This window comes from Streptomyces sp. NPDC031479, from assembly GCF_055581065.1.
Map to the genome: position 1 here is coordinate 167,344 of NZ_JBVIKC010000001.1, position 111,829 is coordinate 279,172.

Here is a 111,829-nt window from a genome sequence, read left to right on the forward strand (position 1 = left end):
CATCGCCCGAAGGAGCAGGGTGCAGAGACGGACGGACTACTCCCCGGAAAGGCCCTGCTCCAGTACCCGGCCCTCGCCCGGTGCCAGCGTGCCCAGGATCCGCTCCAGATCCTCCATCGAAGCGAACTCGACGGTGATCTTGCCCTTCTTCTGCCCCAGGTCCACCTTCACCCGGGTTTCGAACCGGTCCGAGAGGCGGGTCGCCAGCTCACTGAGGGCCGGGGCGACCCGGCCTCCTGCGCGCGGGCCCTTCGGCTTCACCGTGCTCGCCGGCTCGGAGCCCATCAGCGTCACGATCTCCTCGACCGCACGCACCGACAGGCCCTCGGCGACGATCCGGTGCGCCAGGCGGTCCTGCTGCTCGGAGTCCTCCACCGACAGCAGCGCCCGTGCGTGCCCCGCCGACAGCACCCCGGCAGCCACCCGGCGCTGAACCGGTGCGGAAAGCCTCAGCAGACGCAGGGTGTTCGAGACCTGAGGGCGCGAACGTCCGATCCGGTCCGCCAGCTGGTCGTGCGTGCACTTGAAGTCCTGGAGCAGCTGGTCGTACGCGGCCGCCTCCTCCAGGGGGTTCAGCTGTGCCCGGTGGAGGTTCTCCAGGAGCGCGTCCAGCAGCAGCTTGTCATCGTCCGTGGCCCGGATGATCGCGGGGATCCGCTCCAGTCCCGCCTCACGACAGGCACGCCAGCGCCGTTCACCCATGATCAGTTCGTACCGGCCCTGGGCCGTCTGCCGTACGACCACCGGCTGGAGCAGACCCACCTCCTGGATGGAGGTCACCAGCTCCGCCAGAGCGTCCTCGTCGAAGACCTCACGCGGCTGACGCGGGTTCGGCTTGATGGTGTCCAGCGGAAGCTCCGCGAACGTCGCACCTGCCGCCGGGGCGACCTCCGCCTTCGCCTGCTCCGGCACCCCGGCCGCCGATGTTTCACGTGAAACATCGGCGGCGACCGCTGAGGGTGCCGCCTCCTGCGCCAGCACGGCGAGCTTCGCCGCGGCGATGCCCCGCTCGGACGCCAGCGTCGGTACCGCCGACGGGGACGTCGAGCCGGCCCCGGCCATGGGCGTCGCTTCCTGGGGAGCCGCCGGAATCAGCGCGCCGAGCCCCCGTCCCAGACCCCTACGTCGCTCACTCACTGGATCCCCTCCGCCATGCTCTGCGTGCTGTTCATGCCCGCGCCCAGATGGGCGTCCTGGGCGTCGTAATGGATTCCGGCTCCCCGTAGGGCCATCTCCCGCGCCGCCTCCAGATAGGAGAGGGCACCGCTGGAGCCCGGGTCGTACGTGAGGACCGTCTGCCCGTAGCTCGGCGCCTCCGAGATGCGCACCGACCTCGGGATGCTGGTGCGCAGCACCTCCTTGCCGAAGTGGGTGCGCACCTCCTCAGCCACCTGGGAAGCGAGCCGCGTCCGGCCGTCGTACATCGTCAGCAGGATCGTCGAGACGTGCAGGTTCGGGTTGAGATGGGCCCGCACCAGGTCGACGTTGCGCAGCAGCTGTCCCAGCCCCTCCAGTGCGTAGTACTCGCACTGGATCGGGATCAGTACCTCCGCGCCCGCGACCATGGCGTTCACGGTCAGCAGGCCCAGGGAGGGCGGGCAGTCGATCAGGATGTAGTCGAGCGGCTGCTCGTAGGCCTGGATGGCCCGCTGGAGGCGGCTTTCGCGGGCCACCAGGGACACCAGCTCGATCTCCGCTCCGGCCAGGTCGATCGTGGCCGGGGCGCAGAACAGCCCTTCCACGTCCACCACGGGCTGGACGACCTCCAGGAGGGGCCGACTGTCCACGAGCACGTCGTAGATGGAGGGCACTTCCGCGTGATGGTCGATACCCAGGGCCGTCGAGGCGTTGCCCTGCGGGTCGAGGTCGATCACCAGGACCCTGGCACCGTGCAGGGCCAGCGAGGCCGCCAGGTTCACGGTCGTCGTGGTCTTGCCCACGCCGCCCTTCTGGTTGGCCACCACCATGATCCGGGTCTGCGCGGGCCGCGGCAGAGCGGCGCCGGTCCGGCCGATCGTGTCGACCGCGAGCTGGGCGGCCCGTTCGACGGGGGTGTCCTCGTGGTCGTCGTTGTCGACGAGGGGCGGAGGCAGGTGGCCCACCCCGGCAGTAGCCGGGGATGTTTCACGTGAAACATCCTCGCCCGGCGATTCAGAGCGGGGACCGGGGACCGGATCGGCCATCGGCCCCGCAAGGTTGGCGTCGGACCGCACGGTGTCACTCTCCTCGGCAGTGGGCTCGCGATGAACAGAGCCTGCCATGTCACCGGGGTCGCGAACCAGCGGGGCCCGTACTCCTGTGGATGAATCCACCGTTGTGGACAACTCCGTACCCCCCGCGCCCTTGCGGGGGCGGGGGGCCGCAGCAGCACGGCCGCGGCTGATGATTCCGTGCAGCAGAGAGCGATGTTTCACGTGAAACACGATGCCCGGACGGAGTCTTCAGGCCGCTACGACACTCCGAAATCCAGACCTATAGGGCCCAACAGCCCGAAAGGGACAAGATCAACGGCGTCGGCGTACCCGCCCCACGCGGGCGGCCTTAGCCCGCTTGGCCGCGAACCTCACCCCACCGGGGCTTTCTCCGACCTCCACCCGGACCACCGTGGACAGGGGGTCGACGACGCCCTCTCCCACCTGCAGCACCGAGGTCTTCACCACACCGAGCTTGCTGAGCGCGACCCTCGCCGCCACCAGCTCCTCCTCCGCAGTGTCGCCCTTGAGCGCCAGCATCTCCCCGTACGGACGCAGCAGGGGAACGCCCCAGCCGGCCAGCCGGTCGAGCGGGGCCACGGCACGGGCCGTGACCACGTGCACCGGCTGAACCTTGCCGAGTACCTCTTCGGCCCGGCCGCGCACCACGGTGACGTGGTCCAGACCCAGCAGCTCCACGGCTTCCTGGAGGAAGTTCGTGCGGCGCAGCAGGGGCTCCAGCAGGGTGATCTTCAGGTCCCGCCGGACCAGTGCGAGCGGGATGCCGGGCAGACCCGCCCCGGAACCCACGTCGCAAACGGTGACGCCCTGGGGCACCACCTCGGAGAGCACCGCACAGTTCAGCAGGTGCCGCTCCCACAGGCGGGGAACCTCACGCGGCCCGATCAGACCGCGCTGGACCCCCGCATCCGCCAGCAGCTCCGCATACCGCACAGCTTCCGGGAAAAACTCACCGAACACCGCGCGCGCCTCTTCGGGCGCCTGGGGAAGCTCAGCTGCCTCCGTCACGGGGACCGTCCTTCCGTACAGAACCGCTCACGCCAATACCGTGCCGTTCACATGTCAGGCTTACAAACATCGGCCCCGCCTGCGACACAGACGGGGCCGACACACAACGTTCCGGTCAGGCCGGGAGCACAACGACGAAGCGCTGCGGCTCCTCGCCCTCGGACTCGCTCTTGAGACCGGCGGCCGCCACGGCATCGTGGACGACCTTGCGCTCGAAGGGGGTCATCGGAGCCAGCTTCAGCGGCTCGCCCGAGGACTTCACGTCTTCGGCGGCCTTGGCACCCAGCGCCGCGAGCTCCTCGCGCTTCTTGGCCCGGAAACCAGCGATGTCCAGCATCAGCCGGCTACGGTCCCCGGTCTCGCGGTGCACGGCGAGGCGGGTCAGCTCCTGGAGAGCCTCCAGGACCTCACCGTCGCGGCCCACGAGCTTCTGCAGGTCGCGGCTGGCGGAGTCGCTCACGATCGACACCGCGGCACGGTCGGCCTCGACGTCCATGTCGATGTCGCCGTCCAGGTCCGCGATGTCCAGCAGACCCTCAAGGTAGTCGGCCGCGATCTCACCCTCCTGCTCCAGGCGGGTCAGGGTGTCGCCACTCTCAGCGGCGGCGGTGGTGGTGCCTTCCGTCACGGGAGGGACTCCTTCTTACTTCTTGGAGGGCTTGCTGGGGGGCGTCTGTCGCTTCGACTTCGTCTGCCGCTTGGGCTGCTGCCGCTTGGTCGCGACACCGCCGCTCGCAGCGTCCGCATCGGCGGTGGCTTCAGAACTCTTCATCACGGAGCCGTCCGCCTGCGCGGCCATGCCCTGCTTCGTCAGCGCGGTGATGAACTTGCGCTCGTTGTCGTTGCGGTCCGGACCCTTGGCCACGATCGCCGCGACGATCTTCTTCTTGCCCCGGCCCTTGACGTCCCCGTGGGCGGAGACGTGCTTCAGGAGACGGGTCAGGTACTCGTCCTGCGCCTTGCTGCCCGGCGTCGGGTTCTGGTTGATCACGTACATCTGCTGACCCATGGTCCACACGTTCGTGGTCAGCCAGTAGACGAGGACACCGACGGGGAAGTTGATGCCCATCACCGCGAAGATCAGCGGGAAGATGTACATCAGCATCTTCTGCTGCTGCATGAACGGCGTCTTGACCGAGAGGTCGACGTTCTTCGCCATCAGCTGGCGCTGGGTGTAGAACTGCGACAGCGACATCAGAACGATCATGACGGCGGTCACGATGCGCACGTCGGTGATCGAGGCGCCCAGCGAGGCGGCCTTCTCAGCGCTGTCCGTGAACTTCGCGGCCAGCGGGGCGCCGAAGATGTGCGCCTGGCGGGCGCTCTCCAGCAGCGACTGGTTGATCACGCCGATGGTCTGGCCGTTGGCGATGGCCGAAAGCACGTGGTACAGCGCGAAGAAGAACGGGGACTGCGCCAGGATGGGAAGGCACGAGGAGAGCGGGTTGGTACCCGTCTCCTTGTACAGCTTCATCATCTCTTCGGACTGACGCTGCTTGTCGTTCTTGTAGCGCTCCTGGATCGCCTTCATCTTCGGCTGGAGCGCCTGCATGCCCCGCGTCGCCTTGATCTGCTTCACGAAGAGCGGGATCAGGCAGATACGGATCAGTACCACCAGGGACACGATGGACAGGCCCCAGGCCCATCCGGTGTCCGGGCCGAAGATCGCCCCGTACAGCGAATGGAACTGGACGATGACCCATGACACGGGGGTGGTGATAAAGCTGAACAGACTGGCAATCGTGTCCACTAATCAGGCTCCTTGAGCATTGCGAGATCTACGCAACGCACTGCGCAGCTGCTCGTGCCAACGCGGGCGTTTCCGGGGTGGGACATGATCCACACCACCCGGGGACCACGGATTGCACCGCAGGATCCGCCAGGCGGTCAGAACCGTCCCCTTCACCGCACCATGCCGGTCGATGGCCGTGAACCCGTAGTGCGAGCACGACGGGTAATAGCGGCACACCGGCCCGAGCAGCGGACTGATCGTCCACTGGTACAGCTTGATCAAGGCGAGCAGCGGGTACTTCATCGAGCGACGCCTCCCAGTAGCCGCGCCAAGGCGGCATCCAGGTCACGAGCCAGCTCGTCGACGCCGGCATCACCCGCTCCGGGCAGGGCCCGCACCACCACCAGGCTACCTGCGGGCAACTGGGCCAGCCGGTCGCGGACGAGGTGACGCAGGCGACGCTTGACCCGGTTGCGGACGACAGCTATGCCGACGGCCTTGCTGACGACGAAACCCGCACGCGGCGAGGGATCGATCTCCCCCGGCTCGTGCGGGTCCGTTGCACCGCTGGTACGTAGGTGGACGACGAGGAGCGGGCGTCCTGCCCGCCGACCCCGTCGTACCGCGCTCGCGAAGTCTTCACGCCGCCTCAGCCGATTTTCGGGAGACAGCACAACGTCACGACCTGCGTGTTGTTACGCGGAGAGGGCGGCGCGGCCCTTGCTGCGACGGTTCGCGAGGATCGCGCGACCGGCACGGGTACGCATCCGGAGACGGAAGCCGTGGGTCTTGGCACGACGGCGGTTGTTCGGCTGGAAGGTGCGCTTGCTCACTCGGGGGCTCCAGAGAATGAATCGTGTGTGGCGTTACATCGCCTGGCTGTCACCGTGCGCCCACGAGGAACTCGCGTGTTCGCCCGAGTGGACACCGCTAAACGATCACAACCAGTGATCTTCGCCCATCGGTAGGCAGGCGGCAGCAGCCATCGACAACTCGACCTCGTTACGGTACGCGCGGCTACGCCATCCGGTCAAACCGAGCCCGCCCTGCCTCACACTGTGCACAGGCTGTGGACAACGACTTGAACCCTACCCACCGGCCTGACTACCGTTGCCTGATCCCGGATTTTTGTCCCGACCGTCCCAAAGAACCACACATTCGTGGGACCGGGACCTGTGAGAGAGCGTGCTCTGTGGCTGACGTACCTGCCGATCTTGCCGCAGTGTGGCCACGCGTGCTCGAGAAACTGCTCGGGGAGGGTCAGCAGGGCATCGAGCCCAAGGACAAGCAGTGGGTGGAACGATGCCAGCCACTGGCCCTCGTGGCCGACACCGCCCTGCTCGCCGTCCCCAACGAATGGGGCAAGCGGGTTCTCGAAGGCCGCCTGGCCCCGCTCATCAGCGATGCCCTCAGCCGTGAGTGCGGCCGGCCCATCCGGATCGCGATCACGGTGGACGACTCCGCCGGTGAGCCCGCGCCCCCTGCGCCGTCGGCCCCGGGGCAGCGCGAGGGCTACGAGCCGTACGGCGGCCAGCGCCCCGGCGGCCACACCGGCCCCGGCGGCGAGGACCAGCTCCCCACCGCCCGCCCGGCCTACCCGGAGTACCAGCAGCAGCGCCCCGAGCCCGGCGCCTGGCCGCGCGGCGGCCAGCAGGACGACTACGGCTGGCAGCAGCCGCGCCTGGGCGGCTTCCCCGAGCGCGATCCCTACGCCTCCCCGCAGCCCGGCTACCTCCAGCAGCAGGAGCCCGGGGGCTACGAGCAGAACTCCTACGACCAGGGTTCCTACGAACCGCAGCAGTACGAGCAGTCCCCGTACGAATCCCAGAAGTACGAACAGCAGAAGTACGAACAACAGAAGTACGAGCAGCAGCAGTACGAGCAGCCCGCCCCGCGCCCGGCCCCCGGCCGGCCCGCGCCCCCGCCGGCCCCGTCCGGCGGTTCCACCTCGGGCCCGCTGGAGCCGACCGCCCGGCTGAACCCCAAGTACCTCTTCGACACCTTCGTCATCGGCGCCTCCAACCGCTTCGCGCACGCGGCCGCGGTGGCCGTCGCCGAGGCGCCGGCGAAGGCGTACAACCCCCTCTTCATCTACGGGGAGTCGGGCCTCGGCAAGACGCACCTGCTGCACGCCATCGGGCACTACGCGCGCAGCCTCTACCCCGGTACGCGGGTGCGGTACGTGAGCTCGGAGGAGTTCACCAACGAGTTCATCAACTCCATCCGCGACGGCAAGGGCGACGCCTTCCGCAAGCGCTACCGCGAGATGGACATCCTGCTGGTCGACGACATCCAGTTCCTCGCGAGCAAGGAGTCGACGCAGGAGGAGTTCTTCCACACCTTCAATACGCTCCACAACGCCAACAAGCAGATCGTGCTGTCCTCCGACCGGCCGCCCAAGCAGCTCGTCACCCTGGAGGACCGGCTCCGCAACCGCTTCGAGTGGGGTCTGATCACCGACGTCCAGCCGCCCGAGCTGGAGACCCGTATCGCGATCCTGCGCAAGAAGGCCGTCCAGGAGCAGCTCAACGCCCCGCCGGAGGTACTGGAGTTCATCGCCTCCCGCATCTCGCGCAACATTCGCGAGCTGGAGGGGGCGCTGATCCGGGTGACCGCCTTCGCGAGCCTCAACCGGCAGCCGGTCGACCTGGGCCTGGCGGAGGACGTCCTCAAGAACCTGATCCCGGGTGGCGAGGACAGCGCGCCCGAGATCACCGCCTCCGACATCATGGCGGCCACCGCGGACTACTTCGGGCTCACCGTGGACGACCTGTGCGGCTCCTCGCGCAGCCGCGTCCTGGTCACCGCCCGGCAGATCGCCATGTACCTGTGCCGGGAGCTCACGGACCTGTCGCTGCCCAAGATCGGGGCCCAGTTCGGCGGCCGCGACCACACCACCGTCATGCACGCCGACCGCAAGATCCGCGCTCTCATGGCCGAACGGCGCTCCATCTACAACCAGGTCACGGAGCTCACCAACCGCATCAAGAACGGCTGACGCCGGCCCCCGGCAGCGGCGTCAGGGGACTCCGCGACCCCGGGCAAACCCCCAGACAGGGCGCTCCCGGATTGAACCGGGGGCGCCCTTCTTCGTCTGTGCGCCCCCGACTTGTTCGAATACGCCCCCCAGGGAGCAAGTCATCCACAGATTCCCCAACTTTCTTCCATCCACAGCCTGAGGACAGTTTCCGTCGCCCACAATCCGTCCACAGGAGTGCTGGTTGAGGGCTCATCAGGCCAGGTCAGGCGCCTGTGGAATTGTGAGCAAGGGCCATCCACAGCCTGTGGACAGAAAATTCGTCCACAGGCTCATCCACTCCTCTGTCCACCGGAGACCCACAGGTTCCCGCGTCCTGTGCACAGGACGCGGGGGGTTCTCCACACCGTTGTCCACTGTTCGGCAACGAGGCACCCCCGGTCACCGTCCCGAGTGAAAGCCGTCACACGGATGTCGACGTTTGGTGTGTGGACCGCTGGGGAAAAGCTGGGGACACAGCTGTGGAGTAGTACGGGTCCCCTGGGGACGGCCTGTGCAGAAGTTTTCGTTCTCCACAGAGACACCGTGTTGTCCACCGGTGCCACCCACAGGGTGTGGGGATAAAAAACGCGGGCTGACCTGGGAAAACGGGCTTATCCACCGTTTCCACAGGCCCTACTACTACCCCCATGGAGAGTTAGGCCGGTTTCGGTTTTCAAGCAGGTCCTGTGCACAACTCGTCGACCGGCCGCTCCGACACCTCGCTCCCGACTTGACCGCCAGCCGCGACGACTGTCGGCGCCGTACGTCAGACTGGTCCCCGGCAACGGTCGAGGCATCGACGAGCCGACGACGAAGGCCGGCAGACGAGCGAGCAACAGCAGGAGGCGGTTTCCGGTGAAGATCCGGGTGGAACGCGACGTACTCGCGGAGGCGGTGGCCTGGGCTGCACGCAGCCTCCCGGCCCGGCCGCCGGTGCCCGTGCTCGCGGGCCTGCTGCTGAAGGCCGAAGAGGGCACCCTGTCCCTCTCCGGCTTCGACTACGAGGTCTCGGCCCGCGTCTCCGTCGAGGCGGACGTCGAGGAGGACGGCACCGTCCTCGTCTCCGGCCGGCTCCTCGCCGACATCTGCCGCGCCCTCCCCAACCGCCCGGTGGAGATTTCCACAGACGGTGTACGGGCGACCGTGGTCTGCGGCTCCTCCCGGTTCACACTCCACACCCTGCCTGTGGAGGAATACCCGGCGCTTCCCCAGATGCCGACCGCGACCGGCACCGTGCCCGGTGAGGTCTTCGCCTCCGCCGCCGCCCAGGTCGCCATCGCCGCCGGCCGCGACGACACGCTGCCCGTCCTGACCGGTGTCCGCATCGAGATCGAGGGCGACCGCGTCACCCTGGCCTCCACCGACCGCTACCGCTTCGCGGTCCGCGAGTTCCTGTGGAAGCCGGAGAACCCGGACGCCTCGGCCGTGGCCCTGGTGCCCGCCAAGACCCTCCTGGACACCGCCAAGTCCCTGACCAGCGGCGACACCGTCACCCTGGCGCTCTCCGGCTCCGGCCAGGGCGAGGGCCTCATCGGCTTCGAGGGCGCGGGCCGCCGCACCACCACCCGCCTGCTCGAAGGCGACCTGCCGAAGTACCGCACCCTCTTCCCGACGGAGTTCAACTCCATCGCCGTGATCGAGACCGCGCCCTTCGTCGAGGCCGTCAAGCGCGTCGCCCTGGTCGCCGAGCGCAACACGCCGGTCCGGCTCAGCTTCGAGCAGGGCGTCCTCATCCTGGAGGCCGGCTCCAGCGACGATGCACAGGCTGTGGAACGCGTCGACGCGAAGCTGGAGGGCGACGACATCTCCATCGCCTTCAACCCGACCTTCCTGCTCGACGGCCTCAGCGCGATCGACTCGCCCGCGGCCCAGCTCAGCTTCACCACGTCCACCAAGCCCGCGCTGCTCAGCGGCCGTCCGGCGGTCGACGCGGAGGCCGACGAGGCCTACAAGTACCTGATCATGCCGGTGCGGCTGTCCGGCTGACACCCCCCGCACACCGACGTCGGGCCCGGTCTCGCAGCCTGCGGGACCGGGCCCGACGCCGTTCGAAGCGGGCCCCGCACCACGGCCCGGCGTAGGCTCGGATCCGGTGGGCGACCCCCGAACCCGGGGAGCCCCGGCACAGCCAAAGACGGCCACAACGCGTAAGGAAGCACCTGATGGAGCTCGGTCTCGTCGGTCTCGGCAAGATGGGCGGCAACATGCGCGAGCGCATCCGCCGCGCAGGCCACACCGTCATCGGATACGACCGCAACCCGGACCTCGCGGATGTCCACAGCCTGCGGGAACTTGTGGACAGCCTGCAGTCCCCCCGCGTGGTGTGGGTGATGGTCCCCGCCGGTGCGGCCACGCAGTCCACCGTCGACGAGCTCGCGGAGCTGCTCTCGCCCGGCGACATCGTCGTCGACGGCGGCAACTCGCGCTGGACCGACGACGAGAAGCACGCCGAGGAGCTGAAGGCCAAGGGCATCGGCTTCGTCGACTGCGGTGTCTCCGGCGGCGTCTGGGGCCTGGAGAACGGCTACGCGCTCATGTACGGCGGCGACGAGAAGCACGTCGCGACGGTCCAGCCGATCTTCGACGCCCTCAAGCCCGAGGGCGACTTCGGCGCCGTACACGCCGGCAAGGTCGGCGCGGGCCACTTCGCGAAGATGGTCCACAACGGCATCGAGTACGCCATGATGCAGGCCTACGCCGAGGGCTGGGAGCTCCTGGAGAAGGTGGACTCGGTCACCGACGTCCGCGAGGTGTTCCGCTCCTGGCAGGAGGGGACGGTCATCCGTTCCTGGCTGCTGGACCTCGCCGTGAACGCGCTGGACGAGGACGAGCACCTGGAGCAGCTGCGCGGCTTCGCGCAGGACTCCGGCGAGGGCCGCTGGACCGTCGAGGCCGCGATCGACAACGCGGTGCCGCTGCCGGCGATCACTGCCTCGCTGTTCGCCCGCTTCGCCTCGCGCCAGGACGACTCCCCGCAGATGAAGATGATCGCGGCGCTGCGCAACCAGTTCGGCGGCCACGCGGTCGAGAAGAAGTAGTTCCACGGGGCGACACCGCCCCACGGAACGACAGCACCACAGCACGACAGCACCACAGAGCAAGCAGCAGGAAGCCGGGGGAGGTCGGCGCCGTATGCACGTTTCGCATCTCTCGTTGGCCGACTTCCGCTCGTACGCCCGGGCCGAGGTTCCCCTCGCCCCGGGCGTCACCGCTTTCGTGGGCCCCAACGGCCAGGGCAAGACGAACCTCGTCGAGGCCATCGGCTACCTGGCGACCCTGGGCAGCCACCGGGTCTCCTCGGACGCCCCGCTCGTCCGGATGGGCGCGGACCGGGCCGTCGTCCGGGCCGCCGTCACCCAGGGCGAACGCCAGCAGCTCGTGGAGCTGGAACTCAACCCGGGCCGCGCCAACCGGGCCCGCATCAACCGGTCCTCGCAGGTCAGGCCGCGGGACGTCCTGGGGATCGTGCGCACCGTGCTGTTCGCCCCCGAGGACCTGGCGCTGGTCAAGGGCGACCCGGGGGAGCGGCGCCGCTTCCTGGACGAGCTCGTCACCGCCCGCTCCCCGCGCATGGCGGCCGTCCGCTCCGACTACGAACGCGTCCTCAAGCAGCGCAACACCCTGCTGAAGTCGGCGGCGATGGCCCGTCGGCACGGAGGCCGCTCCATGGACCTCTCCACCCTCGACGTGTGGGACCAGCACCTGGCCCGCGCGGGCGCCGAACTCCTCGCACAGCGCCTCGACCTGATCGCGACCCTGCTGCCGCTCGCCGACAAGGCCTACGAGCAGCTCGCACCCGGCGGCGGCCCGCTCGGGCTCGCCTACCGGTCCTCGGCCGGCGAACCGGTCGACAGCGGTGAGGCGCGCACCCGCGAGGCGCTCTACGAGGTCCTGCTGGCGGCCCTGTCCGAGGTGCGCAAGCAGGAGATCGAACGCGGCGTCACCCTCGTCGGACCGCACCGCGACGACGTCCTGCTGCGCCTGGGCGAACTGCCCGCGAAGGGGTACGCCAGCCACGGCGAATCCTGGTCGTACGCACTGGCGCTGCGCCTGGCCTCGTACGAGCTGCTGCGCTCGGAGGGGACGGAGCCGGTGCTGATCCTGGACGACGTCTTCGCGGAGCTCGACGCGCGCCGCCGGGAGCGGCTCGCGGAACTGGTGGCCCCGGGCGAGCAGGTCCTGGTGACGGCGGCGGTGGACGACGATGTTCCGGGGGTGCTGACCGGCACCCGGTTCGCGGTCTCCGGCGGCGAGGTGACCCGGCTGTGAGCGCGGGCGAGGCCGGGCAGGACAAGCCCAGGACCCCGGAACCGTCCGGGGTGGACCTGGCGCGGCAGGCGCTGGCCGCCGCGCGGGAGCAGGCCCGCGCCCGCGGGAACGCGGTGAGCGGGCGCAAACGTCACCAGCAGCCGGGCCTGCGCTCCGGCGCCCGTGCCGACGGCCGGGATCCGATGCCGCTGATGGCGGCCCTGGACCGGCTGCGGACGGAACGCGGCTGGGAGATGCCGATCGCGGTGGCCGGGGTGATGGAGCGCTGGGCGGAGATCGTCGGCCCGGAGATCGCCGCGCACTGTGAACCGGAGCGCTACGAGGACCGTGAGCTCCTCGTACGGTGCGACTCCTCGGCCTGGGCCGCACAGCTGAAGCTGCTGGCCCCGCAGCTGGTGGCGCGGCTCAACGCGGACCTGGGCCAGGGCACGGTCCGACTGATCAAGGTCCAGGGTCCCGGCGGCCGGCCCAAGCGGCACGGCCCCTGGCGCGCCCCCGGCAGCAGCGGGCCCGGGGACACCTGGGGCTGACCGCCCAGCCCCCGAGCGGGCGGGTCCGTACGACCGCTGCCCCGGCCCGGTCCCGCGGGCCCGTACCGCCTGCCCCCGGCCCCCGGCCCCGTACCCCGGGTCCGGGCGGCCCCGGCCCGGTACCGGGCCGGACGCCGCCCGCGAGGGCCGGCCCCCAGGCGGTTTCCGGCCCTTTCCGCCCCGCGCGGGCCCCCTCTTCCCGTGCCCGCGCCCCGCCCGCGCGCCCCCGGGACCGGCCCCGCCGGGTGCGGTGTCCCTCACGGTAGCCGCGGGTTGACAGGCCGAAGCGCTGGATGCCCGCGTGAGCCTCTTGGAGCCCCACCCCGAATATGGGGAGTCGGAGAGAGGAGGTTCAGGGCGGCACATGCGGACTCAGGTACCGGCAAACCCCCATTCATGTCAGTGGTACCGGTAGACTGGAGACAATCCCGCCCGTTCGCGGGGTGACAGCGACAAACGCAGACAACGCAGATCGACGCGGCCGCTCCCCCGGCGCACATGCTGGTCCGGAGTACGGGCTGCGCTGTGCCAGAAAGGGCGCTTCGTGGCCGATTCCGGCGACTCCAACGAGAAGAATTACGACGCCAGTGCGATCCAGGTCCTCGAGGGCCTGGACGCGGTCCGCAAGCGGCCGGGTATGTACATCGGCTCGACGGGTGAGCGTGGTCTGCACCACCTCGTCTACGAGGTCGTCGACAACTCGGTCGACGAAGCGCTGGCCGGGCACGCGGACACCATTGACGTCACGATCCTCGCCGACGGCGGGGTGCGCGTGGTCGACAACGGCCGCGGTATCCCGGTCGGCATCGTGCCGTCCGAGGGGAAGCCGGCCGTCGAGGTCGTGCTGACCGTCCTGCACGCGGGCGGCAAGTTCGGCGGCGGCGGCTACGCCGTCTCCGGCGGTCTGCACGGCGTCGGTGTGTCCGTCGTGAACGCCCTGTCGACCAAGGTCGCGGTCGAGGTCAAGACGGACGGCCACCGCTGGACCCAGGACTACAAGCTGGGCGTGCCGACGGCCCCGCTGGCCAAGAACGAGGAGACCGACGAGCACGGCACGTCGGTGACGTTCTGGGCCGACGGCGACATCTTCGAGACCACCGAGTACTCCTTCGAGACGCTGTCGCGGCGCTTCCAGGAGATGGCCTTCCTCAACAAGGGCCTGACCCTGACGCTGACCGACGAGCGCGAGTCGGCGAAGGCCACGGCGGGCGCGGACGACCCGGAAGCGGACGCGACCGAGCCGCAGGCGCGCACGGTCAAGTACCACTACGAGGGCGGCATCGTCGACTTCGTGAAGTACCTCAACTCGCGCAAGGGCGAGCTGATCCACCCGACCGTCATCGACGTCGAGGCCGAGGACAAGGAGCGCATGCTCTCGGTCGAGATCGCGATGCAGTGGAACTCGCAGTACACGGAGGGGGTCTACTCCTTCGCGAACACGATCCACACGCACGAGGGCGGTACGCACGAGGAGGGCTTCCGCGCGGCTCTGACGGGTCTGGTGAACCGTTACGCGCGCGACAAGAAGCTGCTCCGCGAGAAGGACGACAACCTCGCCGGCGAGGACATCCGCGAGGGTCTGACGGCGATCATCTCGGTCAAGCTGGGCGAGCCCCAGTTCGAGGGCCAGACGAAGACCAAGCTGGGCAACACGGAGGCCAAGACCTTCGTGCAGAAGGTCGTCCACGAGCACCTCAACGACTGGTTCGACCGCAACCCGGTCGAGGCCGCGGACATCATCCGCAAGTCGATCCAGGCGGCCACGGCCCGCGTCGCGGCCCGCAAGGCCCGCGACCTGACCCGCCGCAAGGGTCTGCTGGAGAGCGCCTCGCTGCCGGGCAAGCTGTCCGACTGCCAGTCGAACGACCCGATCAAGTGCGAGATCTTCATCGTCGAGGGTGACTCCGCCGGCGGCTCGGCGAAGTCCGGCCGCAACCCGATGTACCAGGCCATCCTGCCCATCCGCGGCAAGATCCTGAACGTCGAGAAGGCGCGCATCGACAAGATCCTGCAGAACACCGAGGTCCAGGCGCTGATCAGCGCCTTCGGCACCGGTGTGCACGAGGACTTCGACATCGAGAAGCTCCGCTATCACAAGATCATCCTGATGGCGGACGCCGACGTCGACGGCCAGCACATCAACACCCTGCTGCTGACCTTCCTCTTCCGCTTCATGCGGCCGCTGGTCGAGGCCGGGCACGTCTACCTGTCCCGCCCGCCGCTCTACAAGATCAAGTGGGGTCGCGACGACTTCGAGTACGCGTACTCGGACCGCGAGCGCGACGCCCTGGTCGAACTGGGCAAGCAGAACGGCAAGCGGATCAAGGAAGACTCGATCCAGCGCTTCAAGGGTCTGGGCGAGATGAACGCCGAGGAGCTGCGCGTCACCACCATGGACGTGGACCACCGCGTGCTCGGCCAGGTCACCCTGGACGACGCCGCGCAGGCCGACGACCTGTTCTCGGTGCTGATGGGTGAGGACGTCGAAGCCCGGCGCTCCTTCATCCAGCGCAACGCCAAGGACGTTCGCTTCCTCGACATCTGAGTCGGCTCAGCTGACCGCCTGAAAGGACTTCTGACCAGCAATGGCCGACGAAACCACCCCCACCGCGGAGAACCCCGCGGAGGAGCAGCCCGTCATGCGCATCGAGCCCGTCGGGCTCGAGACCGAGATGCAGCGCTCCTATCTCGACTACGCGATGTCCGTCATCGTCTCCCGCGCGCTGCCCGACGTACGGGACGGCCTCAAGCCGGTCCACCGTCGTGTGCTGTACGCGATGTACGACGGCGGCTACCGGCCCGAGAAGGGCTTCTACAAGTGCGCCCGCGTCGTCGGCGACGTGATGGGCACCTACCACCCGCACGGCGACAGCTCCATCTACGACGCGCTGGTCCGCCTGGCCCAGCCGTGGTCGATGCGCATGCCGCTGGTGGACTCCAACGGCAACTTCGGCTCCCCGGGCAATGACCCGGCGGCCGCGATGCGCTACACCGAGTGCAAGCTGATGCCGCTGGCCATGGAGATGCTCCGGGACATCGACGAGGAGACCGTCGACTTCACGGACAACTACGACGGCCGCAACCAGGAGCCCACCGTCCTGCCGGCGCGGTTCCCGAACCTGCTCATCAACGGCTCCGCCGGCATCGCCGTCGGCATGGCCACCAACATCCCGCCGCACAACCTCCGCGAGGTCGCGGCGGGCGCGCAGTGGGCGCTGGAGCACCCGGACGCCTCGCACGAGGAGCTCCTCGACGCGCTCCTGGAGCGCATCAAGGGCCCCGACTTCCCGACCGGTGCCCTGGTCGTGGGCCGCAAGGGCATCGAGGAGGCGTACCGGACCGGGCGCGGCTCCATCACGATGCGCGCGGTGGTGGAGGTCGAGGAGATCCAGAACCGCCAGTGCCTGGTGGTCACGGAGCTCCCGTACCAGACCAACCCGGACAACCTCGCCCAGAAGATCGCCGACCTGGTCAAGGACGGCAAGATCGGCGGCATCGCCGACGTCCGCGACGAGACCTCGTCCCGGACGGGCCAGCGCCTGGTGATCGTGCTCAAGCGCGACGCCGTGGCCAAGGTCGTGCTGAACAACCTCTACAAGCACACCGACCTGCAGACCAACTTCGGCGCGAACATGCTGGCGCTGGTGGACGGGGTGCCGCGCACCCTGTCGATCGACGCGTTCATCCGTCACTGGGTGCAGCACCAGATCGAGGTCATCGTCCGGCGTACGCGCTTCCGCCTGCGCAAGGCGGAGGAGCGCGCCCACATCCTGCGCGGTCTGCTCAAGGCGCTGGACGCGATCGACGAGGTCATCGCACTCATCCGGCGCAGCAACACGGTCGAGATCGCGCGCGAGGGCCTGATGGGCCTCCTGGAGATCGACGAGATCCAGGCGAACGCGATCCTGGAGATGCAGCTGCGCCGCCTGGCGGCCCTGGAGCGGCAGAAGATCGTCGCCGAGCACGACGAACTCCAGGCGAAGATCAACGAGTACAACGCGATCCTGGCCTCGCCGGCGAAGCAGCGTTCGATCGTCAGCGAGGAACTGGCGGCGATCGTCGAGAAGTTCGGCGACGACCGGCGTTCCAAGCTGGTGCCCTTCGACGGCGACATGTCCATGGAGGACCTGATCGCCGAAGAGGACATCGTCGTCACCATCACGCACGGCGGCTACGTCAAGCGCACCAAGACCGAGGACTACCGCTCGCAGAAGCGCGGCGGCAAGGGCGTGCGCGGCACCAAGCTGAAGCAGGACGACCTGGTCGACCACTTCTTCGTCTCCACCACCCACCACTGGCTGCTGTTCTTCACCAACAAGGGCCGCGTCTACCGGTCCAAGGCGTACGAGCTGCCGGACGCCGGCCGCGACGCGCGCGGGCAGCACGTGGCGAACCTGCTGGCCTTCCAGCCGGACGAGAAGATCGCCCAGATCCTCGCGATCCGCGACTACGAGGCCGCGCCCTACCTGATCCTGGCCACCAAGGGCGGCCTGGTGAAGAAGACGGCGCTGAAGGACTACGACTCGCCCCGTTCGGGTGGCGTCATCGCCATCAACCTCCGGGAGACCGAGAACGGGGGCGACGACGAGCTGATCGGCGCCGAGCTGGTGTCCGCCGAGGACGACCTGCTGCTCATCAGCAAGAAGGCGCAGTCGATCCGCTTCACGGCGACCGACGACGCGCTGCGCCCGATGGGGCGTGCCACGTCCGGCGTGAAGGGCATGAGTTTCCGCGAGGGCGACGAGCTGCTGTCGATGAGCGTCGTGCGGCCCGGTACCTTCGTCTTCACCGCGACCGACGGCGGCTACGCCAAGCGGACGGCCGTGGACGAGTACCGCGTCCAGGGCCGTGGTGGTCTGGGCATCAAGGCCGCCAAGATCGTGGAAGACCGCGGTTCGCTCGTGGGCGCGCTGGTGGTCGACGAAACGGACGAGATTCTCGCCATCACGCTCGGCGGTGGTGTGATCCGTACGCGCGTCAACGAAGTCAGGGAGACGGGCCGTGACACCATGGGCGTCCAGCTGATCAACCTGGGCAAGCGCGATGCCGTGGTCGGCATCGCTCGGAACGCCGAGGCCGGTCAGGAAGCTGACGAGGTCGACGAGATCGAGACAGAGATCGAGGCCGGGGCAGCCGACGGACAGGCCGCCGAGGCGGCCGGGGGCAGTGAGTCTCCGGCAGGGGAGCACGAGGAGTAAGCGTGAGTGGAGCCACGGGCGCCGGACCGGCCAAGACTGGAGCGAACGGTGCCCGTGGCCCCGCCGCGGACTCCCAGGGGGGACAGGGGGCAACGGTGACGGACACCCGAGGACCGGAGCCGGAGCCGGCACCGGCCGCGCAGGCGCAGGCACAGGCGCAGGCGAAGTCGAAGGCGAACGGCAAGCAGAAGGCCGCCGCGGGCCAGGAGCGGGGCGCGCAGCCGTACCAGCCCCCGCAGGCCTACGCGGCCCCCAAGGGCCCCGGCGCGCAGCGGGGACCGAGTCCGGTCGCCCGGACGACGCCGAGGACGCGCAAGGCGCGGCTGCGGGTGGCCAAGGCCGACCCGTGGTCGGTGATGAAGGTCAGCTTCCTGCTGTCGATCGCGCTGGGCGTGTGCACCGTCGTCGCGGCGGCGGTGCTGTGGATGGTCATGGACGCCATGGGCATCTTCTCGACCGTCGGCGGCACGATCAGCGAGGCGACCGGTTCCAACGAGAGCAACGGGTTCGACCTCCAGTCGTTCCTGTCGCTGCCGCGCGTGCTGATCTTCACCTCGGTGATCGCGGTGATCGACGTGGTGCTGATGACGGCCCTGGCGACGCTGGGTTCGTTCATCTACAACCTGTCGGCGGGCTTCGTGGGCGGCGTGGAGCTCACGCTCGCCGAGGACGAATGACCTGCGCGGACGCCCCGTAGAGCGCGATTTTGGCTCGACCGCGTCTGTGCGCTAATCTTCAGGAGTCAGCGCGCAGCGCGGATGGGGCTATAGCTCAGTTGGTTAGAGCGCATCCCTGATAAGGATGAGGCCACAGGTTCAAATCCTGTTAGCCCCACAGTGTCGAAGACCCCCAGGCCCATGGCCTGGGGGTCTTTGTCGTTGGGCCATGTGAGGGGTTGCCAGGTAACCGATCGGTATCGGCCGGTGTGTATTGTTGGCCGCCAGAAGTCCCCTACGTCAACGAAAGACGAGGTCGCGCGGTGAAGAAGCTGCTCCTGGTCGCACTGGCCGCCATCGGCGGGCTCCTCGTGTACCGCCAGATCCAGGCGGACCGCGCCGAGCAGGACCTGTGGACGGAGGCAACCGACTCCGTGCCCTCTGGTTCCGGCGTGTGAGACCCGCTTGATTCCATGAAGCCCCGGCTGCCGCTGCTGCCGGGGCTTCGTGCTGTTCTGTGCCGAGAAATTCCGTTCTGCAACGATTTCGCTTGCATTGGCAAAAATCGGGATGGCGTGGGGTGGACGTGAACGTGCGGGTGCGTCGCGGACGCGGGGCGGGCGCGGTCGTGCGCCTCGGGCTGGCCGCGGCCCTGGTGGCGCTCTGGCTGCCGGGGGCCGCCCGCGCGGAGACCGGGCCCTCCCCGGCCCCGCCGCCGCGCTACCGGGCGGCCGAGGGGGCCCGGAGGGTGGAGGGCAGGCCCTCCACGGCGGACGCCCCGCTGCTGGAGACCGGCGTGGTCTACGAGGACACCGTGGCCCCGGGCGAACGGGTGTACCGGCTCGGTCTCGACGGCGCCTCCACCGTGTACGTCTCCGCGGTGCTGCGCCCGCCCGCGGGGAGCAGGGTCGGGTACTCCGACGGGGTCGAGGTCGAGGTCATGACCAACGCCGGCCGCGCCTGCCCGTACAACCCGGGCCGCGCCTCCTTCGGCCTCGACCCGGTCCCGCTCGCGGCGGCGGGCCAGCGGCGGCTGGAGGAGGACTCCGAGTGCCAGGCCCCGGGGACGTACTACGCGAAGGTCACCCGGTCGGCGGCGAAGGACTCCGACCGGGCGGCCTGGCCGGTGGAGCTCCTCGTCCTGCGCGAACCGGCCCCGGCCGCGGGCGGCGCCCCGGTCTCCCCGCCCCCGGTGCTGCCCTCCCCCTCCCCTGTCCTGCCGGGCACGGACCCGGTCCCGCGGACCGGAGGGACCGGCTTCAACGACGCGCGGGCCCTGGGCTCCGGAGTGTGGCGCGACGAACTGAGGCCCGGCCAGACGCGGTTCTACCGGGTGCCGCTGGACTGGGGGCAGCGGCTGGCGGTCGGCGCCGAGATCGCGAAGGCCCGGATGACCCGGCCGTACGGCTCCGCCTCCGACGGGCTCACCGTCTCGCTGTACGCGCCCTACCGGGGGCTCGTGGACTCCGGGGACACCTCCTACGACGGGAAGCAGGCCGCCGTGACCCTGCCGGGGACGGTGCCGGTGGCGTACGCGAACCGCTTCTCCGGCAAGGCGGAGGTCCGGCCGCTGCGGGTGGCCGGCTGGTACTACGTCGCCGTCACCCTGGGCGGGAAGGTGGGGGAGTTCACCGAGGACGCCTCGCCCGTGCCGCTGACCCTACGGGTGGACGTGGGCGGCGTCCGGGCCGCGGAGCCCGCGTACCGGGAGGGGCTGGCGGCGGCGGGCTTCGGGGTCGGCGCCGCCGAGCGGGCCGCCGCGAAGGAGGGGCTCACCGTCCCCGAGGCCGCCGCGCGGGAGGAGGACCGCTCCCTGATGCGGACCGTGGCGGGCGCCGGCTTCGGGACGGGCACGCTGCTGCTGCTCGGGCTCGGCGGCTGGCTCCTGCTGTCCCGGCGCCGCTTCGACGACGGGGCCTAGAAGCGGGTCGACGCCCAGGCGCCGACCGCGAAGCACAGGAGCGCCGCCGAGAGGATCGCGGCGGTGGCCCCGGCGGGGGGCGGGGGGACCCGGCGGCGCGCGGGCGCCACGGGCGTCGGGGCCGGCGTCGGAGCCGGTGCCGGAGCCGGTGCCGGCCCCGCGGGGGAGGACGGGGGCGTCGGGGCGGACGGGGGCGCGAGGTGGAAACCGTCCGTCTCCTCGGGGCCGTAGCCGGGCGGCGGCGGCCCGAAGGCACCGGCGTCGGCACCGGCGGCGGGTGGCCCGTGCGAGGCCCTCGGGGAGGGCGGGGGAGCGGACTCCGCGGAGGGCGCGGACGCGGCCGCGGAGCGTCGCTCCGAGGGGCCTGCGGGGCCGAAACCGGCGGGGAGCGGACCGAGTTGGTCGAACACCTCCACCGGATCCTCGTCCGGGTCGGGTGACGGTAGCAGCCGGGCGGCCTCGGCAAGGGCCTTGCGCGCCCCTGTGGCGGTCCGGAACCGCCTCCGGGGGTCCGGGTGCAGGAGGTTCGCGATCACGTCCCACAGGGGCGCGGGGACGCCCTCCGGGGCTCCGGGGGCGCCCTGGGCGGCGAACTGCCCCGCCAGCGCGAGGGAATCGGGCTTGCGGCCCTGCAGCAGGTAGAGCGCGACGAGTCCCGCCGCGAAGAGGTCGACGGGGAAGTCGGGCTCGGCGCCCGTCAGTTGCTCGGGGGCGAGGTAACCCGGGGTGCCGACGACCAGATCGGTCCCGGTGAGCCGCGGCTCGCCCTTGCGCATCGAGATGCCGAAGTCGGACAGCCGCAGGTGCGGCCGCCCGGTTCCGGTGGCCTCCAGCAGGATGTTGGCCGGTTTGACGTCGCGGTGGACGACGCCCTCCGCGTGCACCGCCGCCAGCCCCGCCAGGAGCTGGTCGAGCAGCGTGCACACGAACCGGGGCGGCAGGGCCCCGTAGTCACCGATCAGGTGGGCGAGGGAGCCGCCGGCGACGAGGTCCATGGTGAACAGGACCTTGTCGTCGTCCGCCGCCCAGCTGGCCGGGGCCAGCACGTGCGGGTGGTCGATGCGCAGGGCCTGCTCGCGCACGAAGCGCAGCAGGGTGTGGGCGTCGCCGTGCAGGAGGACCTTGGCGGCCACGTACCGGCGGCGGCGGTGGTCCCAGGCCCGCCAGACGGCGCCCGCGCCGCCGCGCCCGATCGGGTCGGCCAGTTCGTACCGGCCGGCGAAGACCTCACCCATCGCTGCGCCCGTCCCCCGTCCCCCGTCACGCGTGCGCGTCAGTTCTGGTGGGCCTCGTAGTGGGCCACCGCCTCCGCGGTGCGGCCCGCGCCGTAGACCCGGAGGAACTCTGCCAGTTCCGGATGGCTGGGTGCGAGGGAATCCGCCGCGTCGATGATGTCCCCGGCGGCGGAGACCGATCGCAGCAGCGACTGGATCTCCCGGACGACCCGCTTGACCGTGGGCGCGCCCGAACCCGTCGTCGTCTGACCGCTGTTGCTGAGGACGGAGCCTCCCTGGGTGTTCTTGATCTCGTCCATCCGGTCGGTCGCCTCGGCCGCGCTGACGCTTCCGTCCGCAACCTGTCCGGCGAGGTCCTGGAGGGCCTGGACCCGCTGGACCACGGCCGGATTACCGATCTTGGCGCGCTGCCCGCTCATCAGCTGGGACAGCATCGGCGCCGACAGCCCGAGGACGGCAGCGAGGCGGGCCTGGTTCAGACCGAGGTCATCTATGAGCCGTCGGAACAGCGCGCCGAGCGGCTCCCCGTACCAACTGCGCTGCAGCTCCCTGGCTCTGGCCGTGGCCTCTTGCTGTACTGCGTCCACTCTGACTACTCCCCTTCGCTGGTGCGAACCTCGCGAGCATCTTACGGAGCGTGGTCGCGGGGCGGGAGTCCCTATCATTTTGCGGGATGCGGGGGTACACCGGGTACTCTGTGCTGCGGAACGGCCGCCGCCTCACGGGGTACGGTCGCGTCCGGTTGCTCGGGGCCTTAGCTCAGTTGGTAGAGCGCTGCCTTTGCAAGGCAGATGTCAGGAGTTCGAATCTCCTAGGCTCCACATTCAAAGACCCCCTGACCAGCGGAAACGCCGGTCAGGGGGTCTTTTGCGTTACGGGCCTCAGGGGGTGCGGGGACGGCGCAGGAGGGTGGCCGTCACCGCGCCGGCGGTCAGCAGGAGGGCGGCGCCGAGGGCGAAGGCGAGGTGGTGGCCGCCCGTGAGCGATTCGGCCGGGGTGCGGCCGGCCGCGGTCAGGGACCCGGTGCGGGAAGCGGCCAGGGTGGAGAGGACGGCGACGCCGAGGGCCATGCCGATCTGCTGGGTGGTGTTGAAGAGGCCCGACGCCAAGCCGGCGTCCCGCTCGTCGGCGCCGGACATCCCCAGGGCGGTGAGCGCGGGCAGGGCCAGGCCGAAGCCGGACGCCAGCAGCATGACGGGCAGCAGGTCGGTGACGTAGTCCGCGTGCACCGGCAGCCGGGTCAGCAGGCCGAGGCCGACGGTCAGCAGCCCGAGCCCCGCGAGGAGCACGGCGCGCTCGCCGAAGCGGGCGTTCAGGCGGGCCGAGACGCCGAGCGAGACCGCGCCGATGGAGAGGGCGGCGGGCAGCATCGCGAGACCGGTCTCCGCGGCCCCGTAGCCCTGGACGCGCTGGAGGTGCAGGGCGAGCAGGATCTGGAAGGAGAACAGCGCGGCCACCATCAGCATCTGGACCAGGTTCGCGCCGACCACGGTGCGGGAGCGCAGGATCCGCAGCGGCATCAGGGGGACGCGGGCCTTGGCCTGGCGCACGGTGAAGGCGGTGAGCAGGGCCAGGGAGAGGCCGCCGAGGCCGAGGGTGTGCGCGGAGGTCCAGCCGTACGTCTCGACGGTGACGACGGCGTAGATGCCGGTCATCAGTCCGGCGGTGACCAGGACCGCGCCGAGGGCGTCGGCTCCGGCGCGCAGGCCGAGGCCGCGGTCGGAGGGCAGCGCGGGGAGGGCGGCGAGCAGGGCGGCGATGCCGATGGGCAGGTTGATGAAGAAGATCCAGTGCCAGTCCAGGGCGTCGGTGAGGACCCCGCCCAGCACCTGGCCCAGGGAGGCGCCGGCTGCTCCGGTGAAGGAGAAGACGGCGATCGCCCGGGTGCGGTCGCGGGTTCCGGTGAAGAGGGTGACCAGGATCCCGAGGCTGACGGACGAGGCCATCGCGCTGCCCACGCCCTGGAGGAAGCGGGCGGCGATCAGCAGGGCGGGCGATCCGGCGAGGCCGGCGAGGAGCGAGGCGGCCGTGAAGACGGCGGTGCCCGCCAGGAACATCCGCTTGCGGCCGATCAGGTCGCCGAGGCGGCCGGCGAGGAGCAGCAGGCTGCCGAAGGCGATCAGGTAGGCGTTGACCACCCAGCTGAGGCCGGCGGGGGTGAAGCCGAGGTCGTTCTGGATGGCCGGCATGGCCACGGTGACGATGCTGCCGTCGAGGACGGTCATGAGCATGCCCGTGGAGAGCACGGCGAGGGCGGTCCAGCGGGAGCGGAGCCGGGGTGCCCGGGGTGCGGGGGTCGGGGTGGGCGCGGGGGCCTGGAGCGTGGCGGGCATCGGTTTCTCCGGTCGCGGTGAGGCGGCAGGTCGTCGTATCCGGCGACTGGTGAGACCGTAGCAGATGGTTTTGTTGCAGACTATATTTCTCGGATCGAATTGTTAGGCTGAGGTCATGACCGCCATGGCGCCCAACGCGCGGACCGAGCCCGACCTGTCCTTCCTCCTGGACCACACCAGCCACGTCCTGCGCACCCGCATGGCCGCGGCCCTCGGGGAGATCGGGCTGACGGCCCGTATGCACTGCGTCCTCGTGCACGCCCTGGAGGAGGAACGCACCCAGATCCAGCTCGCCGAGATCGGTGACATGGACAAGACGACGATGGTGGTGACCGTCGACGCCCTGGAGAAGGCCGGCCTGGCCGAGCGGCGGCCCTCGAGCACGGACCGCAGGGCCCGGATCATCGCCGTGACCCCGAAGGGCGCCGAGGTCGCCGCCGAGAGCACCCGGATCGTCGACCGGGTGCACGCCGAGGCCCTGGCCCCGCTCCCCCCGGCCGGGCGCGAAGTTCTCCTGCGCACGCTGAGGCTGCTCGCCGAGGACGCCCTCGCGACCCCCTCGGAGACCCCCCGCCCGGCTCGCCGGGCCCGCCAGTAAGCGCCCGGGGCATCCCGCGCGGGCGGCCCCGGGACGCCTCCGGACGTCCCCCGGACGGCCCCGTCACTGGGCCGTTCGGCCCCGGGTGGCGGACAGTGGGGAGAGGCATCGAGCCCAGGGGGCAACACCACGCCGGAGGATTGCGCACATGGGACTCTTCGACTTCCTGAAGTCCGACAAGAACAAGGAACACGAGGCCGCCGCGAAGGCGAAGGAGCAGGCGGAGCAGCAGGCCGCGGCGGGGTCCGCGTCCGGCGGCATGGGCGGCAAGTACACCGACGCCGCGGCGGCCCCGAAGGCGGCCGCCGAGCGGACGGCCGCGGCCGCGCCGCCCAAGCCCCCGACGTCCGGTTCGGCCATGCCCAGCCCCACGTCGGCCGCGCACAAGGCGGTACCGGTGGCACCGAAGCCGCCCCTGGCGGGCCCGCCCGGGCCGCCCGTGGCCGCCGCGCCCCGGACGCCCCCGGTGCCGCCGCCCCCGGCGTCCGGTCCGGCCATGCCCAGCCCCACCTCGGCCGCGCACAAGGCGGTACCCGTCTCGCCCAAGCCGTCGTCGACCGCCAAGAAGCGCATGTACACGGTCAAGCCGGGCGATTCGCTCTCGGCGATCGCCCGCCGCGAGCTCGGCAACGAGGCCCGGTGGCGGGAGCTCTACGCCATGAACAGGACCGTCGTCGGCCCGAACCCCGACATGATCCTGCCGGGCATGCTGCTCACCCTCCCCCAGTAGCCGGACGGCCGTGGCGGCAGGACGCGGAAGGGGCCCGGATCCAGGTGGTGGATCCGGGCCCCTTCCGCGTGCCGGGCCGGTGCCGTCAGTGCCGTCAGCGCCGCCGTCTGCCGTCAGCGCCGCTCGTCGCCGTCGGAGCCGGTCGAGCCGTCGGAGCCGGTCGAGCCGGTCGAGCCGTTCGAGCCCGCCTGGGCCTCGCGCTCCTTCTCCAGCAGTTCGTCGTCGAAGCTGGCGGCTTCGGTGTCGCGGGAGAGCTCGGTGGCCGCCGGGGGCTCCACGAGCCAGTCCGGGTTCGACTGCCGGTCCCACCACTTCCACACCACGAAGGCGGCGCCCGCCACGAGGCCGACGAGCGCGACCCCGCGCAGCGTCCGGTGGCAGCGCGCCCGGCGCCGGTTGCGCCGGACCAGCCGGTGCACCTCCTTGGCCGACACCTGACCCCGCAGCGCGGCCAGCGCCGCCGTCGAGCGGGCCGCGGCCTCCTCGGCGACCGGCGTGGCCGCCGCCACGGCGCTCTCGAAACGGGGCTGCGTGTAGTCGGCGGCCTGGCGCGCCGCGCGGCGCGTCTGCTCGATCGCCTGGACCGCCGCCCGGTCGACGGGGGGCGGTACGTGGGCGCGCGCCGCCACCATGCGGGGATGCAGGTGGGTGTCGTAGGCCGTGCGCGCGTGGAGCGAGGCCTGGCCGGCCGCGTACGAGACCTTCGGCGCCAGCCGCTCGTTCGCCTCGTGCGCGTAGTGCACGGCGGCGTCCCTCGCGGTCTCTGCGTACGGCGCCACCACTTCCGCTGCGTGCCTCACGGTGTCCTTGGCGCTCTCGGCGGCCAGGCGCACGCTGTCCTTGCGGGTCACGGGATCCTCCTCCTCGGTGGCGGACACGGTTCACCTTTCCACCCTTTGTCGGATCATGCCTGCCATAGCGCCGCCGGGCATGCGTGACAGGGCATACGGGTGGAGGATTTCTGTGCGCTGCCCTCCGTGGGAGGATCGGGACCGACAGTGATGACTATGGAAGGCAGACCCGTGGCCGAGAAGCTCTACGCCACCCTGAAGACCAACCACGGCGACATCGAGATCGAGCTGCTGGAGAACTTCGCGCCCAAGACCGTCCGCAACTTCGTGGAGCTGGCCACGGGCGCCCGTGAGTGGACCCGTCCCACCGACGGCCAGAAGACCACCGCTCCGCTCTACGACGGCACCGTCTTCCACCGCGTCATCAGCGGATTCATGATCCAGGGCGGCGACCCGCTCGGCAACGGAACCGGGGGGCCTGGCTACCGGTTCGCCGACGAGTTCCACCCCGACCTGGCCTTCACCAAGCCCTACCTGCTCGCGATGGCCAACGCCGGCCCGGGCACCAACGGCTCGCAGTTCTTCATCACGGTCGCGCCCACCGCCTGGCTGACCCGCAAGCACACCATCTTCGGCGAGGTGACCGACCCCGCCAGCCAGAAGGTCGTGGACAAGATCGCGGCGGGCGCCACCAACCCGCGCACCGAGCGCCCCGTGGACGACGTGATCATTCAGTCGGTCATCGTGGAGAAGCGCTGACCACGGAGAGGCGCTGACCCCTCCCGTCGGCCGGCGCGGTCCGCGCGGCCCCGGGAACCTTTGCGCCCCGCCCGTCCGTCCTGGTTGTGTACCCGGACCGGCGGGGCACCTCCCGCGCCGGCCGCGCCGCCGATCGAGGGGACCGATGGACACCGACCGTCTGCCGGGCTGCTACCGCCACCCGGACCGCGACACGGGCATCACCTGCACCCGCTGCGACCGCCCGGTCTGCCCCGAGTGCAGGGTGAGCGCCGCGGTCGGCTTCCAGTGCGTGGAGTGCGTCCGCGGGAGGTCCGGCACCGGGCACGCCCCCGCGGCGAATGCCCCGCGCACCCTCGCGGGCGGCCGGGTCGCGGCCGATCCCCAGCTCGTCACCAAGATCCTGATCGGGATCAACGTGGCCGTCCTCCTGGCCACGTACGCCGTACCGGGACTGGCGGTCCAGCTGGAGCTGCTCGGCCGCTACGTCGAGTACTACGGGGCCCCGCTGGAGGGGATCTCCACGGGCCAGTACCACCGGCTGCTGACCTCGGTGTTCCTGCACGTCGAGTGGTGGCACATCTTCAGCAACATGCTGGCCCTGTGGGTGATCGGCGGCCCGCTGGAGGCAGCCCTGGGGCGGGCCCGCTACCTCGCCCTCTACCTGCTGTCGGGGCTGGGCGGCAGCGCCCTCGTCTACCTGCTGACCGCGCCGAACACGCCGACCCTCGGCGCCTCGGGCGCCATCTGCGGGCTCCTCGGCGCCACCGTGGTCCTCGCCCGCCGAATGCGCTACGAGATGCGGCCGGTGCTGATCACGCTCGGGCTGATGCTCCTGATCACCTTCGTGCCGCTGGGCGGCAGCCTGTCGGTGTCCTGGCAGGCGCACATCGGCGGCCTGGTGACCGGCGCACTGGTGGCGCTGGGCATGCTGGCTCCCGCCACCGGCAGGAAGCGCATACTGGTACAGGCGGTCACCTGCGCGGCTGTGTTCCTGGTGGCCGTGGCGCTGGTCATGGTCCGGACGGCCGAACTCACCTGATCACACCGGCGTCAACTCTCCACAGAGTTATCCACAGATCTTCTGTCTTTTCCTCAGGTGTGGATGACGCTGTGGATAACTCCTGGGGAGAGCTTGCGCCGCGGCTCTATCCGCGCATTACTTCCACTGCGTGGAGACACCGAATCCGGCAGCGATAAATCCGAAACCGACCACGATGTTCCAATTGCCCAGGGCCTCGACGGGCAGCTGGGTGTCGGTCACGTAGAAGACGACGATCCACGCGAGACCGATGAGGAAGAACGCCAGCATGACCGGGGCGACCCAGCTGCGGTTCGTCAGCCTGATCGTCTGCGCCTGCTTCGCCGGCGGCGGCGTGTAGTCGTCCTTCTTGCGGATACGTGACTTCGGCACGAGGGGCTCTCCTGTCGATGGGCTGGGGACCTGGCCTGCCCCGGGCGTCCGTTAGCGTAGTGGACCTGTGGCGTTGAAGGAGAAGGGTACGTTGAGCGAATCCGACGACTCCTCCGCGGGTCCCCGTCGCCGGACCGGGGTGGCCCGGCTGCTGACGGCCGCCGTCTTCGCCCTGGCAGGCCTCATCTTCGTCACCAGTTTCAACACGTCCAAGGGTACGAACATCCGGACGGACGCATCACTGCTGAAGCTGTCCGACCTCATCCACGAGCGCAGCGCCAACAACGCCGAGCTGGAGAAGACCGCCGCGCTCGCGCGCGACCGGGTGGACGCCCTCGCCGAACGCGATGACGGCAGCACCAAGGCCGAGGACGCCAAGCTGGCCGCCCTGCGCACCGCCGCGGGCACCGAGGAGCTCTCCGGCAAGGGCCTGAGCGTCACCCTCAACGACGCGCCGCCGAACGCCACCGCGCGTGTCCCGGGCGTCCCCGAGCCCCAGCCCAACGACCTGGTCATCCACCAGCAGGACCTCCAGGCCGTGGTGAACGCCCTGTGGCAGGGCGGCGCCGAGGGCATCGAGGTCATGGGCCAGCGGCTGATCTCCACCAGCGCGGTGCGTTGCGTGGGCAACACCCTGATCCTCCAGGGCCGGGTCTACTCGCCCCCGTACAAGGTGTCGGCCGTCGGCGACCCGGGCGCGTTGCGCAAGGCCCTCGCGGCCTCCCCCGCCCTGCAGAACTACCAGCTGTACGTCAACGCGTACGGGCTCGGCTGGAAAGTGGACGAGGACAAGAGGCTGACACTGCCGGGGTACTCCGGCACAGTGGACCTCCACTATGCGAAGCCGCTGGAGTCCGCCGCGCCCTGACGTCGTACTGCGCCTGGTGGTACGGACGTTCAGCGAGGTGTGCCTGACGGCCGGGACGCTGATCGTGCTGTTCGTGGCCTACGTGCTGCTGTGGACCGGGGTCAAGGCCGACCGGGCCATGGAGGGCGAGCGGGACCGGCTGCGCGACCGCTGGGCGGCCGCGGCCCCCGCGGCCGCCCCGGCCCCGCGGCCCTCCGGGGCGCCCCCGCAGCAGGCCGCGAAGCCGCGGCCCCGGCCCGCCGGGCAGGCCTTCGCCGAGATGTACGTGCCCCGCTTCGGCCCGGACTGGAGCAAGCCGGTGCTGGAGGGCACGGACCCCGGCGTGCTGAAGAAGGGCCTCGGCCACTACCCGGGCACGGCCGGCCCCGGGGACGACGGCAACTTCGCCGTGGCCGGGCACCGGCGCACCTACGGAGACCCCTTCAAGGACGTCCCGGAGCTCCGTCCGGGCGACGAGGTGATCGTCCGCGACGCCACCCACCGGTACACGTACACCGTCCGCTCCGCACCGCTGCGCACCCTGCCCACCGAGGTCGCGGTCGTCGACCCGGTGCCCGCGCGGTCCCCCTTCACCGCCGCGGGCAAATACCTGACGCTGACCACCTGCGATCCCGAATGGGGCCACAGCCACCGGCTGGTCGTCTGGGCGGAACTCACCGGAACCGGGCCCGCCGCGCCCGGCGGAGCGGAGGGATTGCCCAGGTGACCCCCAACGGCGGGGTCCGGGCCTTTAGGCTGTTGCGGTACCGCCCCCGCGGTGCGTGGAACGATCGTGGACGACGAAGGAAACAGACGGAATGTACGGCTGGATCTGGCGGCACCTGCCGGGCAACGCGTGGGTTCGCGCGCTGATCTCTCTCGTACTGATCCTGGCGGTGGTTTTCGTACTGTTCCAGTACGTATTCCCGTGGGCCGAGCCGCTGCTTCCGTTCAACGACGTGACGGTGGACGAGGGATCGGGAGCGACTCCGTGAGCGCGCGCATTCTGGTTGTCGACAATTACGACAGCTTTGTCTTCAATCTGGTCCAGTACCTCTATCAGCTCGGCGCCGAATGCGAGGTGCTGCGCAACGACGAGGTCGAGCTCGCACACGCGCAGGACGGCTTCGACGGCGTGCTGCTCTCGCCGGGGCCGGGCACGCCGGAGGAGGCGGGCGTCTGCGTCGACATGGTCCGGCACTGCGCGGACACGGGCGTCCCGGTCTTCGGCGTCTGCCTCGGCATGCAGTCCATGGCCGTCGCCTACGGCGGCGTGGTGGGCCGGGCCCCCGAGCTGCTGCACGGCAAGACCTCGCCGGTGGTCCACGAGGGCCTCGGCGTCTTCGCCGGACTGCCGTCGCCCTTCACCGCCACCCGGTACCACTCGCTGGCCGCCGAACCGATGACCCTGCCGGACGCGCTGGAGGTCACCGCGCGGACCGAGGACGGGATCATCATGGGCCTGCGGCACCGGGAGCACGACGTCGAGGGCGTGCAGTTCCACCCCGAGTCGGTACTGACCGAGTGGGGCCACCGGATGCTCGCGAACTGGCTCGTACGCTGCGGGGACGCCGGAGCGGTCGAGCGGTCGGTGGGGCTGGCCCCGGTGGTGGGCAAGGCCGTCGCGTGACGACGGTCGCGCCGTCCGCGCCCGCCGAGGGCCGGGCCGCGCGGCGCAAGGCGGACCGGGAGGCCGCGAAGCGCTCGCACGCGCGGGCACGCAAACGGGGAGGGCGGGGACGGCGGCGCGCCCGCCCCCGCTCCGGCGGCCCGGTGGTGGTGCTGAGCCGGGCGGCCGGTGAGCTGTTCATCACGGTGGGCCTGGTGATGCTGCTGTTCGTGACCTACCAGCTCTGGTACACCAACCTGCTCGCCGAACGGACGGCCAACGGGGCCGCCGGCTCGCTGCGGCACACCTGGGAGCAGGCCCCGGGAGCGGGGACCCCCTCGGCGCCGCCGGTGGCGGCCTTCGAGCCCGGACAGGGCTTCGCGATCCTCCACATCCCCAAGCTGGACCTCAAGGTCCCGGTGGCGGAGGGGATCAGCAAGGCGAAGGTGCTGGACCGGGGCATGGTCGGCCACTACGGCGAGGGCGTGCTCAAGACGGCCATGCCGGCCGACAAGCAGGGCAACTTCGCCGTCGCAGGCCACCGCAACACCCACGGTGAACCGTTCCGCTACATCAACAAGCTCGTGCCGGGTGACCCGATCGTGGTGGAGACGAGGGACGCGTACTACACGTACGAGATGACCTCGGTGCTCCCGCAGACCTCCCCGGCGAACGTCTCGGTGATCAAGCCGGTCCCGGAGGGATCCGGATTCACCGCACCGGGCCGGTACATCACGCTGACCACCTGCACCCCCGAGTTCACGAGCACCTACCGGATGATCGTATGGGGCAGGATGATCGACGAACGCCCGCGCAGCCAGGGCGTTCCGCCCGCGCTGACCAGCCCGTAAGGACGAACCCGCAGTGTCTCGTGCCCGCCGCCGCTCCGCACCGCCGCCTGCCGACCGCAGTGTGACCGCAGGGTTCCTGAGCCTGCTGGGAGAGCTCCTGATCACGGTGGGCCTGGTCCTGGGCCTGTTCGTGGCCTACTCGCTGTGGTGGACCAACGTCCTCGCGGACCGGCAGGCCTCGGCCCGGGGCGACCAGGTCCGCCGGCAGTGGCAGTCGGCCCCCGCGCAGGCCCCGAACGCGCCCGCCCAGCCGGGAGCCCTCGACACCGGGGACGGCATCGGCTTCCTGCACGTGCCGTCGATGGACAACGGCGAGGTGCTGGTCAAGCCGGGCACCGCCCCCGACGTGCTCAACGACGGTGTCGCCGGCTACTACACGGATCCGGTGAAGTCGGCCCTGCCCTGGGACGACAAGGGCAACTTCGCGCTCGCCGCGCACCGTGACGGGCACGGGGCGAAGTTCCACAACATCGACAAGGTGAAGGACGGCGACGCGGTCGTCTTTGAGACCCGGGACACCTGGTACGTCTACAAGGTCTTCGCCGAGCTGCGCCAGACCTCGAAGTACAACGTGGACGTGATCAACCCGGTCCCGAAGGAATCGGGGAAGACCGCTCCGGGCCGGTACATCACGCTGACGACCTGCACCCCGGTCTACACCTCGAAGTACCGCTACATCGTCTGGGGCGAGCTGGTGCGCACGGAGAAGGTGGACGAGAAGCGCACGCCGCCGGCGGAGCTGCGCTGACCGGGGGGGATCCGCGTCCCCTGCGCGAAACGGGAACAGGCCCGGCCCCCCATCGGGGGCCGGGCCTGTTCGCGTGCGCTCCGCTAGCGGCGGCCGCCGGTGAAGCCGCCGATGAAGCCTCCGCCGTCGTTGTTGCCGTCCTGGGCCTTCGGGGCGGTGCGGACGTTGATCACGGTGCCGCCCGGCACCTGGGTGCCGACGGGCGGGTTGGAGTCGATGATCACCGCGTTGTCGTCGGTCGCGCCCGCCAGTACCGCGCCGAAGACCAGGTTGCTCGCCTGGAGCGTCAGCTTGGCCTGGGCCACCGTCTGACCCGTCAGCGCGGGCACCACCGTCGGCGTCGCGGCGGCGGCCTTGGAGATGCTGACGTTGACCGGGGTGTCCTTCGCCAGCTCCGTGCCCGGCGCGTACTGCTGCTGGACGACCGTCTTCGGCGGGGCTCCCGGGGAGTCGACCTCCGTGGTGCTGCCCAGCTTGAGCTTCACGGCCTGGAGGGCCTTGGCGGCCTCCTCCTTCGTCTTGCCGGAGAGGTCGGGCACGAGGCCCTTCGCGACCTCCTTGGCGACGGTGAGGGTGATCACCGAGCCCTGCTCGGCCTGGCTGCCGCTCTTCGGGTTCTGGTCCGTCACGGTGCCGGGGGTGGCGGCGTCGGACTCGACGAGCTTCTTCTCGACCTGGAACTTCTTGCCCTTGAGGGCCGAATCGGCGTCCTCGAACTTCAGCCGCAGGACGTCGGGGACCGCCACCTTGGGCGCGCCCGAGGAGACCTTGACCTTGACGGCCGTGCCCTTGTCGACCTTGGTGTCGGCGGCCGGGTTCTGCGAGCAGACGGTGCCCTTGGGCTGGTCCTCGCAGGGTTCCTCGGCCTCCTTCTCCACCGTGAGACCCATGCTCTTGCCGCTCTGCTGCGCCGATTCGAAGGTCTGGCCGACCAGCTTGGGCACGGCGGGGCGGTTGTCCACGCTGGAGTCGAAGAGGGTCCGGCCGATCAGGATCGCGCCGACCAGCACGAGGACGCCGGCGAGGACCAGCAGGACCGTCGAGGCCCGGCTCTTCTTCTGCTGGCGCCGGCCGTGGCCCTGGTCGTAGCCGCCGTGGCCTTGGTCCCCGTACCCGTATCCGCCGTCGCCCCCGGGGGGCATCGGCGGGAGCATCGAGGTCTGGCCCGCGTCGGGGGAGCGCAGCGCGGTGGTGGCCTGGTCCTGGCCCTGGTGTCCGTAGCCGCCCTGGTCGGGGTAGCCGTAGCCGGCCGCTCCCATGGAGGCGGTGGCGGCCACGGGCTGGCCTTCGAGGCAGGCCTCGATGTCGGCCCGCATCTCGTCGGCGGACTGGTAGCGGTAGTCGGGGTCCTTGACCAGGGCCTTGAGGACGATGGCGTCCATCACGGGCGTGATCTCGGGGTCGAAGTTCGACGGCGGCTGGGGCTCTTCGCGCACGTGCTGGTACGCGACGGCCACCGGCGAGTCGCCGACGAACGGCGGCCGGACGCAGAGCAGCTCGTAGAGCAGGCAGCCGGCGGAGTACAGGTCGGAGCGCGCGTCGACCTGCTCGCCCTTGGCCTGCTCCGGGGAGAGGTACTGGGCGGTGCCGATCACGGCGGCCGTCTGCGTCATCGTCATGCCGGAGTCGCCCATGGCGCGGGCGATGCCGAAGTCCATGACCTTGACCTGACCGGTGCGGGTCAGCATGACGTTGGCGGGCTTGATGTCGCGGTGCACGATGCCGGCGCGGTGCGAGTACTCCAGCGCCTGCAGGATGCCGATGCACATTTCGAGGGTGCGCTCGGGCAGCAGCTTGCGGCCCGAGTGCAGCAGCTCGCGCAGGGTCGAGCCGTCGACGTACTCCATCACGATGTACGGGATGGAGATGTTGTCGACGTAGTCCTCGCCGGTGTCGTACACGGCGACGATCGCCGGGTGGTTCAGCGACGCCGCCGACTGGGCCTCGCGGCGGAACCGGGCCTGGAAGGACGGGTCGCGGGCGAGGTCGGCGCGCAGGGTCTTGACGGCGACGGTACGGCCGAGCCGGGTGTCGTGACCGAGGTAGACCTCGGCCATGCCACCACGGCCGAGCACGTGGCTCAGCTCGTACCGGCCGCCGAGGCGACGCGGCTCTTCCATAACGTTTGCAGCCCTCTCCGTCAGTCCCGACCGCACCCGTGTGTGGTCCGGCGGTGTGCTGTTCGCGGCAAGGCTACCGGCCGATCGTCGGTGATCGGTTCGTGACCACAGGCTGATATCGGACCGGTACCGAGCGCTCGGATCCTGTCTCCGCTTCTCATCCCTTGTTCTTCAGTACGGCTTCCATGACCGCCTTGGCGACCGGGGCCGCCAGGCCGCCACCGGTGATGTCCTCGCGGTCGGCGGCGCTGTCCTCGATGACGACGGCCACGGCGACCGGGGAGGTTCCGTCGGGGTTCTCGGCGTAGGAGATGAACCAGGCGTAGGGGCGCTTGGCGTTCTTCTCGCCGTGCTGGGCGGTGCCGGTCTTGCCGCCGACGGTGACGCCCTTGATCTTGGCGGTGGTGCCGGTGCCGTTCTCGACGACGTTGACCATCATCTGCTGGATCTTCTGCGCGTTCGCGGCGGAGACCGGGCGGCTCATCTCCTGCGGCTCGTGCTTCTCGATCGTGTCGAGGTTCGGCGCGGTCAGCTGCTCGACCATGTACGGCTTCATCAGCTTGCCGTCGTTGGCGATGGCCGCGGTGACCATGGCCATCTGCAGCGGGGTGGCGGCGGTGTTGAACTGGCCGATGGAGCTCTGGGCGTTGCCGTCCTTGCCCATGGTCTTGTCGTAGACGCTCGCGAAGGCGCGGACCGGGATGTCGATCTTGTCGTTGTTGAAGCCGAACTTCTGGGCGGTCTCGACCATCTTGTCGCGGCCGACCTTGTCGCCCATGTTCGCGAAGACGGAGTTGCAGGAGACCTGGAGCGCGAAGTTCAGCGTCGCCTTCTCGCAGCCGCTCGCGTGGTTGACCATCGGGGTCTTGGTGCCCGGCAGGATGTACGGCTCGGGGGTGTCCGTGGGGGCGTTGATGTCGCTCACCACGCCGTTCTCCAGCGCGGCCGCGGCCGTGACCACCTTGAAGGTGGAGCCCGGCGGGTAGGTCTCGCGCAGGGCGCGGTTGACGAGGTTCTTGTCCTCGCTGTCCTTCAGCGCGACCCAGGCCTTCTCGTCGGTCTTGGAGTTGCCGGCGAAGGTGGACGGGTCGTACGAGGGGGTGCTGACCAGGGCCAGGATGGCGCCGGTGCGCGGGTCGATCGCGGCGACGGCGCCCTTCTTGGTGCCCAGCTTCTCGTAGGCGGCCTTCTGGGCCGCGGCGTTCAGGGTGGTGACGACGTTGCCGCCCTGCTTCTTCTCGCCGGTGAACATGCCGATGGTGCGGTCGAAGAAGAGCCGGTCGTCGTTGCCGGTGAGGATGCCGTCGTCGAGGGACTCCAGCTGCGTGGAGCCGTAGGCCTGCGAGGCGTAGCCGGTGACGGGCGCCCACAGGGGGCCGTCGAGGTACGTCCGCTTGTACTTGTAGTCGCTGCCGTCCGTCACGGCGGAGCCGGTGATGGGCTGGCCCTGGACGATGATGTTGCCGCGTTCGGTGGCGTACTGGGCGATCTGGACCCGGCGGTTCTCCTTGCGGGTGCTGAGGTCCTCGGCCTGGACGTACTGCAGCCAGTTGGTCCGGATCAGCAGGGCGAGGACGAGCAGCCCGCAGAACAGCGAGATGCGGCGCAGGGGCTTGTTCATGACGGGCGGACCACCTGGGTCATCTCGGAGTCGGGGGACGGGGCGGGAGCCGGGGCAGGTCGGCGTGCGGTGTCGCTGATCCGGATGAGGATGGCGATGAGCACCCAGTTCGCGAGGACGGACGAGCCGCCGGAGGCGAGGAAGGGCATGGTCATGCCGGTGAGGGGGATGAGGCCCATGACTCCGCCGGCGACGACGAAGATCTGCAGGCTGAAGGCGCCGGAGAGCCCGATGGCGAAGAGCTTGCCGAAGGGGTCGCGGGCGGCGAGGGCGGTGCGGACGCCCCGCTCGATGATCAGCCCGTAGAGCAGGAGGAAGGCCATGACGCCGGTGAGGCCGAGTTCCTCGCCGACGGTGGAGAAGATGAAGTCGGAGTTGGCGGCGAAGCCGATGAGGTCGGAGTTGCCCTGGCCCCAGCCGGTGCCGAGGACCCCGCCGGAACCGAAGCTCATGATCGACTGGCCGACCTGCTCACAGGCGCCGGAGGTGGTGTAGCAGGCGAAGGGGTCGAGCCAGGCGGTGACGCGGACCTTGACGTGGCTGGCGAAGGTGCCGACGACCACGGCGCCGCCGACCGACATCAGCAGGCCGATGACGATCCAGCTGGTGCGCTCGGTGGCCACGTACAGCATGATCACGAACATGCCGAAGAAGAGCAGCGAGGTGCCGAGGTCGTTCTCGAAGACGAGGACGAGCAGGCTCATCGCCCAGATCATCAGGATCGGGCCGAGGTCACGGCCGCGGGGCAGGTAGAGGCCCATGAAGCGGCGGCTGGCCAGGGCCAGGGCGTCGCGCTTCACCATCAGGTAGCCGGCGAAGAAGATGGCGATGACGATCTTGGCGAACTCACCGGGCTGGATGGAGAAGCCGCCGACGCTGATCCAGATCTTGGCGCCGAAGACGTCCGCGCCCAGACCCGGGACGACGGGCAGGATCAGCAGGATCAGCGCGCCCGCCATGGAGATGTACGTGAACCGCTGGAGCACGCGGTGGTCCTTGAGGACCAGCAGCACGACCGCGAACAGGGCGAGGGCCAGCCCCGTGTACATCATCTGCCGCGGCGCCGACTCCGAGAAGGTGCCGAAGCTGCGCTTGGCGAGCGTCCGCAGCCGCTCGGACTGGTCGAGCCGCCAGATCAGGACGACGCCCAGGCCGTTGAGCAGGGTGGCGATCGGCAGCAGCAGCGGGTCTGCGTACTTGGCGTAGCGCCGTACGACGAGGTGGCCGATGCCGGCGAGGACGGCGAAGCCGAGCCCGTAGAGGAACATGCCCGGGGGCAGCTCGCCGTGGATCGCCAGGCCCACGTTGGCGTAGGCGAAGATCGGGATGACCACGGCGAAGGCGAGCAGCAGGAGCTCGGTGTTCCGCCGGCTCGGCGCCTCGATGGCGCCGATGGTGGTCGTGTTGGTGACAACGCTCATGGTGTGGCAGGCCCCCTGTGCCCGCGTATGTCTACTGCTTTTCGCACTGGCCGACGAGAGCTTGCTCCGCGGGAGTCAGGCTGGGGCCGGGCGTCTGGTTGTTCTGCGCTTCCGCGGCGCGGCGGGCTTCGTCCTTCTTGCAGGCGGACACCTGGGTGGCGAGATCGTCGATCTTCTTGCGGGCCCCGTCGACGCTGCCTTCGCTGATCGTCGTCTCGACCTGCTTGCGCTTGAAGGACGGCAGGTACTTCAGTTCGATCTCGGGGTGATCCGTCTCCACCTGCGAGAGGTGGATCCAGGCCAGGTTCTGGCTGATGCCGCGGTAGAGCGCGACGTGGTCACCCTTGACGCCGACGTAGTACTGGGTCTGCGTCCAGCGGTGCGCGGCGTAGAGCCCGCCGCCGACGACACCGGCCACCAGCAGCAGGATCAGCGTGCGCGTGGTCCACTTGCGCCCTTTGCTGCGGCGCCTGCGGGGGTGGTCGTACGTGTCCTCGTACGGGGCCTCCGCCTCGTAGCCCTCGGGTTCGCCGAAGCTGCCGTATGCGCCGCCGCCCTGGCCCTGGCCCTGGTCGGGGTAGCCGTAGCCGGGGGCCTCGCCGCTGCCGGGCGGGCCGAAGGAGCCCGCCGGCGGCGGGGCCTGGCGGCCGAGGCCCGAGGCCCGGCCGGCCGGGGTCTGCATGGCGTTGCCGTCGAAGAGCTGGTGCTGGTTCTCGGCGACCGCGCCGATGACGACAGGGGTGTCGCTCAGCTGGGCGGCGAGGGTGTCGCCGCTGTCGGTGTCGAGGACGTCCGCGACGATGCAGGTGATGTTGTCCGGGCCACCGCCGCGCAGGGCGAGCTGGATCAGCGTCTGCACGGTCTCGTGCGGGCCGTGGTAGTCGGCGAGGGTCTCTTCCAGGGTCTGGTGGGAGACCACGCCGGAGAGGCCGTCGGAGCAGATCAGGTAGCGGTCGCCGGCCCGGACCTCCCGGATGGAGAGGTCGGGTTCCACGACGTCACCGCTGCCGAGCGCCCGCATCAGCAGGGAGCGCTGCGGGTGCGTGGTGGCTTCCTCTTCGGTGATCCGGCCCTCGTCGACGAGGCGCTGGACCCAGGTGTGGTCCTGCGTGATCTGGGTGAGGACGCCGTCGCGCAGGAGGTAGGCGCGGGAGTCTCCGACGTGGACGAGGCCGAGCCTGCGGCCCGTCCACAGGAGGGCGGTGAGCGTGGTGCCCATGCCTTCGAGCTGGGGGTCCTCCTCGACCATGACGCGCAGCTGGTCGTTGGCCCGCTGCACGGCGCTGCCGAGGGCGGTGAGGATGTCGGAACCCGGGACGTCGTCGTCGAGCTGCACGAGGGAGGAGATGACCTCGGAGCTGGCGACCTCGCCGGCTGCCTGGCCGCCCATGCCGTCGGCGACGGCGAGGAGCCGGGGGCCGGCGTAGCCGGAGTCCTCGTTGCCCTCGCGGATCATCCCCTTGTGCGATCCGGCGGCGAACCGCAGGGACAGACTCATGCGCACCTGCCCTGTCGACGATGCCTCGGGGTACAACCGGTCTCGACGAGCCACACTGCCCACCCTCCGGTCGGGAGCGCGCGCGGGTCCGGGTCCCCGGTGGGACGGACCGCCGCGGCTCGCTCGCTCCGCTCGCTCATTCTCGTACTACTTCCGCAGCTCGATGACGGTCTTGCCGATGCGGATCGGGGCGCCCGGCGGAATGGGCGTCGGGGTGGTCAGCCTGGTCCGGTCGAGATAGGTGCCGTTCGTGGACCCGAGGTCCTCGACGATCCACTGGCCGTCACGGTCCGGGTAGATCCTGGCATGCCTGCTGGAGGCGTAGTCGTCGTCCAGCACGATCGTCGAGTCGTGGGCGCGGCCCAGCGTGATCGTCTGGCCGGCGAGCGCCACCGTGGTTCCCGTGAGGGTGCCCTCGGAGACGACCAGCTTGGTCGGCGCACCGCGGCGCTGGCGCTGCTGCGGGGGCGCGGACTGCCGCCCCGGCTGCGGCGGAGCGGCGGTCGCGCCGCTGCGGCGCGAGCCGCGCTGCGTGACTCTCGTACCGAAGAGATCACTGCGGATGACCTGAACGGCCACGATGACGAACAGCCACAGAACGGCCAGGAAACCCAACCGCATGACCGTCAGGGTCAGCTCTGACATTGCCCCCGCTTCACCCTTCGGCTTGCCGGTAAATGATGGTGGTGCTGCCCACGACGATCCGCGAGCCGTCGCGGAGCGTAGCGCGGGTGGTGTGCTGCCCGTCCACCACGATGCCGTTGGTGGACCCGAGATCCTGGATCGTCGGGGGTGTTCCGGTCCGGATCTCACAGTGCCGGCGCGAGACGCCGGGGTCGTCGATCCGCACATCGGCCTCGGTGCTGCGGCCGAGTACGAGCGTGGGGCGCGAGATCTGGTGGCGGGTGCCGTTGATCTCGATCCAACGCCGGGTGGTGCCCGGTGCGCCGGAGGGTACGGGACCCCCGCCGGCGCGTGCGCCCGGTCCGCCCGGAGGCGGTCCGGACGGCATGGGCGGGGCGGCGACCGGCGGGTAGCCGTAACCGCCCTGCTGCTGGCCCTGGGGGGCCTGCGGCGCGTCTTGGGAGGTGCTGGAGGCGAGGGTGCGACTGCGGACACGGTACAGACCGGTGTCGAGGTCGTCCGCCTTCTCCAGGTGGACCTTGATGGGGCCCATGAAGCTGTAGCGCTGCTGCTTGGCGTAGTCGCGGACGAGGCCCGCGAGCTCGTCGCCGAGCTGGCCGGAGTACGGGCTCAGGCGCTCGTAGTCGCCCGCGCTGAGCTCAACGATGAAGTCGTTGGGCACGACGGTCCGCTCGCGGTTCCAGATGGTGGCGTTGTTGTCGCACTCCCGCTGGAGGGCTCCGGCGATCTCCACCGGCTGGACCTCGGACTTGAACACCTTGGCGAAGGTGCCGTTCACCAGACCTTCGAGTCGCTGCTCGAACCGCTTCAGAACTCCCATGGGGCACCTCCTCCGTCGCTGTCGCCCTGTACTGCTTACTGATCGTATCCACGCGTGGCGGATTCGGCTGGTTCCCCTCCGGTCCCGTGTACAGGAGTGTTGGTACTCACAAGGGATCGTAGGGGCGCTCCAGGGACAGTGTCCCGCACCCGGAGGGGACTCCGGGAGGGGCCGGTCCCGGAGGGTGCGAGGGGGGTCCGGGAAAGGGATGTGAATCCACCCCGGATGACGTGCTAATCTTTCGTTCGTCGCCAGGGGAACGGCCCGAAAGGGAAGTCCACTGGGGAGCCGCTCGGGCGAGTGGCGGAACGGCAGACGCGCTGGCTTCAGGTGCCAGTGTCCTTCGGGACGTGGGGGTTCAAATCCCCCCTCGCCCACATCGGGAGAACCCCCGCTTCGGAGAAATCCGGAGCGGGGGTTCTTCGTTGTGCCCGCGGCCGGTGCGTCGGCACCCGAGGACGTGACGGGCACCGCCGCGCACCGCGGCGGCCGACTTTCGTCGGGAACGGGGCGACGAAAGTGGACGGACGGGGGCGCGGATCGGTGTCTAGGGTCGGTCGGGTGGATGCCAAGGCGGTAATACGGGCGGGCCGGGACTGGCTGAAGGGGGCCGAGCCCTGGTCGGGTCGCGCCTTCGCGGGGGACCTGACGATCGCCGCCGTACTGTCCCTGCTCGGTCTGGGCATCGACGAACTCAGCAACAGCTCCGGCCAGAAGATGGTCCTCGGAGTGGTGGCCATCGTGGCGCTGGTGCTGCTGCGGCGCAGGCTGCCGGCGGCCACCCTGGTGCTGGGGGCGGCGGCGAGCGCCTTCCTGCCCGGTGTGCTCCTCGTGACGATCGTGCTGGGCTGGTCGGCGGGCCGGCGGATCGTCGGCGTGGGGCGGGCCCTGGCGGCCTTCGTGCTGGCCTTCCTCGCCGAGGTCGGCCTCGGCCTGTACGACCAGTGGGCCCAGACGCGGCCGCTGCTGATCGTGGTCTTCTCCACCCTGCTGTTCCTGGCGGCGACCGTCATGCCCGGTCTGGCCAGCCGGTACTGGTACCAGCGCCGGACGCTGCTCAGCGCGCTCCAGGAGCGCAACGACCAACTGCTGCGCGAGCGGACGATGGTGGCCGGGCAGGCCCGGCTGCGGGAGCGTCAGCGGATCGCCCAGGACATGCACGACAGCCTGGGTCACCAGCTGGCGCTGATCTCGGTGCACACCGGGGCGCTGGAGGTGGACCCCGCGCTGACCGACCGCCAGCGCGAGGCCGTCGGGGTGCTGCGGCAGGCCTCCGTCGCGGCGATGCACGAGCTGCGCGAGGTCGTCGGGATCCTGCGGGACGGGGTGGAGGCGCCGCCCGTGGTGGAGGAGGCCCAGCCGGCGGCGCGGGGGGTCGCCGGGATCGCGGGCATCGTGGAGGCGGCCCGGGCCGCGGGGACCGACGTACGGCTCGCCACGGCGGGCCGGCCCCGGCCGCTGGTCGCGGCCTGCGACCACGCGGCGTACCGGATCGTGCAGGAGGCGCTGACCAACGCCTACAAGCACGCGCCCGGGTCGGTGATCACCGTGGAGCTGCGCTACGAGGACGACTCGCTGGTCGTGGAGATCGCCAACGGTCCGGCGGCCGCCCCGGGGCCCGGCGAGGTGATTTCCGGCGGGCAGGGGCTGACGGGGCTGCGGGAACGGGCCAGGCTGGTCGGCGGCATGGTGCACGCGGGCGCGGCCGAGGGCGGTGGCTTTCGGGTGGCCGGTGTGCTGCCGTACGGGACGGAGCCGGCCGGGGCGGCCGAGGAGGACGTGGCCGACGACTTCGGGCAGCGCTCCCAGGCCCGTGCCTGGGTACGGCGCACCGCGCCGCCGATGGACTGGGCGGCGGTGGACCGCGAACTGGCCGTGCCGGTACGCAGCCGGACCGGGGGCGTCGCATTGGGCTGCGGGATAGCCGTCGCGGCGGTGGTGCTGCTGATCATCGTGCTGGGGGCCGGGATGACCCTGCTGCTGGGCACCGTGAACAAGGCGATGATCAGCAGGGAGGAGTACGACTCCGTCAGCGTGGGCGACGCGGAGAAGTCCGTCCGCGACCGGCTGCCGGACGGGGACAGCGTGCTGACGTCGGGCCTGGACCGCAAGGGGCCGCCCCCGCCGGAGGGCACGGTCTGTCTGGCCCTGCTGTCGACGGAGGACTCGTCGGAGTTCACCAACGACTCCGTTTTCCGGTTCTGCTTCCGGGGCGGCAAGCTCGTGGAGAAGCAGGCGTACGAGGTCAAGCAGTAGGAGCGCGGGGTGACAGCCAAGGTGATCCGAGTGGTGATCGCTGACGACGAGCCGCTGATCCGGGCCGGGATCAGGATGATCCTGACGTCGGCGCCGGACATCGAGGTCGTCGCGGAGGGGGCCAACGGCCGGGAGGCGGTGGAGCTGGCCCGCTCGCACGCCCCGGACGTGATGCTCCTGGACATCCAGATGCCCGTGATGGACGGACTGACCGCGCTGGGCGAGCTGGGGCGGGCGGCACCGGGCGTGCGGGCGCTGATCCTGACCACCTTCGGGGAGAAGGAGAACGTGCTGCGGGCCCTCGGCGAGGGCGGTGCGGGCTTCCTGCTGAAGGACTCGGCGCCGGGCGAGCTGATCGGAGCGGTCCGGGCGGCCGCGGCCGGGGACGCCTACCTCTCCCCCGGCGCGACCCGGCACGTCGTGGACCAGCTGGCCACCGGGCGGGCCGCCGGGCGCGGCGAGGCGGCCCGGCGGCGGGTGGCCGGGCTGAGCGAGCGCGAGCGCGGTGTGCTGGCGCTGCTGGGCGAGGGGCTGTCCAACGCGGACGCGGGCCGCCGGCTGCACATGAGCGAGGCGACGGTGAAGACGTACGTGAGCCGGATCCTGGCCAAGCTGGAGTGCGAGAACCGGGTTCAGGCGGCCCTGCTGGCCAGGGACGCCGGGCTCTAGGTACCGTTCGGGCCGACTTGATCGGCGACCGAGGCCGATGGGGCGCGAACAGTGCGGGGGCAGCGCGGATGGTGACGGTACCGAAGCAGCAGACGGCGGACGCGGTGAACGCGGTGAACGCGGCGTACGCGGCGGACGCGGGTGGTGCGGCCGGTGCGGCGGCGGGGCGGGGCGGCGGGCGGATACCCCGCGTCGAGGGCTTCGGGTCGAGGGCCGTGCCGGGCTCGCAGAAGGAGGCCGGGAAGGCGCTGCGGGCGCGGGTGCCGCGGGCGGCCCACGCGCACTTCGAGGCTCCCGCCGGGCGCCCCGACGCGGTGCGCGCGGTGGAGGAGTCCAACGTCGGCCGCGTCGACGAACTGACCCCGATACGCGTGGGCCGGATGGCCGCCAACCCCTTCGCCTTCCTGCGCGGAGCGGCCGGCCTGATGGCCCACGACCTGTCCGGCGGGCCGGTCACCGGGGTGGGCGCGCAGCTCTGCGGCGACGCGCACGCGGCCAACTTCGGTCTCTACGGGGACGCGCGCGGGCGCCTCGTCATGGACCTCAACGACTTCGACGAGACCGTGTTCGGCCCCTGGGAGTGGGACGTCAAGCGGCTGGCGGCCTCCCTGGTGCTCGCCGGGCGGGTGGCCGGAGCGGACGAGGACACCTGCCGGGCGGCCGCCCGGGACGCGGTGGGTGCCTACCGGCGGACCATGCGGCTGCTGGCCAAGCTGCCGGCCCTGGACGCCTGGAACGCCATCGCCGACGAGGAACTCGTCTCGCACACCGATGCCCGCGATCTGTTGGGCACGCTGGAACGGGTCTCGGAGAAGGCCCGCAACAACACCTCCGCCCGGTTCGCCGCCAAGTCGACCGAGGCCGGGGAGGACGGCGCCCGCCGCTTCGTGGACGCGCTGCCCGTGCTGCGCCGGGTCGGCGACGGTGAGGCCGCGGCCGTGGCCGCCTCCCTGGGCCCGTACCTGAAGACCCTCTCGGGGGACCGGCTGCCGCTGCTGGCCCGGTACGCGGTCCAGGACGTGGCGTTCCGGGTCGTGGGCACCGGGAGCGTGGGCACCCGGTCGTACGTGGTGCTGCTGCAGGACCACCGGGGTGAGCCGCTGGTGCTCCAGGTGAAGGAGGCGCGGCCGTCGGTGCTGCTGCCGTACCTGCCGGGGCTGGGCTTCCACGCGCCGCGGGAGGAGCACGAGGGCCGCCGGGTGGTGGCCGGGCAGAAGATGATGCAGGTGGTCTCCGACATCCTGCTGGGCTGGACCACGGTGGAGGGCCGGCCCTTCCAGGTCCGCCAGTTCCGCAACCGCAAGGGCAGCGTGGACCCGGCGGCGCTGGCCGTCGACCAGATCGACGACTACGGCCGGATGACCGGCGCCCTGCTGGCGCGGGCGCACGCCCACAGCGCGGATCCGCGGGTGCTGGCCGGGTACTGCGGCAAGAACGAGGAACTGGACGAGGCCGTCGCCACGTTCGCGGTGGCCTACGCCGATCGCAGCGAGGCCGACCACGCGGACCTGGTGGCCGCGGTGAGGGCGGGCCGGATAGCGGCGGAGTTCGGGGTCTGAGGTTCTGAAGTCCCGGCTGAGGGGCTGAGGGCCGGCTCGGGTGCGCCGTGGTTCAGGTGGGCTGTGTTCACGAGGGCCGTGTTCACCAGGCCGTGTTTGACGTGAGCCGTGTTTCACGTGAGCTGTGTTTCACGTGAAACATGGCGCCCCGCGCTGGCCGTAGGCTGGCCGGGTGAGCGAGCAGAGCGAGCAGACAGTTCCCGAAGAGCCCGGCGCCTCCGGTGACGAGCGGCCCGAGGCGCGGCTCGACCGGGCCGTGCGGGCCGCCGAGCAGGCGCTGATCGAGTTCGAGATCGCCGTGGAGACCTTCCGGGTGGAGGTCGAGAACTTCTCCCGGCTCCACCACCAGAAGCTCGGCCCGATGTACTCGCGGCTGGACGAGCTGGACGCGCTGATCGCGGAGGCGAAGGCGGCCCGCAGCGGTGACCCCGAGGACCTGCGGCTGGCGCGGGAGGCGCGGGCGCTGGTCATGCCGATGCCCGGGGTGGAGGAGCTCTTCCACGACTGGCTGGACTCGGACGGCATCTCCGACGACGCGTCCGCGATGCTGACCGACCGGTCCGTGAAGCCGCCGGAGCGGGTACGGCCCTCGGAGGAGGTGCGCCGGCTGTACCGGGAGCTGGTCCGCCGGGCGCACCCGGACCTGGCCCAGGACGAGGAGGAGCGGGCCCGCCGGGACGCCTTCATCGTGCGGGTCAACGCCGCGTACGGGCGGGGCGAGGAAGGGCTGCTGCGGGAGCTGGCCGAGGAGTGGGCGGCGGGGCCCGCGCCGCAGGCCGCGCGGCCGAGCGAGAGCGAGGAGCTCTACGCCCGGCTGGAGTGGCTGGCGCGTCGCAAGGAAATGCTGTCGATGGTGGCCGGGGAGCTGGAGGACAGCGCGATCGGGGCGATGCTGCGGATGGCGCCCGACGACCCCGACCGGCTGCTGGAGGAGATCGCGGAGCAGCTGCTCGCGCAGGTCTCCGAGCGCGAGGCGGAGCTGGCGGCCTTCGGGACCCTCTAGCGGTGTACGGGGTCCTATAGGTTGGCGGGCGAGACCCGCGAAGAGAGAAGGCGACAGTTATGAACCTCGGACCGCTTCCCTCGGTGGACGCCGCCTCGGTGCCGGCCGAAGGCTTTGTCCTGGACGTCCGTGAGGACGACGAATGGGCGGCCGGGCACGTCGAGGGTGCGCTGCACATCCCGATGAGCGACTTCGTCGCCCGCTTCGGCGAGCTGACCGAGGCCATCGAGGACGGCCGCCGGGTCCACGTGATGTGCCGGGTCGGCGGGCGCTCCGCGCAGGTGACCCAGTACCTGGTGCGCCAGGAGATCGACGCCGTGAACGTCGACGGCGGGATGCAGGCGTGGGACGGCGCGGGGCGCCCGATGGTGACGGACAGCGGGAACCCGGCCTTCGTGCTCTAGGCCGTCACGCGAGGGGGTGGGCGGCCAGCAGGTCGCCCAGTGCCTCCTCGTGCGCGGCGGCCGGACCCAGCTGGAGCTCCAGCTGCTTGGCCCAGGCGTGGTAGCGGTGCAGTGCGTAGTCGGTGTCGGCGCCGAAGCCGCCGTGGAGGTGTTGCGCGGTCTGTACGACCCGGCGCACGCCCTCCGAGGCCCAGATCTTGGCGACGGCGACATCGCCGGAGGCGGGCAACGGGCCGCCCGCACCGTCGGTCGCCGCGTCCAGCCGCCAGGCGGCCTGCCAGAGGGTGACCTCCATGGCGCGCAGGTCGATGTAGCGGTCGGCGGCCTGGACCGCGACGGCCTGGAAGGTGGCGACCGGGAAGCCGAACTGTTCGCGCTTGCTCGTGTACCGGCCGGTCATGGCGAGCACGTTCTCGCCGAGTCCCAGGGCGAGGGCGCAGGTGCCGGTGGCCAGGATCCGGTGGAGCCGGTCCCAGGCTCCCGGGGCGTCGATCAGATGGGCGGCGGGGACCCGGACCCCGTCCAGGGTGAGTTCGGCGAGGCGTTCCCCACTGGTGGAGTATTGGTCGGCGAGCGTGAGCCCCTCGGTGACGCGCGGGACGAGCGCGAGGAGGGCCTCGCCGCCCCCGCCGTGGGCGGGTACCGCGATCCAGTCGGCGCTGTGGGCCCACGGGACGGAGGTCTGGACCCCGTCCAGGATCCATGTGCCGTCCTCGCGGCGGGCGGTGACGGCCAGTTCGGCAGGATCGTGGCCGGTGCGGCCGTGGGCGGCGACGGTCAGTACGAGCGAGCCGCGCCCGGCGTCGGCCAGCAGGGCGGCGGCCAGTTCGGGGCCGCCGTGGGCCTGGACGGCCATGGCCGTGGCGCAGTGCTCCAGCAGCGGAACCCGGGCCAGCACCCTGCCCGCCTCCCGCAGGACGAGGCACAGGGCGATGACGTCCAGGCCGGCCCCCCCGTGTTCCTCGGCGAGGACGAGGCCCAGCAGGTCGGAGCCGGCCAGTTTGGCCCACAGGGGCCGGTCGAACTCCTCCGCGACGGCGCCCGGTGTGAGCGCGGGGCTGGGCACGCGGTCGGGGGCGACGTCCGCGAAGACGGCCTTCGCCGCCTCGACCGCGGCCTGCTGTTCCTCGGTGAAGGTGAAGTCCACTGCCTGTCCTCCCGCGCGCACCGGATCCCGGTCGTGTCCGTTCAGATCTGACGGTGCGTCAAGATAGAACACGGCGTGGGAAAAACACAGCCCGGTGAGGGATCCGGAGGCGGGGGCGGGAAGGGTCAGCGGTCGAAGTCGATCTCCACTTCCTCGGAGACCGCGTGGGACTGGCAGGCCAGCACGAACCCGGCCTCGGTCTCCTCCTCCTCCAGCGCGAAGTTGCGGTCCATCCGCACCTCGCCCGTGACGAGGAACGCCCGGCAGGTGCCGCAGACCCCGCCCTTGCAGGCGTACGGGGCGTCCGCGCGGCCCCGCAGCACGGCGTCCAGCAGGGACTCGCCTTCCTGGACCGGCCAGGTGCCGGAGCGGCCGTCGAGCCGGGCGGTGACCCGGCCGTGGGCGGGCGCCGCGGTCGTCCGGGCCGGGACCGCCGGTGCGGTGTCCTCGACGTGGAAGACCTCCTCGTGTACCCGCGTCCGGGCGACGCCGAGGGCGCCCAGGGCCCGCTCCGCGCCCTCCACCAGTCCGTACGGCCCGCACAGGTACCAGCCGGTGACCTCGGTGACCGGCAGCAGCGCCGGCAGCAGGGACGTCAGCCGTTCCTCGTCGAGGCGGCCGGAGGGCAGACCGGCTTCCTGCTCCTCGCGGGAGAGCGCGGTGACCAGCTGGAAGCGGTCGGGGTACCGGTCCTTGAGGTCGGCGACCTCCTCCAGGAACATCGTCGACGCGGCCGTACGGTCGCCGCGCACCAGGCAGAAGCGGGCGTCGGGCCGGGCCGCCAGCAGGGTGGCGGCGATCGACAGGACCGGGGTGATGCCGCTGCCGCCGACGATCGCCGCGTAGTGCGCGCCGGCCGGGGCGCCGGCCGGGTCCAGGATGAACCGTCCGGCCGGGACCATCACGTCCAGCACGTCCCCGGCGGCGATCTCCTTGTGCGCGAAGGTGGAGAACTCGCCGCCCTCCACCAGCCGCACGCCCACCCGCAGCACCTCCGGGCCCGGGCCGTCGGCGGCCGGGGCGGGGGAGCAGATCGAATAGGTGCGGCGGACCTCGGCGCCCTCGCCGGCGGTGCGGCGCAGCGTGAGGTGCTGGCCGGGAGCGTGCCGGTACTCGGCGCGCAGCTCCTCGGGGACGGACAGGGTCAGCGCCACCGAGTCGTCCGTCAGCCGGTCGACCGCGGCCACCGTCAGCGGGTGGAACGCGCCGTGGCGCGCGGGGCGCGCGCTGCCGGCGGACGCCGGGGGCACGGACACGGCCATCTACAGCTCCTTGAAGTGGTCGAACGGTTCGCGGCAGGCCACGCAGCGGCGCAGCGCCTTGCACGCGGTGGAGGAGAAGCGGCTGAGCAGCTCGGTGTCGGTGGATCCGCAGTTCGGGCAGCGGACCGACAGGGTGAGCGGCACCGCTCCGCCGGCCGAGTGCGGGCGGGGCGGGGCGATGCCGAACTCGGCCAGCTTGCGGCGGCCCTCGGCCGTGATGTCGTCCGTCGACCAGGCGGGGGACAGGACGGTCGTCACGCGGACGTCGGGTATGCCGTGGCCGGTCAGGGCCCGCTCGATGTCGGCGGACATGGCCTCGATGGCCGGGCAGCCGGTGTAGGTGGGCGTGAGGGTGACCTCCACGTGCCCGTCCTCGTGCATCCGGACGCCGCGCATGACGCCCAGCTCGGCGAGGGTGAGCACCGGCAGCTCCGGATCGGGCACGGAGCCCGCCAGCTCGGCCAGCTCCGCCTCCAGACGGGTCTGCGCGGCGGCGGTCACCACGACGCCCCCGGGTGGCTGCGGTGCAGGTGCTGCATCTCCGCGAGCAGCCGCCCGAACGGTTCGGTGTGCAGGCCCTGCCGGCCCGCTCCGGCGGCCCAGGCGCCCGTACGGGGCCCGTCGGGCAGGGCCAGGCCGGCCCGGTCCAGTACGGAGCCCAGGGCGTCCAGCCAGCGGGTCTCCAGGGCGGCCGGGTCGACGTCCAGGCCGTCGACCGGCTGGAACATCTCCCCGGTGAACTTCCACAGGGTGTCCAGCGCGGCCCGCATCCGCGACCGGCTCTCCTCGGTGCCGTCGCCGAGGCGCAGCGTCCACTGCTCGGCGTGGTCCCGGTGGTAGGCGGTCTCCTTCACGGCCTTGGCCGCCAGCGGGGCGAACGGGCCGTTACCGGCGGCGAGCTCCGCGTAGAGCTCGTGCTGGTAGAGGGAGAAGTAGAGCTGCCGGGCGATGGTGTGGGCGAAGTCGCCGTTGGGCTGCTCGACCAGCTGGAGGTTGCGGAAGGACCGCTCCTCGCGCAGGAAGGCCAGCTCGTCCTCGTCGCCCGCCATGGACAGCAGGACGCGGGCCTGCCCGAGCAGGTCGAGCGCGATGTTGGCGAGCGCGACCTCCTCCTCCAGGACGGGGGCGTGGCCCGCCCACTCGCCGAGGCGGTGGGAGAGGATCAGCGCGTCGTCGCCGAGGGCCAGGACGGCCGCGGTGGCGGTGCTGTTCTCGGTGCCGGTGCTGCTCACAGGTGACGCACCCCCTCGGGGATCTCGTAGAAGGTGGGGTGCCGGTAGGGCTTGTCGGCGGACGGGTCGAAGAACGGGTCCCGCTCGTCCGGGGAGGAGGCGACTATCTCGGTGGAGGGCACGACCCAGATCGAGATGCCCTCGCCGCGCCGCGTGTAGAGGTCGCGGGCGTTGCGCAGGGCCATCTCCGCGTCGGGGGCGTGCAGGCTGCCCGCGTGCGTGTGCGAGAGGCCGCGGCGCGAGCGCACGAACACCTCCCACAGGGGCCAGTTCTGCGTCATGCCTGTACCTCTCGTCCGGTGCTGGTGTGCTTCTCGGCGTACGCGGCGGCCGCGTCGCGGACCCAGGCGCCTTCCTCGTGCGCCGTGCGCCGCTGGTTGATCCGCAGTTCGTTGCAGGGGCCGTTGCCCTTGAGGACGTCCCAGAACTCGGCCCAGTCGATGGCGCCGAAGTCGTGGTGGCCGCGCTCCTCGTTCCACTTGATGTCCGGGTCGGGCAGGGTCAGGCCCAGCGACTCGGCCTGGGGGACGGCGATGTCGACGAAGCGCTGGCGCAGCTCGTCGTTGGAGTGCCGCTTGATCCGCCAGGCCATCGACTGCGCCGAGTGCGCCGACTCGTCGTCCGGCGGGCCGAACATCATGAGCGAGGGCCACCACCAGCGGTCGACGGCGTCCTGGGCCATGGCGTGCTGGGCCTCGGTGCCCCGGGAGAGGGCGAGGAGCAGCTCGTACCCCTGGCGCTGGTGGAAGGACTCCTCCTTGCAGATCCGGACCATCGCGCGGGCGTAGGGGCCGTAGGAGCAGCGGCAGATCGGCACCTGGTTGGTGATCGCCGCGCCGTCCACGAGCCAGCCGATGGCGCCGACGTCCGCCCAGGTCAGGGTGGGGTAGTTGAAGATCGAGGAGTACTTCTGCTTGCCCGAGTGCAGCTTGTCGAGGAGCTCGTCGCGGCTGGTGCCGAGGGTTTCGGCGGCGCTGTAGAGGTAGAGGCCGTGGCCGGCCTCGTCCTGCACCTTGGCCATCAGGATCGCCTTGCGGCGCAGGGAGGGCGCGCGGGTGATCCAGTTGGCCTCGGGCTGCATGCCGATGATCTCGGAGTGGGCGTGCTGGGCCATCTGGCGGACCAGCGAGGCGCGGTACTCGTCGGGCATCCAGTCGCGCGGTTCCACCCGCTCGTCCGCCGCCACGGCGGCGTCGAAGGACGCCCGCAGCTGATCCGCGAGGTCCCCGGACCGCGCGTCCGCTGTGCTTGACGTGCCCGTTTCCGGGGTCACTGCGACCATCCCGGCCCCCTGTCAGAGTGTGCCGTCCGCCCGACCGACCGATCGTTCGGTTCATCCGCTTCAATGGTGAGACGGCGGCCCGTAGGGTGTCAACCTCTGTGGGCAACCCTGTGGACGCCGGATGATCGGGGCGGGATGGATTCGAACGAGCACGAGCCCGTGGAAGAAGCCCCTCCGGAGCCGCGGAAGGCGCCGCCCCGGGCGCCCGGGATCACCGGGCTGTCCGCCCCGTACCGCGTCCTCGCGGCCTTCGCCCTCGCGGCCGTGGCCGTCGCCGCCTGCACCCATCTGGCGCTCGTTTTCCTGCACGTCGCCCCGTCCAACACGGTCAGCAAGCGGAATGCGGCGCTGATCGACGGCTGGATCTACCCCGAGTTCGAACAGAACTGGAAGCTCTTCGCGCCCAACCCCCTCCAGCAGAACATCGCCGTCGAGGTCCGCGCCCAGGTCCGCACCGGGGGCGGCGAGCTCGTCACCAGCGGCTGGCGCGACCTGTCCGCCGAGGACGGCGCCGCCATCCGGCACAATCCGCTGCCGAGCCACACCGAGCAGAACGAGCTCCGCCGGGCCTGGGACTTCTTCACCGGCTCCCACGACGACGACAACAAGCCGACCGGCGAGCGCGGCGCGCTCTCCGAGGAGTACCTGCGGCGCATCGCGCTGGAGCGGCTCGTCCCCGTCTACCGCGAGGGCCGGATCCTGCGCGTCCAGCTGCGCTCGGCGACGCGGTCCGTACCCGCGCCGAGCTGGAGCGACGAGAAGACCGACACCCAGACGTACTACCGGGAGCTGCCGTGGTGGACCGTGTGAGACGGGCGCTCGCGAAGGTCACCGGGGAGGCGCTGGGGCCCTACCAGAGCGCCGTGGTCCGCATCGGATTCGCCGGGACCTGGCTGCTCTTCCTCCTGTGCGAGTTCCCCGACCGGCACCAGCTCTACGGCCCCGACGGGCCGTGGAGCTGGCGGCTGGCGGAGCGGCTGGTGGCCTCCAACCACGCCTTCACCGTGCTGCTGTGGTCGCGCTCCACCCTCTGGTTCGAGCTCGTCTACGCCGTCGCCGTGCTCGCGAGCGCGCTGCTGCTGCTGGGCTGGCGGACCCGGGCGACGTCCGTCGTCTTCATGGTCGGCGTGCTCTCGCTGCAGAACCGCAGCGTGTTCATGGGCGACGGCGGGGACAACGTCATCCACCTCATGGCCGTCTACCTGGTCCTCACGCGCTGCGCGCGGGTGTGGTCGCTCGACGCGCGGCGGGCCCGTCTGCGGGGCTCGGCCTCGGCCGGAGCGGCGGGGCCGGTGCTCTGGGGGGTGCTGGGCGCGGTCCTCGCGTACGGGGCGGCGACCGGGCGCCTGGGCGGCGGCTGGCTCGCGGCCTTCGCGGCGCTGTGGGCGGGACCGGCACTGTGGTGGGTGGCCGACCGGCACGAGCGGTCGGGAGAACGCCCGGGAGGGGCGGGCGGTGAGGGGGCCGGGGAAGCGCCCGGCGAGGATGCCGGTGCGGCGCCCGGCCGGGGTGCCGGGGAGCGGGCCGTGCGGCGGGCCGGCGAGGGGCGGGCCTTCCTCGACGTGCTGGCGAACCTGCTGCACAACGCCGGAATGCTGGTCATCATGGCCGAGGTGTGCCTGATCTACGCGACGGCCGGCTGGTACAAGATCCAGGGCTCGCGGTGGCAGGACGGGACCGCGCTGTACTACCCCCTCCGGCTGGACTACTTCGCGCCGTGGCCGGAGCTGTCGGACGTGCTCGCGGGGAGCGGGGTGATGGTGATGCTGGTGTCGTACGGGACGGTGGCGGTGCAGGTGGCGTTTCCGTTCACGCTGTTCAACCGCCGGGTCAAGAACGTGTTGCTGGCGCTGATGATGCTGGAGCACGCGGGGATCGCGGTACTGCTGGGGCTCCCGTTCTTCTCGCTGGCGATGATCGCCGCCGACGCGGTGTTCCTGCCGACGGGGTTCCTGGTGTGGGTGGGGGCGAGGGTCGTGCGGGGCCGGTCCCCCGCCCGCCCCCGGCCCGTCCGCCGGGCCGCGCCCGGACCGCGGGGGCCCCGCCCCCTGACCCCCGCGCCCCGGACGCCGGCGGAGCCGGAACCGGTGGGGCGTGACGGCGCGGTCGGGGCGGGCGGCGCGGGCTCGTAAGGTCGGCGGTATGAGTGAGCAGCGGGAATTCGGTGAGGCCGGCCGGGAGTGGCGGGAAGCGGTCGGGCGGGACGGGGTGGTGCTGCTCGACGGGTTCCACGCCCTGAAGCACGCCCTGCGCTTCGGGGCCGAGGTGCTGGTGGCCGTCGCCGACGACCCCGCCGCGGTACGGGCGCTCGCCGACGGCCTGGCCCCCGACGTGGCCCCCGGGGTGGCCCGGCTGGTGCGGTCCGGCGCGCTCAAGGAGCTGCTCCCCCGCGTGCACCCCACCGGGGTCGCCGCCCTCGCCGTGCGCCCCGACCGGGAAGCCGGAAGGGCCGCCCTCGCCAGGACCCCCCGGCCGGCTCCGATCGTGCTGCTCGACAACCCGCGCAACCTCGGCAACGTCGGGGCGGTCGTCCGTCTCGCGGCCGGTTTCGGCGCCACCGGTGTGGTGACCCGTGGCGACCTCGACCCGTGGCACCCCAACGTGGTCCGGGCCGGGGCGGGACTGCACTACGCCACCACCGTGGACCGGATGGAGCTGGAGGAGCTGCCCTCCGGGCCGGTGTACGCGCTCGACCCGGAGGGCGAGGACATCCGTTCCCTCACGCTCCCGGACGACGCCCTGCTCGCCTTCGGGTCGGAACGCCACGGCATCTCGCCGGAGCTGCGCGCCCGCGCCGACCACCTGGTGTCCCTGCCGATGCGCCCGCAGGTCTCCAGCTACAACCTGGCCACCAGCGTGGCCATGACCCTCTTCCACTGGGGCGGGCCCCACGAGGGTGTTACGGGCCGGTAGCGCGTGGCCGGAAAAGACGCACGCGGGTGACGTCGGGCGGGTCCGGGGGGCCACCCCGGAAGCTCCGCCCGACCGCTGCGCTGCACCTACCAGGCTCAACTCAGCTCGACGTATCTAACGACAGGGCCCCGGCGAAGATTCCCTCACATTAGGGAGAGGGTGCGGTAACGGCCAGGAAATTCCCCAGAGCTGGGGCATGTACCGACGTTCGAGTACGCATTTCGACACTCCGGTGGCCGGAATCGGGTGCACGGCGCGGTGGAATTCAGGAAGTGGTACCGGCACTCGGTGACAGGCCGGCGGGCGGCCGTCCGGGCGCCCGGGAGGGTCCGAAGACCGGACAACATGTGCGCCCACCTGGGGGCAAGTCGCCCTGAAATCAAACAGGATGATCGATTCCGTGATCATAGGGAGACGTTACGTGATGACCGGTGGCGTCCGTTATTCTCCCTTCGGAGTACATGGGCCGCGCTCTCGCCAAGCGCTTCGTGCCCGCGCCTGCCAAAAAGCTGCACCTACCAATCAAATTGAATCAGCAAAGTAAAAGGGATGCTCATATGCTTCTCCTCAGCGCTGTCATGATCACCGGCCTGGTGGCTGCCGTCCTCGGGGTCGCCGTCTGGCGCCTCACCTCCACCCCGCGCTGGATCCCCGCCGTCATCGGCTCGGTCGGCGGCGTCCTGCTCGCGCTGCCCCCCGTCTTCGCCTCGCTGCAGCCGGCCGCCCTGCGCCCGGCCGCTCCGGAGGCCTACGCGACCCTCGCGCCCGCCGCCCCCCGGGTGCCCGTCGCTCCCCCGGTGTCGCCGGCGCGGCCGGGCGGTGCCGGCACGGGTACGACCGTCCTGTGACCCCCGCCCGTCGCTTCAAGCGGCACGAACTGGGCTTCGGGGACTACCCGTTCTTCCGGTCGCTGAGCACCGAGCTGTGTCAGGAGATCTTCCAGGCGTCCCGCGTCCGCCAGTACGGGCGCGGGGCGCGCATCCGGGGCATGACGGTCCGGGGCGGGGACTCGGTCCACATCGTCCTCAACGACACCGGCATCGTGTCGGAGGAGCTCGTGCACCACGAGGCGTCGACGCTGCGCTTCCGGCACCAGGGCCACGTCCTCGGCGACCTCGACGTCTTCGCCTCGTCCAGGGCGCCCCTGGCCATGGCGCTGACGACCACGGTGACGATGGCCGTGCCGATGAACGTGATGCGGTCGATGGTGGGCAAGCACCCCACCCTCATGCGGGCGGTGAGCGTGGCGATCACGGAGCGCTTGCGCACCGGCGACCGGGTCTACGGGATGTTCGCGCGGCCCGCCGAACAGCGCCTGTGCGGGCTCTTCCTGGAGCTGCTGGACAGGTCCGGCTTCATGACGGAGGACGGCTACCGGGTCGAGGGACCCTCGCAGCTGGATCTGGCCCAGGCGCTCATGCTCTCCCGCGCCACCGTCGAGAACGCGTTGCGCTCGCTGCGGGCCAAGCAGGTGGTGAGGACCTCGTACCGCTCCTACACCTTCCCCGACCTGAAGCTGCTGGAGAAGGTCGAGGCGTCCGGCGCGGCCGCCGCCTCCACCCCCGCCGCGGGCTCCGCGGAGTGCGCCTGAGGCGGTGACGGCCGGCCCCGGGGCCGCGGACCGGGCCCCGGAGCGGGGCCGCGGGGCCGGCGGCGGGCTACGCCTGGCGGCGGACCTCCACCACGCGGAAGCGGTTCGAGACGAAGGCGCCGTCACAAAGGGCCGCGTTCGCCGCGGGGTTGCCGCCCGAGCCGTGGAAGTCGGAGAAGGCCGCGGTCTGGTTGACGTAGACCCCGCCCGTGAGGTTGAGGGACAGCTGCGCCGACTCCTCCAGGCAGACCTCCTCGATGGCCCGCTCGGTGTCCGGGGAAGTGGTGTACGCGCCCACCGTCATCGCGCCCTTCTCCCGCACCGTACGGCGCAGCAGGTCGAGGGCGTCCGCCGTGGAGTCGACGGCCACGGCGAAGGAGACGGGGCCGAAGCACTCCGAGAGGTACGCGGCCTCCGGGTCGGGCTTGGAGGCGTCCAGCTTGACCATCACCGGGGTGCGGACGACCGCGTCCGGGAACTCGGGGTTGACCACCTCGCGGGAGGCGAGGGCGACCTCGCCCAGCCCGGCGGCCGCCTCCAGGCGGGACTTGACGTCCGGGTTGACCAGCGCGCCCAGCAGCGCGTTGGCGCGGGCGTCGTCGCCCAGCAGGCCGCCGACGGAGGCCGCGAGGTCGGCGACGACCTCGTCGTACGTCTTGTGCCCGGCGTCCGTCCCGATGCCGTCGCGCGGGATCAGCAGGTTCTGCGGGGTGGTGCACATCTGGCCGCTGTAGAGGGAGAGCGAAAAGGCCAGGTTCGACAGCATCCCCTTGTAGTCGGAGGTCGAGTCGATGAGGACGGTGTTGACGCCCGCCTTCTCCGTGTAGACCTGCGCCTGGCGGGCGTTGGTCTCCAGCCAGTCGCCGAACTCGGTGGACCCGGTGTAGTCGATCAGCTTGATCTCCGGGCGGACCGCGAGGGTCTTGGCGATGCCCTCGCCCGGCCGCTCGACCGCGAGGGCCACCAGGTTCGGGTCGAAGCCCGCCTCGGCGAGGACCTCGCGGGCCACCCGCACGGTCAGCGCCAGCGGGAGCACGGCGCGCGGGTGCGGCTTGACCAGGACGGCGTTGCCGGTGGCCAGGGAGGCGAACAGGCCCGGGTAGCCGTTCCAGGTGGGGAAGGTGTTGCAGCCGATCATCAGGGCGATTCCGCGCGGGACCGCCGTGAAGGTCTTGCCGAGCTCCAGCGGGTCGCGCTTGCCCTGCGGCTTCGACCAGTCGGCCTGCCCCGGGACGCGGGTCTGCTCCTCGTAGGCGTAGGCGACGGCCTCCAGGCCGCGGTCCTGGGCGTGGGGGCCGCCGGCCTGGAAGGCCATCATGAAGGCCTGGCCGCTGGTGTGCATGACCGCGTGCGCGAACTCGTGGGTGCGGGCGGAGATGCGGGCGAGGATCTCGACGGAGACCAGGGCGCGGGTCTCGGGACCGGCGTCCCGCCAGGCGGCGATGCCGGCCTTCATCGCGGGCAGCAGCACGTCGGGGTCGACGTGCGGGTACTCCACGCCCAGCTCCGGGCCGTACGGGGACACCTCGCCGCCCGTCCAGCCGTCGGTGCCGGGCTGGCCGAGGTCGAAGCGGGTCCCGCGGACGGCCTCGAAGGCGGCGAGGCCGTCGGCCGGGGCGGTCTCCCCGTAGGCCTTGGGGTGCTCGGGGTGCGGGGACCAGTAGGCCCGGCTTCGGATGGCGGCGAGCGCCTGATCCAGGGTGTTCCGGTGCTTCTCGGTCAGCTGGGTGAGGGTGAGCTCGGCGGCCATCAGGGACCAACTCCTCGTTGAGCCGGGCAGGATCAGGCTGGTTCGCAGGCTGAGATCGATGCGGGGGCGGGTGAAGAAGAGCAGACTGGAGCTAGAGTAACCGAACGATCGGTCGGGACAAGAGGGCCCGGCGGACCTGTGGACAACCCGGTGCGGGAGGATCAGGACATGACAGCAATCGAGCGGTCCGGCACTGTGGCGGTCATCGGCGCCGGAACCATGGGACAGGGCATCGCCCAGGTGGCCCTTCTCGCAGGTCACCGCGTGCTGATCCACGACATCGACCACGACCTCGCCGCCGCCGGGGCCGCCCTCGTGCGCGAGCGCGTCGAGCGGATGGCCGCGAAGGGCCGCCTTGATCGCGCCGAGGCCGAGGACGCGATCGGCCGGATCGGTGCGGCCGACGGCCTGGCCGCCCTCGCGGACGCGGCGCTCGTCATCGAGGCGGTCGTCGAGGACGTCTCCGTCAAGCGGGCGCTCTTCGCCTCGGTCGAAGGGGTGGTCGCGCAGGACGCCCTGCTGGCGACCAACACCTCCTCGCTCTCCGTCACCGAACTCGCCGCCGGCCTCGCCCACCCCGGCCGCTTCCTCGGCCTGCACTTCTTCAACCCGGCCCCGCTGCTCCCGCTCGTCGAGGTGGTCAGCGGTTTCGCGACCGATCCGGCCGCCGCCGAGCGCGCGTACGACACGGTCCTGAGCTGGGGGAAGACGCCGGTCCGCTGCGCCGACACCCCCGGCTTCATCGTCAACCGGATCGCCCGCCCCTTCTACGCCGAGGCCTTCGCGGTGTACGAGGAGCGGGGCGCCGACCCGGCCACCATCGACGCCGTCCTGCGCGAGAGCGGCGGCTTCAAGATGGGCCCCTTCCAGCTGACCGACCTGATCGGCCAGGACGTCAACGAGGCCGTCACCCGGTCCGTCTGGGAGTCGTTCTTCCGGAGCCCCAAGTTCACCCCCTCGCTCGCGCAGCGCCGGCTGGTCCAGTCGGGCCGCCTCGGCCGCAAGTCCGGGCACGGCTGGTTCCCGTACGGGGAGGGCGCCGAGGTGCCCGCGCCGCACACGGCCGGCCCCGAGGCGGCGCCGGACAAGGTCACGATCGTCGGCGACCTCGGTCCCGCGGCGCAGCTGGCGGAGCTCCTGGAGGAGGCCGGGATCGCGGTGACGGCCACCGGCCACGGGGGTCCGTACATCCAGCTGCCGGGGGAGGGCCAGCTGGTGCTCGCGGACGGCAAGACCGCGGTCGAGTTCGCCGACGTCGTCTACTTCGACCTCGCGCTCGACTACCGCGGCGCCACCCGGATCGCGCTCTCCGCCAGCGAGGACACCACCGAGCGGACCCTCGCCGAGGCGGTCGGCCTCTTCCAGCGGCTCGGCAAGCAGGTCTCCGTCATCGGCGACGTCCCGGGCATGATCGTCGCCCGGACGGTCGCGATGCTGATCGACCTCACCGCCGACGCCCTGGCGCGCGGCGTGGCCACCGCCGAGGACATCGACACCGCGATGCGGCTCGGCGTCAACTACCCGCTGGGCCCGGCCGAATGGCACGACCGGCTCGGCCGCGACTGGGCGTACGACCTGCTGCACCACCTGGACGAGCGCTGTCCGGGCGGCCGCTACGCGCCCTCGCTGGCCCTGTTCAAGCTCGGATACGCGGAAGGCGCCGACGGCGGGGACGACGAGGCGGACGAGGCGGACGAGGCGGAGGAGACCAGATGACCACCGCGAGGCGGGACACGTACACCCCGGAGACGCTGCTGACCGTCGCGGTCCAGGTCTTCAACGAGCGCGGCTACGACGGCACCTCCATGGAGCACCTCTCCAAGGCCGCGGGCATCTCCAAGTCCTCCATCTACCACCACGTCGCGGGCAAGGAGGAGCTGCTGCGCCGGGCCGTCAGCCGGGCCCTGGACGGGCTCTTCGCGGTCCTGGAGGAGCCCGGGGCGGTACGGGGGTCCGCGGTCGCGCGCGTCGAGTACGTCACGCGCCGGACGGTCGAGGTACTGGTCGCCGAGCTGCCGTACGTCACCCTCCTGCTGCGCGTGCGCGGCAACACCCGGACCGAGCGCTGGGCCCTGGAGCGGCGCCGCGAGTTCGACCACCAGGTGGCCGACCTCCTCAAGGCCGCCGCGGCCGACGGGGACCTGCGCGCGGACGTCGACATCCGGCTGGCCACCCGCCTGCTCTTCGGCATGGTGAACTCCCTGGTCGAGTGGTACCGCCCGCACCCGGGCACCACCCCCGACCAGCTGGCCGACGCCGTGGTCAGCATGGCCCTGGACGGCCTGCGCACGGTGCGGTAATCCGTATCGCTGCTGGGCGCCGGGTTCCTGGGCGTCTTCGTGTGGGCGCCGCCGCCGGGGCCTGGCGGGCCAACTTCACGGTCGACACCGACGGGGACCCGTACGACGAGGAGTACGGCACGGCCTTCGCCCCGCACTTCGTCTTCCCGCTGGACCGCACCCCGCCCGGGGCGTTCGCCGCGATGGTGGCCGCCGCGGATCCCGATCTGGCGGTGGCGGTGGTCGACGGGCGGCTGGTGGTGACGCCGACGGACGCGGAGTGGCCCGGCGGGGACCCCGTATGGCCGCCCGTCGGGCGGGGGAACGCGCTCAGTCCTCGCTCAGCGTCTGGGGCGCGGGCGGGCCCGTGACGGGGGGCTGGTTCGGGCCCTGGTCCAGGAGGTCCGTCTCCTCGAAGACCAGCAGGGTGCGGGTGGAGAGGACCTCCGGGATGGCCTGGAGGCGGGTGAGGACCAGTTCGCGCAGGGTCCGGTTGTCCGGGGTGTGGACCAGCAGGAGGACGTCGAAATCCCCGCTGACCAGGGCGATGTGGGCCGCGCCCGGAAGCTCGCGCAGCTGCTCGCGCACCGTCCGCCAGGAGTTCTGGACGATCTTCAGGGTGATATACGCGGAAGCGCCCTGACCTGCGCGTTCGTGGTTCACGCGGGCCGTGAACCCCCGGATCACCCCGTCGTCGATCAGCCGGTTGATCCGGGCGTAGGCATTGGCCCGGGAGACGTGCACCTGCTCGGCCACCGAACGTATCGACGCGCGGCCGTCCGCCTGGAGCAGCCGCATGATCGACCGGTCGATCGGATCCAGGGCGCGCGGCGGGGCAGCCGGTACCGGTGTGACCCCCGGGGCGCTCCCCGGCGGGACCGGTGCGGAGCCCGCTCCGGCCATTTGTTCATCCGGCATTGGCCACTGCCTCCCTCTCCTGGACGTCCTGCACCCATCCCAGGGGTCCGCCGCCACTTTGTCCACAGCCTGGAGCCGCCTGTAGCCAAATTGCGTCGGCGACCGAACAATCGGTAGGTGAGGCGCCTCACACCCGAGGCGTCCCTGCCCGCTTCCCACGAGGAGGTGTACGCCGCCATGACGGTCCAAGAGCTGCCCGGTGCCGGTGCGTCCCACCGTGCCACCCCGCCGCCCGCCTGGAGGCCCCGTACGGAGGCCGCCCCGCTGCTTCCGGACCCCGAGCCCTACCGGGTGCTGGGCACCGAGGCGGCCGCCGGCCTCGACCCCGAGCTGATGCGCCGGTATTACGCCGAGCTGGTGCGCGGCCGCCGCTACAACGCGCAGGCCACCGCGCTGACCCGGCAGGGCCGTCTCGCCGTGTACCCGTCCACCGTCGGGCAGGAGGCCGCCGAGATCGCGGCCGCGCTGGTCCTGGAGGAGCAGGACTGGCTCTTCCCGAGCTACCGGGACACCCTCGCGGCCGTGGCCCGCGGGCTGGACCCCGTACAGGCGCTGACGCTGCTGCGCGGCGACTGGCACACCGGGTACGACCCGCGCGAGCACCGGATCGCCCCCCTGTGCACCCCGCTCGCCACCCAGCTGCCGCACGCGGTGGGCCTGGCGCACGCCGCCCGCCTGCGCGGCGACGAGGTCGTCGCGCTGGCCATGATCGGCGACGGCGGCACCAGCGAGGGCGACTTCCACGAGGCGCTGAACTTCGCGGCCGTCTGGCAGGCCCCGGTGGTCTTCCTGGTCCAGAACAACGGCTTCGCGATATCCGTCCCCCTCGCCAAGCAGACGGCCGCCCCGACCCTGGCCCACAAGGCCGTGGGCTACGGGATGCCCGGCCGGCTGGTCGACGGGAACGACGTTGCCGCCCTCCACGAGGTCCTCACCGAGGCCGTTCAGCGGGCGCGCGCCGGCGGCGGCCCGACCCTGATCGAGGCCGTCACGTACCGGATGGAGGCCCACACGAACGCCGACGACGCGACCCGCTACCGCTCGGACGCCGAGGTGGAGGCCTGGAAGGCGCACGATCCGGTGCAGCTGCTGGAGAACGAGCTGACCGCCCGCGGGATCCTCGACGAGCAGGGCATCCAGGAGGCCCGCGACGCCGCCGAGGCGATGGCGGCCACCCTCCGCGAGGGGATGAACGCCGACCCGGTCCTCGATCCGATGGACCTCTTCGCACACGTCTACGCGGAGCAGACCGGCCGGCTGCGCGAGCAGGCGGACCAGCTGCGCGCCGAACTGGAAGCCGAGGACGACGCATGAGCACGGTGACCCGGCCCGGGGTCAAGCCCGCGACGATGGCCCAGGCGCTGACCCGGGCCATGCGCGACGCGATGGCCGAGGACCCGACCGTCCACGTCATGGGCGAGGACGTCGGCGCGCTCGGCGGGGTCTTCCGGATCACCGACGGGCTCGTGAAGGAGTTCGGCGAGGACCGCGTGACGGACACCCCGCTCGCCGAGGCCGGAATCCTCGGCGCGGCGGTGGGCATGGCCATGTACGGGCTGCGGCCGGTCGTGGAGATGCAGTTCGACGCGTTCGCGTACCCGGCCTTCGAGCAGCTCATCTCGCACGTCGCGAAGATGCGCAACCGCACCCGTGGCGCGATGCCGCTGCCGATCACCATCCGGGTGCCGTACGGCGGTGGCATCGGCGGCGTCGAGCACCACTGCGACTCCTCCGAGGCGTACTACACGGCCACCCCCGGCCTCCACGTGGTGACCCCGGCGACCGTCGAGGACGCGTACGGGCTGCTGCGCGCGTCCATCGCGAGCGACGACCCGGTGGTCTTCCTTGAGCCCAAGCGGCTCTACTGGTCGAAGGCGCAGTGGTCGCCGGAGGCCCCGGCGGCGGTCCCGGGCATCGGGAAGGCCCTGGTCCGGCGGACGGGCACGAGCGCCACTCTGATCACCTACGGTCCTTCGGTGCCGGTCTGCCTGGAGGCGGCCGAGGCGGCGCGCGAGGAGGGCTGGGACCTGGAGGTCGTCGACCTGCGCTCGCTGGTGCCCTTCGATGAGGAGACCGTCGTGGCCTCCGTGCGCCGGACGGGGCGTGCGGTCGTGGTCCACGAGGCGGCCGGCTTCGGCGGGCCCGGGGCGGAGATCGCCGCGCGGGTGGCCGAGCGGTGCTTCCACCACCTGGAGGCGCCGGTGCTGCGGGTGACGGGCTTCGACATCCCGTATCCGCCGCCGATGCTGGAGAAGCACCACCTGCCGGGAGTGGACCGGATCCTGGACGCCGTGGCCCGGCTGCAGTGGGAGAACTGATGCCGCAGGTACTGGAGTTCAAGCTGCCCGACCTCGGTGAGGGGCTGACCGAGGCGGAGATCGTGCGCTGGCTGGTGGCCGTGGGCGACGTCGTCGAGATCGACCAGCCGGTGGTCGAGGTGGAGACCGCCAAGGCGATGGTCGAGGTGCCGTGTCCCTACGGGGGCGTGGTCACCGCGCGCTTCGGCGAGGAGGGTACGGAGCTTCCGGTGGGGGCTCCGCTGATCACCGTCGCGGTGGGGTCGGTGACGGAGCCGGAGGCCGAGGCGTCGGACGCGCCGTCGGGGTCCGGGAACGTGCTCGTCGGGTACGGCACCGACCACTCGCGGCCGGCACGACGGCGCAGGATCCGGCCGGGTGCGGGTGCGGGTGCGGGTGCGGGTGCGGGTGCGGGTGCCGGTGCTGCTGTGGCGCCGGTCGCGGTGGCCGTGGCGCCGGCCGGGCCGGTGGCGGTGATCTCGCCGCTGGTGCGCAAGCTGGCCCGGGACAACGGCATCGACCTGCGGGCGCTGCGCGGGAGCGGGCCCGAGGGCCTGATCCTGCGGGCCGACGTGGAGGCGGCGCTGCGTCCGGCGGCCCCCGCGGCGGCTCCGGTTCCCGTGGCGGCGGCCGCCGCCGCACAGGGCGAGCGGATCCCCCTCAAGGGGCTGCGCGGCGCCGTGGCGGAGAAGCTGTCGCGCAGCCGGCGCGAGATCCCCGAGGCGACCTGCTGGGTCGACGCGGACGCCACCGAACTGATGGCGGCCCGGGCCGCGATGAACGCGGTGGACGGACCGAAGATCTCGGTGCTCGCCCTGCTGGCCCGGATCTGCACGGCCGCGCTGGCCAAGTACCCCGAGCTGAACTCCACCGTGGACCTCGCGGCGAACGAGATCGTCCGGCTCCCGGCCGTGCACCTCGGCTTCGCCGCCCAGACCGAGCGCGGGCTGATGGTCCCGGTCGTCCGGGACGCCCAGACGCGCAGCCCCGAGTCCCTGTCGGCGGAGTTCGCACGGCTGACGGAGCTGGCGCGGGCGGGCAAGCTGACGCCGGCGGACCTCACGGGCGGCACGTTCACCCTGAACAACTACGGGGTGTTCGGGGTCGACGGCTCCACGCCGATCATCAACCACCCCGAGGCGGCGATGCTCGGAGTGGGCCGGATCATCCCGAAGCCGTGGGTGTACCGGGGTGAGCTGGCCGTGCGTCAGGTCGTCCAGCTGTCCCTGACGTTCGACCACCGGGTGTGCGACGGCGGCGCCGCGGGCGGGTTCCTGCGGTACGTGGCCGACTGCGTGGAGAACCCGGCGGTGCTCCTGAGGGCGCTGTAGGGGCCGTTCGCTCGCAGCAGCCCGCCCGCTCCCCGGGGTTCCGTCCCGGGGAGCGGGCGGGCGCGTGTCAGGTGGCCCAGCCGGCCGGCCCAGTCGGCCGGCCCGGCGCGCCGCACGGCGTCGTAGGTCGTCAGGTCGTCAGGAGGAGTTTGCCCACGTGGGTGCTGGACTCCAGGACGCGGTGGGCCTCGGCGGCCTCCCGCATCGGGTAGGTCGCGTGGACCACCGGACGGACGCGGCCCGAGGCGATCAGGGGCCACACGTGCTCCCGTACGGCGGCCACGATGGCCGCCTTCTCCTCCAGCGGCCGGGTCCGCAGCGAGGTCGCCGTGATCGCCGCCCGCTTCGCCAGCAGCGCGCCCAGGTTCACCTCGGCCTTCACCCCGCCCTGGAGCCCGATGATCGCGAGGCGGCCGTTCACGGCCAGCGCGTCCAGGTTCCGCGCCAGGTACTTCGCGCCCATGATGTCCAGGATCACGTCCGCCCCGGCCCCGCCCGTCGCGGCCCGCACCTCCTCCACGAAGTCCTGCTCGCGGTAGTCGACCAGGACGTCCGCGCCCAGCTCCGCGCAGCGGTCCAGCTTCTCCTTGCCGCCCGCCGTGACCGCCACCCGCGCCCCGACGGCCTTGCCCAGCTGGATCGCCATGGTGCCGATCCCGCTGGACCCGCCGTGCACCAGCAGGGTCTCGCCGGGACGCAGCCCGGCGACCATGAACACGTTGGACCACACGGTGCAGACGACCTCGGGCAGCGCGGCGGCCGCCACCAGGTCGACCCCGGCGGGCACCGGCAGCAGCTGACCCACCGGGACGGACACGCGCTCCGCGTACCCGCCGCCGGACAGCAGCGCGCACACCTCGTCGCCCACCGACCAGCCGGACACCCCCGGCCCCAGGGCGGCGATCCGCCCGGAACACTCCAGGCCCGGGTGGCGCGAGGCGCCGGGCGGAGGATCGTAGAACCCCTGACGCTGAAGGACGTCGGCGCGGTTCACGGCGCTCGCCGCGACCTCGACGAGCACCTCCCCCTCGCCCGCCACCGGATCGGGTACCTCTGCCCAGACGAGGGCCTCGGGGCCGCCGGGCTGCTCGATGGTGATCGCATGCATGGCCCGGAATCTACGCGACCCGGCGCGCCCCGCCCAGTACGGTCCGGGCCGATTCCCCGGTCAGTCCGGCGGGCCGAGAGCGACGTGATGGGTCGTCGGAGGCGCTGCCCGCACGATGGTGATCAGGCGGTCCGTCAGCTGGAGGGGGCTCGCGTGCGGGTCGTCGTAGGCGAGGAGCCGGTGCCCGCGCAGCACGCTGATCACCAGGTCCTCCGTCTCCCGTACCCCGCGCCCGACTTCGGCCTTCCGGACGGGCCGTTCGATCAGGTCCAGGCCGCTGCCCTGGTGGATCAGGTCCTCCATCACGGTGCCCGCGCTCGGACTCAGCACGGACAGGCCCAGGAGCCGCCCGGCCGCGCTCGCGCTGGTGATGACCGCGTCCGCGCCGGACTGCTTCAGCAGTGGGGCGTTCTCCTCCTCGCGGACCGCCGCGACGATCTTCGCCCCGCGGTTGAGCTGGCGGGCCGTCAGCGTCACCAGCACCGCCGTGTCGTCGCGCTGCGTGGCGATGACGATCTGACGGGCCTTCTGGACCTCGGCCCGCAACAGGACGTCGGAGCGGGTGGCATCGCCGACGACCCCCGTGAACCCCTCCGCGTTGGCGCTGTCGATCACCTTGGCGCTGGGGTCGACGATGACGATCTGCTCCCTCTGGAGGCCGGTCGCCAGCAGCGTCTGCAGGGCCGAGCGGCCCTTGGTGCCGAAGCCGACGACGACCGTGTGCTCACGCAAGTTCTTCCTCCAACGGCGCAGCCGCCATTCTTCGCGGGTGCGTTCCGTCAGCACCTCCAGCGTGGTGCCGACCAGGATGATCAGGAACAGCACGCGCAACGGGGTGATCACCAGGATGTTGATCAGCCGTGCGCTGTCGCTGTACGGGACGATGTCGCCGTAGCCCGTCGTCGACAGGGTCACGGTCGCGTAGTAGAAGCAGTCGAGGAGGTCGACCTCCTCGTTGGCGTTGTCGTGGTAGCCGCCGCGGTCGAGCCAGACGATCAGGACCGTCAGGAACAGTACGCACAGCGCCATCAGCAGCCGTTTCGCCACCTGCCGCAGCGGCCTCTCGACCACACGGTTGGGGAGCTTGATCCGGCGCGAGACGAGCTTCTCGTCCGCGTCCCGGGCCATGGCGTCGTCGCCGTGCAGTTTCACGTGAAACATCCCCCCGAGGCCCAGGGCAGGTCGAGGACCTCCACGTCCTGCCCGGACCGCACGCCGTGCGGCGGTACGACGGCCAGCGCGTCGGCGCCGGCCACTCCGCGGAGCATCGCCGGGCCGTTGTAGTGCAGCGGTACGGCGTGCTCGTCGGTCAGCAGGACCGGCACCAGCCGGGTGTCGTACGGGTGGCCCTGCACGTCGCCCTCGACGGACACCGTGTACCGGGGCCGCTGGCGGCGCCCGGCGAGGGCCCGCAGCAGCGGCTCGGCGAGGGTCAGCAGCCCGGAGACAGCGGCCAGGGGGTTGCCGGGCAGCCCGACCACGTGGCGCCCGTCGGTCCGGTCGCCCAGGCGGGCCAGCAGCATCGGATGCCCCGGCCGCACGGCCACCCCGTCGACGAGCAGCTCGGCCCCGGCGCGCTCCAGGACGGGGTGCACGTGGTCGACGGGGCCCGAGGCGGTGCCGCCGGTGGTCACGACCAGGTCCGCGGTGGACCCGGTGACCGCGGCGAGCAAGGCCTCGGCCCCGTCCGGGTCGTCGCCGAGCCGGCGGGTGCCGACGACCTCGGCGCCGAGCCGGGTCAGCCACGGCCCGAGCATGGGGCTGAGGGCGTCCCGGATCAGGCCGTCGTGGGGAAGGCCCTCGGTGAGGAGCTCGTCGCCCAGCACCAGGACCTCGACCCGGGGGCGGGGCCGGGTGAGGAGTTCGTCGTACCCGGCGGCCGCGGCGAGGCCGAGGACGGCCGGGGTGACGAGGGAGCCCGCGGGCAGCAGCAGGTCGCCGGAGCGGCATTCCTGGCCGCGCGGACGGATGTCCTGTCCGGTGCTGACGGGCCGGGCCGGGTAGAGCTGGCTGCCGGACTCGCGGGCGTGCTCGCTGCGGATGACGGCGCTGGTGTCCGTGGGGATCCGGGCGCCGGTGGCGATCCGTACGGCCTCGCCGTCGGCGAGGGGGGCGGGTGGCTCGGCCCCGGCCAGGACCCCCTCGCCGGGGCGGATGTTCCAGGGACCGGGTCCGGCGACGGCCCAGCCGTCCATGGCGGAGGTGTCGAAGGACGGCAGGTCGCCGAGGGCGTCGAGGGGTGCGGCCAGCACCTCGCCGTGCGCGTCCGCGAGGGCGACCCGGTGCGTGCGGGCCCGGACGAGCGTGCCGGCGCGGGCGGCGGTCTCCCGAGCCTGCTGCCAGGGCGCGGCGCGGTGGCCGCCGCCGTCGGGGGTGCGGCTGACCAGCGCAAGGGCCTCGTCCAGGGCGTTGTCGGCGTCGGTACGGGTCATCCGGAGCCGTTCTCCTCGGGGTGTGGGGGCTGGGCCTCGGCGGCCCAGCGCAGGGCCAGTTCGGCGGCCTTGCGGGAGGCTTCGGCCACGGCCTGGGCGGGGTCGGCGCCCGCGGCCTCCGCGCGCGCGGCCGCGTAGCCGACCAGGAAGGTCGTCAGCGGGGCGGCGGGCCGGGCGACGCCGTGGGCGGCGTCACGGGCGACGTCGAGCAGGGTGGTGATGTCGACGTCGACGTCGATGCCGAGTTCGTTCTTGGCGGCGGTGATCCATTGCTCCAGCACGCTTCCATGCTCCCTGATCCGGGCACGGGCCGCCGCCAGGTCTTCCCAGGTGTCGCAGTCGAAGGAGGCGAGGGGCTCGGCCGAGGTGACCGTGGCCAGCCGCAGTTCGGCGGTGAGCGCGCGCAGCGGGAGTCCGCCGAGGTGGCCGTGCTCGGCGGCGAGCAGAGCCGCCCCGCGGCGCAGCGGTTCGGCCCGGTACGCGGCGACCAGGGGCTGGTCGCGGCCCTCGGGGTCCCTCAGCAGGGCCCCGTCGCCGGGGCCGGCGGACGCGGCGGCGAGCAGGGCCCGGACGGTGTCCCGGTCGAGGAAGGGCAGGTCGGCGGAGAGTACGAGGACCAGCTCGGCGGTGGTGGCCCGCAGCCCGGCGTCCAGCGCGGCCACGGGGCCGCCGCCGGGCGGGTCCTCCAGGGCCCAGCGGACGGGGCGGGCGGTGGGCCTGCGCGTGCCGACCACGACGGTGGCGGTGGCGTCCGCGCAGGCGGCCAGGACGCGGTCGAGGAGGGAACGGCCGCCGACGGGGAGGGCGGGCTTGTCGGCCCCGCCGAGCCGCCGGGCGGCGCCGCCGGCCAGGACGATGGCGTCGTAGGTCATGCCCCGAGTATGCGGCGGGCCGGGCGGGAGCGAAGGGGGGCCCTTACGCGCGATTTACGCGGAGCCGGGGCATGCCGGGTTCCGGGGCGTGCCGGGTTCCGGGAGCCGGGCGCCCGGTGCGGGACGCCACGGCACGGACCCGCTCCCTCGCGCCGTCCGGGCCGGGTGGCCCTCGGTGCCGGCCGGGGGCCGGACACCGCGGGGGCCGTTCCCGCACCTTCGTGCCGGCCGGGCCGGACACCGCGCGGGCCGATCCCGCACTGTGCCGCGCGGCGCCGCCCCAGTGGCCCGGCGGGTACGAAGTGGGCCGGTCCGTGGCCTTCTTGGCGTGCCGGGAGCGGCCGGGCGGCGCAGTGTGGTGAGGTCATCGGGACGGCCCGGGGGCGGGTTCGGCTGTCCGGCACGGCCCGTGGCGGGCGGCGGCGGCCGTCACCCCGCTGCGGCCCGGAGCCCTGACGGGCGGTCATCACGCTGACGACGGGCGCGCGGTGTGCCCCCGTCGTCCGGGGCGGGGCCACTGCCGGTCAGGCCCGGTACGGCTGCCGCCGCCCGGTGGCGACCCCCGGCGCCGGAAGGGGCTCCCGCGTACACGACGTACGCGGGAGCCCCTCCGGACCGCGGTGTTTCCCCCCGGCCCCGGCGACCGCACGGCACGGCTGCCCGGGGTCCGGCGGGTGCCTACAGGTACGGGCCCGAGCGGATCGCGCCGTGGGGGCCGCCGTCCTCGTCCTCGTCGTGCGAGGCACCCGCCGGCAGGGCGCGGCGCATCTGCTCCAGCTGGGCCCGCGCCGCCATCTGCTGCGCGAACAGGGCCGTCTGGATCCCGTGGAAGAGTCCTTCCAGCCAGCCCACCAACTGCGCCTGGGCGATCCGCAGTTCCGCCTCGGACGGGATCGCCTCCTCCGTGAAGGGGAGGGACAGGCGCTCCAGTTCCTCGACGAGCTCCGGGGCGAGGCCGTCCTCGAGTTCCTTCACCGAGGCGGCGTGGATGTCCTTGAGCCGGACCCGGCTCGCCTCGTCGAGGGGTGCGGCGCGCACCTCTTCCAGGAGTTGTTTGATCATGCTGCCGATCCGCATGACCTTGGCAGGCTGTTCGACCATCTCCGTCACCGGGACCTCGCGCGACTCGTCATCGGCGCCGCCGACCGCCGTCCCGTCCTGTCCCACGATCAGGACGTGCGGGGGACTGTCCTGCGACCGTTCACTCCTCGGCATCTCCATGCCGTCATTCTCTCGCACACCGTCTTACTCACACGGTGTGCCCCCGTACGGGCGTGATCCACCCTGTACGGGGGCCGCAACCTCAGCCCGCCGCCCGGCGGGCCAGCGTGCCGTTCGAACGGGTGACCAGGGCCGCCAGGAGGGCCGCGCCGAGCGGGACCAGGACCAGGAGTCCGGCGATGGTGTCCCAGGGCACCGAGATCGGCACGTAGATCTCGGCGTCGCGCGCCGTGGCGAAGCCCAGCTCCAGGCCGTGCTCGACCAGGCGCCGCTGCTCGTTCTCCTGGGTGAGCCGGAGCCCGACGGCCGGCAGGATGCCCGCCGCGGCGCCGAGCACCACGCCCATCAGGGCGACCACCCCGCACTGGAAGCCGCTGAGCGTGCGCCGTACCCGCGGGGCCGCGCCGACCGCGGCCAGCGTCTTCAGGTCGGCCTCGGAGTCCGCCTGGGCCAGGCCGGTCGCGATGCCGGCCGCGCCGATGGTGACCAGGCCCGCGAAGACGCTGAGCGCGAGGACGCCCACCGTGCTCTGCCCCTGGTAACCCGACTCGATCTTGACCCGGGCGTCGGCGCCCAGCCGGTCGATGTCCCCGTCGAGCCGTTGCCGCTGCTCGCTGCCGGCCTTCCCGTCGAGGCGGAAGTACGAGCCGACGGGGGCGGTGGCGATGCCGGCCGCCTTGGCGGCGGCGGGCGGGACCACCAGGTGCACGCCCCAGGCGTTCGTCCCGGCCGGGGCCGTGTGGACCGTGAGCCGCTTGTCCTCACCGGGAGGATCGGCGCGCTTTTCGAGGGCCGCGTCGGCCGCCGCCGGATCGGTGACGATCCGCAGGGTGACCTTGCCGTCCTTGACGATGCGCGGGTCGAAGGCCACGGCCCGGCCCTCCTTCAGGGCCGCCACGGAGCCGGGGTCGGTGACCGCCAGGACGGACATCAGCTTCTCGTCGGCGACGACGGTCTCCGAGACGGCGATGAAGTCCCGTACCGCGCAGCGCGGGTCGTCCTGCCGCAGCCGCTTGACCTCCGCCGGGGGGAAGGAGGCGGGCCCGTGTTCGGCCTCGCTGAGCGGGCAGCGCTGCTCCTTCGGGGTGATGACCTCGACCCGTCCGCAGCCCGGCTCCGAGGAGCCCTGGGAGCAGCCCGGGTTCCCGGCGACGAGCCGGTCCGCGTCGGCCCGTACGGCCAGCGGCAGGTCCTTCGCGAGGGTGTCGCGCAGGGCCGGTACGTCCTTGTGGCCGCGGTTGTCGCTGGCCATCAGGTAGCCGGAGCCGGTGGGGAGCTCGGCGGTGTACTCGTGGCGGGCCTGGACGTCCTTGCTGTGCTGGTACGTGGAGACGGCCACGGTTCCGGCGACGGCGGCCAGGACGGCGGCCACGGCGGGTGCCGTACGCCCCCGGTTGCGGACGGAGTCGCGCAGGGCGAGCCGGGGCGACAGCGGCAGCAGCCGGCCGAGCCGCCCGAAGAGCCCGACCAGCACCGGGGTGAGGGCGACGACGCCCAGTTCGGCGAGGGCGCTGCCGCCCGAGACGAAGGTGGGGCTGATCCGGTACTCGGCCCCGTAGAGGGCGATCGTGACGCCGCCGGCGATGGCGAGCAGGCCGATGACGGGCAGTACCCGGCCGGCCCGGCGGACGCCGCGGCGGCCGGTGAGGGAGGCCAGGACGGTCTGCCGGGAGGCGGTGACGGCGGGGGCGATCGCGGCGAGCAGGCCGGTCAGCACGGCGAGCCCGGCGATGCCGAGGATCTCCAGCGGGCGGACGGAGAAGCCGCCGAAGCGGCTGCCGATCTGCTCCTCCAGGACGGGCCGCAGCCCGAGGGTGAGGGCCGTTCCGATCGCGGTGCCGACGAGGGCGGCGGCGGCTCCGATCACCAGGCCGCCGGAGAGGACCACGGCGCGGATGTGCCGCCTGTCGCCGCCGTTGGCGCCGACCAGGCCGAGCTGGCGGCGCGAGCGCCGGGCGCCGACCGCGAAGGCGGGTCCGGCGAGCAGGCAGACCTCCAGCATGGTCAGACCCACGACGGTGGCCAGGACGGCCTGCTCGGTGACCTTGCCGCCGTCGTTGTTCTCGGCGTAGCGCTCCTTGGGCTCCTGCTTGAACAGGGGCACCTCGGCGTCGGCGGGCGGGCGCCGGGTCACGGCGCGGGAGTCCACCAGGGCGCCCTTGGCGTTGGCCGCCATGACGGTGTTCCACGTGAAACCTTCGCCACCCGTCGAGACCAGGTAGGAGGTGCTGGTGTGGAGCCCGCTTCCCGCGTCGGCCCGCAGGGCCCGGTCCAGCGGGGCGAACAGGGTCCCGGGGAGGGCCAGGAGCTCGGGGGTGCGCAGGCTGGACGGGAGCTCGTAGGCGCCGACGATGCGGTAGGAGGAGGGGGAGCCGCGCGGGGTGGCCGCGGAGCCGACGTGCAGCCCGGACTCCTTGAGGAAGGTGTTGGTGGCGATGACCTCGCCGGGGCCCTGCGGCAGCCGGCCGCGGTCGAGCGTGATCAGGCCGCGGGTCAGCGGGCTGTGGACGTCCAGTTCGCGCAGTTCGGTCATGAGCAGTCCGTGGGCGCTGTGCACCTTGATGTTGCTCTTGCCGTCCTCGGCGACCTGGGCGCCGGCCGGGATCGCGTCCTTCAGCGAGGACGGCTTCTTCTCCGGGGCGGGCCGGTACTTCTCGTAGCCGCCGACGGGGGCGTAGCGCCGGCCGTCGGGGTGCTGGAGGATCGGGCCGTCGAGGCCGGTCTCGGAGAACCGGGCGTCGGCGGCGCCGATCTGACGGGCCAGCTGCTGCTCGGTGGTCAGCTCGGAGCTGCGCAGGGTGAGGTCGGCGGCGCTCACTCCGACGATCGGCAGGGCGATCATCGACAGGACCAGGACGCTGCGGCCCTTGGCGCGCCAGGCGTCGCGGCGGGCGATGCGCAGGGCCGCGGCCCAGGGGTGGTACCAGGAGCCGAACAGTGAGCTCACAGGCCGGCCGCCCGCCCGGAGAGCAGCGAGTCGGCCCGGCTGCGCAGGGTTTCGTCGACGACGCTGCCGTCGCGCAGGAAGACGACCCGGTCGGCCCAGGCGGCGAAGCGGGGTTCGTGGGTGACGAGGATCCCGGCCGCGCCCGCGTCGCAGCGGGAGCGCAGCAGCGCGAGGACGGATTCGCCGGTCTCGGAGTCGAGGGCGCCGGTGGGTTCGTCGGCGAGGACCAGGCGGCGGTCGCCGACCAGGGCGCGGGCGAGGGCGACGCGCTGCTGCTGGCCGCCGGACATCTCGTCGGGGAAGCGTTCGGCGAGGGAGCGCAGGCCGATCTCGTCCAGGGCGGTGAGGGCGGCGGCGCGGGCCCGGCGGGCGGAGGTGCCGTCGAGTTCGAGGGGCAGGGCCACGTTCTCGGCTGCGGTGAGGGCCGGGATGAGGTTGTAGTCCTGGAAGACGTAGCCGATGCTGCGGCGGCGCAGGGCGGCGAGCTGCCGGCGTCCGGCGGTGGTGATGTCCACGCCTTCGACGATGACGTGGCCGCTCGTGGGGGTGTCGAGCCCGCCCGCGAGGGTGAGCAGGGTCGACTTGCCGGAGCCGGAAGGGCCCATGACGGCGACGAGTTCTCCGGCGTGGACGCTCAGGTCGATGCCGCGCAGGGCGTGCACCTCGGTGGCGCCGCTGCCGTGGGTGCGGACGAGCCGGTCGAGCTGGAGTACGGGCTGGGACGCGGACCGGGGCACGGTGTGGCCCCCGGTCTTGGGTATGGCCCGGGAACGGTGCTGGTTGGGCATGAGGGATCCCCCCTGGAAGGGTGCTTCAGCCGCGCCGCGTACGGGCGCTGCGGGGCGGGACGGCGGTGGCGTCTGCGGCGGGGCCGGTGGTCCGGGGTGCGTCCGGGGCGGCCGGCGGCGCGGGCTCGGCGGCGGCGCGGGCGGCCAGCCGGACCAGCCGGGACTCGGAGTGGTCGAGCCAGCGGGCCTCGGCCTCGGTCTGGAAGATGAGCTGTTCCAGGACCAGGAGCCAGGCCAGGTCGTCGCGTTCGTCGGAGCGGCCGCTCTCGATGGCGGTGACGGCCTGGGCCTTGAGCCGGGTGTAGTCCTGCATCGCCTTGATGGTGGCGTGCCGTTGGGACTGGATGACGGCGCGGATGTCCACGCCGGGGGCGCCCACGGCCATGGCGAGCTTGATGGAGAGCTCGTCGCGGGGCGGGTTGGTGCGGTCGACCGGGCGTTCGTACCACTCGCGGAGTTCGGCGCGGCCGGTGTCTGTGATGGCGTAGAGGGTGTGCCCGGCGGTGTCCTCGCCGCCGGGCGCGACGAGCCCGTCCCGCTCCAGGCGGCCGAGGGTCGTGTACACCTGCCCGACGTTGAGCGGCCAGGTGGAGCCGGTGCGGGATTCGAATTCGGAACGCAGCTGGGACCCGTAGCGGGGGCCCCGTTCCAGTAGGGCGAGAAGCCCGTGACGGATCGACATACTGAGTATGTATACCTTGGCATACCCAGTATGTATACCCGGTATGGCCCGCGTGGCGCGGTGCGCGGGCCCGCCGTGGCGGGGCCGGTGCTCCGGCCGTGCCCCCGGCTAGCGCCCCTGGCGCAGCCGCGCGCCCATGTACCCGAGGCCCAGTCCCATCAGGGCCAGTCCGGTGCCGAGTGGCAGCATGTGCGCGGCCAGGTCGGCGGCCCGTCCGTTGGGTTCCGCGCCGACCGCGGTGACCGCGGAGGGGTCGGGGTGGCTCGGGGCGGGGCTGCGGGCGGAGTTCCGGGAGGGGCTCCGGGCGGGGTTCGGGGTGGCGCCCGGGGGCGTGTGCGCGGACGCGGCCGGATCCGGGTTCTGGGGCCGCGGGCGGGCCGGGTGCACCGCGTGGGGGGCCGCGGCGAACTCGGCGGCGGGGGGTTCCTCGGCGGGCCTCCCGGGGTGTTCCCGGCCGACGCCGGCCGCGCTGCCGGCGAGCTCCTCGTAGGCCTCTTCCGGTACTTCGGCAACCGGGACGGCCGCCTTCGCCCCGGCCGTCGTCGCGGCGAGGGCCGCGGGGGCTCGGGCGGGGGGCGGCGCTCCCGCGGGCGCGGCGGCCAGCAGCGCGGCCCCGGCCAGCAGGGCCCCGGCGGTCCAGCGCGGCGCGCGCGGGCGTCGAGTCACGGGGAGCCCCTCCCCTTCCGTGCGGCCGGGACGCGGGGACGCCGGGGCGGCGGGACCGAGGCGTCGGAATCGAGGCGTCGGAATGACGTCCTCAGATTTGCATAATGGGGCAAAACCGGCATCCCGGGCCGTCCGTGAGGGTGGCCCGGGGCGGAGCCCAGTCCTTCGGGTGCCTCGGCGACGGCCTAGCGCAAGGGGTTGGCCGACGAGGCGGACCCGCACAGCTGCCGGTAGCCGCGGTCGTCGAAGGCCGCGGCCTCCACGCCGACGCGGGAGATGCCCCGGGCGTCGTCCAGCGAGGTGGTCCAGCTCTGGCTGCTGCCCGAACCGTTGGCGTTCAGGCGCCACTGCCGGTAGTGGGTGTGCCCGGCGGTGTCGAGCGTGTAGAGGCGTACGCCCGCGATCCGGGAGTCGTCGGCGGTGTCCACGGCCGTCAGTCGCAGATCGCGCAGGGCGCCCCGGCCGGCCCAGGTCCAGGTGGCACTGCCGTACGCCCCCGGGGAGGAGCAGTCGGTGCTGGTGGAAGCGGCGGCGGACGCGGGTGCGACGAGCAGGGCGCCGGCGGCGGCGGCCACGGCCGAGACGGTCAGCGAACGGAAGACGGTGCGCAAGGGTTCCTCCATCGTGTGGTGGAGGAACCCTCCCGTGACCGGGGTCCCGGCGCACCGAGGCGCACCGGCGCACGCCGGGGCGTACGGCCGCGTCCCGGGGCGCGTGGCCGCGCCGTCCCGGGGAACGCGGCCGCGCGGGGCCCCCGGCGTCCTACTGCGGGTCGCCGGTGGAGACGACCAGGGTGAACTCCGTCCCGTCCTTGGGGACGTCCGAGCTCGCCGCCGGCAGCTGCTCCAGGACGGTGTCCTGCCCGTAGACCGCCTCGTCGCGGTCCTGGATGGTGAACCTCCAGCCCGCGGCCTGGATGCACTCCTTCACCGAACGCAGGTTCTTGTAGCGGAAGTCCGGTGCCACGACCTTCGAGGCGTCCTTGTAGGACTTCGTGGGGCTCTTGCACTTCTCCAGGTCGATCGTGCGCGAGGTGTCCGGCCCCTTGTGGCCCGCCGCCGCGGGAGCGGACGCGGACGCCGACGTGCCCGGCGAGGCCTCGTCGCCGTCGCCCTCGTCGCCGCCCGAGTTCAGTACCGCGATCAGGCCGCCGATGGCCAGCAGGGCCACCGCGATCGCCCCGACCACCACCGGGGTGTTCCGCTTCCCGCCACCCGTCGAGGAGGCCGACGGGGCGGACGTCGGGGAGGGGGAGATGGTGAACGGCGGCGGGGTCTGCGGGGCGTACTGCTGCTGCGGCGCCGGGGTGTGCGGGTACGCGTAACCGCCCTGCGCGTGCTGCTGCGGCGGGGGCGTCGGCGCGTACGGGGACGGCGGCGGGGTCTGCGCGCCCGGGTACGGCTGCTGGAGCGACTGCGCCGACGGCGCCTGGAACCCGGAGTCCACCGGCGGGAACACCGCCGAGCCGACGCCCGCCCCGCTGCCGCCCGGACCGGCGCCCGGGACGATGGCCGGAGCCCCGGTCTGTCCGGCCGACATGACCCGCGAGATCTCGTCCCGCATGGCCGAGGCCGTCGGGAAGCGCTCGTTCGGGTTCTTCTTCAGGGCCCGCGCCACCAGGGCGTCCATGGCCGGGGTGATCGAGCGGTTGATGCTCGACGGAGCCACCGGCTCCTCCTGGACGTGCGCGTACGCGATCGCCAGCGGGGAGTCCGCCTCGAACGGGATCCGGCCCGTCAGCAGCTGGAACAGCATGATGCCGACCGAATACAGGTCGGACCGGGCGTCCACGCCCCGCCCCAGCGCCTGCTCCGGCGAGAGGTACTGCGGGGTGCCGACGACCATGCCGGTCTGCGTCATCGAGGTGACCCCCGACTGCATGGCCCGCGCGATGCCGAAGTCCATGACCTTGACCACGCCGCGCTTGGTCATCATCACGTTGCCGGGCTTGATGTCGCGGTGGACCAGGCCCATCTCGTGGCTGGTCTCCAGCGCGGCCAGCACGTCGGCCGTCACCTTCAGCGCCTTGTCGGCCGGCATCGCCCCGTACTGGTGGACGTCCGCGTCGAGGACGGAGCCGAGCGGCTGCCCCTCCACGTACTCCATGACGATGTACGGCATGACCGTGCCGTCGGCGCCGGAGGAGCCGAACGTCACCTCGCCCTCGCCGGTGTCGAAGACCGAGACGATATTGGTGTGCGACAGTTTCGCAACAGCCTGCGCTTCCCGCCGGAAGCGCTCGCGGAAGGAGGCTTCGCGCCCGAGTTCGCTGTGCAGGGTCTTGATGGCGACCTGGCGGTCGAGCGCGGAGTCGTACGCGAGGTAGACCGAGGCCATGCCCCCCTCGCCCAGCAAATCCCTTAGCTGGTAACGGCCACCGGCCAGGGAGCCGCCTGCGTACCGGCCCTGTGTGCCGTCCTGGCTCATGACTGTTGCTTCCCCTCGGGCTGTGTCCCTACGCGTCTGGCTGAGCGCATGTCGCGCCCAGTCTGCCGGAGGGCAAGCACACGTCAAGCCGGTGCCCGCTGCGTGACCATGGGGCCACAGGGTGTCTGTGTCCGAACGGTGACCGGTTCGGAGGCTGTAGCGTTCATCGGAGCACCCGATGAGGACCCACCGCTAGAGCGGACGAGAGAGACGACGGCGAGGACTGATGGCACCCGAACCCGAGGGAAACGGCGCCGGGATGGCCGACGGTCCTGAGCACTGGGGCGCCGGCGGCCTGGTGGGCGACGGACGTTACCGTCTCACCCACCGACTGGGCCGCGGCGGCATGGCGGAGGTCTTCGCCGCCGAGGACGTGCGCCTCGGCCGCACCGTGGCCGTGAAGCTGCTGCGCGCGGACCTCGCCGAGGACCCGGTCTCCAAGGCCCGCTTCACGCGTGAGGCGCAGTCGGTCGCCGGACTGAACCACCACGCGGTGGTCGCCGTGTACGACTCGGGCGAGGACCAGGTCGGCCCGAACGTCGTCCCCTACATCGTGATGGAGCTGGTCGAGGGCCGCACCATCCGCGACCTGCTGATCAGCGCCGAGGCCCCCGGGCCCGAGCAGGCGCTCATCATCGTCTCCGGCGTGCTGGAAGCGCTGGCGTACTCGCACCAGCACGGCATCGTGCACCGCGACATCAAGCCCGCCAACGTCATCATCACCAACACCGGCGCGGTGAAGGTGATGGACTTCGGCATCGCCCGCGCCCTGCACGGCGCGCAGTCGACGATGACCCAGACCGGCATGGTCATGGGCACCCCGCAGTACCTGTCGCCGGAACAGGCCCTCGGCAAGGCCGTGGACCACCGCAGCGACCTGTACGCGACCGGCTGCCTCCTCTACGAACTCCTCGCGCTGCGGCCCCCCTTCACCGGTGAGACCCCGCTGTCGGTGGTCTACCAGCACGTCCAGGACGCGCCGGTGCCGCCGTCGCAGCTGCCCGAGGGCCACTCGATCCCGCAGGAACTCGACGGCCTGGTCATGCGGTCGCTGGCCAAGGACCCGGACGACCGCTTCCAGAGCGCCGAGGAGATGCGCGGGCTCGTCCAGTACGCGCTCCAGATGCTCCAGGACCAGGGGCCGAACACCGGCACCTGGAACACCGGCCCCGTCACCATGTCGCTCCCGCACGGCCAGCCGGGCGGCGCGGCCACCACGGCCATGCCCGCGGGCGGCAACGGCGGCCCGCGTCCGCAGTACAACGCGCACGCCACGACCTCGCAGTTCCAGCAGCCGATGGTGCCCCCGCTCAACCCCGACGACGGCACCGCCTTCCCCGGCGGCGGCGGTCACGGCGGTCCGGGCAACGGCCACGGCGGGTACGGCGGGTACGACGGCGGCTACGACGGCCGTCGCGGCGGCCGGTGGAAGATGTGGGTGTTCGCGCTGCTCGCGGTCCTCGCGATCGCCGGCGGTGTCGCGTACGCGGTGAAGACCGTGGGCAACACCGGCAAGGGCGACGGCGGGAAGCCGGGCACCAGCCAGAGCTCTCCGGGCACCACGCAGAGCAGCCCGAACTCGACGCCGGACACCCCGTCGAACCCGCCGAGCACCGACTCCGGCGGTTCGCACGAGGAGACGTTCACGCCGACGCCGAGCCGCACCAAGTACACGCCGACGACCAGCCCGTCGTCGACCGCCGTCACCACCCCGCCGCCGGACACGAAGTCCCCGACGGCCCCGCAGACGACGCCGCCGACCAAGCCGCCGACGACGCCCCCGAAGACGGTGCCGCCCACCTCCGGTGGCGGCGACAACCCGGCCGGCGAACCGCAGTAACCACGCGGTCGGATGTACGGAAAAAGGCCTGGCGGAATTCATTCCGCCGGGCCTTTTAACGTGAATGCGCTGATCAGAGCATGTGCTGGTACTGCCGGTCCGGCAGAGCGCGCCGGTCCCGGCCGTCCGGACGCCCCGTCAGGGTGTGCACGGTGACGAGCTGGGGTTCGATTCGCATGTAGACGGGGTCGAACACCGTGCCGTCCGCGAAATGCGGAGTCGGACCGAATAGTTCCAGTTCAGCGGTGGTCGGTTCGACGATCCGCGCGGTCCCGGTGAACTGCACCGACCAGAGGTGGGGGTCCGGGGAATTGGAGTTGTCCGCCCCGTACGAGACCACACTGCCGTTGCACGCCTGGTGGTAGCCGAACCCGGCGTGCATTCTCAGCACGACCTCGCCGTCCACCACGATGTGGCGGGCCAGGGCGAGGAAGGGCAGCGCGCGCATGCTCGTGGCGACCCGGCCGTAGGGCACGCGGCGCAGCAGTTCGATGGCGTGGAGTTCCTCCGGTGACATGCGGACCACTCTCCGGCACCGAGGGGCCTCGGGGAAGAGGAGCCGGCCCCGATGATCGGGGACGTTGGTCCCGAATGACACGGCCCGCCCGGTGGCACCGGAGCGACCGGGCGGCGCCGGCGCCCGCCGCCGGCTCGAAGGGCGGTCGGGCCGGGCCGGAGGTCCGCCGGAGACTAGCGCTTCTCCGCCTGGAGGCGCGCCACGTAGGCGGCGGCCTGGGAACGGCGCTCCATCCCCAGCTTCGACAGCAGGCTGGAGACGTAGTTCTTGATGGTCTTCTCCGCGAGGTGCAGCCGCTCCCCGATGACGCGGTTCGTCAGGCCCTCGCCGATCAGGTCGAGGATCTTGCGCTCCTGCTCGGTGAGGTTCGAGAGGCGGTCGTCACCCTTGCCGTTCTTGCCGTCGCGCAGTCGCTCCAGCACCCGCGCGGTCGCGACCGGGTCCAGCAGCGACTTGCCGGCCGCCACGTCCCGTACGGCGCTGAGCAGCTCGTTCCCCCGGATGGCCTTCAGGACGTAGCCCGAGGCACCGGCCATGATCGCGTCGAAGAGGGCCTCGTCATCGGCGAACGAGGTCAGCATCAGGCACTTGATGTCCTCGTTCTGGGAGCGCACCTCGCGGCAGACCTCGACCCCACTGCCGTCCGGGAGCCGTACGTCGAGAACGGCCACGTCGGGGCGGGTGGCCGGGATGCGCACGAGCGCGTCCGCGGCGGTACCGGCCTCACCGACGATCTCGATGTCGTCTTCTACCGACAAGAGCTCATGAACGCCCCGACGTACCACTTCGTGGTCGTCCAGGAGGAATACCTTGATTTTTCCGTCTTCGTGCACAAAGTCATCTTCACACACTCACCCCTTCCCTGGCGGAGTTACCCGGGATAACGTGCCGTTGTTCCGGCCCCCTGCAAGGCTGTGACCAGTCGTTGTTCCCACAGCCGCCGATTTACTTGGATATCCAAGCAAAAACGCAGGTCAAGTGGGGTTTCGCAGTTATGCGACGCACTGGGTAACGTGCATTGCGCAGGGCACTCGCCGGGGCACCTGTCACGCCTGAATCCCGTACGTGCCGTGCACCCACCCCGTGCCCGGGTACGGATACAGGTGAGCCGCACTGGTCCCCGGAGAACCCGGGTGCCGGACCGACGGAGGAGCACACGTGACCGTGGAGAGCACTGCCGCGCGCAAGCCGCGACGCAGCAGCGGCACCAAGCGGGCGGCTGGCGCGGCGAGCGCCCGCAAGACCGCCGCTGCCACCGCACAGCCGCACGACGCCGAACCTCAGCTCGTACAGCTGCTGACGCCCGAAGGTGAACGGGTCGACGCCGGGGACCACCCCGACGTCGCGGAGTTCGCGCCCTTCGTCGCGGACATCACCACCGAGGACCTGCGCGGGCTCTACCGCGACATGGTCCTGACCCGCCGCTTCGACGGTGAGGCGACCGCTCTCCAGCGCCAGGGCGAGCTGGGCCTGTGGGCCTCGCTGCTCGGCCAGGAGGCCGCACAGATCGGCTCCGGCCGGGCCCTGCGCGACGACGACTACGTCTTCCCGACCTACCGCGAGCACGGTGTGGCCTGGTGCCGGGGCGTCGACCCGACGAACCTGCTCGGCATGTTCCGCGGCGTGAACCACGGCGGCTGGGACCCGAACACCAACAACTTCCACCTGTACACGATCGTCATCGGCTCGCAGACGCTGCACGCGACCGGCTACGCCATGGGCGTGGCCAAGGACGGCGCCGACTCCGCGGTCATCGCGTACTTCGGCGACGGCGCGTCCAGCCAGGGCGACGTCATGGAGGCGTTCAACTTCTCCGCCGTGTACAACTCGCCCGTCGTGTTCTTCTGCCAGAACAACCAGTGGGCGATCTCCGAGCCGACCGAGCGCCAGATGCGCGTGCCGCTCTACCAGCGCGCCCAGGGCTTCGGCTTCCCCGGCATCCGCGTGGACGGCAACGACGTCCTCGCCTGCCTCGCGGTCACCCGCTGGGCCCTGGAGCGGGCCCGCCGGGGAGAGGGCCCGACCCTGGTCGAGGCGTTCACCTACCGCATGGGCGCGCACACCACCTCCGACGACCCGACCAAGTACCGGCGGGACGAGGAGACGGCGGCCTGGGAGTCCAAGGACCCGATCCTGCGCCTGAAGGCCCACCTGCTCGCCTCCGGCGGCGCCGACGAGGCCTTCTTCGCGGAGCTGGAGGCCGAGAGCGAGACGCTCGGCAAGCACGTGCGCGAGGTCGTGCGCTCCATGCCGGACCCCGACACCATGGCGATCTTCGAGAACGTCTACGCGGACGGGCACGCGCTCGTCGACGAGGAGCGCGCGCAGTTCGCCGCCTACCTCGCGTCCTTCGAGGGTGGGGAGTGACCACCATGGCCATCGAGAAGATGTCGATCGCGAAGGCGCTCAACGAGTCGCTGCGCAAAGCCATGGAGACGGACCCCAAGGTCCTGATCATGGGCGAGGACGTCGGCAAGCTGGGCGGTGTCTTCCGCATCACCGACGGACTCCAGAAGGACTTCGGCGAGGAGCGGGTCATCGACACCCCGCTCGCCGAGTCGGGCATCGTCGGCACCGCCATCGGCCTGGCCCTGCGCGGGTACCGGCCGGTCGTGGAGATCCAGTTCGACGGTTTCGTCTTCCCCGCGTACGACCAGATCGTCACGCAGCTCGCGAAGATGCACGCCCGTTCCCTCGGCACGATCAAGCTGCCGGTCGTCATCCGCATCCCGTACGCCGGCGGCATCGGCGCGGTCGAGCACCACAGCGAGTCCCCGGAGACGCTCTTCGCGCACGTCCCGGGCCTGAAGGTGGTCTCGCCGTCCAACGCCAGCGACGCCTACTGGATGCTCCAGCAGGCGATCCTCAGCGACGACCCGGTGATCTTCTTCGAGCCGAAGCGCCGCTACTGGGACAAGGGCGAGGTCGACGTCGACGCCATTCCCGGCGAGCTGCACAAGGCGCGCGTCACCCGCTCCGGCACCGACCTGACCCTGGCGGCCTACGGCCCCATGGTGAAGGTCTGCATGGAGGCGGCGGCCGCGGCGGCCGAGGAGGGCAAGTCGGTGGAGGTCGTCGACCTGCGCTCGATGTCCCCCGTCGACTTCGACGGGCTGCAGGCCTCGGTCGAGCGCACCCGCCGGCTCGTGGTCGTCCACGAGGCGCCGGTGTTCCTGGGCGTGGGCGCGGAGATCGCCGCCCGCATCACGGAGCGGTGCTTCTACCACCTGGAGGCTCCGGTGCTGCGCGTGGGCGGGTTCCACGCCCCGTACCCGCCGGCCCGCCTGGAGGACGAGTACCTGCCGGGCCTGGACAGGGTGCTCGACGCCGTCGACCGCTCGCTGGCGTACTGAGGAGAGCCCTGCCATGACGATCCGCGAATTCAAGATGCCCGACGTGGGCGAGGGCCTGACCGAGGCCGAGATCCTCAAGTGGTACGTCCAGCCGGGTGACACCGTCACCGACGGGCAGGTCGTCTGCGAGGTCGAGACCGCGAAGGCGGCCGTGGAGCTGCCGATCCCCTTCGACGGGGTGGTGCACGCGCTGCTCTTCGAGGAGGGCGTGACGGTCGACGTCGGCCAGGTCATCATCTCCGTCGAGACGGCCGGTGGTGCGGGCGACGCGGGCGGGACCGCCGAGGCGGCCCCGGTCGAGGCGGCCCCGGTCGCCGCCGTCGCAGCCGAGGAGGAGGCGGCCCCCGAGGGGCGCCAGCCGGTCCTGGTCGGCTACGGGGTCTCCACGGCCTCCACCAAGCGCCGCCCGCGCAAGGCGGCCGCGGGTGCGCCCGCGGCCAACGGCACCGGCGCCCCGGCGCCCGCCGTGGCCGCGCGGAACGGCAGCGCGGCCCCGGTCGCCCCGGCGGCCCCGGCCGCTCCGGCCGTCGCCGTCCCGGCGCAGCCCGACGGGGAGCGCCCGCTGGCCAAGCCGCCGGTGCGCAAGCTCGCCAAGGACCTCGGCATCGACCTGGCCGCGGTGGTCCCCACCGGTGACGGCGGCGTCGTGACCCGCGAGGACGTGCACGCCGCCGCTGCCGCCGCGATCGCCCCGGCGCCCGCGGCCGTCGCTGCGGCTCCGGTCGCCGCCGCGGCTCCGGCCGCCGAAGCGCCCGTACCCGTACCGCAGGCCGTGGAGGCCTCGGCGCGGGAGACCCGGATCCCGGTCAAGGGCGTCCGCAAGGTCACGGCCCAGGCGATGGTCAACTCCGCGTTCACCGCTCCGCACGTCACCGAGTTCATCACGCTCGACGTGACCCGGACGATGAAGCTGGTCCAGGAACTCAAGGACGACCCGGACCTCCAGGGCCTGCGGATCAACCCGCTGCTCCTGATCGCGAAGGCCGTGCTCGTCGCGATCCGCCGCAACCCGGACGTCAACGCGTCCTGGGACGAGGCGGCCCAGGAGATCGTGCTCAAGCACTACGTCAACCTGGGCATCGCGGCGGCCACCCCGCGCGGGCTGATCGTCCCGAACATCAAGGACGCGCACGCCAAGACCCTCGGCGAGCTGTCGACGGCCCTGTCCGGGCTGGTCGCCACGGCCCGCGACGGCAAGACCTCACCGGCCGACATGCAGAACGGCACCATCACCATCACCAACGTCGGCGTCTTCGGCGTCGACACCGGTACGCCCATCCTGAACCCGGGCGAGTCCGCGATCCTCGCGGTCGGCGCGATCAAGCTCCAGCCGTGGGTCCACAAGGGCAAGGTGAAGGCCCGCCAGGTCACCACCCTGGCGCTGTCGTTCGACCACCGTCTGATCGACGGCGAGCTCGGATCCCGCTTCCTGGCCGACATCGCGGCCGTCCTGGAGCACCCGCGCCGGCTGATCACCTGGTCGTAACGGCTTTCGCGGCACGCCTTCCGAGGGGCCGGTACGGCGCACGCACGTGCGCGGTACCGGCCCCTCGCGTTCCGCTTCCACGCAGCCGAAATGCCTGGTCAGCGGCTTCGAGGCGTGTGATCATCGCCGGGTGATCTTTCGCGCCGCCACCACGGACCCCACCGCCCTCGACCGCGCCGTCGCCTACCGGGCCGACGGCCCCGTCGCCGCCCTGACCGCCGAGCGGATCCGCGAGGAGCTCGCCGCGGACCGGATCCGTCCCGAGTGGATCTGGTCCGCCGAGGACGAGGACGGGGAACTGCTCGCCCGCGCCCTGTGGTGGGGGCGCGCCGACAGCGAGCGGCCCGTCGTGCTCGACTGCCTCCAGGTCCGCGAGGGCGTGGCCGACCCGGCCGGCCTCGCCGCGGGCCTCCTGGAAGCCGGCCACGCCGCCTTCGGCAAGGCCCCGGGCTACAACATCTCGCTGCCCCGCGACTGGCGGTCCGACCCGGCGCTGGCCCCGGCGGTCGCCTGGCGGCGGGAAGCCGCGCGGCGGGCCGGCCTGCGGCAGGAGGTCGAGCGCCTGCGCTACGAGTGGACCCCGGCCGCAGGGACCGCCGCACCCACCGGACGCCTGGTCTTCCGCGAGGGCACCGACGAGGAGTTCCTCGACGTCTTCGCCCGGCTGTCCCGGGGCAGCCTCGACGTGAACACCCGGCAGGAACTGGCCGTGATGACGGAGGAGGAGTTCGCCAAGGACGACTTCGCCTTCTACCTCGACTGCCCCGGCGAGCGCTCCTGGTGGCGCCTGGCCCACCTGCCCGACGGCACCCTCGCCGGCATGGCCATCCCCTCCGCGACCCCCTACCACCGCAACGTCGGCTACCTCGGCGTCGTCCCGGAGCAGCGCGGCAAGGGCCTCATCGACGAGGTCCTCGGCGAGATCACCCGCTTCCACGCCGCCGACGGCGCGGGGCGGATCACCGCGACCACCGACACCGTCAACGTCCCGATGGCCGCCGCCTTCGACCGGGCCGGCTACGAGGTCACCGAGATCCGTCTCGTCCTGGAGGAGCCGGCGATGGTGTGACGCGGTAACCTCCCGCACCGGGAAGGGGGGCCGGGGTGCCCATCACCGAGTTGCAGGTGTACTCCGTCGAGGAGGCCGACGTCACGGGCGGCGTGTGCCTCGTACGGTGCCTCGGCGGCGTCGCCCGGTCCGGGCAGGTCTACGCCGCCGGGCCGTCGCGGCTCGGGCTGCGCCGCGTGGAGCGCCACGGCCGCCCGGTCGACGCCCTCGACGCCGGGCACACGGCACGGGTCCGCCTGGCGGGGGCCGGGGTGGCGCTGCTCGGCCGGGGCCAGGTGCTGACCTCCGTACCGCCCGACGGGCACGCCCTGGCGGAACTGGAGGCCTGGCTGGCCACCGGGCCCCCGCTGGGGGACGAGCCCCTTCCGCGGACCCTGCGCGCCCTCGCGGTGGGCGGGATGCGGGACGACACGCTGCCGGACGCGGTGCGGCTGCGCTGGGGCCGGCTGGCGGTGGCGGCGGTGTACCGCTGCGCGCGGGCCGAGGGCGCCCCGGACCTGCTGCGGGGGATCGACCTGGCCTTCGTACGGAGCTACCTGATCCGGGAGTTCGGGCCCGGACCGGGCGGGGACCCGGCCGTGCTGTGCCGGGAGGCGCTCGCGCTGATCGACCTCACCCCGGCGGAGGCGGCCGCACGGGCCCGGGACTGGCGCGCGCTGCCCCGGGAGCGGATCGTGCACCTGAGGCTGATCAGGAACCTCCTGCGGTGGACGGGCGCCGCCCGCCCCCACCTGGCGCCCGGGGACCCGCTGGCCGCGTCGGTGGACGCCTGGTCACAGGTCGGCGGACAGCTGCCCTGAAGCACCCGTGGCGGGCCCCCGGCGGGCCCGGTAGGCACGGAGGAAGGCCGCGACGCCGCCCCGGACGAGGCGGTCGGTCCGGGCCTCGGACAGGGGCAGGACCCCGTAGTGCGAGAGCTGTGCGACGGAGCCGGAGGTCAGCGCCGTGAGGTGGGCGCCCGCCAGCTCCGCGTCGCCGTGCACGTCGATCAGCCCCGCCTCCGCGAGGCCCGCCAGGGCGGCCGCGAGGGCGTCCCCGACCGGTCCGGGGCCCGCGGACTTCCAGGCCGCCAGCACCTCGGGCGGTACGTGGTCGGCCTCGGCGTGGATGTGGCGCACGAGCGCGAAGTGGTCGGGGTGCTTCACCATCACGTCGATCAGTGCCCGGACCAGGGCGGCCAGGTCCCGTTCCAGGTTGTCCGGGTGGGGCGGGCGCCCGGGGTCCAGCAGGGTGCGCACGGTGGCCACGTGGGCGTCCCGCACCTCGCCCGAGCTCCAGGTCACGACGGCCCGGAAGAGCTCCGACTTGCCTCCGGGGAAGTGGTTGTAGAGCGTCCGCGTCGAGACGCCGGCCGCGGCGGCGAGGGCGTCGACGGAGGCGCGCGCGTACCCCTCGCGGCCGAACACCGTGCAGGCGGCGCGCGCGATCGCGATCCGCCTGGCCAGCTTCCGGGGCGGGAGCGCGTCCGCCGTCCCCTCCGGGCCGCCGCCCGGGGCTTCCTCCTCCATCGCTCCTCCATCGCCGCTCGCGCCGTTCTCCACGAACGGTCGTTGTGCTTTTTACAACGTGCGTTGTAGCTTACTGGCAGCCCAGAGGTGCAAACCAACCGCCCGGTTCTCCAGAGGGGGACAGTCAGTCATGTCTGCTGCCGAAACCGCCACCGGGACGCCCCCGCGCGCCGCCGTCGTCCACGGCCCCGCCCGCGCGGTCCGCCCGTACGCGGTCTGAAGGCCACCGCACGATGCCGACCGCACCCACCGCCGAGGACTCGCCGGCGGCGTTAGGGGCCGCGCCCGGGCAGCTCGGGCGCATCCTCACCGTCGTGATCACCGGCGCCGTCATGTCCGTCCTCGACATGACCATCGTCAACGTGGCCCTCGACAGGCTCTCCCAGTCCTTCGGAGCCCCGCTGGAGACCGTTCAGTGGACCGCCACCGCCTACACCCTGGCCCTGGCCGCCGTCATCCCGACATCGGCCTGGGCGACGGGCCGGATCGGCGCGAAGCGCACCTACCTCACGGCCCTGTCCCTGTTCACCCTCGGCTCCCTGCTCGCCGCGTGCGCGTGGAGCGCCGGCAGCCTGATCGCCTTCCGCGCCGTCCAGGGCCTGGGCGGCGGACTGCTGATGCCGGTCGGCATGACGATGGTGATGCGGGCCGCCGACCGCGACCGGCTCGGGCGGGCGATGGCCCTCCTGGGGCTGCCCGTGCTCGTCGGCCCCGTGGCCGGACCGATGCTGGGCGGCTGGCTGATCGACGCCGCCTCCTGGCAGTGGATCTTCCTCGTCAACCTGCCCGTCGGAGCGGTCGCCCTCATTCTCGCGGCGAGGCTGCTGCGCCCGGACTCCCCCCTGGGCGCGGCGGCTCCGCCGCGGCTCGACGTCCCCGGACTGCTGAGCCTCTCCCCCGGTCTCGCACTGCTCCTGTACGGGCTGTCCCGGGGCGGCGGGAGCGGCGGTTTCGGCTCCCCCGGGGTGCTGCTGCCCCTGCTGGGCGGCGCCGTTCTCGTCGCGGCCTTCGCACGGCGCGCGCTGCGCGTGCCGGAGCCGCTGCTGGACCTGCGGCTGCTGCGCGACCGCACCTTCGCCTCCGCCATCTGCACGCTCGCCCCGTTCACCTGCGGCTACTTCGGCTCCATGCTGCTGGCCCCGGTGTACTGGCAGCAGGCGCGCGGGCTGAGCGCGAGCGCGGCGGGGCTGCTGGTGGCGCCCGTCGGCCTCGCGGTCGGGGTGACCATGCAGATCGCTTCCCGGCGCGTCGACGAGGTCGCCCCGCGGCGGCTGATCCCCGTGGGGGTGGCGGTCGCGGCCCTCGGCATGCTCCTCGCCGGCCTGCGGACCGGTGCGTCGGGGGTGCCGGGCGGGCAGGTCGTGGGCTCGCTGATGCTGATGGGCGTCGGCGCCGGGATGGTGCTCATGCCGACGATGACCACCGCCGGCCGGGACCTGCCCGCCGCGCGCATGGCGGCGGCGAGCACGGCCCTCAGCATCAACTCCCAGCTGTGCGCCTCGGTCGGGACGGCCCTCACGTCCGTGGTCCTGGGCGCGGCGGGCACCAACCCGGCCGGCTTCCGCACCGCGTACGCGGTGGCGGCGGGACTGATCGCGCTGTCCCTGTGGCCGGCGCTGCGCCTGCCGGGGCGGCGGCGGGACCAGGCCGCCTAGGCCTTCGCGGCGTTGCCGAGGACCTTGGACGGGGTGAGGCGCAGGACCACCCGTACGGCGCCGTCCCCCGTGTCCCCGTACTCCTTGCCGGCGCCCGGGCCGAGGTACTCCTCGGCGATGCGGACGGCGACCGCGCGGCCGGTGTCCTCGGTGACGGTCACGGTGCCGCGGATCTCAGCGTAGAGGTACGGGTTGGCCAGGTCGAAGACGGTCAGGCCGACCCGTCCGTCGCGGACCGCGTTGCGCTCCTTGCGCCGGCCCCGCTCGGTGGAGATCAGGACGTCGTCGCCGTCCCGGGTCACCCAGACCACCGAACTCTGCGGACTGCCGTCGGGGTCGATGGTGGAGAGCACCGCCGGGTGCGGGGAGTCGAGGAGCTGTCGAACGGTGTCGTTCAGCGCAATCGTCATGCGCGGGAGCCTAGTCGGCGCCGGAGCGGCCGGGGCCCGCCCTGGCGTGCGGCGCCGGGACTACCCGAAGTCGCTCAGTGCCAGGGGATGTTGAGCCAGGGACTGGCCGGGTCGGTGGTCAGCGTCAGGTGGGTGGCGAGCGAGGAGGTGTACCAGTCCCCGAACTCCTCCTCGTCGAAGTGCAGGCACCGGCCGAGGGAGTACCCGGCGGAGAAGTCCGCCCAGGAGCGGTAGGCCCCGCGGGCCGCCTCGCCGGCGCGGAGCACGCCCCGCTCGGCGTCCTCCAGGGTGCCGTAGCGGGTGGCGACGCCCCAGCGGGCCATCTGGGAGGCCCGCCCGTGGTCCCAGCCCTCCACGGAGCGCACCCAGCCGTCCGGCGGGAGCAGCCCGTCGGCCCGGAAGCGCTGCTCGTAGCGGGCGATCCGGCCGATGAGCCGGCGCACCCCGGCGATCTCGCCCTCGACCTCGGCGGCGGGGCGCGGCTCGACGACGGTGACCCCTTCGGGGGTGAGCTGCGGCTCGGCGGAGCGTTCGGCGCCCCGGCGCAGGCTGGTCTCGGCGGCGTGCCGCCAGTGCTCCACGTCGACGGGCCCGGCGAAGTCGGAGGCGAGGACGCGGCGCACGCGCAGCGCGTACTCCCAGACGGGGCTGACGGCGTCGGCGTTCTGCAGCTGCCGCAGGGCCTCCAGCCAGCCCGCGCCGTCGGTGACGCCCCACCACTTGCGCATCCGCTCGCGCTCGCGGGTGTAGCCGTTGCCGTGCTGGGCGAGGGCGTTCCAGAACTCCCCGTTGGCGACGGCGAGGTGCGCGCCGACGGCCAGCCCGTGCGCGACCGGGCCGTGCAGCGGCCCGCCGGTGTGCAGGGCGTGCACGGCGCCTTCGGCCAGGCCCCACGAGGAGGCGGCGTCCCAGTGCGCGCGCCAGCGGGCGCGGTCCTCGGGGCGGGTGGTGAGGTAGGCCTCGGCGGGGCAGCCGGGGTTCACGGCGAGGTAGGCGGGATCCCGGTCGTCCCAGGCATTCGCGAACCAGGCGAGGCTCTGGCGCAGGTACACGGTGTGCTCGTCGGGAGCGGGCAGCATGCCCCGGGTGTAGACGGCCAGGCTCGCCCCGCCGGGGGCGGGGTGGAAACGGGCCTGCCGCGGATCGGCATCGACGGCGGCGCGGTGCTGGGGGAGGAACAGCTCGGCGCGGGCGAGGGCGTCCAGGAAGGCCGGCCAGTCCCCGCGGGACTTCGCCTCGTACAGCTCTCTCTCGATCGCGCTCGGCGCCGTCCAGCCATCCATACCGCCCGACCCTATAGGGGAGCCCCCGGGGCTTCCCAGGGCGGTCGCGCCGGCGCTCGCCGTCCGGGGACGCCTTCTATTTCGCGGAGTGTTCGGCCTCGGCCTTGTCCAGGAGTTGCACGTACGGGGTCTGGGCCATCGAGCCGCGGACGCGTTCGAGGCCGTACCGGTCGATGACCGCCTTGTTCGCGTCGGGGTGGCGGGGGTCGAAGGCCTTCCGTACGCCCGGCGGGGCCACGTTCACGTAGATGTACGGCCAGGAGCCCCGGTACATCCACCACAGCGTCACGCGCTGACGGCCCCGGGTCACATTGAGGATCTCATTGCTGTTGGAGATCTCGGCCTGATAGCGGAAGTAGTCCCCGGGCGGGCCTTCCGGGTCTTTGTCCTTTCCTTCTTTCGCGAGTCCGCCGGCGTATTTCTTGGAGTTCTCGTAATCGGCGGTGATGGTCATCCTGTCGGCCCTGATCACGTACATCTCGGTCTGCGCGCGGATCGTCTCGAAATCGGATTTCCGGGGGTTGGTGATCTTCACCACCTCGTCGCCCGAGAATTCCTCGCCCGGGTTCAGGGCCCGGCCCGGCGGTGCGATGAACTCGCCGGGTTGGATGAGGCTGTAGTCCGGGTTGCCGACGGGTTTGCCGTGGATCCAGTAGATGCTGCCGAGGACGTAGACGGCGACGCGGCCGGCGTTCTTCACCGAGAGGTGGACCGGGAGGTACATGACCGTCCCGTCCTTGTTCAGGCTCGGTGGCCGGAACTCGGCCGCGGTCTCGACCAGCGGCGACGCCGTGTACGGCACGTAGAACTGCGAGTACGTCAGGTTGGTGACGGCCAGGACGGTGGAGACGACCGCCCCGATCGCGATGCGCTTGGGGTGCTGGAGTCCCGCCCACGCCTGGGAGCGGGCGAGCGTGTACAGAGACCAGGAGGCCCAGACGATGAGGACGATCCAGAGCCAGAGGTAGCGGGTGTACACCCGGCCGCCTATCTGCACCAGGAGGAGCGACATGTTCGCGATGAGGGAGATCGCGGCGGCGAAGAACACGACCGCTCCCGAATATCCCACCCGCCGCTTGGTCCAGTAGTCGAAAGCGGCGGCGATGCCGATCACCTCTATCGCGGCGGCGACCAGGAAGGTGGCTCCGGCGATGCGCCCGGCATAGGTCAGGGCGCTGAAGAAGTCCGCCATGCCTATTTTGGCGAGCACGATCGCGGTCGTCAGGAGGCAGAGTGCCATCGCCGCGCCGTTCAGCGCGCGCAGCCACGATCTGTTCGGCCAGACCGTGCTGTCGCCGCCGCGCCACTGGATGTCCGGGTCGAAGGGCAGACGGGCACGGCAAAGCAGTTTCCGCAGTTCTCTGGGAGACCGCGCCTTGCCCGCGGTCTTGCCGTCGACGGTGACCTTCCGCAAGCCCAGGCCGTCCGGCGGCCCCACGACGACCGTGGGGTTGTTCTCCATGGCACCAGTGTGGGGCCGGACTTGGGTGAACGCTCGCGGAGTGGGCACTCCGAAGGAGCCTGCCGTGTAATGGAAAGGGGTGCGTGTCACAGGACCGCTCCCGGAGGAGACTCGCCATGCCCATGCCCATGTCCATGCCCATGCCTGTGCGTATGCAAAAGCTCGGGTTCCCCGTCGCCGCTGCCGCCGCCGTGGCCGTGCTCGGCCTCATGGGCCCCGCCGCCCAGGCCGCCGTGCCCGCCGTCGACGCTCAGACGTGCGTGTCCGCCGGCGGCAGCGTGGAGTACGACTCCGCCACCGGTCAGTGGGTCTGCATCGGCGGCACGTACAACAAGGAGCCCGTCGCCTGAACGCGGTCGTCCCCTTCGGGCCGGTCAATCCCTCTGTGCCGCACGGGAGTCGGGCTGTGCGCCGCGGCGGGGTCGGGCGGGGCACCGATCGGTGGCCCTCGTCCCTGACACGGCCGTTCCGGCTCCGCGCGGCGGGTCCGCTCAGTAGGGTGACGGGCCCGGAAGGCCTACGGCGGGAGACGGACATGCGGGGCGGAACGGTAGCGGTCGTCGGCGGGAGCATCGCGGGGTGCGCGTTCGCCGCCGCGGCGGTGCGGGCGGGGGCGGACGAGGTCGTCGTACTGGAGCGCACGCGCGGCCGGCTCGCGGACCGGGGCCTGGGGCTCTGCGTCCACGACGACCGGGCCGCCGAACTGGCCGCGGCCGGGGCGCTGCCCGCGGGGATCCCCGCGCACCGGCTGGAGCGGCGCCGGTGGGTGGTGCGGGAGCCCGGCGCGCAGGGCGGCCGGCTGATCTGGGAGCAGCCCTTCCCCTTCCACTCGTACCACTGGGGGCTGCTGTGGCGCGGGCTGCGCGCGGCCACTCCCGACCGGGTGCGCTACCGGCAGGGCGTGACGGTGGCGGGCGTGGCCGCGGACGCGGGCGGCGCCGCCGAGGTGCGGACCGCCGACGGCTCCGCCGAGCGCTACGACCTGGCCGTCGGGGCGGACGGCTACCGCTCCGTGGTCCGCGAGGCGGTCTGCCCGGGGTCCCGGCCGCACTACGCCGGGTACGTGTGCTGGCGCGGCAACTTCGACGCGGCCCGGCTGCCGGAGCCCGACGGCGGGGGCACCGACCCGCACCCCGAGGCCGTCACCACCGTCTGCTTCGCGGGCGGGAGCTGCGTGATCTACCGGATCCCCGGTCCGGACGGACCCCGGGTGAACTGGGTGCTCTACGCCCCGCCGCCGCAGGACGGCGCCCTGCGCTACGACGACCCGACCAGCTTCCCGCCGGGCGCGCTGACCCCGGAGCTGTCGGGACACCTGCGGGAGCTCCTGGAGCGGGAGTTCCCGCCGTACTGGGGCCGGGCGCTCGCGCTGACCGACCCGGCGGACACCTTCGTGCAGCCGATCTACGACCTGGAGACCGCGCGCACCACCGCCGGGCGGCTCCTGCTCGCCGGTGACGCGGCCACCGTGGTGCGCCCCCACAACACCAGCGGCGCCGCCAAGGCGCTCCAGGACGCGACCGCGTTCGCCGCCGCGTGGCGCCGGGCGGACTCCTGGGAGGAGCTGCTGGGCGCCTACCAGGCCGCCCGGGGCCCGGCCGGCCGCGACCTCGTCGCCCTCGCCCGCCGGCTGGGCCGGGCACAGGTGGAGCGGACGCCGCCGTGGGCGGAGATGAGCCGCGACGAGGTGGCGGCGTGGTGGCAGGCACAGCTGGCGGGGGCCGCGGGGATCGGGGGCCAGGCGCTGACCCCGTAGCCGCACCCGTCGCCGGGCCTCCCCGCACCGGTACGGCCCCCCGCACCCGTACGCCCCCGCACCCGTACGACCCCCGTGCCTCCGCGCGACCGCGCGGACCCCCTTGACGCGGTCCGGCGACGGGGAGACGCTCCCCGGGCTCACGAACGGGGCGGTTGCAGCTGGGGGCGGTATGCCGGGGGAGTCTGTCCAGACGGCCGGGGAGCTGCGGGCGCAGCTCGTGGCGCGGGGGGCGCGGTGGTCGGTGAGCGAGCACCTGGCCGACGGGGATCCGGTGCCGCGCCCGGCGCTCGGTCTGGAACCGGGGGTGAACCTGACCCCGGCCGCGGAGGCCGGGACCGTGGACCTGAGGGAGCTGATCGGCCACCCCAGCGGCAATCCGCACCTGACCCGGCGCCGGGCCGCGCACGGCCTGCTCCCGGACGGCGGCGCGGACGGCGGCGCGGGCACCGCCGCCGGAACGGACGCGGACACGGCGGCGGACACGGCGGCGGGCGCGACGGCGGGCGTGACGGCCGGCGTGACGGCCGGCCGGCCCGTCGCCGTGGACTGGCGGTCCCGCTGGGGCTGGCCCTGGCTGACGAAGGTGAAGGACCAGAACCCCTGCGGGTCCTGCTGGGCCTTCGGCGCGGCGGGTCTCGTCGAGTCGATGGCCCGGATCGAGCACGACGTGTGGGCGGAGCGGTCCGAGGGGGACGTCCACGACGGGCTCAAGTCCACCTGCGGGCAGGGCGGCAACCCGGAGACCGCCCTCGACTGGATCCGCGCCAACGGCGGCCTCGCCGACCCGGACTGCTGGCCCTACAGCCCCCCGCCCCCCGGACTGCCCGCCGAGCGGCGCGACGCCTGGCGGGCCGAGTACACGCCCAGCTGGGACCGCTCGGGCCGGACCGTGCGGATCACCGACTACGTCCGTCTGGGGGACGTGGAGCAGCAGAAGGCGTGGCTGGACACGGTCGGCCCGCTCACCGCCTGCTTCGACGTCTACGACGACTTCTTCGGGCTCGGCTCCGGCGTCTACCACCGCACCAGCGACCGGCTCGCGGGCGGCCACTGCGTGCTGGTCGTCGGCTACGACGACGCGGCCGGCTGCTGGCTGTTCAAGAACTCCTGGGGGACCGGCTACCACGTCGGCGGGTACGGCCGGATCGCCTACGGCGAGGTCAACATCGACTACTGGGCCAAGTGCGGACTGCGCGGCACCAACATCGACCCCTGGAGCAAGCGCCGCCTGCACGCGGGCAGCGTCTACGAGAGCGGCAACGGCCGGGCCCACCGCAACTTCGAGATGGCCGCGGCGGCGGGCGGCGGCCGGCTCCAGCACTGGTGGCGCGAGGGCGACGCCCCCTTCGCCTGGTCCCGGGGGGCGGCCTTCGCGGGCGACGCCGGCGGCCAGCCCGCCTTCACCGGCTCCACCTACAACCGGAACATGGAGTCCCTGCACGTCACCACGGGCGGCCGGCTGCGCCACTGGTACTACGAGCAGTCCGTCGGCGTCTGGCGCGACGGCGGCGCCTTCGGCCCCGGGGACGCGGCGCTCGGCTCGACGCCCGGGTTCATCCAGAGCGACTACGGCGCGCCGGGCAACTTCGAGGTGGTCGTGCGCACCGCCGACGGCCGCCTGAACCACTGGTGGCGGATCAACGGCGCCCCCTGGACCTGGAACGACGGCGGCCGCTTCGCCTCCGGGATCGCCCACTACGGCCCCGCCCTGGTACAGACCCGCAGCCGCCACCTGGACCTGGTGGCGGCCCGTACGGACGGCACGATGCAACTGTGGTGGCGCGACGACCCCAACGGCTTCGTCTGGCGCCCCGGCGAGGTCTTCGGCGGCGGGATCACCTCGGCGCCCTGCATGGTCGAGGCCCAGTACGGGGCCGCGGACGAGGACACCGCCGGGAACTACGAACTGTGCGCGGCCCGCGCGGACGGCCGCGTCGAGCACTGGTGGCGCGGGAACGCCTCGGGCGCCGCCTGGGCCCGCGGTGGCGTCTTCGGGCACGACGTGCTCACCGTCACCGGGATGCTCCAGGGCAGTTTCGGGTTCAACCTGGAAGTCGTCGTCCTGCGCACCGACCGCCTGCTCCAGCACTACTGGCGCGACGGTGCCGGCTGGCACGAGGGGCCGGTCATCGGCCCGGCATGAGAGGGGCTGCGGGTGGAGGTGCGCCGGATCGGGCTGGGGCCGGGCGAGACGTACACCCTGCGGCTGCCGGGCCGGGGGGCGCGGGGCTACGTGTGGACCTGGCAGGTGACGGGGGACGAGGACGCCGTCACGGTCGCGGTGGCGGACGCCGGGCCCGGCGCGGAGCGCGGTCCCCTGCCCGGGGAGGCCGTCGAGCGGGCGTACACGCTCCGGGGCCGCCGGCCCGGGGCGCGGGCCCGTATCCGGTTCGCACAGATCAGGCCGCCGTACCCGCAGGAGGCCCCGTACGACGAACTCCTGCTGGAGGTCGAGGTCCACGCTGAGCGCTGAGCGCTGAGCGGTGGGCGGTGGGCGGTCCGGATGATGGACGTACGGCCGCACGCATCCATGATGTATCTATCCTGTGCGCATGCCTGGCTCCCCGGTTTCGCCCGCCTCCCCGCCCGCCGCCGACCGCGTCTACCGCCACGTCAAACAAGGCGTACTGGACCGCCGCTACGAGGGCGGGGTGCTGCTCACGGAGGGGGAGCTCGCCGAGGCCGTCGGCGTCTCCCGCACGCCCGTCCGCGAGGCGCTGCTGCGGCTGGAGACCGAGGGCCTGCTGAAGCTGTACCCGAAGAAGGGCGCCCTGGTGCTGCCGGTCTCCGCACAGGAGATCGCCGACGTCATCGAAACCCGGCTGCTGGTCGAGGAGTTCACCGTCCGCAGGGCCGTGCCCGCACCCCCCGCCCTGCTGGAGCGGCTCGCGGAACTGGTCGAGGAACAGCGCCGGCACGCCGCCGCGGGGGACCTGCCCGCGCTGATGGCCGCCGACCGGGGCTTCCACGCCGAGATCGTCCGCCACGCCGGCAACCAGATCCTGTCCCGGCTCTACGACCAGCTCCGCGACCGCCAGCTGCGGATGGGCGTGGCCCTGCTGCACGCGCACCCCGACCGGGTGGAGCTGACCCTCACCGAGCACACCGAGATCCTGGACGCCCTGCGCGCCGGCGACGCCGACACCGCCGCGGCCGCCGTACGCGGGCACGTCGGACGGGTCGAGGCGCTGGTGCGGGGGGCGGGACGGTGAGCGGGCTGCCCCAGGACCCGCCGGGTGGGCGCAAGGCCGTGGCCGTCTGGTCGATCGGCGTCTCCGTCTACTTCGTCGCCGTCATCTTCCGCACCAGCCTCGGCGTCGCCGGACTCGACGCCGCCGACCGCTTCCACGTCAACGCCTCCGCGCTGGCCGCCTTCTCCCTCCTCCAACTGCTGGTCTACGCCGGCATGCAGATACCCGTCGGCCTGATGGTGGACCGGCTCGGCACCAAGAAGGTCCTCACCCTCGGCGCCGTCCTCTTCACCGCCGGGCAGGTCGGCTTCGCGCTGTCCCCGTCCTACGGGATGGCCCTGGCCGCGCGCGCCCTGCTCGGCTGTGGCGACGCCATGACCTTCATCTCCGTCCTGCGCCTGGGCACCCGCTGGTTCCCCGCCCGGCGCGGGCCGCTGATGGCGCAACTGGCCGGGCTGGTGGGGATGGCGGGCAACCTCGTCTCCACCCTCGTGCTGGCACCCGTCCTGCACGGCCTCGGCTGGGTGCCCGCCTTCGCGGGCAGCGCGGTCGCCGGGCTCGTGGTGCTGGTGCCGCTGGTGCTCTTCCTGCGGGACCACCCCGAGGGGCACGGGCCGGCGGCCGCCCCGGCCCGGGGCACGGGCGGCTCCGGCGGCTTCGTGCGCCGCCAGATCGCCGACTCCTGGCGGGAGCCCGGCACGAAGCTCGGTTTGTGGGTGCACTTCACCACCCAGTTCCCGGCGATGGTGTTCCTGCTGCTGTGGGGGATGCCGTTCCTCGTCGAGGCACAGGGGCTTTCCCGGACCACCGCGGGCGGGCTGCTCACCCTGGTGGTCGCCTCCAACATGGGGTTCGGACTGCTCTACGGCCAGATCGTCGGCCGCCGCCAGTCCTCCCGGATCCCGCTGGCCCTGGCCACCGTGGGGACCACCGCCACGCTGTGGGGTGCCGTCCTCGTCCAGCCGGGGGACCGGGCCCCGATGTGGCTGCTCGTCGCCCTGTGCGTGGTGCTCGGCACCTGCGGACCCGCCTCGATGATCGGCTTCGACTTCGCCCGGCCCGCCAACCCGCCCGAGCGCCAGGGCACCGCGTCCGGGATCACCAACATGGGCGGCTTCCTCGCCTCGATGACCACCCTGCTGGCGGTCGGCGTCCTGCTCGACGCCACCGGCGACGACTACCGGATCGCCTTCTCCTCGGTGTTCGTCCTCCAGGCCCTCGGCGTGTCCCGGATCCTGAGCCTGCGCGGCCGGGCCCTGGCCCGCGAACGGGAACGCCGGGCCCCCGCCCCGGTGGCCTCCCACGGAGATCCGGCTCAGGCTCCGGCCACGGCCTGAAGGCCGCCGGGAGACGCGGCGGAGTGCGCCGCGGAGCGCGCTGCGGATTTCGCCGCGCATGTCGCCGCGGATTTCCCTGTGGATTCCGCTACGGAGTCACCGCGAAGGCCGCCAGGATCGCGTCGCCCAGCTCCGCGTCGCCGTCCACCTTCACCCGGTCGGCGACCGCGCGCGGCCGCACCCGGCCCGCGGCGAGCCGTACGTAGGTCTCCCAGTCCATGGCCAGCGTCACGGCCGGGCCCAGCGAGGGCGTCTCCTCCACGGTGGCCCGGCCCGTCGCGTCCACCCGTACGGTCCGCATGAACTCCAGCGCCCCGTGCACGTCCAGCACCACGGCCGAGTTGGGGGGCGCGCCCGCCCCCTTCGCGACCACCTTCGCCAGCCCGGCGAGGAGGATGTCCCGCGCCACGTACGCACCCGGCGAGTCCCAGTTGCCGGGCACGCCCAGCGCGGCCCGCAGGTCCTGCTCGTGGATCCACACGTCGAACGCCCGCAGCCGCAGCGCGAACTCCAGCGTCACCTGGTCGCCGAGCGGACCCCGCACCATCGTGGCCGGATCCCGCTTCTCGTTGCGCAGCTGGCGCTGACGCCGGATGACCGTGTACTCCAGCTCCGAGGTCATCTCCGGCGCGGTGTGGTGGCGCCGGACGTCAACCTGGACCTCCATGTACCGGGTGAACTCGTCCACCACGTGCCGCAGGTCGCGCGGCAGGGTGTGGATCGGCCGGGGGTCCCCGAGCTGCTCGCACTCGATGCCGATGACGTGGGACACGACGTCGCGGACGGACCAGCCGGGGCAGGGGGTCGCCCGGTTCCAGTCGGACTCGGCCAGCGGGCGCACCAGCTCGGATATCGCCTCGATGGAATGCGTCCACGCGTCGGCATAGGGCTCAAGGCTGGGATGGACGGTCAACGGGACCCCTCGCGTGCAGTTTCAGTGGCGCGTTGTGGACTATGCCCAAAACTACGCTGCCGATGAGCACCCCGGCAGTGCTTTCGTGTGACGATCGTAGGCCCGAGTTGACGGCCAATAGGCCAGGACGGTGGTAATGTGCGCGCCTCGCTGATCCAAATCGCGGTGAACGAGGGGGAGTCGGTGGCTTCCCGGCGGTCGAGGGCCGCCGAACTGGTCCGGGAGCAGAGCGGCTCCGATCTCGTGGTGCTGCCCGAACTGTGGACGGTCGGGGCCTTCGCCTACGAGCAGTTCGAGACCGAGGCGGAGCCGCTGGACGGCCCGACGTACGAGGCGATGTCCAAGGCGGCACGGGACGCCGGGGTCTGGCTGCACGCGGGCTCGGTCGTCGAGCGCGCGGGCGACGGCTCGCTCTACAACACCGCGCTCGTGCTGTCCCCGGCGGGCGAACTCGCCGCGACCTACCGCAAGATCCACCGCTTCGGCTTCGACCAGGGCGAGGCGGTGCTGATGTCGCCCGGGGACTCGCTGACCACGGTGACCCTGCCGGAACAGACCCTGGGCCTGGCCACCTGCTACGACCTGCGCTTCCCCGAGCTGTTCCGGGGCCTGGTCGACGCGGGCGCCACGACCATGGTGGTCTCGGCGGGCTGGCCGGCCCGGCGCCGCGCCCACTGGACGCTGCTGAACCGCGCACGGGCCGTCGAGGACCAGTCGTACGTACTCGCCTGCGCGCTGGCCGGCACCCACGCGGGCGTCGAGCAGTCGGGGCACAGCCTGGTGGTGGACCCGTGGGGCGAGGTCCTGGCCGAGGCGGGACCGGGCGAGGACGTGCTCACCGTCGACCTCGACCCGGAGAAGGTGGCCGCGACCCGGGAGCAGTTCCCGGCGCTGAAGGACCGGGTGCTGGGCCTGCACGCCCCCCGCGGGGCTTCCGACCGCAGCTCATGATCCGCCGCGGACGGGGCAGGAGAACGGTATGACCCACCCCGACGAATCCGCCGGCGAATCCGACGTCGAAACCGCCGTCGAGGCCGTGGCCGAGCCGCACGAGCCCGGCCCCGGCGAGCGGGCGGCGCGCGACCGGATCCGTGCCGAGGCCACGGGCATGGCCCACGCCGAGGCGCGGGACGCGCTGGAGGCCGCCCGCGCGGCCGGGGCGGACCCGGCCGTGGTGGCGGAGTGGCAGCGCATCGAGGAGCACCTCGTGGCCCACGGAGGCCCCTACTCCCCGGCCTCCGACCCCTACGTCCAGGGCCAGCTCGCCGCCCGCTCCCACCACGACGGGCCCGGGACGGCCTAGCGCTCCGACCGCACTAGCCCACCCGCACCGGAAGGGCCGCCGGGCCGCGCAGGGCCAGGCCCTGGAGCCACTCCAGCTCCGGGGCCGGCACCGCCAGGCGCAGGCCCGGCAGCCGCGTCACCAGCTGCTCCAGACACACCCCCGCCTCCATCCGGGCCAGCGCCGCGCCCAGGCACACGTGCAGCCCGTGCCCGAAGGTGAGGTGGCGCCGGGTCGCGGCCACCGGCCGGCCGATGTCGAAGCGGTCGGGGTGCTCGTAGGCCCGCTCGTCCCGGTTCGCGGAGCCGGTCAGCCCGAAGACCAGGCTGCCCGCCGGGATCAGCCGGCCCCGCACCGCCACGTCGGCGGTGGTGGTCCGGCCCATCCACCCCGACAGGCTGTTCCACCGCAGCGACTCCTCGAAGGCCGGCCCCACCCACCGCGCCGGGTCCGCGCGCAGCGCCGCCAGCTGGTCGGGGTGCTCCAGCAGCGCGAGGACCGCGTTGGCGATGGCACAGGCCGTGGTCTCGTGCCCGGCGATCACGATCAGCGCGCAGCAGGCCACGAGTTCTTCGTCGGTCAGCGACTGCCCGTCGACCTCGGCGGCGACCAGGTGCCCCAGCAGGTCGGCGACCGGCCGGCCCCGCCGCCGCGCGATCAGCTCCCCGCACAACTGCTCCAGGGAGTGGACGGCGGCGACCGCCCGCGCGTACCGCTGCCGCGGCTCCCCGCTCATCATCGGCACGGCCACCAGGTCCGCCGACCACCGCCGGAAGTCCTCCAGGTCCTGCGGCCGGATGCCCAGGACGTGCCCGATGACCCGCAGCGGCAGCGCCATCGCCACCTCCGCGATCAGATCGAACTCCCCCTTGGCGGCGGCCGCGTCCAGCAGCCCGGCGCAGGTGCGGGCGGTGAAGTCGCGCAGCCCCGCGATGCCGCGCGCCGAGAACGTGCGGGTCATCAGCGCCCGCAGCCGGGTGTGTTCCGGCGCGTCGGCGAAGATCATCCAGTCCCCCAGGAACCGGCCCAGCAGCGCCGCCTCCGCGCGTAATTCCCCCGGGGCCTCGGCGAGCAGCGGGCCGACCCGGTCGGCGGAGGTGCGCCGGTCGCGCAGCAGGAAGTCGACGTCCTCGTAGCGGCTCAGCAGCCAGGCGTTCAGCGGGGCGTGGAAGTGGACGGGGTCCGCTTCCCGCATCCGCGCGTAGACGGGATACGGGTCGCGGAAGAAGTCGGGGGTCAGCAGCTCGTACGCGCGGTCGTCGCCGCGCTCCGGCAGGGTCGCCATGGTCGCCTCCTGGTGACGAGTGGTCCCCCGTGGCCGGAGCGTCCCCCCGGAACGGCCGCCTCACCCTTCGGGGTCCGGGCCCTCCCGCTCCTTTTCGGCCATCCGGATCACGCACACGGCGACCGCGATGAGCAGCGCCGGATCCGCGTCCTCCCGGACCACGTCCACGGCGTAGGTCTCCCGGATCCGGTACCACTGGCGGGAGACCAGGGCGAGCAGCTCGCCGTCGTACTCGACCTTGAACTCGCGGTCCAGGATCCGCCCGCTGACGTCGAGTTCCGTGCCGTCGGTCAGGGTCACCAGGAAGTGGTTGCGCAGCAGGGAGAGCCGCTTGCGGCGGATCACCGCGAGCCGCAGCTCGTCCCGTTCCAGGGTCATCGCGTCGCGCAGCGAGAACAGCTTCGCCCGCAGGGTGATCAGGATCCGGCCGTCGCGGTCCTTCAGCTCCAGGGTGTCGCGGAAGCGCAGCGCCTTCCCGTCGACGAGGAAGGCGTGCCGGCCGTCCTCGTCCTCGATCCAGTAGTCGTCCCCGATGGCCAGCAGTTTGTCCCGTACGAGGTATTTCATGCGCTGATCGTTGCCCGCGATAGGTTGCCGCCATGCCTCTTCTCTACGTGACCGACCTGGCGTACCCGGCCCGCGGCCGCCGCTACGGCGACGAGGACATATTCCTCACCGCCCGCCTGCGCGAGCACTTCCCGCTGGCCCTGTGCCACCCGCTGGACGCCGCGGCCCTGATGCCCGGCTTCGACGCCGTGATCGTCCGCAACAGCGGCCCCGTCCTGCACTACCAGGAGGCCTACGACGCCTTCCGCGCCACCGCGCTCGCCACCGGAACCCGCGTCTACAACCCGCTCACCGGCCGCGGCGACATGGCCGGGAAGCAGTACCTCCTCGACCTGACCGCCGCCGGGTACCCGGTGATCCCCACCATCGACGACCCGGCCGACCTGCACCTGCTGCCGCGCGTCCCCTCGTACGCCGTCAAGCCCAAGCAGGGCGCCGACTCCATCGGCCTCACCTTCACCGCCGAGCCGTCCGGACCGGCGGGGGAGATCCTGATCCAGCCGCGCGTCGACTTCGCCTACGAGGTGTCGTTCTACTTCGTCGACGACGCCTTCCAGTACGCCCTGTACGCCCCGGACCCCGAGCGCCGCTGGGAGCTCACGGTCTACGAGCCCACCCCCGCCGACCTGGAGTTCGCCCGCCGCTTCATCGACTGGAACACCCTCGCGCACGGCATCCAGCGCGTGGACGCCTGCCGCGCCCCCTCCGGCGAACTGCTCCTCGTCGAGCTGGAGGACCTCAACCCCTACCTGTCGCTGGAGCTGCTCCCGGAACCGGTCCGGGAGGCCTTCGTCACGGCGCTGGCCGGCTCGCTGCGCTCGTTCCTCGCCACCGCCTGAGCAGGAGCCGCCGTCCGGGGACCTCCACCCAGGTGTGCAGGGCCCAGGCGAGGGCCAGGGACACCGAGAAGGCGATGGCGAGCACCAGCAGGCCGCCGTCCCACAGGGGCAGCTTCGGGTGGCCGCCGAAGAGGTGCTCGCCGGTCCGGATCACCAGGATGTGGACCATGTAGAAGGCGAAGGAGACCTCGCCCAGCTTCACGCTGATCCGGCCCCGCCAGGGCGAGGGCTCGCCCTTCAGGTCGGCCTGCGCGGCGGCGGCGATCAGGCAGGTGAAGCCGACGACGGTGCAGGCGACGGAGCGGAAGGCGTAGTCGGCCTGGTAGTTCAGGAAGTAGCCGCCCATGGCCAGGGCGAGGGAGGCCGCCAGCCCCGGGCCGCGCCAGCGGCCGGAGCGCACGAGTTCGGCCACGGCGATGCCGAGGACGAACTCGGGGAGCCGCACGAGCGGGAAGAAGTCCCGGGCCCAGACCGTGCCGTCGGGCACGCCGCCCAGGTCCCAGACGGTCGGGATCGCGATCACGGTGGCGAGCGCGAGCCCGGCGACCACCCGGGCGGAGCGCGGGCCGAGGCGGCGCAGCGGCCACAGCAGCAGCGGGAAGCAGAGGTAGAAGAACGCCTCGCAGGCGAGGGACCAGCTGACCGGGTTCAGGCCCTGGAAGTAGGGGATCTCCAGCACCCAGGACTGCACGAGCGCCAGGTTCGCGGCGAGCGGCCGCAGCCCCTGCTTCGTGTCCGGCGCGAAGACCACGGCCATGACCAGCGCGAACGCGAGGGTGACCAGGTGCAGCGGGTAGACGCGGGCGAACCGGCGCCGGTAGAACGTCAGGATCCGCCGGCCGGTGGGGGCCGTGGCGGAGGACCAGGCGAGGACGAAGCCGGAGAGGACGAAGAAGAACGACACCCCGCTGTTGCCGGCGCCGAAGGCGAAGGTGATCGCGTCCTGGGCGCGTCCGCCGAAGTACTCCACGATGTGCACGTGGTAGAGGAACACCATCAGCGCGGCGGTCCACCGCAGCCCGGTGAGCGAGGGGAGGGACACGGGCGTGGCCCGCTCCCTTTCGGCCACTTGCCCGTCGGGGCCGGTTCCGGATATCAGCTCTGTCGTCGCCACGGCCCGAAAAACTAGCACGCGCCGCCGTTCCGGTTAGATGCGCGAGCAGGGTGTTACCGTGGGTAGCGACAGAGGCCCGCCGCACGGCGAACTCCCATGCCCGCTCGGGGTCCTACCGGTGGGAGCAGGCGTCACGCCGTGACGGGGCGGAGGCCGGTCGCGGGGGTCCGTCGGCGGCGGTGGTAGGCCACCGTGACCACCGCCAGCAGCGGACCCCAGGCCACCAGGGGCAGGTAGCAGGCGGTCATCACCCAGTAGGCCACACCGGTCGGAGAACCGGGGGCACCCATGTTCCCCGGGTCGTTCCAGCCGATGGCCCCCATGACCCCCAGCAGGGTCAGCACGGCGGCCCCCAGACCGGCGGGGATCACGGCGGCGAGCGGCGGGACGCGCCTGCCGCCGATCAGCGGCAGCCGGCCCGGGGCGACTTCGCCCCACCGCTGGACGAGGCCCAGGGTGAGGAAGCCCAGCAACTCGGCGAACACGCTCAGGCCGATCATGTAGAGCGAGAAACCGCTGCCGAACCTGACGTCCGCCAGCGCGTCTCCCCCGGAGAAGCCGAGCGGCACTCCGAACGCCCCGGCGATCCGCCACAGCCCCGTGGGCAGCGGGGCGAGCGCGGCGAGGCGGGCGAGCCGCACCACCCGTCGGCTCGGTTCGCGTTCCATGGCCGCTCTCATTCCTTGATCCCCGCGTTCCCCGTCTTCTCCGAGTTCCCCGACGGGTTGGGCGGCAGCACGTGCTCGACCTTGAAGTCGCCGCTCTCGACGGTCTCGTACGGTGCGGCGCTCAGGCACTTCGGCACCTCCATCGTGGGGATGCTGCCCACGGCCCAGCTGTAGCCGACCCGGTCCTTCTTCCCGTCGCCCTTCCCGTCGTAGACGGTGAAGCCGACGCGCTTGCCGATCGCGCCGGGCAGATCGGAGCGGGTGATGACGCCGGTGGCGGTCGCGACCGGACCGCCGGTCAGCAGGCAGTCGATACGGCCTTCGGCGTACGCGCCCTGCGTGCCGTCGGCGGTGTAGTGGCTGAGCCGGAAGGTGCCGCGCGAGGTGCCGGCCGGGGCGCCCGGCTCGTCGGGCTCGGCCGGTGCGAAGCCGTGTGCGTCGAAGGCGAAGCGGACCTGCTGGCCGTCCGCGCGGAACATCTTGGCGGAGCCGGTGAGGCTCGATTCCTTCGGCGCCTTCCGCGCCTCGTCCGAGACCGGAGCGGAAGGCGCCGAAGCGGAAGCGGAAGCGGCGAGGCCGCCGATGACGGCCAGTGCGGCGATGCCGACGACGGACGTACGGAGGGTGGTGCTGCGCAGCATGACGAACTCCTCTGCTCGGGCGGCCGGTCGGGCCGCTCTTCGGTGTGGCACCAGCCTCCGCCGCCGGCCCGGTCCGCGGCCATCGGCCGATGGGGAGATCCGCTCCGGGGCCCGGCAGCCCCTCTATGCCGTTCGGCAGAGGCCCCGGACCCCGGAAGCCCCTAAGGTCGTGGGTGTGAAGACCAGGGACCGTGCCGTCGTCGGTGCCGTGACCGTCGCCTGCTGCGTCGCCGCGGTCTTCCTGGGCGTACGGCCGGTGCCGTCGCTCGCGGCCGTCGCGGTCGCCCTCGCCGCCTTCGGCTGCCGGCCGCGGTCGCACGAGTGGACCGGGGCCGCCACCGGCGCCGCCGGCCTCCTGCTCCTGGTGGCCACGTTCGCCTGGCCCGGACGCGGAACGACCGAAGGATCGGTGTGGCACCTGGTGGCCGTGGGGGCGGTACTGCTGCTGCTCACGGCGGCGGTGCGCCGGTCGTCCCGGCGGCAGCTCCTGGCGGGCGGCGGACTCGGCGCCGCGGCCGTCGCCGTATGGGCCGTCCCGCTCGTACCGGACTCCTCCTTCTTCGAGTACCTGGGCGTGATCGCCTTCTGGTCGGTGCCGATCGTCGGCGCGGTCGTCGTCGGCGGCTATCCCCGTCTGATGGAGGACCGCCGCAGACAGGCGGTCCTTGCCGCGCGCCGCGCCCAGCAGCTCGAACTCGCCCACGATCTGCACGATTTCGTCGCCCACGACGTGAGCGGCATCGTCGTGCAGGCCCAGGCCGCCCGGTTCGTGGCCCGGCACGATCCGGCGGCGGCGATCCAGGCGCTGGAGCGGATCGAGCGGGCCGGACTCGCGGCACTGGCCTCGATCGACCGTACGGTCCGGATGCTGCGCACGTCCGACCGGAACACCGACGGCACCGACGGCACCGACGGCACCGACGGCGACCCGACCGGGGCCCGTACGGTCCTCCCCGGCACCGGCGAACTCGCCGAAGCAGTCGAGCGGTTCGGCGAAACCGGAGGCGTCCGGGCCCGACTCGACCTGGCCCCGGGCGTCACCGAAGCCCTCTCCCGCGAAGGGGCCGCCACGGTCCACCGGGTGGTGGTGGAGGCGCTCACCAACGTCCGCCGGCACGCGCCGGGAGCGGCCGGTGTACGGGTCGTGCTCAGCACGGACGGTACGACCGTCGAGGTCAGCGTCACCGACGACGGTGGCCGCGGCCGCTCCGCACACCTGCCCGGGCTCCCCCGCCTCGAACGGGGAACCGGGGGCGGCGGCGGACTTCTCGCGCTGGCCGAACGCGTCCGCGCCTTCGGCGGCACCTTCGCCTCGGGACCGTACCGGGACGGCTGGCGCGTGACCGCGGTCCTCCCCGCCACCGGCCCGCACACCACGGCATCATGACCCCGTGACCACCCGCATCCTGATAGCCGACGACCAGGAAGACGTACGCAACGGCTTCCGGCTCATCCTCGACTCGCAGCCCGACATGACCGTGGTCGGGGAGGCCGCCGACGGTGCGGAGGCGGTCGAGCTCGCCCGTACGCTGCGGCCCGACGTCGTCATCGCCGACATCCGGATGCCGCGCCTGGACGGCCTGGAGGTGACCCGGCTGCTGGCGGGCCCGACCGCCGAGCACCCCGTCCGCGTCCTCGTCGTCACGACCTTCGACCTCGACGACTACGTGCACACCGCACTGCGCAACGGGGCCTGCGGCTTCCTGCTGAAGCGGTCGGGTCCCAACCTGCTGATCGAGGGCGTACGGGCGGCGATGGCCGGGGACACCCTGATCGGTCCGCAGCTCACGGTCCGGCTGCTGCGCAGCCTCTCCGCGCCGCAGCCCCGACCGGTTCCGGAGCCGCGGGCCGCCGCCGCCGACCCCCTGACCGTGCGGGAGCGGGAGATCGCCCTGCTCGTCGCACGCGGGCTGACCAACGCCGAGGTCGGTGCCGAGCTGTTCATCTCGCCGGGCACCGCCAAGACCCACGTCGCCAACATCCAGGCGAAGCTGGCGGTGCGCAACCGGGTGGGCATCGCCGCATGGGCCTGGGAGACCGGCCTGGCGGGCAAGGCCTGAGCAGGCGCTTCGTAGCGACGTGATCCCGTGTTCACGGGCGGATGGCAAGCTTGAAGGATGAACGATGCTGCTCCGGCGCCCACCTCCGCGCCCGCACCCCGCAAGCGTGCCCGTGTCCGTGCCCCCGAGCTGATCGGCAAGGGTGGTTGGATCAACACCGGTGGGAAGGACCTGAAGCTCGCCGACTTCCGAGGTCGCACATTGATCCTCGATTTTTGGACCTTCTGCTGCATCAACTGCCTGCACGTCCTCGACGAGCTGCGCGAGCTGGAGGAGAAGCACCGCGACACCGTCGTGATCATCGGGGTGCACTCGCCGAAGTTCGTGCACGAGGCCGACCACGAGGCCGTCGTCGACGCCGTCGAGCGGTACCAGGTGCACCACCCCGTGCTCGACGACCCCGAGCTCGCCACCTGGAAGCAGTACGCCGTGCGGGCCTGGCCGACGCTGGTGGTGATCGACCCCGAGGGGTACGTCGTCGCGCAGCACGCCGGTGAGGGGCACGCGCACGCCATCGAGCGGCTCGTCGAGGAGCTGGAGGCCGAGCACGAGGCCAAGGGGACCCTGCGGCGCGGTGACGGGCCCTACGTGGCGCCCGAGCCCGTCGCGACCGACCTGCGGTTCCCCGGGAAGGCGCTGCTGCTGGCCGACGGCAACCTGCTGGTGTCGGACTCGACGCGGCACCAGCTGGTGGAGCTGGCCCCGGACGGGGAGAGCGTCGTGCGCCGGATCGGCAGTGGGGAGCGGGGCTTCGGGCCCGACGCCTTCAGCGAGCCGCAGGGGCTCGCGCTGCTGCCCGACGGCCGGGTCGTGGTCGCCGACACCGTCAACCACGCGCTGCGGGTGTTCGACCCCGCCACGGGCGCCGTCGAGACCGTCGCCGGGACCGGGCGGCAGTGGTGGCAGGGGTCCCCGACCTCCGGGCCGGCCCTGGAAGTGGACCTCTCCTCCCCCTGGGACGTGGCCTGGTGGCAGGGCCGGGTGTGGATCGCCATGGCCGGGGTGCACCAGCTGTGGACCTGGGACCCCGAGGCGGGCACGGTCCGGGTGGCCGCCGGGACCACCAACGAGGGGCTCGTCGACGGCCCCGCCGCCGAGGCCTGGTTCGCACAGCCATCAGGGCTGTCGGCCGCCGGGGACCGGCTGTGGATCGCCGACTCCGAGACCAGCGCCCTGCGGTACGTGGAGCCCGACGGCGAGGGCGGGTACGCGATCCGGTCCGCCGTCGGCACCGGGCTCTTCGACTTCGGCCACCGCGACGGTGACGCCGCCCAGGCCCTGCTCCAGCACCCCCTCGGGGTGACCGCCCTGCCGGACGGCTCGGTCGCGGTCTGCGACACGTACAACCACGCGCTGAGGCGGTTCGACCCGGCCACCGGGCAGGTGACCACCCTCGCCACCGACCTGCGCGAGCCCAGCGACGCCGTCCTCGTCGGCGAGGACATCGTGGTCGTGGAGTCCGCCCGGCACCGGCTGACCCGGCTGCGGTTGCCCGAGGAGGCCGTACGGGTCGACGCGGTCGCCCACCGGACGCAGCGCGCCGCCACCGAGGTCGCCCCGGGCACGCTCCGCCTCGACGTGGTCTTCCAGGCCCCGGCCGGGCAGAAGCTGGACACCCGTTACGGCCCCTCCACCCGGCTGTTGGTCTCCTCGACCCCGCCGGAACTCCTCGCGGAGGGAGAGGGCCCCGGCACGGACCTGTTCCGTGAGCTCGTGCTGGACCCGGAGGTCACCGAGGGCGTCCTGCACGTGTCGGCGATGGCCGCCTCCTGCGACGACGACCCGGCCAACGAGTACCCGGCCTGCCACGTCCACCAGCAGGACTGGGGCGTCCCCGTCCGGGTGGTCGCGGACGGCGCCGTGCGTCTCCCGCTCGTCCTCGCCGGCCTGGACGCCTGAGCGCGGACCGGTGGGCGGTGACCGGCGCGCCGTGTGCGCGCCGGCCACCGCAAGGCCGGTCGGCCGGTCGGCCGAACGGTCAGCCCTCCAGGAAGGCCAGCAGGGCGTTGGCGAGGAGGAACGGGTCGTCCGCGCCGCACAGTTCGCGGGCGGAGTGCATCGAGAGGATCGCGACGCCGATGTCGACCGTCTGGATGCCGTGGCGGGCGGCGGTGATCGGGCCGATGGTGGTGCCGCACGGCATGGAGTTGTTGGAGACGAACGTCTGCCACGGGACGCCGGCCCGCTCGCAGGCAGCCGCGAACACGGCCCGGCCGCTGCCGTCCGTCGCGTACCGCTGGTTGACGTTGACCTTCAGGATCGGGCCGCCGTTGGCGCGCGGGTGGTGCGAAGGGTCGTGGCGCTCCGAGTAGTTGGGGTGCACGGCGTGCCCGGTGTCGGAGGAGAGGCAGACGGTGCCGGCGAAGGCGCGGGCCCGGTCCTCGTAGGAGCCGCCGCGGGCGAAGACAGAACGTTCCAGCACGTTGCCCAGCAGGGGGCCGTCGGCGCCGGTGTCGGACTGGGAGCCGTTCTCCTCGTGGTCGAACGCCGCCAGGACCGGGATGTGGTCCAGCGCGGCGCCCGCCGAGACGGCGGCCAGCGCGGCGACGCCCGCGTGCACCGACAGCAGGTTGTCCATGCGGGGCCCGGCGAGCAGTTCGCGGTCGCGGCCCAGGTAGGCGGGCGGCTCGATGGAGTGGACCATCAGGTCCCAGCCGGCCACGGAGCCCTGCGGCAGGCCCTCTTCCTCTTCCAGGAAGGCGATCAGGTCGCCCTCGCGGGCGTCGCCGAGGCCCCAGATCGGCTGCATGTGCCGCTGCTTGTCGAGCTTGAGGCCGTCGGTGTTCACCGACCGGTCCAGGTGCACGGCGAGTTGGGGGACGCGCAGCAGCGCGCGGTCCACGTTGACGAGCCGCTCGGTGCCGTCCCGCAGGGAGAGGCGCCCGGCCAGGCCCAGGTCCCGGTCCAGCCAGGTGTTGAGCAGGGTGCCCCCGTAGATCTCCACGGCGACCTGCCGCCAGCCCTGCGAGCCGGTGTCCGGTACCGGCTTGACCCGCAGGTTGGGGGAGTCGGTGTGCGCGCCGATGATCCGGAAGGGGGTGTGCGCGGCCGCGCCCTCGGGCACGTACCAGGCGATGAGCGCGCCGCCGCGGAGGACGAACCGGCCTCCCGTGCCCGAGTCCCAGGCGTCCTGCTCCGACAACTGCCTGAAACCTGCCTTTTCCAGCCGCTCTGCCGCGTTGGCGACAGCGTGGTACGGCGACGGACTGGCCGTCAGAAAGGTCATCAGGTCGTCGGTGTGGCCGCGGTCGAAGCGGGCGGGAGAGCTCATGTGGTTCACCTTAACGACGGTCGTGTTCGCCATGGCCGGACTGCGGCGGATAGCCGGAGGGTCAGGGGGCGGGGGTCGGTCGCCCCGCTGTCCCGTCGCTCTCAGCCCGGTGGGCGCTCGAATCTGCGCTGCAACTGCCGACGCTCGCCCCGGCGGATGCGCGGGAGCATCTCGGGGGTCTGCGGCGGGCGCTGCGCGCGTCTCTTGCGCCCGGCGCAGAAGATACAGGCCTCACCGGGAGGAGCATCGGGGTCGATCGGCGCGCCGGGGTGTTCGGAGCATCCGGAGGCGTTGCGCGGCCGGGACAGTTCGCGGGCGACGATGAAGGCGCGGTGCAGGTCGTCGGCGATCCGGACGAAGTCCTGGTCGGGGGAGCCGAGGGTGAGGTGGAAGCGCTGCTCGTCGATGGTGCGCAGGTACCGGCGGAGCACGTCGAGGGTGTACGGGGGCTCGGGCACGGGGTAGCCGAGGCGGCGCTGCTCGCCCGCGGGGGCGGGACCGGCCTGGCGGCCGCCCTGGAGGCGCCGGCCGAGGCGGCGGCGGTCGTTGCAGATCAGGCAGCGGCCCCAGCCCTCGGGGGCCTCGGGGTCGAGGGCGCCGTTGGGGTGCTCGGGACAGCCGGTGTAGCTCTTGGCGGGGGCGAGTCCGGCGGCCGTCTGGAAGGCGACGTAGAGGGCGTCGGCGACGGGGTCGTACTCGGCGGGGTGCGCGCCGTCGT

General features: G+C 72.3%; 105 protein-coding genes, 3 tRNA genes and 3 pseudogenes (1 of these 111 cut by a window edge). 59 read left to right on the forward strand and 52 right to left on the reverse strand.

The window, feature by feature from the left end; translation table 11 throughout:
• Positions 1-36 precede the first annotated feature (36 nt).
• The 8 genes from ACZ5D2_RS00815 to rpmH form a co-directional block, all read right to left on the reverse strand.
• The gene (locus ACZ5D2_RS00815) at positions 37-1,137 is read right to left on the reverse strand and encodes a ParB/RepB/Spo0J family partition protein (protein WP_371677635.1); all 1,101 of its coding nucleotides are present in this window, start codon (positions 1,135-1,137) and stop codon (positions 37-39) included.
• Positions 1,134-2,261, reverse strand: coding sequence for a ParA family protein (locus ACZ5D2_RS00820; RefSeq protein ID WP_371677636.1), 1,128 nt, complete (start codon positions 2,259-2,261; stop codon positions 1,134-1,136). Before ACZ5D2_RS00820 ends, ACZ5D2_RS00815 begins: the two co-directional genes overlap by 4 nt.
• Before the next feature lie 243 nt (positions 2,262-2,504).
• Positions 2,505-3,221 (reverse strand): 16S rRNA (guanine(527)-N(7))-methyltransferase RsmG, encoded by a 717-nt coding sequence (gene rsmG, locus ACZ5D2_RS00825; RefSeq protein WP_371677637.1) that lies wholly within the window; start codon positions 3,219-3,221, stop codon positions 2,505-2,507.
• A 115-nt stretch (positions 3,222-3,336) separates the two neighbouring features.
• Entirely contained in the window at positions 3,337-3,849 is a 513-nt protein-coding gene (locus ACZ5D2_RS00830; protein WP_280918048.1) for a Jag family protein, read from the reverse strand.
• Positions 3,850-3,864: 15 nt separating this feature from the next.
• Positions 3,865-4,971: a membrane protein insertase YidC gene (gene yidC, locus ACZ5D2_RS00835; protein WP_371677638.1), complete on the reverse strand. Its 1,107-nt coding sequence runs from the start codon at positions 4,969-4,971 to the stop codon at positions 3,865-3,867.
• A gap of 3 nt (positions 4,972-4,974) precedes the next feature.
• Positions 4,975-5,256 carry a membrane protein insertion efficiency factor YidD gene (gene yidD, locus ACZ5D2_RS00840; RefSeq protein WP_078950077.1) on the reverse strand — a complete coding sequence of 94 codons (282 nt, stop codon included), beginning with the start codon at positions 5,254-5,256 and terminating at the stop codon, positions 4,975-4,977.
• Positions 5,253-5,627 carry a ribonuclease P protein component gene (gene rnpA, locus ACZ5D2_RS00845; protein WP_266840310.1) on the reverse strand — a complete coding sequence of 125 codons (375 nt, stop codon included), beginning with the start codon at positions 5,625-5,627 and terminating at the stop codon, positions 5,253-5,255. Before rnpA ends, yidD begins: the two co-directional genes overlap by 4 nt.
• 21 nt (positions 5,628-5,648) lie before the next feature.
• A complete protein-coding gene (gene rpmH, locus ACZ5D2_RS00850; RefSeq protein ID WP_018547628.1) occupies positions 5,649-5,786 on the reverse strand; it encodes a 50S ribosomal protein L34 in 138 nt (45 codons plus the stop codon).
• Positions 5,787-6,145: 359 nt separating this feature from the next.
• Between rpmH and dnaA (ACZ5D2_RS00855) the strand changes: the two are divergent.
• The 12 genes and pseudogenes from dnaA (ACZ5D2_RS00855) to ACZ5D2_RS00910 form a co-directional block, all read left to right on the forward strand.
• A pseudogene (gene dnaA / locus ACZ5D2_RS00855) lies at positions 6,146-6,644 on the forward strand (chromosomal replication initiator protein DnaA); the annotation flags it as partial.
• 122 nt (positions 6,645-6,766) lie between these two features.
• Positions 6,767-7,951 (forward strand): annotated as a pseudogene (gene dnaA / locus ACZ5D2_RS00860) (chromosomal replication initiator protein DnaA); the annotation flags it as partial.
• An 876-nt stretch (positions 7,952-8,827) separates the two neighbouring features.
• Positions 8,828-9,958, forward strand: coding sequence for a DNA polymerase III subunit beta (dnaN, locus tag ACZ5D2_RS00865; protein ID WP_030225190.1), 1,131 nt, complete (start codon positions 8,828-8,830; stop codon positions 9,956-9,958).
• Between the two features lie 176 nt (positions 9,959-10,134).
• Complete coding sequence (gnd, locus tag ACZ5D2_RS00870; RefSeq protein WP_266840306.1) at positions 10,135-11,010, forward strand: phosphogluconate dehydrogenase (NAD(+)-dependent, decarboxylating); 876 nt, start codon at positions 10,135-10,137, stop codon at positions 11,008-11,010.
• A gap of 94 nt (positions 11,011-11,104) precedes the next feature.
• Complete coding sequence (gene recF / locus ACZ5D2_RS00875; RefSeq protein WP_371677639.1) at positions 11,105-12,241, forward strand: DNA replication/repair protein RecF; 1,137 nt, start codon at positions 11,105-11,107, stop codon at positions 12,239-12,241.
• Positions 12,238-12,771, forward strand: a complete 534-nt coding sequence (locus ACZ5D2_RS00880) for a DciA family protein (protein WP_371677640.1) — start codon at positions 12,238-12,240, stop codon at positions 12,769-12,771. The genes recF and ACZ5D2_RS00880 overlap by 4 nt, the downstream gene beginning before the upstream one ends.
• Before the next feature lie 523 nt (positions 12,772-13,294).
• On the forward strand, positions 13,295-15,316 hold the full coding sequence (gyrB, locus tag ACZ5D2_RS00885) for a DNA topoisomerase (ATP-hydrolyzing) subunit B (protein ID WP_468926688.1): 2,022 nt from the start codon (positions 13,295-13,297) through the stop codon (positions 15,314-15,316).
• 40 nt (positions 15,317-15,356) lie between these two features.
• Positions 15,357-17,969 carry a DNA gyrase subunit A gene (gyrA, locus tag ACZ5D2_RS00890; RefSeq protein WP_371677641.1) on the forward strand — a complete coding sequence of 871 codons (2,613 nt, stop codon included), beginning with the start codon at positions 15,357-15,359 and terminating at the stop codon, positions 17,967-17,969.
• Positions 17,970-17,971: 2 nt separating this feature from the next.
• On the forward strand, positions 17,972-18,646 hold the full coding sequence (locus ACZ5D2_RS00895) for a DUF3566 domain-containing protein (RefSeq protein ID WP_468926245.1): 675 nt from the start codon (positions 17,972-17,974) through the stop codon (positions 18,644-18,646).
• A gap of 83 nt (positions 18,647-18,729) precedes the next feature.
• Positions 18,730-18,803 (forward strand) — tRNA-Ile (locus ACZ5D2_RS00900).
• Between the two features lie 145 nt (positions 18,804-18,948).
• Positions 18,949-19,083 (forward strand): DLW-39 family protein, encoded by a 135-nt coding sequence (locus ACZ5D2_RS00905; RefSeq protein WP_208809277.1) that lies wholly within the window; start codon positions 18,949-18,951, stop codon positions 19,081-19,083.
• 122 nt (positions 19,084-19,205) lie between these two features.
• Entirely contained in the window at positions 19,206-20,546 is a 1,341-nt protein-coding gene (locus ACZ5D2_RS00910; RefSeq protein ID WP_468926248.1) for a hypothetical protein, read from the forward strand.
• Here the strand turns inward: ACZ5D2_RS00910 and ACZ5D2_RS00915 are convergent.
• Positions 20,543-21,781, reverse strand: coding sequence for a serine/threonine-protein kinase (locus tag ACZ5D2_RS00915; protein ID WP_468926251.1), 1,239 nt, complete (start codon positions 21,779-21,781; stop codon positions 20,543-20,545). The two genes, ACZ5D2_RS00910 and ACZ5D2_RS00915, sit on opposite strands and share 4 nt — an antisense overlap.
• Positions 21,782-21,819: 38 nt before the next feature.
• Positions 21,820-22,368: a helix-turn-helix domain-containing protein gene (locus ACZ5D2_RS00920; protein WP_266840297.1), complete on the reverse strand. Its 549-nt coding sequence runs from the start codon at positions 22,366-22,368 to the stop codon at positions 21,820-21,822.
• A gap of 161 nt (positions 22,369-22,529) precedes the next feature.
• Here ACZ5D2_RS00920 and ACZ5D2_RS00925 point away from each other — a divergent pair.
• Positions 22,530-22,602: transfer RNA gene (locus tag ACZ5D2_RS00925), tRNA-Ala, on the forward strand.
• A 60-nt stretch (positions 22,603-22,662) separates the two neighbouring features.
• Here ACZ5D2_RS00925 and ACZ5D2_RS00930 read toward each other — a convergent pair.
• On the reverse strand, positions 22,663-24,114 hold the full coding sequence (locus tag ACZ5D2_RS00930; RefSeq protein WP_371677645.1) for an MFS transporter: 1,452 nt from the start codon (positions 24,112-24,114) through the stop codon (positions 22,663-22,665).
• A 115-nt stretch (positions 24,115-24,229) separates the two neighbouring features.
• Between ACZ5D2_RS00930 and ACZ5D2_RS00935 the strand changes: the two genes are divergently transcribed.
• Both ACZ5D2_RS00935 and ACZ5D2_RS00940 read left to right on the forward strand, forming a co-directional pair.
• The gene (locus ACZ5D2_RS00935; RefSeq protein ID WP_371677646.1) at positions 24,230-24,712 is read left to right on the forward strand and encodes a MarR family winged helix-turn-helix transcriptional regulator; all 483 of its coding nucleotides are present in this window, start codon (positions 24,230-24,232) and stop codon (positions 24,710-24,712) included.
• Positions 24,713-24,860: 148 nt separating this feature from the next.
• Positions 24,861-25,442, forward strand: a complete 582-nt coding sequence (locus ACZ5D2_RS00940) for a LysM peptidoglycan-binding domain-containing protein (protein WP_468926256.1) — start codon at positions 24,861-24,863, stop codon at positions 25,440-25,442.
• Between the two features lie 113 nt (positions 25,443-25,555).
• Here the strand turns inward: ACZ5D2_RS00940 and ACZ5D2_RS00945 are convergent, their stop codons facing one another.
• Positions 25,556-26,293, reverse strand: coding sequence for a DUF5324 family protein (locus ACZ5D2_RS00945; protein ID WP_468926690.1), 738 nt, complete (start codon positions 26,291-26,293; stop codon positions 25,556-25,558).
• 171 nt (positions 26,294-26,464) lie between these two features.
• Between ACZ5D2_RS00945 and ACZ5D2_RS00950 the strand changes: the two genes are divergently transcribed.
• Complete coding sequence (locus tag ACZ5D2_RS00950) at positions 26,465-26,992, forward strand: peptidylprolyl isomerase (protein ID WP_371681219.1); 528 nt, start codon at positions 26,465-26,467, stop codon at positions 26,990-26,992.
• A gap of 145 nt (positions 26,993-27,137) precedes the next feature.
• Positions 27,138-28,013 carry a rhomboid family intramembrane serine protease gene (locus ACZ5D2_RS00955; protein WP_468926259.1) on the forward strand — a complete coding sequence of 292 codons (876 nt, stop codon included), beginning with the start codon at positions 27,138-27,140 and terminating at the stop codon, positions 28,011-28,013.
• Between the two features lie 117 nt (positions 28,014-28,130).
• Here ACZ5D2_RS00955 and crgA read toward each other — a convergent pair whose 3' ends face one another.
• Positions 28,131-28,385, reverse strand: a complete 255-nt coding sequence (gene crgA, locus ACZ5D2_RS00960) for a cell division protein CrgA (protein WP_030225155.1) — start codon at positions 28,383-28,385, stop codon at positions 28,131-28,133.
• Positions 28,386-28,476: 91 nt separating this feature from the next.
• On the opposite strand from crgA, the gene ACZ5D2_RS00965 reads away from it, so the two are divergent.
• The 6 genes and pseudogenes from ACZ5D2_RS00965 (at position 28,477) to ACZ5D2_RS00990 (ending at position 32,440) form a co-directional block, all read left to right on the forward strand.
• Positions 28,477-29,253, forward strand: coding sequence for a DUF881 domain-containing protein (locus ACZ5D2_RS00965; RefSeq protein ID WP_371677649.1), 777 nt, complete (start codon positions 28,477-28,479; stop codon positions 29,251-29,253).
• A complete protein-coding gene (locus tag ACZ5D2_RS00970; RefSeq protein ID WP_468926263.1) occupies positions 29,222-29,959 on the forward strand; it encodes a class E sortase in 738 nt (245 codons plus the stop codon). The genes ACZ5D2_RS00965 and ACZ5D2_RS00970 overlap by 32 nt, the downstream gene beginning before the upstream one ends.
• Before the next feature lie 91 nt (positions 29,960-30,050).
• On the forward strand, positions 30,051-30,227 hold the full coding sequence (locus ACZ5D2_RS00975; protein WP_030225149.1) for a hypothetical protein: 177 nt from the start codon (positions 30,051-30,053) through the stop codon (positions 30,225-30,227).
• Positions 30,224-30,862, forward strand: a complete 639-nt coding sequence (locus ACZ5D2_RS00980) for an aminodeoxychorismate/anthranilate synthase component II (RefSeq protein ID WP_371677651.1) — start codon at positions 30,224-30,226, stop codon at positions 30,860-30,862. Before ACZ5D2_RS00975 ends, ACZ5D2_RS00980 begins: the two co-directional genes overlap by 4 nt.
• Positions 30,863-31,008: 146 nt before the next feature.
• Positions 31,009-31,692 (forward strand): annotated as a pseudogene (locus ACZ5D2_RS00985) (class E sortase); the annotation flags it as partial.
• A gap of 13 nt (positions 31,693-31,705) precedes the next feature.
• Positions 31,706-32,440 carry a class E sortase gene (locus ACZ5D2_RS00990; protein WP_371677652.1) on the forward strand — a complete coding sequence of 245 codons (735 nt, stop codon included), beginning with the start codon at positions 31,706-31,708 and terminating at the stop codon, positions 32,438-32,440.
• Positions 32,441-32,523: 83 nt separating this feature from the next.
• On the opposite strand, the gene pknB is transcribed toward ACZ5D2_RS00990, so the two are convergent.
• The 6 genes from pknB to ACZ5D2_RS01020 all read right to left on the reverse strand — a co-directional run bounded on the left by pknB (position 32,524) and on the right by ACZ5D2_RS01020 (position 40,565).
• Complete coding sequence (gene pknB / locus ACZ5D2_RS00995) at positions 32,524-34,560, reverse strand: Stk1 family PASTA domain-containing Ser/Thr kinase (protein WP_468926268.1); 2,037 nt, start codon at positions 34,558-34,560, stop codon at positions 32,524-32,526.
• 157 nt (positions 34,561-34,717) lie between these two features.
• Complete coding sequence (locus ACZ5D2_RS01000) at positions 34,718-36,181, reverse strand: peptidoglycan D,D-transpeptidase FtsI family protein (RefSeq protein ID WP_371677654.1); 1,464 nt, start codon at positions 36,179-36,181, stop codon at positions 34,718-34,720.
• Positions 36,178-37,602, reverse strand: a complete 1,425-nt coding sequence (locus ACZ5D2_RS01005) for an FtsW/RodA/SpoVE family cell cycle protein (protein ID WP_371677655.1) — start codon at positions 37,600-37,602, stop codon at positions 36,178-36,180. Before ACZ5D2_RS01005 ends, ACZ5D2_RS01000 begins: the two co-directional genes overlap by 4 nt.
• Before the next feature lie 31 nt (positions 37,603-37,633).
• Positions 37,634-39,100: a PP2C family protein-serine/threonine phosphatase gene (locus ACZ5D2_RS01010; RefSeq protein ID WP_371677656.1), complete on the reverse strand. Its 1,467-nt coding sequence runs from the start codon at positions 39,098-39,100 to the stop codon at positions 37,634-37,636.
• 147 nt (positions 39,101-39,247) lie between these two features.
• A complete protein-coding gene (locus ACZ5D2_RS01015) occupies positions 39,248-39,745 on the reverse strand; it encodes an FHA domain-containing protein FhaB/FipA (protein ID WP_371677657.1) in 498 nt (165 codons plus the stop codon).
• Positions 39,746-39,755: 10 nt separating this feature from the next.
• Positions 39,756-40,565: an FhaA domain-containing protein gene (locus tag ACZ5D2_RS01020; RefSeq protein ID WP_371677658.1), complete on the reverse strand. Its 810-nt coding sequence runs from the start codon at positions 40,563-40,565 to the stop codon at positions 39,756-39,758.
• A gap of 294 nt (positions 40,566-40,859) precedes the next feature.
• On the opposite strand from ACZ5D2_RS01020, the gene ACZ5D2_RS01025 reads away from it, so the two are divergent.
• From ACZ5D2_RS01025 to ACZ5D2_RS01050, 6 genes are all read left to right on the forward strand, one after another.
• A tRNA-Leu gene (locus ACZ5D2_RS01025) sits at positions 40,860-40,942 on the forward strand.
• 184 nt (positions 40,943-41,126) lie between these two features.
• Positions 41,127-42,821 (forward strand): sensor histidine kinase, encoded by a 1,695-nt coding sequence (locus ACZ5D2_RS01030; protein WP_371677659.1) that lies wholly within the window; start codon positions 41,127-41,129, stop codon positions 42,819-42,821.
• Positions 42,822-42,830: 9 nt separating this feature from the next.
• Positions 42,831-43,490, forward strand: coding sequence for a response regulator (locus tag ACZ5D2_RS01035; RefSeq protein ID WP_371677660.1), 660 nt, complete (start codon positions 42,831-42,833; stop codon positions 43,488-43,490).
• Between the two features lie 68 nt (positions 43,491-43,558).
• On the forward strand, positions 43,559-45,049 hold the full coding sequence (locus ACZ5D2_RS01040; protein ID WP_468926276.1) for a DUF2252 domain-containing protein: 1,491 nt from the start codon (positions 43,559-43,561) through the stop codon (positions 45,047-45,049).
• Between the two features lie 172 nt (positions 45,050-45,221).
• Positions 45,222-46,052: a J domain-containing protein gene (locus ACZ5D2_RS01045; RefSeq protein ID WP_371677662.1), complete on the forward strand. Its 831-nt coding sequence runs from the start codon at positions 45,222-45,224 to the stop codon at positions 46,050-46,052.
• A gap of 59 nt (positions 46,053-46,111) precedes the next feature.
• On the forward strand, positions 46,112-46,456 hold the full coding sequence (locus ACZ5D2_RS01050; protein WP_356216684.1) for a rhodanese-like domain-containing protein: 345 nt from the start codon (positions 46,112-46,114) through the stop codon (positions 46,454-46,456).
• 4 nt (positions 46,457-46,460) lie between these two features.
• Here the strand turns inward: ACZ5D2_RS01050 and ACZ5D2_RS01055 are convergent, their stop codons facing one another.
• The 6 genes from ACZ5D2_RS01055 to paaA form a co-directional block, all read right to left on the reverse strand.
• Complete coding sequence (locus ACZ5D2_RS01055; RefSeq protein ID WP_371677663.1) at positions 46,461-47,603, reverse strand: acyl-CoA dehydrogenase family protein; 1,143 nt, start codon at positions 47,601-47,603, stop codon at positions 46,461-46,463.
• A 125-nt stretch (positions 47,604-47,728) separates the two neighbouring features.
• A complete protein-coding gene (locus ACZ5D2_RS01060) occupies positions 47,729-48,865 on the reverse strand; it encodes a 2Fe-2S iron-sulfur cluster-binding protein (RefSeq protein ID WP_468926281.1) in 1,137 nt (378 codons plus the stop codon).
• Entirely contained in the window at positions 48,866-49,369 is a 504-nt protein-coding gene (gene paaD, locus ACZ5D2_RS01065) for a 1,2-phenylacetyl-CoA epoxidase subunit PaaD (protein ID WP_371677665.1), read from the reverse strand. It lies immediately after the preceding gene.
• Positions 49,363-50,097 carry a 1,2-phenylacetyl-CoA epoxidase subunit PaaC gene (paaC, locus tag ACZ5D2_RS01070; RefSeq protein ID WP_468926284.1) on the reverse strand — a complete coding sequence of 245 codons (735 nt, stop codon included), beginning with the start codon at positions 50,095-50,097 and terminating at the stop codon, positions 49,363-49,365. Before paaC ends, paaD begins: the two co-directional genes overlap by 7 nt.
• On the reverse strand, positions 50,094-50,378 hold the full coding sequence (gene paaB / locus ACZ5D2_RS01075; RefSeq protein WP_371677667.1) for a 1,2-phenylacetyl-CoA epoxidase subunit PaaB: 285 nt from the start codon (positions 50,376-50,378) through the stop codon (positions 50,094-50,096). The genes paaC and paaB overlap by 4 nt, the downstream gene beginning before the upstream one ends.
• Positions 50,375-51,379 carry a 1,2-phenylacetyl-CoA epoxidase subunit PaaA gene (gene paaA / locus ACZ5D2_RS01080; RefSeq protein WP_371677668.1) on the reverse strand — a complete coding sequence of 335 codons (1,005 nt, stop codon included), beginning with the start codon at positions 51,377-51,379 and terminating at the stop codon, positions 50,375-50,377. The genes paaB and paaA overlap by 4 nt, the downstream gene beginning before the upstream one ends.
• Positions 51,380-51,514: 135 nt before the next feature.
• On the opposite strand from paaA, the gene ACZ5D2_RS01085 reads away from it, so the two are divergent.
• From ACZ5D2_RS01085 to ACZ5D2_RS01105, 5 genes are all read left to right on the forward strand, one after another.
• On the forward strand, positions 51,515-52,189 hold the full coding sequence (locus ACZ5D2_RS01085; protein WP_371677669.1) for a DUF5819 family protein: 675 nt from the start codon (positions 51,515-51,517) through the stop codon (positions 52,187-52,189).
• Complete coding sequence (locus tag ACZ5D2_RS01090) at positions 52,177-53,511, forward strand: HTTM domain-containing protein (protein ID WP_468926289.1); 1,335 nt, start codon at positions 52,177-52,179, stop codon at positions 53,509-53,511. Before ACZ5D2_RS01085 ends, ACZ5D2_RS01090 begins: the two co-directional genes overlap by 13 nt.
• 10 nt (positions 53,512-53,521) lie before the next feature.
• Positions 53,522-54,292, forward strand: a complete 771-nt coding sequence (locus tag ACZ5D2_RS01095; RefSeq protein WP_371677671.1) for a TrmH family RNA methyltransferase — start codon at positions 53,522-53,524, stop codon at positions 54,290-54,292.
• Between the two features lie 557 nt (positions 54,293-54,849).
• Positions 54,850-55,140, forward strand: a complete 291-nt coding sequence (locus ACZ5D2_RS01100; RefSeq protein WP_371677672.1) for a hypothetical protein — start codon at positions 54,850-54,852, stop codon at positions 55,138-55,140.
• Positions 55,137-55,883 carry a Crp/Fnr family transcriptional regulator gene (locus ACZ5D2_RS01105; protein ID WP_371677673.1) on the forward strand — a complete coding sequence of 249 codons (747 nt, stop codon included), beginning with the start codon at positions 55,137-55,139 and terminating at the stop codon, positions 55,881-55,883. The genes ACZ5D2_RS01100 and ACZ5D2_RS01105 overlap by 4 nt, the downstream gene beginning before the upstream one ends.
• A 67-nt stretch (positions 55,884-55,950) precedes the next feature.
• On the opposite strand, the gene paaN is transcribed toward ACZ5D2_RS01105, so the two are convergent.
• Positions 55,951-57,633: a phenylacetic acid degradation protein PaaN gene (gene paaN, locus ACZ5D2_RS01110; RefSeq protein ID WP_371677674.1), complete on the reverse strand. Its 1,683-nt coding sequence runs from the start codon at positions 57,631-57,633 to the stop codon at positions 55,951-55,953.
• A gap of 168 nt (positions 57,634-57,801) precedes the next feature.
• Here paaN and ACZ5D2_RS01115 point away from each other — a divergent pair, with 168 nt between their 5' ends.
• From ACZ5D2_RS01115 to ACZ5D2_RS01125, 3 genes are read left to right on the forward strand one after another with little or no spacing between them, the layout of a single operon-like run.
• The gene (locus tag ACZ5D2_RS01115; protein ID WP_468926295.1) at positions 57,802-59,349 is read left to right on the forward strand and encodes a 3-hydroxyacyl-CoA dehydrogenase; all 1,548 of its coding nucleotides are present in this window, start codon (positions 57,802-57,804) and stop codon (positions 59,347-59,349) included.
• Positions 59,346-59,933 carry a TetR/AcrR family transcriptional regulator gene (locus ACZ5D2_RS01120; RefSeq protein WP_371677676.1) on the forward strand — a complete coding sequence of 196 codons (588 nt, stop codon included), beginning with the start codon at positions 59,346-59,348 and terminating at the stop codon, positions 59,931-59,933. Before ACZ5D2_RS01115 ends, ACZ5D2_RS01120 begins: the two co-directional genes overlap by 4 nt.
• Before the next feature lie 41 nt (positions 59,934-59,974).
• Positions 59,975-60,283 carry a hypothetical protein gene (locus ACZ5D2_RS01125; RefSeq protein ID WP_468926299.1) on the forward strand — a complete coding sequence of 103 codons (309 nt, stop codon included), beginning with the start codon at positions 59,975-59,977 and terminating at the stop codon, positions 60,281-60,283.
• On the opposite strand, the gene ACZ5D2_RS01130 is transcribed toward ACZ5D2_RS01125, so the two are convergent.
• Entirely contained in the window at positions 60,243-60,830 is a 588-nt protein-coding gene (locus ACZ5D2_RS01130; protein ID WP_468926302.1) for an Lrp/AsnC family transcriptional regulator, read from the reverse strand. The genes ACZ5D2_RS01125 and ACZ5D2_RS01130 overlap by 41 nt on opposite strands.
• A gap of 177 nt (positions 60,831-61,007) precedes the next feature.
• Between ACZ5D2_RS01130 and pdhA (ACZ5D2_RS01135) the strand changes: the two genes are divergently transcribed.
• Genes pdhA (ACZ5D2_RS01135) through ACZ5D2_RS01145 form a run of 3 tightly spaced genes read left to right on the forward strand, consistent with a single transcriptional unit; the run spans position 61,008 to position 64,458 of the window.
• Entirely contained in the window at positions 61,008-62,144 is a 1,137-nt protein-coding gene (gene pdhA / locus ACZ5D2_RS01135; protein ID WP_371681220.1) for a pyruvate dehydrogenase (acetyl-transferring) E1 component subunit alpha, read from the forward strand.
• Complete coding sequence (locus ACZ5D2_RS01140) at positions 62,141-63,148, forward strand: alpha-ketoacid dehydrogenase subunit beta (protein ID WP_371677679.1); 1,008 nt, start codon at positions 62,141-62,143, stop codon at positions 63,146-63,148. The genes pdhA (ACZ5D2_RS01135) and ACZ5D2_RS01140 overlap by 4 nt, the downstream gene beginning before the upstream one ends.
• On the forward strand, positions 63,148-64,458 hold the full coding sequence (locus ACZ5D2_RS01145; RefSeq protein ID WP_468926306.1) for a dihydrolipoamide acetyltransferase family protein: 1,311 nt from the start codon (positions 63,148-63,150) through the stop codon (positions 64,456-64,458). The genes ACZ5D2_RS01140 and ACZ5D2_RS01145 overlap by 1 nt, the downstream gene beginning before the upstream one ends.
• A gap of 130 nt (positions 64,459-64,588) precedes the next feature.
• Here the strand turns inward: ACZ5D2_RS01145 and ACZ5D2_RS01150 are convergent, their stop codons facing one another.
• The 11 genes from ACZ5D2_RS01150 to ACZ5D2_RS01200 all read right to left on the reverse strand — a co-directional run bounded on the left by ACZ5D2_RS01150 (position 64,589) and on the right by ACZ5D2_RS01200 (position 77,601).
• Entirely contained in the window at positions 64,589-65,566 is a 978-nt protein-coding gene (locus ACZ5D2_RS01150; RefSeq protein ID WP_468926309.1) for an NAD(P)H-quinone oxidoreductase, read from the reverse strand.
• 60 nt (positions 65,567-65,626) lie between these two features.
• Positions 65,627-66,727, reverse strand: coding sequence for a potassium channel family protein (locus tag ACZ5D2_RS01155; protein ID WP_371677682.1), 1,101 nt, complete (start codon positions 66,725-66,727; stop codon positions 65,627-65,629).
• Positions 66,715-67,998 carry a molybdopterin molybdotransferase MoeA gene (locus ACZ5D2_RS01160; protein ID WP_371677683.1) on the reverse strand — a complete coding sequence of 428 codons (1,284 nt, stop codon included), beginning with the start codon at positions 67,996-67,998 and terminating at the stop codon, positions 66,715-66,717. The genes ACZ5D2_RS01155 and ACZ5D2_RS01160 overlap by 13 nt, the downstream gene beginning before the upstream one ends.
• On the reverse strand, positions 67,995-68,870 hold the full coding sequence (locus ACZ5D2_RS01165; RefSeq protein WP_371677684.1) for an NTP transferase domain-containing protein: 876 nt from the start codon (positions 68,868-68,870) through the stop codon (positions 67,995-67,997). The genes ACZ5D2_RS01160 and ACZ5D2_RS01165 overlap by 4 nt, the downstream gene beginning before the upstream one ends.
• Before the next feature lie 678 nt (positions 68,871-69,548).
• Complete coding sequence (locus tag ACZ5D2_RS01170) at positions 69,549-70,091, reverse strand: bacterial proteasome activator family protein (protein ID WP_468926315.1); 543 nt, start codon at positions 70,089-70,091, stop codon at positions 69,549-69,551.
• 82 nt (positions 70,092-70,173) lie between these two features.
• A complete protein-coding gene (locus ACZ5D2_RS01175; RefSeq protein ID WP_371681221.1) occupies positions 70,174-72,933 on the reverse strand; it encodes an FtsX-like permease family protein in 2,760 nt (919 codons plus the stop codon).
• A 101-nt stretch (positions 72,934-73,034) separates the two neighbouring features.
• Complete coding sequence (locus ACZ5D2_RS01180) at positions 73,035-73,826, reverse strand: ABC transporter ATP-binding protein (RefSeq protein ID WP_371677686.1); 792 nt, start codon at positions 73,824-73,826, stop codon at positions 73,035-73,037.
• A 25-nt stretch (positions 73,827-73,851) separates the two neighbouring features.
• Positions 73,852-74,508, reverse strand: a complete 657-nt coding sequence (locus ACZ5D2_RS01185) for a PadR family transcriptional regulator (protein ID WP_371677687.1) — start codon at positions 74,506-74,508, stop codon at positions 73,852-73,854.
• 108 nt (positions 74,509-74,616) lie between these two features.
• Positions 74,617-75,174: a hypothetical protein gene (locus ACZ5D2_RS01190; protein WP_371677688.1), complete on the reverse strand. Its 558-nt coding sequence runs from the start codon at positions 75,172-75,174 to the stop codon at positions 74,617-74,619.
• Between the two features lie 185 nt (positions 75,175-75,359).
• Positions 75,360-75,785, reverse strand: coding sequence for a hypothetical protein (locus tag ACZ5D2_RS01195; protein ID WP_468926320.1), 426 nt, complete (start codon positions 75,783-75,785; stop codon positions 75,360-75,362).
• A gap of 151 nt (positions 75,786-75,936) precedes the next feature.
• A complete protein-coding gene (locus ACZ5D2_RS01200; protein WP_371677690.1) occupies positions 75,937-77,601 on the reverse strand; it encodes a protein kinase domain-containing protein in 1,665 nt (554 codons plus the stop codon).
• A gap of 226 nt (positions 77,602-77,827) precedes the next feature.
• On the opposite strand from ACZ5D2_RS01200, the gene ACZ5D2_RS01205 reads away from it, so the two are divergent.
• Positions 77,828-79,441, forward strand: coding sequence for a protein kinase domain-containing protein (locus tag ACZ5D2_RS01205; RefSeq protein ID WP_468926324.1), 1,614 nt, complete (start codon positions 77,828-77,830; stop codon positions 79,439-79,441).
• 73 nt (positions 79,442-79,514) lie between these two features.
• On the opposite strand, the gene ACZ5D2_RS01210 is transcribed toward ACZ5D2_RS01205, so the two are convergent.
• Together ACZ5D2_RS01210 and ACZ5D2_RS01215 are read right to left on the reverse strand one after the other, a co-directional pair.
• Entirely contained in the window at positions 79,515-79,958 is a 444-nt protein-coding gene (locus tag ACZ5D2_RS01210; protein ID WP_371677692.1) for a pyridoxamine 5'-phosphate oxidase family protein, read from the reverse strand.
• Positions 79,959-80,131: 173 nt separating this feature from the next.
• The gene (locus ACZ5D2_RS01215) at positions 80,132-80,791 is read right to left on the reverse strand and encodes a response regulator (RefSeq protein ID WP_371677693.1); all 660 of its coding nucleotides are present in this window, start codon (positions 80,789-80,791) and stop codon (positions 80,132-80,134) included.
• 325 nt (positions 80,792-81,116) lie between these two features.
• On the opposite strand from ACZ5D2_RS01215, the gene pdhA (ACZ5D2_RS01220) reads away from it, so the two are divergent.
• From pdhA (ACZ5D2_RS01220) to ACZ5D2_RS01240, 5 genes are all read left to right on the forward strand, one after another.
• Positions 81,117-82,325: a pyruvate dehydrogenase (acetyl-transferring) E1 component subunit alpha gene (gene pdhA / locus ACZ5D2_RS01220; RefSeq protein ID WP_371677694.1), complete on the forward strand. Its 1,209-nt coding sequence runs from the start codon at positions 81,117-81,119 to the stop codon at positions 82,323-82,325.
• Positions 82,326-82,330: 5 nt separating this feature from the next.
• On the forward strand, positions 82,331-83,311 hold the full coding sequence (locus tag ACZ5D2_RS01225; protein WP_266840227.1) for an alpha-ketoacid dehydrogenase subunit beta: 981 nt from the start codon (positions 82,331-82,333) through the stop codon (positions 83,309-83,311).
• Positions 83,312-83,324: 13 nt separating this feature from the next.
• Positions 83,325-84,797: a dihydrolipoamide acetyltransferase family protein gene (locus tag ACZ5D2_RS01230; RefSeq protein WP_468926330.1), complete on the forward strand. Its 1,473-nt coding sequence runs from the start codon at positions 83,325-83,327 to the stop codon at positions 84,795-84,797.
• Between the two features lie 130 nt (positions 84,798-84,927).
• Positions 84,928-85,866: a GNAT family N-acetyltransferase gene (locus tag ACZ5D2_RS01235; RefSeq protein ID WP_371677696.1), complete on the forward strand. Its 939-nt coding sequence runs from the start codon at positions 84,928-84,930 to the stop codon at positions 85,864-85,866.
• A 35-nt stretch (positions 85,867-85,901) separates the two neighbouring features.
• On the forward strand, positions 85,902-86,666 hold the full coding sequence (locus tag ACZ5D2_RS01240; RefSeq protein WP_468926333.1) for a hypothetical protein: 765 nt from the start codon (positions 85,902-85,904) through the stop codon (positions 86,664-86,666).
• Here the strand turns inward: ACZ5D2_RS01240 and ACZ5D2_RS01245 are convergent.
• Positions 86,640-87,374, reverse strand: a complete 735-nt coding sequence (locus tag ACZ5D2_RS01245; protein ID WP_468926336.1) for a TetR/AcrR family transcriptional regulator — start codon at positions 87,372-87,374, stop codon at positions 86,640-86,642. The two genes, ACZ5D2_RS01240 and ACZ5D2_RS01245, sit on opposite strands and share 27 nt — an antisense overlap.
• A 233-nt stretch (positions 87,375-87,607) precedes the next feature.
• Here ACZ5D2_RS01245 and ACZ5D2_RS01250 point away from each other — a divergent pair, with 233 nt between their 5' ends.
• Positions 87,608-89,029 (forward strand): DHA2 family efflux MFS transporter permease subunit, encoded by a 1,422-nt coding sequence (locus ACZ5D2_RS01250; RefSeq protein WP_468926338.1) that lies wholly within the window; start codon positions 87,608-87,610, stop codon positions 89,027-89,029.
• Here the strand turns inward: ACZ5D2_RS01250 and ACZ5D2_RS01255 are convergent.
• From ACZ5D2_RS01255 to ACZ5D2_RS01265, 3 genes are all read right to left on the reverse strand, one after another.
• On the reverse strand, positions 89,026-89,439 hold the full coding sequence (locus tag ACZ5D2_RS01255; RefSeq protein ID WP_371677700.1) for a PPOX class F420-dependent oxidoreductase: 414 nt from the start codon (positions 89,437-89,439) through the stop codon (positions 89,026-89,028). The two genes, ACZ5D2_RS01250 and ACZ5D2_RS01255, sit on opposite strands and share 4 nt — an antisense overlap.
• 74 nt (positions 89,440-89,513) lie before the next feature.
• Positions 89,514-90,722, reverse strand: a complete 1,209-nt coding sequence (locus tag ACZ5D2_RS01260; RefSeq protein ID WP_371677701.1) for a DUF1266 domain-containing protein — start codon at positions 90,720-90,722, stop codon at positions 89,514-89,516.
• A gap of 76 nt (positions 90,723-90,798) precedes the next feature.
• Entirely contained in the window at positions 90,799-92,184 is a 1,386-nt protein-coding gene (locus ACZ5D2_RS01265; protein ID WP_468926342.1) for a DUF998 domain-containing protein, read from the reverse strand.
• Positions 92,185-92,336: 152 nt separating this feature from the next.
• Here ACZ5D2_RS01265 and ACZ5D2_RS01270 point away from each other — a divergent pair, with 152 nt between their 5' ends.
• From ACZ5D2_RS01270 to ACZ5D2_RS01295, 6 genes are all read left to right on the forward strand, one after another.
• Complete coding sequence (locus ACZ5D2_RS01270) at positions 92,337-92,534, forward strand: hypothetical protein (RefSeq protein WP_468926345.1); 198 nt, start codon at positions 92,337-92,339, stop codon at positions 92,532-92,534.
• 185 nt (positions 92,535-92,719) lie between these two features.
• Entirely contained in the window at positions 92,720-93,940 is a 1,221-nt protein-coding gene (locus tag ACZ5D2_RS01275) for an FAD-dependent monooxygenase (protein WP_371677704.1), read from the forward strand.
• A gap of 172 nt (positions 93,941-94,112) precedes the next feature.
• Entirely contained in the window at positions 94,113-96,086 is a 1,974-nt protein-coding gene (locus ACZ5D2_RS01280) for a C1 family peptidase (RefSeq protein WP_468926349.1), read from the forward strand.
• Positions 96,087-96,098: 12 nt separating this feature from the next.
• Positions 96,099-96,416 (forward strand): protease inhibitor I42 family protein, encoded by a 318-nt coding sequence (locus ACZ5D2_RS01285; RefSeq protein WP_468926352.1) that lies wholly within the window; start codon positions 96,099-96,101, stop codon positions 96,414-96,416.
• A gap of 79 nt (positions 96,417-96,495) precedes the next feature.
• Positions 96,496-97,155 (forward strand): GntR family transcriptional regulator, encoded by a 660-nt coding sequence (locus ACZ5D2_RS01290; protein ID WP_468926355.1) that lies wholly within the window; start codon positions 96,496-96,498, stop codon positions 97,153-97,155.
• 5 nt (positions 97,156-97,160) lie between these two features.
• Positions 97,161-98,471, forward strand: a complete 1,311-nt coding sequence (locus ACZ5D2_RS01295) for an MFS transporter (protein ID WP_468926694.1) — start codon at positions 97,161-97,163, stop codon at positions 98,469-98,471.
• An 88-nt stretch (positions 98,472-98,559) separates the two neighbouring features.
• Here the strand turns inward: ACZ5D2_RS01295 and ACZ5D2_RS01300 are convergent, their stop codons facing one another.
• Positions 98,560-99,384 carry a maleylpyruvate isomerase family mycothiol-dependent enzyme gene (locus ACZ5D2_RS01300; RefSeq protein WP_468926358.1) on the reverse strand — a complete coding sequence of 275 codons (825 nt, stop codon included), beginning with the start codon at positions 99,382-99,384 and terminating at the stop codon, positions 98,560-98,562.
• A 138-nt stretch (positions 99,385-99,522) separates the two neighbouring features.
• Here ACZ5D2_RS01300 and ACZ5D2_RS01305 point away from each other — a divergent pair, with 138 nt between their 5' ends.
• Together ACZ5D2_RS01305 and ACZ5D2_RS01310 are read left to right on the forward strand one after the other, a co-directional pair.
• Positions 99,523-100,335, forward strand: a complete 813-nt coding sequence (locus tag ACZ5D2_RS01305; protein ID WP_468926361.1) for a carbon-nitrogen family hydrolase — start codon at positions 99,523-99,525, stop codon at positions 100,333-100,335.
• A 28-nt stretch (positions 100,336-100,363) separates the two neighbouring features.
• Complete coding sequence (locus ACZ5D2_RS01310) at positions 100,364-100,687, forward strand: hypothetical protein (RefSeq protein WP_468926363.1); 324 nt, start codon at positions 100,364-100,366, stop codon at positions 100,685-100,687.
• A gap of 13 nt (positions 100,688-100,700) precedes the next feature.
• On the opposite strand, the gene ACZ5D2_RS01315 is transcribed toward ACZ5D2_RS01310, so the two are convergent.
• The gene (locus ACZ5D2_RS01315) at positions 100,701-101,951 is read right to left on the reverse strand and encodes a cytochrome P450 (RefSeq protein ID WP_468926366.1); all 1,251 of its coding nucleotides are present in this window, start codon (positions 101,949-101,951) and stop codon (positions 100,701-100,703) included.
• 60 nt (positions 101,952-102,011) lie between these two features.
• A complete protein-coding gene (locus ACZ5D2_RS01320) occupies positions 102,012-102,518 on the reverse strand; it encodes an LURP-one-related/scramblase family protein (RefSeq protein WP_356220705.1) in 507 nt (168 codons plus the stop codon).
• A gap of 32 nt (positions 102,519-102,550) precedes the next feature.
• On the opposite strand from ACZ5D2_RS01320, the gene ACZ5D2_RS01325 reads away from it, so the two are divergent.
• On the forward strand, positions 102,551-103,357 hold the full coding sequence (locus ACZ5D2_RS01325; protein ID WP_468926370.1) for an ATP-grasp domain-containing protein: 807 nt from the start codon (positions 102,551-102,553) through the stop codon (positions 103,355-103,357).
• Here the strand turns inward: ACZ5D2_RS01325 and ACZ5D2_RS01330 are convergent.
• The 3 genes from ACZ5D2_RS01330 to ACZ5D2_RS01340 all read right to left on the reverse strand — a co-directional run bounded on the left by ACZ5D2_RS01330 (position 103,311) and on the right by ACZ5D2_RS01340 (position 105,780).
• Positions 103,311-104,471, reverse strand: a complete 1,161-nt coding sequence (locus tag ACZ5D2_RS01330) for an acyltransferase family protein (RefSeq protein ID WP_468926372.1) — start codon at positions 104,469-104,471, stop codon at positions 103,311-103,313. The two genes, ACZ5D2_RS01325 and ACZ5D2_RS01330, sit on opposite strands and share 47 nt — an antisense overlap.
• Before the next feature lie 131 nt (positions 104,472-104,602).
• Entirely contained in the window at positions 104,603-105,139 is a 537-nt protein-coding gene (locus tag ACZ5D2_RS01335) for a hypothetical protein (RefSeq protein WP_468926375.1), read from the reverse strand.
• An 8-nt stretch (positions 105,140-105,147) separates the two neighbouring features.
• Positions 105,148-105,780, reverse strand: a complete 633-nt coding sequence (locus tag ACZ5D2_RS01340) for a hypothetical protein (RefSeq protein WP_468926378.1) — start codon at positions 105,778-105,780, stop codon at positions 105,148-105,150.
• A 175-nt stretch (positions 105,781-105,955) separates the two neighbouring features.
• On the opposite strand from ACZ5D2_RS01340, the gene ACZ5D2_RS01345 reads away from it, so the two are divergent.
• From ACZ5D2_RS01345 to ACZ5D2_RS01355, 3 genes are read left to right on the forward strand one after another with little or no spacing between them, the layout of a single operon-like run.
• Positions 105,956-107,167 carry a sensor histidine kinase gene (locus ACZ5D2_RS01345; protein ID WP_468926380.1) on the forward strand — a complete coding sequence of 404 codons (1,212 nt, stop codon included), beginning with the start codon at positions 105,956-105,958 and terminating at the stop codon, positions 107,165-107,167.
• Positions 107,168-107,171: 4 nt separating this feature from the next.
• Positions 107,172-107,840: a response regulator gene (locus tag ACZ5D2_RS01350; RefSeq protein ID WP_468926383.1), complete on the forward strand. Its 669-nt coding sequence runs from the start codon at positions 107,172-107,174 to the stop codon at positions 107,838-107,840.
• Between the two features lie 57 nt (positions 107,841-107,897).
• Complete coding sequence (locus ACZ5D2_RS01355; RefSeq protein ID WP_468926386.1) at positions 107,898-109,739, forward strand: NHL domain-containing thioredoxin family protein; 1,842 nt, start codon at positions 107,898-107,900, stop codon at positions 109,737-109,739.
• A gap of 79 nt (positions 109,740-109,818) precedes the next feature.
• On the opposite strand, the gene ACZ5D2_RS01360 is transcribed toward ACZ5D2_RS01355, so the two are convergent.
• Together ACZ5D2_RS01360 and ACZ5D2_RS01365 are read right to left on the reverse strand one after the other, a co-directional pair.
• On the reverse strand, positions 109,819-111,111 hold the full coding sequence (locus ACZ5D2_RS01360) for a M18 family aminopeptidase (protein WP_468926389.1): 1,293 nt from the start codon (positions 111,109-111,111) through the stop codon (positions 109,819-109,821).
• A gap of 101 nt (positions 111,112-111,212) precedes the next feature.
• On the reverse strand, positions 111,213-111,829 hold the 3' portion of the coding sequence (locus ACZ5D2_RS01365) for a hypothetical protein (protein WP_030225004.1). Its footprint extends 118 nt past the window's final position; only the last 617 of its 735 coding nucleotides appear in the window; its start codon lies beyond the right edge, outside the window; the stop codon is at positions 111,213-111,215.

Bases quoted from the DNA above. Each gene is read 5' to 3' on its own strand.
- ACZ5D2_RS01250 (WP_468926338.1), top strand. From the start codon at position 87,608: ATGCCGACCGCACCCACCGCCGAGGACTCGCCGGCGGCGTTAGGGGCC.
- ACZ5D2_RS01050 (WP_356216684.1), top strand. From the start codon at position 46,112: ATGAACCTCGGACCGCTTCCCTCGGTGGACGCCGCCTCGGTGCCGGCC.
- ACZ5D2_RS00820 (WP_371677636.1), bottom strand. From the start codon at position 2,261: ATGGCAGGCTCTGTTCATCGCGAGCCCACTGCCGAGGAGAGTGACACC.
- ACZ5D2_RS01310 (WP_468926363.1), top strand. From the start codon at position 100,364: ATGACCCACCCCGACGAATCCGCCGGCGAATCCGACGTCGAAACCGCC.
- ACZ5D2_RS01255 (WP_371677700.1), bottom strand. From the start codon at position 89,439: ATGACGATTGCGCTGAACGACACCGTTCGACAGCTCCTCGACTCCCCG.
- ACZ5D2_RS01165 (WP_371677684.1), bottom strand. From the start codon at position 68,870: ATGACCTACGACGCCATCGTCCTGGCCGGCGGCGCCGCCCGGCGGCTC.
- paaN (WP_371677674.1), bottom strand. From the start codon at position 57,633: ATGGCCGCCGAGCTCACCCTCACCCAGCTGACCGAGAAGCACCGGAAC.
- ACZ5D2_RS01145 (WP_468926306.1), top strand. From the start codon at position 63,148: ATGCCGCAGGTACTGGAGTTCAAGCTGCCCGACCTCGGTGAGGGGCTG.
- ACZ5D2_RS01115 (WP_468926295.1), top strand. From the start codon at position 57,802: ATGACAGCAATCGAGCGGTCCGGCACTGTGGCGGTCATCGGCGCCGGA.
- ACZ5D2_RS01000 (WP_371677654.1), bottom strand. From the start codon at position 36,181: ATGAACAAGCCCCTGCGCCGCATCTCGCTGTTCTGCGGGCTGCTCGTC.
- ACZ5D2_RS01100 (WP_371677672.1), top strand. From the start codon at position 54,850: ATGCTTCTCCTCAGCGCTGTCATGATCACCGGCCTGGTGGCTGCCGTC.
- gyrA (WP_371677641.1), top strand. From the start codon at position 15,357: ATGGCCGACGAAACCACCCCCACCGCGGAGAACCCCGCGGAGGAGCAG.
- ACZ5D2_RS01180 (WP_371677686.1), bottom strand. From the start codon at position 73,826: ATGCCCAACCAGCACCGTTCCCGGGCCATACCCAAGACCGGGGGCCAC.
- ACZ5D2_RS01335 (WP_468926375.1), bottom strand. From the start codon at position 105,139: ATGGAACGCGAACCGAGCCGACGGGTGGTGCGGCTCGCCCGCCTCGCC.
- ACZ5D2_RS00935 (WP_371677646.1), top strand. From the start codon at position 24,230: ATGACCGCCATGGCGCCCAACGCGCGGACCGAGCCCGACCTGTCCTTC.
- ACZ5D2_RS01275 (WP_371677704.1), top strand. From the start codon at position 92,720: ATGCGGGGCGGAACGGTAGCGGTCGTCGGCGGGAGCATCGCGGGGTGC.
- ACZ5D2_RS00930 (WP_371677645.1), bottom strand. From the start codon at position 24,114: ATGCCCGCCACGCTCCAGGCCCCCGCGCCCACCCCGACCCCCGCACCC.
- ACZ5D2_RS01150 (WP_468926309.1), bottom strand. From the start codon at position 65,566: ATGCATGCGATCACCATCGAGCAGCCCGGCGGCCCCGAGGCCCTCGTC.
- ACZ5D2_RS01040 (WP_468926276.1), top strand. From the start codon at position 43,559: ATGGTGACGGTACCGAAGCAGCAGACGGCGGACGCGGTGAACGCGGTG.
- ACZ5D2_RS01325 (WP_468926370.1), top strand. From the start codon at position 102,551: ATGCCTCTTCTCTACGTGACCGACCTGGCGTACCCGGCCCGCGGCCGC.
- ACZ5D2_RS01270 (WP_468926345.1), top strand. From the start codon at position 92,337: ATGCAAAAGCTCGGGTTCCCCGTCGCCGCTGCCGCCGCCGTGGCCGTG.
- ACZ5D2_RS01320 (WP_356220705.1), bottom strand. From the start codon at position 102,518: ATGAAATACCTCGTACGGGACAAACTGCTGGCCATCGGGGACGACTAC.
- ACZ5D2_RS01265 (WP_468926342.1), bottom strand. From the start codon at position 92,184: ATGGAGAACAACCCCACGGTCGTCGTGGGGCCGCCGGACGGCCTGGGC.
- ACZ5D2_RS01205 (WP_468926324.1), top strand. From the start codon at position 77,828: ATGGCACCCGAACCCGAGGGAAACGGCGCCGGGATGGCCGACGGTCCT.
- ACZ5D2_RS01280 (WP_468926349.1), top strand. From the start codon at position 94,113: ATGCCGGGGGAGTCTGTCCAGACGGCCGGGGAGCTGCGGGCGCAGCTC.
- gnd (WP_266840306.1), top strand. From the start codon at position 10,135: ATGGAGCTCGGTCTCGTCGGTCTCGGCAAGATGGGCGGCAACATGCGC.
- ACZ5D2_RS01245 (WP_468926336.1), bottom strand. From the start codon at position 87,374: ATGGAGGAGGAAGCCCCGGGCGGCGGCCCGGAGGGGACGGCGGACGCG.
- ACZ5D2_RS01170 (WP_468926315.1), bottom strand. From the start codon at position 70,091: ATGGAGATGCCGAGGAGTGAACGGTCGCAGGACAGTCCCCCGCACGTC.
- ACZ5D2_RS01290 (WP_468926355.1), top strand. From the start codon at position 96,496: ATGCCTGGCTCCCCGGTTTCGCCCGCCTCCCCGCCCGCCGCCGACCGC.
- yidD (WP_078950077.1), bottom strand. From the start codon at position 5,256: ATGAAGTACCCGCTGCTCGCCTTGATCAAGCTGTACCAGTGGACGATC.
- recF (WP_371677639.1), top strand. From the start codon at position 11,105: ATGCACGTTTCGCATCTCTCGTTGGCCGACTTCCGCTCGTACGCCCGG.
- ACZ5D2_RS01020 (WP_371677658.1), bottom strand. From the start codon at position 40,565: ATGGGAGTTCTGAAGCGGTTCGAGCAGCGACTCGAAGGTCTGGTGAAC.
- ACZ5D2_RS01230 (WP_468926330.1), top strand. From the start codon at position 83,325: ATGACGATCCGCGAATTCAAGATGCCCGACGTGGGCGAGGGCCTGACC.
- paaA (WP_371677668.1), bottom strand. From the start codon at position 51,379: ATGGTCGCAGTGACCCCGGAAACGGGCACGTCAAGCACAGCGGACGCG.
- ACZ5D2_RS01355 (WP_468926386.1), top strand. From the start codon at position 107,898: ATGAACGATGCTGCTCCGGCGCCCACCTCCGCGCCCGCACCCCGCAAG.
- ACZ5D2_RS00940 (WP_468926256.1), top strand. From the start codon at position 24,861: ATGGGACTCTTCGACTTCCTGAAGTCCGACAAGAACAAGGAACACGAG.
- ACZ5D2_RS01185 (WP_371677687.1), bottom strand. From the start codon at position 74,508: ATGTCGATCCGTCACGGGCTTCTCGCCCTACTGGAACGGGGCCCCCGC.
- ACZ5D2_RS01085 (WP_371677669.1), top strand. From the start codon at position 51,515: ATGGATTCGAACGAGCACGAGCCCGTGGAAGAAGCCCCTCCGGAGCCG.
- ACZ5D2_RS01315 (WP_468926366.1), bottom strand. From the start codon at position 101,951: ATGGCGACCCTGCCGGAGCGCGGCGACGACCGCGCGTACGAGCTGCTG.
- ACZ5D2_RS01015 (WP_371677657.1), bottom strand. From the start codon at position 39,745: ATGTCAGAGCTGACCCTGACGGTCATGCGGTTGGGTTTCCTGGCCGTT.
- ACZ5D2_RS01175 (WP_371681221.1), bottom strand. From the start codon at position 72,933: ATGATCGCCCTGCCGATCGTCGGAGTGAGCGCCGCCGACCTCACCCTG.
- ACZ5D2_RS01210 (WP_371677692.1), bottom strand. From the start codon at position 79,958: ATGTCACCGGAGGAACTCCACGCCATCGAACTGCTGCGCCGCGTGCCC.
- ACZ5D2_RS01360 (WP_468926389.1), bottom strand. From the start codon at position 111,111: ATGAGCTCTCCCGCCCGCTTCGACCGCGGCCACACCGACGACCTGATG.
- ACZ5D2_RS01140 (WP_371677679.1), top strand. From the start codon at position 62,141: ATGAGCACGGTGACCCGGCCCGGGGTCAAGCCCGCGACGATGGCCCAG.
- ACZ5D2_RS01160 (WP_371677683.1), bottom strand. From the start codon at position 67,998: ATGACCCGTACCGACGCCGACAACGCCCTGGACGAGGCCCTTGCGCTG.
- ACZ5D2_RS01005 (WP_371677655.1), bottom strand. From the start codon at position 37,602: ATGAGCGTTGTCACCAACACGACCACCATCGGCGCCATCGAGGCGCCG.
- ACZ5D2_RS01260 (WP_371677701.1), bottom strand. From the start codon at position 90,722: ATGGATGGCTGGACGGCGCCGAGCGCGATCGAGAGAGAGCTGTACGAG.
- ACZ5D2_RS01155 (WP_371677682.1), bottom strand. From the start codon at position 66,727: ATGTTTCACGTGAAACTGCACGGCGACGACGCCATGGCCCGGGACGCG.
- ACZ5D2_RS01130 (WP_468926302.1), bottom strand. From the start codon at position 60,830: ATGCCGGATGAACAAATGGCCGGAGCGGGCTCCGCACCGGTCCCGCCG.
- ACZ5D2_RS00915 (WP_468926251.1), bottom strand. From the start codon at position 21,781: ATGGGTGAGGTCTTCGCCGGCCGGTACGAACTGGCCGACCCGATCGGG.
- ACZ5D2_RS01200 (WP_371677690.1), bottom strand. From the start codon at position 77,601: ATGAGCCAGGACGGCACACAGGGCCGGTACGCAGGCGGCTCCCTGGCC.
- ACZ5D2_RS01340 (WP_468926378.1), bottom strand. From the start codon at position 105,780: ATGCTGCGCAGCACCACCCTCCGTACGTCCGTCGTCGGCATCGCCGCA.
- ACZ5D2_RS00970 (WP_468926263.1), top strand. From the start codon at position 29,222: ATGCGAAGCCGCTGGAGTCCGCCGCGCCCTGACGTCGTACTGCGCCTG.
- ACZ5D2_RS01060 (WP_468926281.1), bottom strand. From the start codon at position 48,865: ATGGCCGTGTCCGTGCCCCCGGCGTCCGCCGGCAGCGCGCGCCCCGCG.
- pdhA (WP_371681220.1), top strand. From the start codon at position 61,008: ATGACGGTCCAAGAGCTGCCCGGTGCCGGTGCGTCCCACCGTGCCACC.
- ACZ5D2_RS00975 (WP_030225149.1), top strand. From the start codon at position 30,051: ATGTACGGCTGGATCTGGCGGCACCTGCCGGGCAACGCGTGGGTTCGC.
- ACZ5D2_RS01225 (WP_266840227.1), top strand. From the start codon at position 82,331: ATGGCCATCGAGAAGATGTCGATCGCGAAGGCGCTCAACGAGTCGCTG.
- ACZ5D2_RS01120 (WP_371677676.1), top strand. From the start codon at position 59,346: ATGACCACCGCGAGGCGGGACACGTACACCCCGGAGACGCTGCTGACC.
- ACZ5D2_RS00955 (WP_468926259.1), top strand. From the start codon at position 27,138: ATGGACACCGACCGTCTGCCGGGCTGCTACCGCCACCCGGACCGCGAC.
- pknB (WP_468926268.1), bottom strand. From the start codon at position 34,560: ATGGAAGAGCCGCGTCGCCTCGGCGGCCGGTACGAGCTGAGCCACGTG.
- ACZ5D2_RS01095 (WP_371677671.1), top strand. From the start codon at position 53,522: ATGAGTGAGCAGCGGGAATTCGGTGAGGCCGGCCGGGAGTGGCGGGAA.
- paaB (WP_371677667.1), bottom strand. From the start codon at position 50,378: ATGACGCAGAACTGGCCCCTGTGGGAGGTGTTCGTGCGCTCGCGCCGC.
- ACZ5D2_RS01010 (WP_371677656.1), bottom strand. From the start codon at position 39,100: ATGAGTCTGTCCCTGCGGTTCGCCGCCGGATCGCACAAGGGGATGATC.